This window comes from Sporosarcina sp. Y838 (assembly GCF_056786515.1).
This window is the reverse complement of record NZ_JBXCJD010000004.1, coordinates 57,672-173,014: the sequence shown is the minus strand read 5'-3', so window position 1 is coordinate 173,014 and position 115,343 is coordinate 57,672. Positions and strand designations below refer to the sequence as shown.

At 42.5% G+C, this 115,343-nt stretch carries 125 protein-coding genes, 5 tRNA genes, 1 pseudogene, 1 riboswitch and 1 other annotated feature (2 of these 133 cut by a window edge); of the genes and pseudogenes, 114 read left to right on the top strand and 17 right to left on the bottom strand.

The genetic code is table 11. From position 1 onward, the window contains the following. From AC1TO4_RS07420 to AC1TO4_RS07405, 4 genes are all read left to right on the top strand, one after another. A protein-coding gene (locus AC1TO4_RS07420; protein ID WP_482104780.1) for a peptidoglycan D,D-transpeptidase FtsI family protein crosses the window boundary here: on the top strand, nt 1-1,425 show its 3' portion. Its footprint begins 732 nt before the window's first position; the window shows 1,425 of its 2,157 coding nt (coding positions 733-2,157); its start codon lies off the left edge, out of view; the stop codon is at nt 1,423-1,425. Nucleotides 1,426-1,552: 127 nt separating this feature from the next. Then, nucleotides 1,553-2,251, top strand: a complete 699-nt coding sequence (locus tag AC1TO4_RS07415; protein WP_482104779.1) for a VOC family protein — start codon at nt 1,553-1,555, stop codon at nt 2,249-2,251. 91 nt (nt 2,252-2,342) lie between these two features. Beyond that, a complete protein-coding gene (locus AC1TO4_RS07410; protein WP_482104778.1) occupies nt 2,343-2,879 on the top strand; it encodes a GNAT family N-acetyltransferase in 537 nt (178 codons plus the stop codon). A 313-nt stretch (nt 2,880-3,192) separates the two neighbouring features. Further along, nucleotides 3,193-4,752 (top strand): malate:quinone oxidoreductase, encoded by a 1,560-nt coding sequence (locus AC1TO4_RS07405; RefSeq protein ID WP_482101672.1) that lies wholly within the window; start codon nt 3,193-3,195, stop codon nt 4,750-4,752. Nucleotides 4,753-4,884: 132 nt separating this feature from the next. Here the strand turns inward: AC1TO4_RS07405 and AC1TO4_RS07400 are convergent, their stop codons facing one another. Beyond that, nucleotides 4,885-5,034 carry a hypothetical protein gene (locus AC1TO4_RS07400; RefSeq protein ID WP_482101671.1) on the bottom strand — a complete coding sequence of 50 codons (150 nt, stop codon included), beginning with the start codon at nt 5,032-5,034 and terminating at the stop codon, nt 4,885-4,887. Between the two features lie 347 nt (nt 5,035-5,381). Next, complete coding sequence (locus AC1TO4_RS07395; protein ID WP_482104777.1) at nt 5,382-5,927, bottom strand: ECF transporter S component; 546 nt, start codon at nt 5,925-5,927, stop codon at nt 5,382-5,384. 417 nt (nt 5,928-6,344) lie between these two features. On the opposite strand from AC1TO4_RS07395, the gene AC1TO4_RS07390 reads away from it, so the two are divergent. Then, complete coding sequence (locus AC1TO4_RS07390; protein ID WP_482104776.1) at nt 6,345-7,184, top strand: alpha/beta hydrolase; 840 nt, start codon at nt 6,345-6,347, stop codon at nt 7,182-7,184. An 80-nt stretch (nt 7,185-7,264) separates the two neighbouring features. Here the strand turns inward: AC1TO4_RS07390 and AC1TO4_RS07385 are convergent, their stop codons facing one another. Beyond that, nucleotides 7,265-7,924, bottom strand: coding sequence for a hypothetical protein (locus tag AC1TO4_RS07385; RefSeq protein ID WP_482101668.1), 660 nt, complete (start codon nt 7,922-7,924; stop codon nt 7,265-7,267). A 236-nt stretch (nt 7,925-8,160) separates the two neighbouring features. Between AC1TO4_RS07385 and AC1TO4_RS07380 the strand changes: the two genes are divergently transcribed. Next, nucleotides 8,161-9,618, top strand: a complete 1,458-nt coding sequence (locus AC1TO4_RS07380) for a protein adenylyltransferase SelO (RefSeq protein WP_482104775.1) — start codon at nt 8,161-8,163, stop codon at nt 9,616-9,618. A 111-nt stretch (nt 9,619-9,729) separates the two neighbouring features. On the opposite strand, the gene AC1TO4_RS07375 is transcribed toward AC1TO4_RS07380, so the two are convergent. Then, the gene (locus tag AC1TO4_RS07375; RefSeq protein WP_482104774.1) at nt 9,730-10,920 is read right to left on the bottom strand and encodes a coenzyme F420-0:L-glutamate ligase; all 1,191 of its coding nucleotides are present in this window, start codon (nt 10,918-10,920) and stop codon (nt 9,730-9,732) included. 120 nt (nt 10,921-11,040) lie between these two features. On the opposite strand from AC1TO4_RS07375, the gene AC1TO4_RS07370 reads away from it, so the two are divergent. Then, complete coding sequence (locus tag AC1TO4_RS07370; protein WP_482104773.1) at nt 11,041-11,931, top strand: LysR family transcriptional regulator; 891 nt, start codon at nt 11,041-11,043, stop codon at nt 11,929-11,931. A gap of 242 nt (nt 11,932-12,173) precedes the next feature. On the opposite strand, the gene AC1TO4_RS07365 is transcribed toward AC1TO4_RS07370, so the two are convergent. Then, on the bottom strand, nt 12,174-12,995 hold the full coding sequence (locus AC1TO4_RS07365; protein WP_482104772.1) for a cytochrome c oxidase assembly protein: 822 nt from the start codon (nt 12,993-12,995) through the stop codon (nt 12,174-12,176). Next, on the bottom strand, nt 12,985-13,494 hold the full coding sequence (locus tag AC1TO4_RS07360) for a DUF2243 domain-containing protein (RefSeq protein ID WP_482104771.1): 510 nt from the start codon (nt 13,492-13,494) through the stop codon (nt 12,985-12,987). Before AC1TO4_RS07360 ends, AC1TO4_RS07365 begins: the two co-directional genes overlap by 11 nt. Nucleotides 13,495-14,114: 620 nt before the next feature. On the opposite strand from AC1TO4_RS07360, the gene AC1TO4_RS07355 reads away from it, so the two are divergent. From AC1TO4_RS07355 to cdaS, 6 genes are all read left to right on the top strand, one after another. Continuing rightward, nucleotides 14,115-14,900, top strand: a complete 786-nt coding sequence (locus AC1TO4_RS07355) for an SDR family oxidoreductase (RefSeq protein WP_482104770.1) — start codon at nt 14,115-14,117, stop codon at nt 14,898-14,900. Between the two features lie 332 nt (nt 14,901-15,232). After that, entirely contained in the window at nt 15,233-17,896 is a 2,664-nt protein-coding gene (locus AC1TO4_RS07350; RefSeq protein WP_482104769.1) for a DEAD/DEAH box helicase family protein, read from the top strand. Between the two features lie 74 nt (nt 17,897-17,970). Next, nucleotides 17,971-18,888 carry an HPr(Ser) kinase/phosphatase gene (gene hprK / locus AC1TO4_RS07345; RefSeq protein ID WP_482104768.1) on the top strand — a complete coding sequence of 306 codons (918 nt, stop codon included), beginning with the start codon at nt 17,971-17,973 and terminating at the stop codon, nt 18,886-18,888. 715 nt (nt 18,889-19,603) lie between these two features. After that, a complete protein-coding gene (locus AC1TO4_RS07340; protein ID WP_482104767.1) occupies nt 19,604-20,836 on the top strand; it encodes an Alp7A family actin-like protein in 1,233 nt (410 codons plus the stop codon). An 11-nt stretch (nt 20,837-20,847) separates the two neighbouring features. After that, a complete protein-coding gene (locus tag AC1TO4_RS07335; protein ID WP_482101658.1) occupies nt 20,848-21,375 on the top strand; it encodes a hypothetical protein in 528 nt (175 codons plus the stop codon). 897 nt (nt 21,376-22,272) lie between these two features. Next, nucleotides 22,273-22,899, top strand: a complete 627-nt coding sequence (gene cdaS, locus AC1TO4_RS07330) for a sporulation-specific diadenylate cyclase CdaS (RefSeq protein WP_482104927.1) — start codon at nt 22,273-22,275, stop codon at nt 22,897-22,899. 81 nt (nt 22,900-22,980) lie between these two features. On the opposite strand, the gene AC1TO4_RS07325 is transcribed toward cdaS, so the two are convergent. Beyond that, the gene (locus AC1TO4_RS07325) at nt 22,981-23,541 is read right to left on the bottom strand and encodes an NADPH-dependent FMN reductase (RefSeq protein WP_482104766.1); all 561 of its coding nucleotides are present in this window, start codon (nt 23,539-23,541) and stop codon (nt 22,981-22,983) included. A gap of 528 nt (nt 23,542-24,069) precedes the next feature. Here AC1TO4_RS07325 and AC1TO4_RS07320 point away from each other — a divergent pair. The 9 genes and pseudogenes from AC1TO4_RS07320 (at nt 24,070) to wrbA (ending at nt 32,118) form a co-directional block, all read left to right on the top strand. After that, a complete protein-coding gene (locus tag AC1TO4_RS07320; protein ID WP_482104765.1) occupies nt 24,070-24,645 on the top strand; it encodes a histidine phosphatase family protein in 576 nt (191 codons plus the stop codon). Between the two features lie 586 nt (nt 24,646-25,231). Then, a riboswitch (TPP riboswitch) is annotated at nt 25,232-25,338 on the top strand. 79 nt (nt 25,339-25,417) lie between these two features. Then, nucleotides 25,418-26,248 carry a bifunctional hydroxymethylpyrimidine kinase/phosphomethylpyrimidine kinase gene (thiD, locus tag AC1TO4_RS07315; RefSeq protein WP_482104764.1) on the top strand — a complete coding sequence of 277 codons (831 nt, stop codon included), beginning with the start codon at nt 25,418-25,420 and terminating at the stop codon, nt 26,246-26,248. Then, complete coding sequence (thiE, locus tag AC1TO4_RS07310) at nt 26,241-26,900, top strand: thiamine phosphate synthase (RefSeq protein ID WP_482104763.1); 660 nt, start codon at nt 26,241-26,243, stop codon at nt 26,898-26,900. Before thiD ends, thiE begins: the two co-directional genes overlap by 8 nt. A 54-nt stretch (nt 26,901-26,954) precedes the next feature. Next, nucleotides 26,955-28,157, top strand: coding sequence for a DUF3238 domain-containing protein (locus tag AC1TO4_RS07305; protein WP_482104762.1), 1,203 nt, complete (start codon nt 26,955-26,957; stop codon nt 28,155-28,157). Between the two features lie 230 nt (nt 28,158-28,387). Next, nucleotides 28,388-29,836 (top strand): RNA-guided endonuclease InsQ/TnpB family protein, encoded by a 1,449-nt coding sequence (locus AC1TO4_RS07300; protein ID WP_482104761.1) that lies wholly within the window; start codon nt 28,388-28,390, stop codon nt 29,834-29,836. Nucleotides 29,837-29,891: 55 nt separating this feature from the next. Next, nucleotides 29,892-29,981, top strand: a pseudogene (locus AC1TO4_RS07295) (nickel transporter); the annotation flags it as partial. Then, entirely contained in the window at nt 29,978-30,706 is a 729-nt protein-coding gene (locus AC1TO4_RS07290) for an amino acid ABC transporter ATP-binding protein (RefSeq protein ID WP_482104760.1), read from the top strand. The pseudogene AC1TO4_RS07295 and the gene AC1TO4_RS07290, both read left to right, overlap by 4 nt. A gap of 105 nt (nt 30,707-30,811) precedes the next feature. Continuing rightward, nucleotides 30,812-31,429 (top strand): alpha/beta hydrolase, encoded by a 618-nt coding sequence (locus tag AC1TO4_RS07285; RefSeq protein WP_482104759.1) that lies wholly within the window; start codon nt 30,812-30,814, stop codon nt 31,427-31,429. Nucleotides 31,430-31,503: 74 nt separating this feature from the next. Further along, nucleotides 31,504-32,118, top strand: a complete 615-nt coding sequence (wrbA, locus tag AC1TO4_RS07280) for an NAD(P)H:quinone oxidoreductase (protein WP_482104758.1) — start codon at nt 31,504-31,506, stop codon at nt 32,116-32,118. A gap of 172 nt (nt 32,119-32,290) precedes the next feature. Here the strand turns inward: wrbA and AC1TO4_RS07275 are convergent, their stop codons facing one another. Further along, on the bottom strand, nt 32,291-34,102 hold the full coding sequence (locus tag AC1TO4_RS07275) for a helix-turn-helix domain-containing protein (protein WP_482104757.1): 1,812 nt from the start codon (nt 34,100-34,102) through the stop codon (nt 32,291-32,293). A 218-nt stretch (nt 34,103-34,320) separates the two neighbouring features. On the opposite strand from AC1TO4_RS07275, the gene AC1TO4_RS07270 reads away from it, so the two are divergent. The 5 genes from AC1TO4_RS07270 to AC1TO4_RS07250 all read left to right on the top strand — a co-directional run bounded on the left by AC1TO4_RS07270 (nt 34,321) and on the right by AC1TO4_RS07250 (nt 38,395). After that, complete coding sequence (locus AC1TO4_RS07270; RefSeq protein ID WP_482104756.1) at nt 34,321-35,028, top strand: DUF5058 family protein; 708 nt, start codon at nt 34,321-34,323, stop codon at nt 35,026-35,028. Nucleotides 35,029-35,050: 22 nt separating this feature from the next. Then, a complete protein-coding gene (locus tag AC1TO4_RS07265) occupies nt 35,051-35,782 on the top strand; it encodes a small-conductance mechanosensitive channel (RefSeq protein ID WP_482101645.1) in 732 nt (243 codons plus the stop codon). 77 nt (nt 35,783-35,859) lie between these two features. After that, nucleotides 35,860-37,077 (top strand): amidohydrolase, encoded by a 1,218-nt coding sequence (locus tag AC1TO4_RS07260; protein ID WP_482104755.1) that lies wholly within the window; start codon nt 35,860-35,862, stop codon nt 37,075-37,077. Between the two features lie 228 nt (nt 37,078-37,305). Then, nucleotides 37,306-37,656, top strand: coding sequence for a PadR family transcriptional regulator (locus AC1TO4_RS07255; RefSeq protein ID WP_482101643.1), 351 nt, complete (start codon nt 37,306-37,308; stop codon nt 37,654-37,656). Continuing rightward, nucleotides 37,634-38,395: an HAAS domain-containing protein gene (locus tag AC1TO4_RS07250; protein ID WP_482104754.1), complete on the top strand. Its 762-nt coding sequence runs from the start codon at nt 37,634-37,636 to the stop codon at nt 38,393-38,395. Before AC1TO4_RS07255 ends, AC1TO4_RS07250 begins: the two co-directional genes overlap by 23 nt. Before the next feature lie 54 nt (nt 38,396-38,449). On the opposite strand, the gene AC1TO4_RS07245 is transcribed toward AC1TO4_RS07250, so the two are convergent. The 5 genes from AC1TO4_RS07245 to AC1TO4_RS07225 all read right to left on the bottom strand — a co-directional run bounded on the left by AC1TO4_RS07245 (nt 38,450) and on the right by AC1TO4_RS07225 (nt 43,482). Further along, a complete protein-coding gene (locus tag AC1TO4_RS07245) occupies nt 38,450-38,992 on the bottom strand; it encodes a hypothetical protein (RefSeq protein ID WP_482104753.1) in 543 nt (180 codons plus the stop codon). Between the two features lie 378 nt (nt 38,993-39,370). Then, nucleotides 39,371-39,991, bottom strand: coding sequence for a SurA N-terminal domain-containing protein (locus tag AC1TO4_RS07240; protein ID WP_482104752.1), 621 nt, complete (start codon nt 39,989-39,991; stop codon nt 39,371-39,373). A gap of 93 nt (nt 39,992-40,084) precedes the next feature. Beyond that, complete coding sequence (locus AC1TO4_RS07235) at nt 40,085-41,500, bottom strand: sensor histidine kinase (protein WP_482104751.1); 1,416 nt, start codon at nt 41,498-41,500, stop codon at nt 40,085-40,087. Next, entirely contained in the window at nt 41,497-42,201 is a 705-nt protein-coding gene (locus tag AC1TO4_RS07230) for a winged helix-turn-helix domain-containing protein (protein WP_482101632.1), read from the bottom strand. Before AC1TO4_RS07230 ends, AC1TO4_RS07235 begins: the two co-directional genes overlap by 4 nt. A gap of 114 nt (nt 42,202-42,315) precedes the next feature. After that, a complete protein-coding gene (locus tag AC1TO4_RS07225) occupies nt 42,316-43,482 on the bottom strand; it encodes a S1C family serine protease (RefSeq protein WP_482104750.1) in 1,167 nt (388 codons plus the stop codon). A gap of 286 nt (nt 43,483-43,768) precedes the next feature. Between AC1TO4_RS07225 and adh the strand changes: the two genes are divergently transcribed. Both adh and AC1TO4_RS07215 read left to right on the top strand, forming a co-directional pair. Further along, nucleotides 43,769-45,310: an aldehyde dehydrogenase gene (adh, locus tag AC1TO4_RS07220; protein WP_482104749.1), complete on the top strand. Its 1,542-nt coding sequence runs from the start codon at nt 43,769-43,771 to the stop codon at nt 45,308-45,310. Nucleotides 45,311-45,334: 24 nt separating this feature from the next. Further along, on the top strand, nt 45,335-45,697 hold the full coding sequence (locus tag AC1TO4_RS07215) for a DUF779 domain-containing protein (RefSeq protein ID WP_482104748.1): 363 nt from the start codon (nt 45,335-45,337) through the stop codon (nt 45,695-45,697). Between the two features lie 52 nt (nt 45,698-45,749). Here the strand turns inward: AC1TO4_RS07215 and AC1TO4_RS07210 are convergent, their stop codons facing one another. Beyond that, complete coding sequence (locus tag AC1TO4_RS07210) at nt 45,750-46,142, bottom strand: thiol-disulfide oxidoreductase DCC family protein (protein WP_482104747.1); 393 nt, start codon at nt 46,140-46,142, stop codon at nt 45,750-45,752. A gap of 199 nt (nt 46,143-46,341) precedes the next feature. On the opposite strand from AC1TO4_RS07210, the gene AC1TO4_RS07205 reads away from it, so the two are divergent. The 6 genes from AC1TO4_RS07205 to bioB all read left to right on the top strand — a co-directional run bounded on the left by AC1TO4_RS07205 (nt 46,342) and on the right by bioB (nt 50,448). Further along, complete coding sequence (locus tag AC1TO4_RS07205; protein WP_482104746.1) at nt 46,342-46,524, top strand: hypothetical protein; 183 nt, start codon at nt 46,342-46,344, stop codon at nt 46,522-46,524. Between the two features lie 176 nt (nt 46,525-46,700). Then, the gene (gene lepB / locus AC1TO4_RS07200) at nt 46,701-47,366 is read left to right on the top strand and encodes a signal peptidase I (RefSeq protein ID WP_482104745.1); all 666 of its coding nucleotides are present in this window, start codon (nt 46,701-46,703) and stop codon (nt 47,364-47,366) included. A gap of 756 nt (nt 47,367-48,122) precedes the next feature. Further along, on the top strand, nt 48,123-48,473 hold the full coding sequence (locus tag AC1TO4_RS07195) for a spore coat protein D (protein ID WP_482104744.1): 351 nt from the start codon (nt 48,123-48,125) through the stop codon (nt 48,471-48,473). 54 nt (nt 48,474-48,527) lie between these two features. Next, the gene (locus AC1TO4_RS07190) at nt 48,528-48,713 is read left to right on the top strand and encodes a histidine kinase (protein WP_482101624.1); all 186 of its coding nucleotides are present in this window, start codon (nt 48,528-48,530) and stop codon (nt 48,711-48,713) included. A gap of 132 nt (nt 48,714-48,845) precedes the next feature. Beyond that, nucleotides 48,846-49,442 (top strand): biotin transporter BioY, encoded by a 597-nt coding sequence (locus AC1TO4_RS07185; RefSeq protein ID WP_482104743.1) that lies wholly within the window; start codon nt 48,846-48,848, stop codon nt 49,440-49,442. A gap of 1 nt (nt 49,443) precedes the next feature. Next, entirely contained in the window at nt 49,444-50,448 is a 1,005-nt protein-coding gene (gene bioB, locus AC1TO4_RS07180) for a biotin synthase BioB (RefSeq protein ID WP_482104742.1), read from the top strand. Nucleotides 50,449-50,483: 35 nt separating this feature from the next. Here the strand turns inward: bioB and AC1TO4_RS07175 are convergent, their stop codons facing one another. Further along, on the bottom strand, nt 50,484-51,068 hold the full coding sequence (locus tag AC1TO4_RS07175) for a GNAT family N-acetyltransferase (protein WP_482104741.1): 585 nt from the start codon (nt 51,066-51,068) through the stop codon (nt 50,484-50,486). Nucleotides 51,069-51,274: 206 nt separating this feature from the next. Between AC1TO4_RS07175 and AC1TO4_RS07170 the strand changes: the two genes are divergently transcribed. From AC1TO4_RS07170 to AC1TO4_RS06825, 70 genes are all read left to right on the top strand, one after another. Further along, complete coding sequence (locus tag AC1TO4_RS07170; protein ID WP_482104740.1) at nt 51,275-52,975, top strand: hypothetical protein; 1,701 nt, start codon at nt 51,275-51,277, stop codon at nt 52,973-52,975. 202 nt (nt 52,976-53,177) lie between these two features. Beyond that, entirely contained in the window at nt 53,178-53,648 is a 471-nt protein-coding gene (locus AC1TO4_RS07165; RefSeq protein ID WP_482101619.1) for a CtsR family transcriptional regulator, read from the top strand. Nucleotides 53,649-53,749: 101 nt separating this feature from the next. Beyond that, the gene (locus tag AC1TO4_RS07160) at nt 53,750-54,235 is read left to right on the top strand and encodes a UvrB/UvrC motif-containing protein (protein ID WP_482104739.1); all 486 of its coding nucleotides are present in this window, start codon (nt 53,750-53,752) and stop codon (nt 54,233-54,235) included. Then, nucleotides 54,225-55,313 carry a protein-arginine kinase McsB gene (gene mcsB, locus AC1TO4_RS07155; protein WP_482104738.1) on the top strand — a complete coding sequence of 363 codons (1,089 nt, stop codon included), beginning with the start codon at nt 54,225-54,227 and terminating at the stop codon, nt 55,311-55,313. The genes AC1TO4_RS07160 and mcsB overlap by 11 nt, the downstream gene beginning before the upstream one ends. 219 nt (nt 55,314-55,532) lie before the next feature. Next, nucleotides 55,533-58,007, top strand: a complete 2,475-nt coding sequence (locus tag AC1TO4_RS07150) for an ATP-dependent Clp protease ATP-binding subunit (RefSeq protein ID WP_482104737.1) — start codon at nt 55,533-55,535, stop codon at nt 58,005-58,007. 78 nt (nt 58,008-58,085) lie between these two features. Continuing rightward, nucleotides 58,086-59,462 (top strand): DNA repair protein RadA, encoded by a 1,377-nt coding sequence (gene radA / locus AC1TO4_RS07145; RefSeq protein ID WP_482101615.1) that lies wholly within the window; start codon nt 58,086-58,088, stop codon nt 59,460-59,462. Between the two features lie 186 nt (nt 59,463-59,648). After that, nucleotides 59,649-60,740: a PIN/TRAM domain-containing protein gene (locus tag AC1TO4_RS07140; RefSeq protein WP_482101614.1), complete on the top strand. Its 1,092-nt coding sequence runs from the start codon at nt 59,649-59,651 to the stop codon at nt 60,738-60,740. A 45-nt stretch (nt 60,741-60,785) separates the two neighbouring features. Then, nucleotides 60,786-61,478, top strand: coding sequence for a 2-C-methyl-D-erythritol 4-phosphate cytidylyltransferase (gene ispD, locus AC1TO4_RS07135; protein WP_482104736.1), 693 nt, complete (start codon nt 60,786-60,788; stop codon nt 61,476-61,478). Then, the gene (ispF, locus tag AC1TO4_RS07130; RefSeq protein ID WP_482104735.1) at nt 61,475-61,951 is read left to right on the top strand and encodes a 2-C-methyl-D-erythritol 2,4-cyclodiphosphate synthase; all 477 of its coding nucleotides are present in this window, start codon (nt 61,475-61,477) and stop codon (nt 61,949-61,951) included. The genes ispD and ispF overlap by 4 nt, the downstream gene beginning before the upstream one ends. Nucleotides 61,952-62,022: 71 nt before the next feature. After that, complete coding sequence (gene gltX, locus AC1TO4_RS07125; protein ID WP_482104734.1) at nt 62,023-63,486, top strand: glutamate--tRNA ligase; 1,464 nt, start codon at nt 62,023-62,025, stop codon at nt 63,484-63,486. A gap of 589 nt (nt 63,487-64,075) precedes the next feature. After that, complete coding sequence (gene cysE, locus AC1TO4_RS07120) at nt 64,076-64,738, top strand: serine O-acetyltransferase (RefSeq protein ID WP_482101610.1); 663 nt, start codon at nt 64,076-64,078, stop codon at nt 64,736-64,738. Beyond that, on the top strand, nt 64,735-66,135 hold the full coding sequence (cysS, locus tag AC1TO4_RS07115; RefSeq protein ID WP_482104733.1) for a cysteine--tRNA ligase: 1,401 nt from the start codon (nt 64,735-64,737) through the stop codon (nt 66,133-66,135). Before cysE ends, cysS begins: the two co-directional genes overlap by 4 nt. Continuing rightward, a complete protein-coding gene (locus AC1TO4_RS07110) occupies nt 66,132-66,563 on the top strand; it encodes a Mini-ribonuclease 3 (protein WP_482104732.1) in 432 nt (143 codons plus the stop codon). Before cysS ends, AC1TO4_RS07110 begins: the two co-directional genes overlap by 4 nt. After that, the gene (rlmB, locus tag AC1TO4_RS07105) at nt 66,560-67,342 is read left to right on the top strand and encodes a 23S rRNA (guanosine(2251)-2'-O)-methyltransferase RlmB (RefSeq protein ID WP_482101607.1); all 783 of its coding nucleotides are present in this window, start codon (nt 66,560-66,562) and stop codon (nt 67,340-67,342) included. The genes AC1TO4_RS07110 and rlmB overlap by 4 nt, the downstream gene beginning before the upstream one ends. Further along, nucleotides 67,339-67,854: an NYN domain-containing protein gene (locus AC1TO4_RS07100; protein ID WP_482104731.1), complete on the top strand. Its 516-nt coding sequence runs from the start codon at nt 67,339-67,341 to the stop codon at nt 67,852-67,854. Before rlmB ends, AC1TO4_RS07100 begins: the two co-directional genes overlap by 4 nt. 74 nt (nt 67,855-67,928) lie before the next feature. Continuing rightward, complete coding sequence (gene sigH, locus AC1TO4_RS07095) at nt 67,929-68,576, top strand: RNA polymerase sporulation sigma factor SigH (protein WP_482101605.1); 648 nt, start codon at nt 67,929-67,931, stop codon at nt 68,574-68,576. A 196-nt stretch (nt 68,577-68,772) separates the two neighbouring features. Beyond that, complete coding sequence (rpmG, locus tag AC1TO4_RS07090; RefSeq protein WP_482101604.1) at nt 68,773-68,922, top strand: 50S ribosomal protein L33; 150 nt, start codon at nt 68,773-68,775, stop codon at nt 68,920-68,922. 38 nt (nt 68,923-68,960) lie between these two features. Continuing rightward, entirely contained in the window at nt 68,961-69,146 is a 186-nt protein-coding gene (gene secE, locus AC1TO4_RS07085; RefSeq protein WP_482104730.1) for a preprotein translocase subunit SecE, read from the top strand. Between the two features lie 231 nt (nt 69,147-69,377). Continuing rightward, nucleotides 69,378-69,911, top strand: coding sequence for a transcription termination/antitermination protein NusG (gene nusG / locus AC1TO4_RS07080; RefSeq protein ID WP_482101602.1), 534 nt, complete (start codon nt 69,378-69,380; stop codon nt 69,909-69,911). Nucleotides 69,912-70,079: 168 nt separating this feature from the next. Then, on the top strand, nt 70,080-70,505 hold the full coding sequence (gene rplK, locus AC1TO4_RS07075) for a 50S ribosomal protein L11 (protein WP_482101601.1): 426 nt from the start codon (nt 70,080-70,082) through the stop codon (nt 70,503-70,505). A gap of 120 nt (nt 70,506-70,625) precedes the next feature. Continuing rightward, entirely contained in the window at nt 70,626-71,327 is a 702-nt protein-coding gene (gene rplA / locus AC1TO4_RS07070) for a 50S ribosomal protein L1 (RefSeq protein WP_482101600.1), read from the top strand. A gap of 46 nt (nt 71,328-71,373) precedes the next feature. Next, nucleotides 71,374-71,522 (top strand) — a sequence feature (ribosomal protein L10 leader region). A 31-nt stretch (nt 71,523-71,553) separates the two neighbouring features. Continuing rightward, complete coding sequence (gene rplJ, locus AC1TO4_RS07065) at nt 71,554-72,054, top strand: 50S ribosomal protein L10 (RefSeq protein WP_482101599.1); 501 nt, start codon at nt 71,554-71,556, stop codon at nt 72,052-72,054. 90 nt (nt 72,055-72,144) lie between these two features. After that, nucleotides 72,145-72,507, top strand: a complete 363-nt coding sequence (rplL, locus tag AC1TO4_RS07060; RefSeq protein WP_482101598.1) for a 50S ribosomal protein L7/L12 — start codon at nt 72,145-72,147, stop codon at nt 72,505-72,507. A 136-nt stretch (nt 72,508-72,643) separates the two neighbouring features. Next, nucleotides 72,644-73,246: a class I SAM-dependent methyltransferase gene (locus AC1TO4_RS07055; protein ID WP_482101597.1), complete on the top strand. Its 603-nt coding sequence runs from the start codon at nt 72,644-72,646 to the stop codon at nt 73,244-73,246. A gap of 230 nt (nt 73,247-73,476) precedes the next feature. Then, nucleotides 73,477-77,010 carry a DNA-directed RNA polymerase subunit beta gene (rpoB, locus tag AC1TO4_RS07050; RefSeq protein WP_482104729.1) on the top strand — a complete coding sequence of 1,178 codons (3,534 nt, stop codon included), beginning with the start codon at nt 73,477-73,479 and terminating at the stop codon, nt 77,008-77,010. Nucleotides 77,011-77,139: 129 nt separating this feature from the next. After that, entirely contained in the window at nt 77,140-80,727 is a 3,588-nt protein-coding gene (gene rpoC / locus AC1TO4_RS07045; protein ID WP_482101595.1) for a DNA-directed RNA polymerase subunit beta', read from the top strand. Nucleotides 80,728-80,872: 145 nt separating this feature from the next. Beyond that, nucleotides 80,873-81,124: a ribosomal L7Ae/L30e/S12e/Gadd45 family protein gene (locus AC1TO4_RS07040; protein WP_482104728.1), complete on the top strand. Its 252-nt coding sequence runs from the start codon at nt 80,873-80,875 to the stop codon at nt 81,122-81,124. Nucleotides 81,125-81,222: 98 nt separating this feature from the next. Beyond that, nucleotides 81,223-81,645 (top strand): 30S ribosomal protein S12, encoded by a 423-nt coding sequence (gene rpsL / locus AC1TO4_RS07035; RefSeq protein WP_482104727.1) that lies wholly within the window; start codon nt 81,223-81,225, stop codon nt 81,643-81,645. A 109-nt stretch (nt 81,646-81,754) separates the two neighbouring features. Then, nucleotides 81,755-82,225: a 30S ribosomal protein S7 gene (gene rpsG, locus AC1TO4_RS07030; protein WP_067204733.1), complete on the top strand. Its 471-nt coding sequence runs from the start codon at nt 81,755-81,757 to the stop codon at nt 82,223-82,225. Between the two features lie 50 nt (nt 82,226-82,275). Continuing rightward, on the top strand, nt 82,276-84,354 hold the full coding sequence (gene fusA / locus AC1TO4_RS07025) for an elongation factor G (protein ID WP_482104726.1): 2,079 nt from the start codon (nt 82,276-82,278) through the stop codon (nt 84,352-84,354). A 131-nt stretch (nt 84,355-84,485) separates the two neighbouring features. Then, nucleotides 84,486-85,673 carry an elongation factor Tu gene (tuf, locus tag AC1TO4_RS07020; protein WP_482104725.1) on the top strand — a complete coding sequence of 396 codons (1,188 nt, stop codon included), beginning with the start codon at nt 84,486-84,488 and terminating at the stop codon, nt 85,671-85,673. 142 nt (nt 85,674-85,815) lie between these two features. Further along, nucleotides 85,816-87,135, top strand: coding sequence for a Na+/H+ antiporter family protein (locus tag AC1TO4_RS07015; protein WP_482101590.1), 1,320 nt, complete (start codon nt 85,816-85,818; stop codon nt 87,133-87,135). A 255-nt stretch (nt 87,136-87,390) separates the two neighbouring features. After that, nucleotides 87,391-87,699 carry a 30S ribosomal protein S10 gene (gene rpsJ, locus AC1TO4_RS07010; RefSeq protein ID WP_067204744.1) on the top strand — a complete coding sequence of 103 codons (309 nt, stop codon included), beginning with the start codon at nt 87,391-87,393 and terminating at the stop codon, nt 87,697-87,699. 43 nt (nt 87,700-87,742) lie between these two features. Beyond that, nucleotides 87,743-88,372, top strand: coding sequence for a 50S ribosomal protein L3 (rplC, locus tag AC1TO4_RS07005; protein ID WP_482104724.1), 630 nt, complete (start codon nt 87,743-87,745; stop codon nt 88,370-88,372). A gap of 25 nt (nt 88,373-88,397) precedes the next feature. Then, entirely contained in the window at nt 88,398-89,021 is a 624-nt protein-coding gene (gene rplD, locus AC1TO4_RS07000; RefSeq protein WP_482101588.1) for a 50S ribosomal protein L4, read from the top strand. After that, entirely contained in the window at nt 89,021-89,305 is a 285-nt protein-coding gene (gene rplW, locus AC1TO4_RS06995) for a 50S ribosomal protein L23 (protein ID WP_340792986.1), read from the top strand. Before rplD ends, rplW begins: the two co-directional genes overlap by 1 nt. Nucleotides 89,306-89,351: 46 nt before the next feature. After that, nucleotides 89,352-90,182 carry a 50S ribosomal protein L2 gene (gene rplB, locus AC1TO4_RS06990; RefSeq protein ID WP_482101587.1) on the top strand — a complete coding sequence of 277 codons (831 nt, stop codon included), beginning with the start codon at nt 89,352-89,354 and terminating at the stop codon, nt 90,180-90,182. A gap of 60 nt (nt 90,183-90,242) precedes the next feature. Continuing rightward, the gene (rpsS, locus tag AC1TO4_RS06985) at nt 90,243-90,521 is read left to right on the top strand and encodes a 30S ribosomal protein S19 (protein ID WP_340792988.1); all 279 of its coding nucleotides are present in this window, start codon (nt 90,243-90,245) and stop codon (nt 90,519-90,521) included. Between the two features lie 21 nt (nt 90,522-90,542). Beyond that, nucleotides 90,543-90,887: a 50S ribosomal protein L22 gene (gene rplV / locus AC1TO4_RS06980; RefSeq protein WP_067204760.1), complete on the top strand. Its 345-nt coding sequence runs from the start codon at nt 90,543-90,545 to the stop codon at nt 90,885-90,887. A gap of 3 nt (nt 90,888-90,890) precedes the next feature. After that, complete coding sequence (rpsC, locus tag AC1TO4_RS06975; protein ID WP_482101586.1) at nt 90,891-91,553, top strand: 30S ribosomal protein S3; 663 nt, start codon at nt 90,891-90,893, stop codon at nt 91,551-91,553. A 2-nt stretch (nt 91,554-91,555) separates the two neighbouring features. Next, nucleotides 91,556-91,990: a 50S ribosomal protein L16 gene (gene rplP, locus AC1TO4_RS06970; protein ID WP_482101585.1), complete on the top strand. Its 435-nt coding sequence runs from the start codon at nt 91,556-91,558 to the stop codon at nt 91,988-91,990. After that, nucleotides 91,980-92,180 (top strand): 50S ribosomal protein L29, encoded by a 201-nt coding sequence (gene rpmC / locus AC1TO4_RS06965; RefSeq protein ID WP_025783856.1) that lies wholly within the window; start codon nt 91,980-91,982, stop codon nt 92,178-92,180. The genes rplP and rpmC overlap by 11 nt, the downstream gene beginning before the upstream one ends. Nucleotides 92,181-92,197: 17 nt before the next feature. After that, nucleotides 92,198-92,464 (top strand): 30S ribosomal protein S17, encoded by a 267-nt coding sequence (gene rpsQ / locus AC1TO4_RS06960; RefSeq protein WP_340792992.1) that lies wholly within the window; start codon nt 92,198-92,200, stop codon nt 92,462-92,464. A 39-nt stretch (nt 92,465-92,503) separates the two neighbouring features. After that, nucleotides 92,504-92,872, top strand: coding sequence for a 50S ribosomal protein L14 (gene rplN / locus AC1TO4_RS06955; RefSeq protein WP_482101584.1), 369 nt, complete (start codon nt 92,504-92,506; stop codon nt 92,870-92,872). Between the two features lie 35 nt (nt 92,873-92,907). Beyond that, the gene (rplX, locus tag AC1TO4_RS06950) at nt 92,908-93,219 is read left to right on the top strand and encodes a 50S ribosomal protein L24 (protein WP_179392967.1); all 312 of its coding nucleotides are present in this window, start codon (nt 92,908-92,910) and stop codon (nt 93,217-93,219) included. A 26-nt stretch (nt 93,220-93,245) separates the two neighbouring features. Beyond that, on the top strand, nt 93,246-93,785 hold the full coding sequence (gene rplE / locus AC1TO4_RS06945) for a 50S ribosomal protein L5 (RefSeq protein ID WP_482101583.1): 540 nt from the start codon (nt 93,246-93,248) through the stop codon (nt 93,783-93,785). A gap of 19 nt (nt 93,786-93,804) precedes the next feature. After that, a complete protein-coding gene (locus AC1TO4_RS06940; protein WP_482101582.1) occupies nt 93,805-93,990 on the top strand; it encodes a type Z 30S ribosomal protein S14 in 186 nt (61 codons plus the stop codon). A 30-nt stretch (nt 93,991-94,020) separates the two neighbouring features. After that, the gene (rpsH, locus tag AC1TO4_RS06935; protein ID WP_149581701.1) at nt 94,021-94,419 is read left to right on the top strand and encodes a 30S ribosomal protein S8; all 399 of its coding nucleotides are present in this window, start codon (nt 94,021-94,023) and stop codon (nt 94,417-94,419) included. Between the two features lie 30 nt (nt 94,420-94,449). Beyond that, nucleotides 94,450-94,989 carry a 50S ribosomal protein L6 gene (gene rplF, locus AC1TO4_RS06930; RefSeq protein ID WP_482101581.1) on the top strand — a complete coding sequence of 180 codons (540 nt, stop codon included), beginning with the start codon at nt 94,450-94,452 and terminating at the stop codon, nt 94,987-94,989. A 33-nt stretch (nt 94,990-95,022) separates the two neighbouring features. Continuing rightward, nucleotides 95,023-95,385 carry a 50S ribosomal protein L18 gene (rplR, locus tag AC1TO4_RS06925; RefSeq protein ID WP_482101580.1) on the top strand — a complete coding sequence of 121 codons (363 nt, stop codon included), beginning with the start codon at nt 95,023-95,025 and terminating at the stop codon, nt 95,383-95,385. A 22-nt stretch (nt 95,386-95,407) separates the two neighbouring features. Further along, nucleotides 95,408-95,908, top strand: coding sequence for a 30S ribosomal protein S5 (gene rpsE / locus AC1TO4_RS06920; RefSeq protein ID WP_482101579.1), 501 nt, complete (start codon nt 95,408-95,410; stop codon nt 95,906-95,908). A gap of 13 nt (nt 95,909-95,921) precedes the next feature. Next, complete coding sequence (rpmD, locus tag AC1TO4_RS06915) at nt 95,922-96,104, top strand: 50S ribosomal protein L30 (protein ID WP_482101578.1); 183 nt, start codon at nt 95,922-95,924, stop codon at nt 96,102-96,104. A gap of 34 nt (nt 96,105-96,138) precedes the next feature. Next, nucleotides 96,139-96,579 carry a 50S ribosomal protein L15 gene (rplO, locus tag AC1TO4_RS06910; protein WP_482101577.1) on the top strand — a complete coding sequence of 147 codons (441 nt, stop codon included), beginning with the start codon at nt 96,139-96,141 and terminating at the stop codon, nt 96,577-96,579. Continuing rightward, entirely contained in the window at nt 96,579-97,871 is a 1,293-nt protein-coding gene (secY, locus tag AC1TO4_RS06905) for a preprotein translocase subunit SecY (protein WP_482104723.1), read from the top strand. Before rplO ends, secY begins: the two co-directional genes overlap by 1 nt. A 55-nt stretch (nt 97,872-97,926) precedes the next feature. Further along, nucleotides 97,927-98,580 carry an adenylate kinase gene (locus AC1TO4_RS06900; RefSeq protein ID WP_482104722.1) on the top strand — a complete coding sequence of 218 codons (654 nt, stop codon included), beginning with the start codon at nt 97,927-97,929 and terminating at the stop codon, nt 98,578-98,580. A 422-nt stretch (nt 98,581-99,002) separates the two neighbouring features. Continuing rightward, the gene (gene infA, locus AC1TO4_RS06895; protein ID WP_067204804.1) at nt 99,003-99,221 is read left to right on the top strand and encodes a translation initiation factor IF-1; all 219 of its coding nucleotides are present in this window, start codon (nt 99,003-99,005) and stop codon (nt 99,219-99,221) included. Nucleotides 99,222-99,260: 39 nt separating this feature from the next. Continuing rightward, entirely contained in the window at nt 99,261-99,374 is a 114-nt protein-coding gene (rpmJ, locus tag AC1TO4_RS06890; RefSeq protein ID WP_067204807.1) for a 50S ribosomal protein L36, read from the top strand. 24 nt (nt 99,375-99,398) lie between these two features. Beyond that, entirely contained in the window at nt 99,399-99,764 is a 366-nt protein-coding gene (gene rpsM / locus AC1TO4_RS06885; RefSeq protein ID WP_067204810.1) for a 30S ribosomal protein S13, read from the top strand. Nucleotides 99,765-99,789: 25 nt separating this feature from the next. Continuing rightward, complete coding sequence (gene rpsK, locus AC1TO4_RS06880) at nt 99,790-100,179, top strand: 30S ribosomal protein S11 (RefSeq protein ID WP_482101574.1); 390 nt, start codon at nt 99,790-99,792, stop codon at nt 100,177-100,179. Between the two features lie 134 nt (nt 100,180-100,313). Further along, complete coding sequence (locus AC1TO4_RS06875) at nt 100,314-101,258, top strand: DNA-directed RNA polymerase subunit alpha (protein ID WP_482101573.1); 945 nt, start codon at nt 100,314-100,316, stop codon at nt 101,256-101,258. A 32-nt stretch (nt 101,259-101,290) separates the two neighbouring features. Further along, on the top strand, nt 101,291-101,671 hold the full coding sequence (rplQ, locus tag AC1TO4_RS06870; RefSeq protein ID WP_482101572.1) for a 50S ribosomal protein L17: 381 nt from the start codon (nt 101,291-101,293) through the stop codon (nt 101,669-101,671). A gap of 410 nt (nt 101,672-102,081) precedes the next feature. Further along, complete coding sequence (locus AC1TO4_RS06865) at nt 102,082-102,927, top strand: energy-coupling factor ABC transporter ATP-binding protein (protein ID WP_482101571.1); 846 nt, start codon at nt 102,082-102,084, stop codon at nt 102,925-102,927. Next, nucleotides 102,903-103,772 (top strand): energy-coupling factor ABC transporter ATP-binding protein, encoded by an 870-nt coding sequence (locus AC1TO4_RS06860; RefSeq protein ID WP_482104721.1) that lies wholly within the window; start codon nt 102,903-102,905, stop codon nt 103,770-103,772. Before AC1TO4_RS06865 ends, AC1TO4_RS06860 begins: the two co-directional genes overlap by 25 nt. Continuing rightward, nucleotides 103,772-104,569, top strand: a complete 798-nt coding sequence (locus tag AC1TO4_RS06855; protein WP_482104720.1) for an energy-coupling factor transporter transmembrane component T family protein — start codon at nt 103,772-103,774, stop codon at nt 104,567-104,569. The genes AC1TO4_RS06860 and AC1TO4_RS06855 overlap by 1 nt, the downstream gene beginning before the upstream one ends. 11 nt (nt 104,570-104,580) lie before the next feature. Continuing rightward, nucleotides 104,581-105,333 (top strand): tRNA pseudouridine(38-40) synthase TruA, encoded by a 753-nt coding sequence (truA, locus tag AC1TO4_RS06850; protein WP_482104719.1) that lies wholly within the window; start codon nt 104,581-104,583, stop codon nt 105,331-105,333. A 170-nt stretch (nt 105,334-105,503) separates the two neighbouring features. Beyond that, a complete protein-coding gene (gene rplM / locus AC1TO4_RS06845) occupies nt 105,504-105,941 on the top strand; it encodes a 50S ribosomal protein L13 (RefSeq protein WP_340793008.1) in 438 nt (145 codons plus the stop codon). A gap of 18 nt (nt 105,942-105,959) precedes the next feature. Further along, complete coding sequence (rpsI, locus tag AC1TO4_RS06840; RefSeq protein ID WP_482101567.1) at nt 105,960-106,352, top strand: 30S ribosomal protein S9; 393 nt, start codon at nt 105,960-105,962, stop codon at nt 106,350-106,352. Between the two features lie 91 nt (nt 106,353-106,443). Further along, a complete protein-coding gene (locus AC1TO4_RS06835) occupies nt 106,444-106,740 on the top strand; it encodes a rhodanese-like domain-containing protein (protein WP_482104718.1) in 297 nt (98 codons plus the stop codon). A 129-nt stretch (nt 106,741-106,869) separates the two neighbouring features. Beyond that, complete coding sequence (locus AC1TO4_RS06830; protein WP_482101565.1) at nt 106,870-107,586, top strand: N-acetylmuramoyl-L-alanine amidase; 717 nt, start codon at nt 106,870-106,872, stop codon at nt 107,584-107,586. An 80-nt stretch (nt 107,587-107,666) separates the two neighbouring features. Then, nucleotides 107,667-108,722, top strand: a complete 1,056-nt coding sequence (locus tag AC1TO4_RS06825) for an Mrp/NBP35 family ATP-binding protein (protein WP_482101772.1) — start codon at nt 107,667-107,669, stop codon at nt 108,720-108,722. A gap of 22 nt (nt 108,723-108,744) precedes the next feature. Here the strand turns inward: AC1TO4_RS06825 and gerD are convergent, their stop codons facing one another. Further along, a complete protein-coding gene (gerD, locus tag AC1TO4_RS06820) occupies nt 108,745-109,356 on the bottom strand; it encodes a spore germination lipoprotein GerD (RefSeq protein ID WP_482104717.1) in 612 nt (203 codons plus the stop codon). A 142-nt stretch (nt 109,357-109,498) separates the two neighbouring features. Between gerD and AC1TO4_RS06815 the strand changes: the two genes are divergently transcribed. Further along, nucleotides 109,499-110,188 carry a KinB-signaling pathway activation protein gene (locus tag AC1TO4_RS06815; protein ID WP_482101563.1) on the top strand — a complete coding sequence of 230 codons (690 nt, stop codon included), beginning with the start codon at nt 109,499-109,501 and terminating at the stop codon, nt 110,186-110,188. Between the two features lie 72 nt (nt 110,189-110,260). Here the strand turns inward: AC1TO4_RS06815 and AC1TO4_RS06810 are convergent, their stop codons facing one another. Continuing rightward, the gene (locus AC1TO4_RS06810) at nt 110,261-110,923 is read right to left on the bottom strand and encodes a polysaccharide deacetylase family protein (RefSeq protein WP_482104716.1); all 663 of its coding nucleotides are present in this window, start codon (nt 110,921-110,923) and stop codon (nt 110,261-110,263) included. A 193-nt stretch (nt 110,924-111,116) separates the two neighbouring features. Between AC1TO4_RS06810 and AC1TO4_RS06805 the strand changes: the two genes are divergently transcribed. The 8 genes from AC1TO4_RS06805 to sigW all read left to right on the top strand — a co-directional run. Next, nucleotides 111,117-111,191: transfer RNA gene (locus AC1TO4_RS06805), tRNA-Asn, on the top strand. A 3-nt stretch (nt 111,192-111,194) separates the two neighbouring features. Beyond that, nucleotides 111,195-111,270 (top strand) — tRNA-Thr (locus tag AC1TO4_RS06800). Between the two features lie 127 nt (nt 111,271-111,397). After that, a tRNA-Glu gene (locus AC1TO4_RS06795) sits at nt 111,398-111,469 on the top strand. Between the two features lie 96 nt (nt 111,470-111,565). Next, nucleotides 111,566-111,649, top strand: a tRNA-Tyr gene (locus tag AC1TO4_RS06790). A 120-nt stretch (nt 111,650-111,769) separates the two neighbouring features. Next, nucleotides 111,770-111,844 (top strand) — tRNA-Gln (locus AC1TO4_RS06785). 189 nt (nt 111,845-112,033) lie between these two features. Beyond that, nucleotides 112,034-113,767 (top strand): sensor domain-containing protein, encoded by a 1,734-nt coding sequence (locus AC1TO4_RS06780; RefSeq protein ID WP_482104715.1) that lies wholly within the window; start codon nt 112,034-112,036, stop codon nt 113,765-113,767. 80 nt (nt 113,768-113,847) lie between these two features. Further along, nucleotides 113,848-114,753, top strand: coding sequence for an arginase (gene rocF / locus AC1TO4_RS06775; protein WP_482104714.1), 906 nt, complete (start codon nt 113,848-113,850; stop codon nt 114,751-114,753). A gap of 171 nt (nt 114,754-114,924) precedes the next feature. Then, nucleotides 114,925-115,343, top strand: partial view of an RNA polymerase sigma factor SigW gene (gene sigW / locus AC1TO4_RS06770; RefSeq protein WP_482101559.1) — the 5' portion only. 145 nt of this gene lie beyond the right edge of the window; the window shows 419 of its 564 coding nt (coding positions 1-419); it begins with the start codon at nt 114,925-114,927; its stop codon lies off the right edge, out of view.

Here is a 115,343-nt window from a genome sequence, read left to right as displayed (position 1 = left end):
ATTCTAGGGACAACTACGAGTCCCATTGAAGGTATTCCTAAATCTCGAGAGAATTATTTATTGGCACGGGACTATTCAAGAAATGACCGTGTTGGAAAAAGTTATATTGAGCAGTATTATGAAGACTTGTTAAAGGGACAAAAAACAATTGTTAAGAATATTAAAGATCGTAGCGGGCGTATCGTCGAAACGAAAACAATCAGAGAAGGCGAACCAGGCAAGGATCTTATTCTGACGATTGATAGCGAACTGCAACAGACACTTGAAAAAATTGTTTCGGATAAATTGTTGGAATTGAAAAGAGGCCCAAATACCGGAGAATTGAACAGGGCTTTCCTAGTCATGATGAATCCGAATAATGGTGAAGTTCTTTCTCTTGTAGGTAAGCAGGTTGTTACGAATCCAGAAACAGGAAAGCTCGAAATATGGGACTACGCATTTGGGACGTTCACTGCACTTCACGAAGCGGGATCAACAGTTAAGATGGCAACGATTCTTACGGGGTATCAGGAAAATTTGGTACGTATCGGTGAAACGAAGATAGATGAACCAATTAATATCGGTGGTGGTATTACAAAAAGATCACTGTTTAATCAAAACGGTAGAGTTTATGTAAATGATATTGAAGCAATCGGCAGGTCTTCGAACGTTTATATGTTCCGTACTGCATTGTCCATGGTGAATTCCCGAAATAGTTCTAAGGACTCGGGAAGTAATAGAAGAAATGCATATGATACATTCCGACAATCTTTTGCGTCTTTCGGACTTGGAACAAAAACCGGCATTGACTTACCGGGCGAGTCAGGCGGCCTGATTGGTGATAGTAATGAATTAGGTATTTTAATGGATTTAACCATTGGACAGTTCGACACTTATACAACACTTCAACTGGCTCAATTCGTCTCAACAATTGCAAATGGCGGTTATCGTATTGCTCCGAAAGTGTTAAAAGAAATGCGCGAACCATCTGAGGATGGTGAAATTCTAGGTCCGCTCATTCAAGAAACAGAGGTTAATATCTTAAATAGGATTCAGAATACGGATGCGGAAATTGATCAAATGAAGCGTGGAATGCATTACGTGTATTATGCACCTAAAGGGACGGCTGCTAAAATTTTTGAAGGAAAAGCCTATGATGGAGCTGGGAAGACGGGGACGGCGCAGGCATTTAGCTCTGGAAAGGCGACAATCAACTTATCGCATGTCGGTTTTGCACCTTACGAAAATCCGGAAATTGCTTATGCAGTCCTTATCCCGAATATTACTACAAGGCCAGGAGATCACACGAATGGCTCTCAAAATAAGATTGTCCAGCAAGCTGTAGACGAATACTTTAAATTGAAAGTAAAAAGGGCTAAAGAAGAAAATTCTACAACAGCCGAGCAACCAATAATAAAGGTTCCTAAAATAGAATCTGAAAAATAATAGTAGGGAAACCAAAATAATGGTTTCCCTACTATTTCAATAGATAAATAAGCGTAAAAAAAGTGGTCGCTATTTTACGCTTACTCTGCAGTAATTAAAGGTAGATATTCATAAGGGGGAATTTTTTATGGAGATAAAATTACTGACTTTACAAACAAATAAAATAGAAATGATGAAAGAATTTTATACGCAACATTTGGGTTTTTCAATTTGTGGGGAGAATCCAAATGGATTTCAAATTCAAATAGGAACAAGTATTTTAGAATTTACTAATGAAAAAGTAGCAGGCGACCCCTATTATCATTTTGCATTTAATATACCCGCCAATCAATTTCAGGAAGCAAAGGAATGGTTGAAAGGAAAAACTACGCTTTTATTAGAAGAGGGAGAAGACGAGATAGATTTTGTATTTTGGTCTGCATCCGCTTGCTATTTTGAAGATCCAGCAGGAAATATAGTTGAACTTATTGCTCGGCATACTGTGAATCCAAATAGCGAAACGCCATTTTCAGTAAATAATATTTTGAATATCAGTGAAATTGGTTTAATTGTAAAAGATGCACCAAAGGTTGGAGAGGAATTGAAAAAAGTTAATATTTTTGAAAGAGATAGTGACCCTATTACAAATACTCTTTTAAATTTCATGCAAGAATATAATAATGGTGTTTTTCTTCTTCTAACTAGTATAGGTAGAAGATGGCTGTTCTCGGAAAAGAAATCAGTGATTTTCCCAATGACAATAACACTTGATAAACCATTAGTAATGGGTGTAGATGAAGAACATGAATTTTTCATTAGAAAAAATCATCATGAAGTCAATGTTTAACGAATTGTATTGCTCATTGGTAGGATTGTTTTAAGAAAATCTGTAACTGTCAGCAATGTCAGAATGGGGATTTGTATGGAGGGTATTATACATGGATGTATATATTGAAAAATTAAAAGTTACAGATGCCGAAGGTTTATATAAGTTTGAACTTGAAAATAGAACATTTTTCGAAGAAATGGTACCTTCTCGTGGAGATGACTACTATAACATTGGGATTTTTAAAAAAAGACACGAAGCTTTACTTGAAGAACAAGTTCAAGGAGGTTCGTATTTCTATTTAATTAAAGATAACGATAACGATAGTTCTATACTAGGAAGAATAAATTTAGTAGATATTGATAAATCTCAAAAAATCGGTCATCTCGGTTATAGGGTGGGGCAAGCGCATACTGGAAAAAGTATTGCCACTAGAGCATTGAAGTTATTATTAGAAATAGTAGATGACAAAGAAATAAAGCGAGTTAAAGCGAAAACAACAACTAACAATATAGCGTCTCAAAAAGTTCTAAACACCAATGGGTTCGAGAGGATCGCTACTGAGGGTGAAGAATTCGAAATGAATGGACAGAAGATAAACTTTGTTCATTATACTTGGACGATTGGAGTTTCGCCTCATTTGAACTAACTGTTGCGATTGCTCAATAATAAAAGCGGACCTTCTCTCATTGAATTCGAGAGCAAGCTCGGCTATTATCTATTTCATGAAATCCTACTCATGGCTAGTAAGCGTCAGCGTAGGCACATTTCAGCCAATTCGCTCAACTTACCTTCGCAGGAAATGATGAAATATGTCGCTTTTTCTGTATTTAATTTCTTTTAGGAAAACTTCTCCCTTTTTTATCTGTCGAAACTAGTCTATAATTAGGAAGGAATAGTATGTTTAATCATCGATGCATAATTAATATAGAGTGTGATACAGATTAATAGATACAAAAAAGGTGTGTGACGGGATTGTCCACGCTCTTTTTTGCAAATTCAAAATAAGGATGGATAAAATGAGTAGCCAAGAAACGAAAACAGACGTTATCTTAATTGGTGCTGGCATTATGAGTGCGACGTTAGGATCACTCTTGAAAGAGTTGGTACCGGACTGGAAAATCACCGTCTTTGAGAAACTTTCAAACGCCGGGGAGGAAAGCTCGAACGAATGGAATAATGCGGGGACGGGCCATGCTGCACTGTGCGAGCTGAACTACACAAGCGAAAAGCCCGACGGATCGATTGATATTAGTAAAGCGATAAAAATTAATGAAGAGTTTCAAATCTCCAAACAATTTTGGTCGTATTTGGTTGAGAAAAAACGAATCAGTAATCCAGAGGACTTTATCATGCCGTTGCCTCATATGAGTTTCGTACACGGTGAGAAAAATGTAAAGTTTCTAAAGAAACGTTTTGAAGCGATGTCAAACAATCCATTATTTCAAGAGATGGAATTTTCGGATGATCCTAAGAAACTAATGGAATGGCTTCCGCTTATTATGAAAGACCGGACAACCAATGAGCCGATTGCGGTTTCGAAAATTGACGCTGGAACGGATGTCAATTTTGGTGCGTTAACCAATAGCATGTTTGACCACTTAACGAGTCAAAACGTCGACATGCGCTACAGACAAAGCGTAGAGGATCTTAATCAGTTGAGCGATGGTTCATGGGAATTGAAAGTACGAAACGTTGATAATGGAAAAGTGGAACGCCATACTGCCAAATTCGTCTTTATTGGCGGCGGCGGAGGCAGCCTGCATTTACTACAAAAATCCGGAATTCCTGAAGGAAAAGGGATTGGGGGCTTCCCAGTAAGCGGCATGTTTATGGTTTGTAAAAATCCAGAAGTTTTGGCACAGCATCATGCGAAAGTATACGGGAAAGCTCCGGCGGGTGCACCACCAATGTCTGTTCCGCATCTTGACACACGATTCATCGACGATAAAAAATCGTTGCTGTTTGGACCGTTCGCGGGCTTCTCTCCGAAGTTTTTAAAAACCGGATCCATGATGGATTTATTAACTTCCGTAAAACCGAATAATGTCCTAACGATGTTATCGGCTGGCGTAAAAGAGATGTCTTTGACGAAATACTTGATTGAGCAAGTGATGTTATCGAAAGAAAAGCGCATGGAAGCTTTGCGAGAGTTTGTCCCGAACGCAAAAAGTGAGGATTGGGATTTAGTAGTAGCTGGCCAACGTGTACAAGTGATAAAGGATACGGAAAAGGGCGGCAAAGGTACGCTTCAATTTGGTACGGAACTGGTGAGTGCGGCAGATGGATCGATTGCTGCATTGCTCGGCGCTTCCCCGGGTGCGTCAACCGCCGTTCAGGTCATGCTTGACATCCTGGAGAAATGTTTCCCTGAACATATTGAAGAATGGCAACCGAAGATCAAGGAAATGATTCCTTCTTATGGCATGTCCCTAATGGAAAATCCAGAGCTTCTGCGCGAAATTCATGCTTCAACAGCGGAGTCGCTTGGTCTAAGTGAAAACGAGCCCGTTTATAGTTAAAATTGGTACCTCAGTTTAAAAAGACGCATTTCCGTATATACAACGGAAATGCGTCTTTTTAGTTATTCAATATGAAAATTGTTGAACCAAATAAACAGTGCCTGTCACACATATGGTGAACAGGCACTGTTTTTATCGTTTTCTTTTGTTTTTCTTACCATCTAAATTTAGAAATTCGCTCTCGCTTGCAAACTCTACATCGTTTTTCGGCTTGGTATCGTATTTAGCGGCATTTCGTTGTTTCCCTTTATCCTTATTCTTGTTTTTGTTTTCCTCTGACATAACATGAACCTCCTTTTGTAGAAAGATTTCATCCTTTCTATTGTGTCCAAGGAGAAGCAATTTATGTCTGGGTGATGAAAATGAGTGCGCTCTTAGTCTTGCAAATAAATGCAATGTTCCTATTGAGTCAATTTCATAATAGAGGAAATTAGAATAAAATCCGTAGAAGGTTGATTGTAACGAGAGGCGGACGCTTTCCGCGGGCACGGCTTCAATCTCCTCGTCACTGCGTTCCTGCGGGGCTTTTAGCCAAGGAAGAGTGTACTTTCTCTTCCTAGCTTTTCCCGCTGGAGTCGCCGCCTTCCGTTACAATCAACGGAACTCATCAATGCAAACGAATTATTAATTCATTTAAAAACAGAAACTTTTTTCAGCAAAACACATACTGGAATGGCTACAATAATCCCTACAATATTTTGAACCAGGTTTCCGGGAATTGAAGCAAGTGGTATCACCCAGTTGCCGAAAAGAATCCGTTCACAAACGTAATAAACGCCCAACATAAAGGGAATTGAAGCGATTGTGGCTAGTAGATTGAAAGGAATACTTTTTCCTCTGCGGCTCAACGACCAAGCAATTGTCCCAACAATATATCCTTGCAACCCACGAGCCACAATGGTAAATGGTGCCCACAATGTCCAACCAGACACTAAGTCAAATAACCCCATACCGATAGCGCCAGCGAGTGCCGCTTTTTTAGGGCCAAAAAGAATTGCTACAATAAAGAGCATGGCTGTTCCAAGATGAACCAACCCGCCATTTGCCGCGATAGGTAGTCTGATATTTAAAGTAAGGGTTGCAACGAATACAAGTGCAATTAACATTGCTGTTATTACCATATCAAAAGTGCGTGATTTTGAATAACTTGTTGTAGTCGTTAGTGGTGTTCTCATAGTCATAAAGCATCCCTTTCTTAGTGAAATCATTTTTGTATTCATAACTTTAGCAAATATCTGGACTATTGAAAAGTATCAATTTAGTGTAAAGCGTAGGGGTCAGTTTCGTGGGTAGATTGAAAAATATGATTTTTGAATTAGAGTGGGATGCCGTTTAATTTTAAATACTGTAGTTCGAAACGCTTTGGGAATTTGTGTAATCTTAGTAATTTCGTCCATTTCCCTCTGTTTTTCTACTATAATAGTCATAGGCCCTATGCATGCGCGGGGGCAGAATAGAAAAGGAGACTGAGTAAAATTCGAATTAATTGGAAAAAACTACTTTTTCTTATTGCGACTGTCTTCTTGCTGTTCCAACTCATTGGTAGCTTTTTTTTCTATGAGTTAGCAGTCAAGCGGGGACCGAAAGAGTTCTTGCAGAAGAATTCAGATTTAGAAGTGTCGGATAAGACAATGGACCTTTTTTTGAATGGCGATTGGATAGACTGGACGTCTGCTCAAAAATTTGAACGCCTTACGTTACCATCACGCGACGGACTAGAACTGTCAGGCTACTATTTGCCCGCATCCCAGCCAACAGATAAATTGGTTATTTTAACACATGGCTATTTAGGTAACGCGAAGCAAATGGGGCTATTTGGGCAGTATTATCATAAAGATTTGGGCTACAATCTTTTTATGCCTGATGCACGAGGGCATGGAAAGAGTGAGGGTGATTATTACGGATTCGGCTGGCCGGATCGGCTCGATTTAATTGATTGGACAGAAACATTGGTGGAAAAGCTTGGATCTGGCACTGAAGTGGCCTACCATGGTCTATCGATGGGCGCAGCAACGGTCTTGATGGCTAGTGGAGAAGAAGGGCTTCCCCGACAAGTCAAGGCCATTATAGCGGACAGTCCATATGCATCTGTCTATCAATTATTCGCGTACCAAATGAACCGAATGTTTCACCTGCCGGCTCTCCCATTGTTAGACAGCACCAGTGCTTTAACAAAAATCAGGGCTGGTTATTCATTCAGGGAGGCAAGTGCGTTGAAAGAAGTGGAGAAAACGGATGTCCCAATTCTGTATATCCACGGGAAAGGTGATACGTTCGTTCCTACAGAAATGACAGAGGATTTGTATCAGAATACGTCAAGTGATGCAGAACTTTTTCTTGTCCCAGAAGCGAACCATGGTGAATCCTTTGCGCTCGACGAAGACAACTACAAAGAGAAAGTAGATCAGTTTTTGGAGCGTACGATTCACTAGTTTCTTGAACAAACGATAAAACAGGCATTAGGAGAGATTTCCTAATGCCTGTTTATGTGGTTGCGTATTTTCTTTAAGCTTTACAGATTTTCATATGAAGCCATCTTATCCATATTACTCGCAACCAAAGCAATAAGTGTGCTGGCTTCTTCTTTTGTAAAGACAAAGCTGCTTTCTTCTTTGTGAAGCTCGTTTCCTTCTGACCAGAAGCGCTTGACCCTTCGGAGAACGCCATTGCCAGTAGCATTGACTACGCCGAATTGATGCGTTACTTCTATTTCATCTTCAATTTGGAAAGCGGTGACTTCAGGTGTTTCCCATTCGACGCTCAGTTCCTCAAACTCTGTATCCGTAATTTCACCCACGTAGTATTCTCCGCCATCTACTGCGTCTAAAACAAACTCTTCGTCGAGATCATCTAGATCATCATCGGTCATGAAATCATGGAAGATATCATGAACAGCGTCAATTATATCCTCAATGTCAGTAAGAATAATTCTCGTTGGCTGCTCGAATTCAAAGTCAAAAGTTTCCACGTAAAACTCTGCATTATGTGGGTCAAAATGAAGGGTACAGAAGTATTCATTTTCGCCGTCCTCCGTTTCGACAAAAAATTCGATACGTGGATGTTTGGCGCTTTGGTCAATCGCCATATGACCGACTTGATCATATTTTTCGCAAATTGAATTTAAGTGATCATGAAGCTCACTGGTTACTCTGTTAAACCATTCCATCGACATGCTTAAGTCGCCCCTTTACTTTTTTCTTCATTCAATCGTATCTTTTCCTAATTCGTGTATTTTATCAAAAAAAGTTTTGGCCATCGTAGAAGTTATTTTTCATGAGTAGTTTTCGCTGCAAAGGGAAAGGTATTATATATGTTAACAAGCAAGGGAATAGGACACAGTATTATGAAGTTGCCTCGATTTGATGGATACTGATATAAAGATAGACTTAAAAAAAGGAGCAATTATACATGAGTATAGAAACAGGATGGAACTTAGATAACAGTTATGCCCGTTTGCCGAATGCGTTGTTCACTAGCATCAATCCAACTCCAGTACGCGCACCGAAGATGATCAAACTTAATGATTCATTAGCACAAGCAATGGGTTTAAACGTTCAGGCGTTGAAAAGTGAAGGGGGTGTAGCGGTGCTTGCTGGAAATGAGATTCCCGAAGGTGCATCTCCTCTTGCTCAAGCGTATGCGGGGCATCAATTTGGACATTTTAACATGCTAGGGGACGGTCGGGCTATACTGTTGGGCGAGCAAATTCTTTCTCAAGGTGAAAGGGTTGATGTTCAGCTTAAGGGCTCAGGTAGAACGCCGTACTCACGTGGAGGCGATGGACGGGCAGGAGTTGGACCGATGCTGCGCGAATACATCATTAGCGAAGCCATGTATGCGCTGGGTATTCCTACGACTCGTAGTCTGGCGGTGGTGACGTCTGCTGAATCAATCATCCGTGAAACCGAGCTGCCTGGTGCAGTTCTGACCCGAGTGGCCGCCAGTCACCTGCGTGTCGGTACCTTCCAATACGTTGCAAAATGGGGAACGATTGATGAATTACGGATTCTGGCTGACTATACACTCAAGCGTCATTACGCGGACATTGGAGCGGATGAGGACCGATACCTTTCATTGTTTCAGGAAGTCATGAAGCGGCAAGCAGAGCTCATTGCTAAATGGCAACTGGTCGGCTTTATCCACGGGGTAATGAACACGGATAATATGACCATTAGCGGAGAAACCATCGATTATGGGCCTTGCGCTTTCATGGATATCTATGACCCCGCTACGGTGTTCAGTTCCATTGATAGGCAAGGTCGCTATGCTTACAGTAATCAGCCATTAATTGCTGGATGGAATCTTGCACGATTTGCTGAAACCCTCTTGCCGCTATTGCATGACAACCAGGAGCGGGCTGTTGAACTTGCCCAAGATGAGATTTCAAGTTTTACTGAGTTGTATCACGCTCATTGGCTCGCGGGTATGAGAGCGAAACTGGGGCTATTTGACGAAGAAACGCAGGATGAAGAACTGATTAATGACTTACTCAGTATGATGGAAAAGCATCAGGCGGATTATACGAATACCTTCCGCGCATTTACTTTAGATAAGCCGGAAGATACAGTCTTGTTTGGAACCCCGGACTTTGCTCAATGGTTTGAGCGCTGGCAGGCGAGGATAAGCGGACAGCAACAATCGAAAGTCGATTCGAAACAGCTGATGAAGAACAGTAATCCTGCATTAATTCCACGGAACCACCGAGTCGAAGCAGCACTGAAGGCCGCAGTGGAACGAGAAGACTATAGCGTGATGGAAAAGCTTTTGAATGTGCTTTCAAACCCTTACGAGTACTCCGATGAACAAGCTGAATTCTCTACATTGCCGGATACGACGGCACCTTATCAAACCTATTGCGGTACTTGATAGAAAAGCGTTGGAGGAATGTAATTTTCAGTGCTTTGCTCAATGCCCCGAAAGGAAATAAAAAACAAGCAATGCCAAAGAAAAATGGCATTGCTTGTTTTTGAGATAAGGTTATTTTGTAAAGTTATCGAAATAACCTTGGATGAAGACAATCGGTGTCCCTTTATCGCCGCTGCCTGATGTTAAATCAGACAGAGAGCCGATAAGGTCAGTCAGTCTTCTAGGCGTTGTGCCTTGTGATTCCATCGACCCCACAAGATCCTCGTCTTTGTTATCGATGAAGTCAGAGATTGCTTGTTTAAGGTCATCTCCTCTTAAGTGGGCAAAGTTATTATCTGCAAGGTATTTTAATTTTATTTCATTTGGCGTGCCCTTCAGGCCTGCTGTGTAAGCGGGTGATACAACTGGATCTGCAAGTTCCCATATCATACCAATTGGGTCTTTGAATGCGCCATCGCCGTAAACCATGACTTCTACATTTTTACCAGTCTTTTCTTTGAGTGTTTTCTGTATGTTATCAACGACAGGCTGGCAATTACGTGGGAATAGTTTTATGCCGTCTTCAGTAGATTTATTGGACCCTAACAGGCCATATTTTTCATTATAGCCACTGCCGTCGATGGACTCGGATAATATGTTATCCAGGCTATAAATTTTTTCTACACCATTGGCTTGTAGTATCTTTTTCGTTCTGAATCTCGTGTGGATATCACACGTAAGAACACTTTTTGTATACGACAGAATGGTTTTAGGGTTATTTGAGAATATAACTTCACATTCCACGCCGTATTCGGCAATTAACGATTTATAGTAATCAATATAATCGACACCCGTAAAAGCATGGTTAATATATCCGAAATGATCGCGGAATTGTTTTTCTGTTAAGACATCTGTCCAAGGATTAACTCCTTTTTCATCTAATAAGTCTATGTCTACTAAGTGATTACCAACTTCATCAGATGGATAGCTGAGCATTAAAACAATTTTTTTAGCGCCTTTTGCAATACCGCTAAGACAGACTGCAAAACGATTTCGGCTTAAGATAGGAAACACTACGCCAATTGTATCATCACCAAATTTTGAGCTAATATCTTTAGCGATGTGATCAATCGTCGCGTAATTCCCTTGAGCACGTGCAACGATAGACTCTGTTATCGTGACGATGTCTTTATCATTTATGGCAAAGCCTTCAACTTCTGAAGCTTTTAGCACGCTATCTACAACGATTTCTTCTATATTGTCCCCTCGATTAACAATCGGGCAACGAAGACCTCTAACAACTGTTCCCACTACTCTTCCCAATAGTATCGCTCCTCGTGTCGCTTTAGTGTATTTTGAAATTCTTATCTACTTGTACTATACAACGTTTTAATGGTATAAGTAAAATGAATATATGTAATGATAGGTATAAGAGGTGCTTATATGGTTAGTAAGTTGGATTTATATAAAGTATTTTGTATGGTCGGCAAAAGTGAAAGTTTTTCTAAAGCAGCAAAAGGTCTATATATGACGCAGCCCGCTGTCAGTCAAGCGATCATGCAGTTGGAGAGAGAATTGGACACGCGCCTTTTCAATAGATCGCCTAAAGGGGTCTCTTTAACAGATGAGGGTAGCCTTCTTTTTGAATATGTAAATTCGGCGATTCATTTAATTGAAACTGGTGAAGAAAAAATGTTGGAATTTAAAAACCTAACGACGGGGGAATTAAAGATTGGTGTTGGTGATACGATTTCAAGGTATTTTTTACTGCCTTATTTAGAGTATTTCCATAAAAGGTATTCAAATATCAAGTTAAAAATTGTAAATGGCACAACATTTGAACTTTGTTCGATCTTGAAATCAGGTGGGGTAGATATTGCGATTTGTAACCTACCCATTATAGACCCTTCGCTAGAACTAAGACCCTGGTTTGAAATTCAAGATACGTTTGTTTACGGGGAGAGGTTCCAGAAAATATTATCCAATCCCGTCAGCCTGGAAGAAGTGGCAAAACTGCCATTAATATTACTTGAACGAAAATCAAATTCCCGGAAGTATGTTGAGGATTATATGATATCGAAAGGGATAAAAGTATCCCCGGAAATTGAGTTAGGCTCTCATGATTTGTTATTGGAGTTTGCTAAAATAAATCTAGGGATCGCTTGTGTGACCAAAGAGTTTTCCGAAGAGTATTTAGCGAAAGGTTTGGTACAAGAAGTGCAACTCATTGAAAAAATACCTAAGAGAAGTATCGGTGTATGCTATTTGAAAAGTGTGCCGCTATCATCAGCCTCAACAAAGTTTGTTGAGATATTGGAAAAGAAACAGGTGTAACCTGGTTTACTCAATTATTCTTTCAAGGCTCAAGTCAGAGCCTCTAAACCACTACGAAAAAGACTAAGCAATGAGCCTAGTCCTCCCGCCACACTCATTGAATCTAGCTTAGTTGAGGAGTACAGTTACCAAAATGCCCAGCATTATGCCAACGATGATAGTGCCTGCAAAAATCATCCCCCGTTTCAAAGCTTCATCCTCTCTTTTACCTAATAGTTAAGTTTATTAGGCAAGCTCTGAATTTATACTTTAACCTTTTGATGTTTATGGCTGACAAAGATTTCTGCGCCTTTTCGTGGACGAACAGATTTATACCAGTGCCTGAATAGGATAAAAATGAGTAGCAGATCGACCGCGTCACCACCGTAATACATCAGTAGGGCACCATTCCTAGCTTGTTCTCCTGGAACGCCTTCCGGTGGGTATGCGTAGATGAATTTGGACAGGATGCCATGACCAGCGAGGGCTAGGACAAAGACGACTGTTCTATATCGGAAACTTGAACGGTGAGAAACTGGATCTATGTATAATAAAGAAACTGTAAATAAATATCCGGCAATGAATACGTGAATGTGCACAACGACGTGGAGAAAAAGGTTTGCATGCATAACAGTGTATAAATTGGTTGTATAAAGGAACCATAACCCACCAATATTCAAGATGGAGGCGGTGATGGGGTGGGTGAAGAAACGGATCGGATGACGTTGTAACAGCCGGTTCAGTTTTCTTGCGGAATGGACATTGAGTGTGCGTAGCAGCAATGTCATGGGTGCAGCGAGTGCGATGAGCAGCGGAGCGAGCATGCCGAGAAGTAAGTGACCCACCATATGTGTCGTGAAATCGGAGTGGGATTGACGAGAGAGTGGACCGACCACTGCGGCTGCAGCGAATAGTACACCTGTCACAAAAGAAATCGTGCGTAACCAAGGCCATTTACGAAGGCGTATCCGTCGGTTGGTTGCCAAAACAGCCCCTATGTAAAATCCAATAGCAAGCAATGCCGGAATTCCAAAAAACAAATCGGTAAAGAGAAAGAAAGCGTGATTGCTCGGTTCATGATGCATGGGAAATCACTCCTATTGCTTTACGCTGATCGCGTTTAGCTTGGATGATTAGGACGATGCCGATGATAAACATCATAGCTGCGGAAATATTCCATACAAGGTCATACGGTAAAATAGTTACATTGTATCGGATTTGGTGGATGCGCATGATTTTATGCTGGATTGTTCCATCATATAGTTGGAAAACCCCCGCGCCAAGAAGTTTTCCTCCCCACCACATCTTATGCCACAGTGCATGACGCCTTCTCAGGTCGGCCACCAGGAATAGCCCCCCAACGGTCGCGAACCAGCTAAATGCATGAAATAGCCCATCTGAAACAAGACCGACCGCGACAGTCGATTTGTCGTAAAATTTATGCCAATGGAGTAGTTGGTGGAACAAAGTTTCGTCAAGAAAAGCAACAAATCCTAATCCAAACAAGATACCCGACCAGAGATTTCGGCGTGCAAACGTTTCTCTGTTCGTCAAATACTCTTGATTGTTCTGTGTATTTTTCATAATCTCTACCTCCATCTGTACAAGTCCGTGTTCCCCCAAGTATGACCGCAAAGGGACAATGGTAAACGGGGAAGATGGTTGTGAATCGGAGTATACACTTTGCTACTCCTTTTTCGCGCCTGCGCTCGGAAGCTCATTACCGACAGAGTTGTAGTTTTGGAAATGTAAAGACTGAGATTATAATGTAATCACTATTTGATTCTAGTTTTATTCAAGATAGACGCACTACGGGCTGCAGATTTAATCCTTGATAACGAAATGCGCTTTCCTCCTACACAGACTATCCACAAAGCCTCGAAGTGGTATTAGCAGGATTCTTGGTTCTTTCCGTGTATTGCGCCTGTTGATAAGTGTATTCAATCGTTTTATCCACAATAATGAAATGCACTTTCAACCATCCACAATGTGCATAAGTGATATTGACAGGATTTCTGATTCTGCCCATGCAATTGTTTAAATGGATATGTGCTAGGGAATAGATACTAGATAACGGGACAAAGAAAGTGTTAGTAACTTGGTGTTATTCCTTGCTTCTGATGAGAGTGCGTATATCACAGGTATGGGAAGTCTGATAAAGAAATTGAACGATTAACGAGCCAAATTCGAGAGGGGAATTCATAATGAGTAATCGATTCGATGGTAAAGTAATTTTAATTACAGGTGCAGGTTCAGGTTTAGGTCGTGTATCTGCCTTACAAGTGGTAAAAGAGGGAGCTAATGTTTCATTAGTTGACTTAAATAGCGAAGGGTTAGAGGAAACAAAAAAACTAGCGCTAGAAGTATCTTCAAAAGCAGAAGTGCTTTTAATCACTGCAAACGTCGCAGATGAAGATTCCGTTAAGAATTATGTAGATGAAACAGTTAAGAAGTTTGGTCGAATTGATGGTTTCTTCAATAATGCAGGGATTGAAGGCAAACAAAACCTGACAGAAGATTACGGTAGCGATGAGTTCCAGAAAGTCATTAGTGTTAACTTAAATGGTGTATTTTTCGGGATGAAATATGTGCTAGCCGTTATGAAAAAACAAGGATCTGGTTCTATTGTAAACACAGCGTCTGTTGGTGGGATTCGTGGTGTTGGTAATCAATCAGGATACTCAGCAAGTAAGCATGGCGTTGTAGGATTAACAAGAAACTCTGGTATTGAATACGGACAGTTCGGCATTAGCATAAATGCGATTGCACCTGGTGCGATTATGACGCCAATGGTTGAAGCGTCATTGAAACAATTAGGCGGCGACAATTGGGAAGAAGCAGGTAAAGAGTTTGTCAGTGTAAACCCTATGAAACGTTTCGGGAAACCTGCAGAAGTAGGGTATTTAGTTGCCTTCTTACTTTCGGACCAAGCTACATTTATTAACGCAACTGTAATTCCTATCGACGGTGGTCAATCTTATAAATACTAATTGAATTCAAAGAGAGTGCCTTGTTATGTTTGAAAGGCTATGAATTCAGTCGCAATACATCCGAATCAAAAATGAAGTTAGGGGGATATCCGATTAGTGGATATCCCTTTTTGTTATATGAAATCTGTCATTCAAAACAACGGCTGCCAAAAGGGACGCTGTTTTGAATGCCACAAAAAAAGATTCGAAATTTCGAGACTACTATATAGGCTTCTTTAGGTAAAGCTTTTCGCTAACAAGTGAGAAAAGATGGTGTTCATTTGGTATAATTTGTGTAACAGTAAAATGAACAAGTTATGAAGAACCAGCCAAATCGAAAGGGGGAGTGAAGCATGAAACGGTTTCCGGAAGGCATTCAATTCTGCTATGAGTGGCGTTCCTATCAGAGACGCATATTGAACGAACTGGAAAGTCATCTAGTGAATAGGAATCTGCATCTTGTGGCGCCGCCGGGATCTGGAAAAACGGTCCTCGGTCTTGAGGTTATGCTTCGGCTGGATCGCCCGACCTTGATTGTTGCGCCGACCTTGGCCATTCGGGCGCAGTGGATGGAGCGATTCACAGAGCTTTTCCTTGGAGACGAACCGCCTGATTGGATGTCTACTAATTTAAAGGAACCTGCATTTGTTACGGTGACGACCTATCAATCGTTACATAGCCTAATCTCTGGACGTGAAGAAATAATAGATAATGGTGAAGAACAGACTGACGATGAACTACTAGAAGACCCCATGACCGGAAGTGGTGAGGAGCTAATCCGTAAACTGGATCAGATTGGCTTTGGCACACTTATATTGGATGAAGCCCACCATCTTCGCACATCATGGTGGAGGACCATGATGGACGTGAAGAAGAGGCTTGGTGAACCTGTTGTCGTCGCGCTAACTGCCACACCACCTTACGATGTGGGGGCTTCAGAGTGGCAGCGTTATGTCGCATTGTGCGGACCGATTGATCTGGAAATTTCGGTACCTGAGCTTGTAAAAGCGTCAGAACTTTGTCCACACCAGGATTTCATTCATTATTCAATTCCTCAAATGGATGAAATGAAGCGTATTCTTACGTTTCGTGACGATGTGGATAAGTTCATCGAGCAATTAATCGAGGATAAAGAATTTGTGATGTATCTCGAACAACATCCGTGGATATCAGAACCTGAAGCGCATGTAGAGCAGATTTTGTCCAGTCCAGGTGTTTTCTCCAGTATGCTTTTGTTCTTAAAAAATAACAATTCACAAGCGTATGCCCATGCCCTCCCTATCATCGGGATGAAAGATGAGCAAATGCAGGAGTTGTCACTTCCTTGGCTTGAAGAGTTGCTCACGGGCTTGCTATTTCATATGGATGATAAAAACGTCATTTTAAAAGACATACGAAAACGTCTAACGCGTATCGGAGCGGTGGAACGTCGGAAAGTCGTACTCCTTTCAAACGCGTCCATAAAGAGAGGGCTAATACATAGTGCATCAAAATTGAAGAGTATAGAAGAAATTGTGAAGGCAGAGAAAGCGCTTCTCGGCGAACAGCTCCGCATGGTTATTTTGACAGATTACATTCGAATTGCGGATATGCCATTAAAAAAAGGGGATGAGCTTCCATTTGCTCGCCTTGGTGTCGTACCGATTTTTGAAGTGCTGCGTAGAAACCTCGGTCCACTCATTAAGCCGGGTATCCTGACTGGCTCGATTGTCGTATTGCCGGCGAGTGCAAGGTCCATATTTGAGGAGGAGGCAAATAACCGTGGGGTGACTGTCGTTGCATTACCACTTGAAGTTGATGCGTCCTTTATCCGAATCGAGGTGGGCTCGGCTGATCGACAACAAATGGTCGCGATAATGACTGAAGTTCTCAAAAGGGGCGGCGTGGATGTGCTAACCGGGACGGCCGCTCTCCTCGGAGAAGGATGGGACGCGCCTTGCATAAATTCACTTATTTTAGCCTCTAATGTAGGTTCTTTCATGCTGTCCAATCAAATGCGCGGACGTGCAATTCGAACAGATCGAAATGATCCCGCTAAAACGTCTTCCATCTGGCATCTGGTCTGTGTAGATAGGAGTGATACAGGCGGAGGAGCAGATTATGATAATCTAACTCGGAGATTTCAATCCTTAATTGGCATAGGAGCAAAGCGCGATATTATCGAAACGGGCATTGCTCGACTGGAGATTGGGGCTCCTCCAGGTACAATGGAAAGCGTTAACATATTAAATCGTGAAATGACTCAACGCGCGGGCAAACGAGGCACTTTTTTCGTCCGTTGGCAAAGAGCCATCGATGGAGGCCGTGAAATGACCGAGGAAATCGTGGCAGATAAACAATCCTTACCGCGTCCATATTATCTGGATAACACGTTGAGAGGTCTTTTGTGGATCACGGGCTTTATCGCTTTAGAAGCAGTAGTTGATTTCAGCAATCTTTTCCGAAATCTTGGTGCCTTTTCGTTCGGTGAAGGAATGGCGATTGCGACAGTACTCGGCCTCCTTTTCGCAGCACCTTCTTTCTATAAAACGGTGAAGTTGTATAGCAAGCACCCTTCCGTTGAAGCGAGCATGAAAGAGATTGCGGAAACTGTCTATGCATCCATGCTTCATGCAGGTGCTGTTAAAACACCTCTCCATAAGAATATGATTAGAGTGACGCGAGACGGCGCAGGAACATACACATGCTGGCTTGAAGAAGGGACGACACATGAGAAGACGATCTTCATGACTGCATTGAAGGAGTTTCTTGAACCCATTGAGAATCCACGATACATTCTAATACGTAAGGCAGGAAAGCTTTGGAAGAGGTCTGATTATCATGCTATCCCACAAATAATCGGACAAAAGAAAGAATATGTTAGCTATTTCTTGGAAGAATGGGAACGACGGGTTGGAGAGTCTGACTTCATCTACACCAGAACTGTCGAGGGTCGTCTCAAACTGCTGGAAGCGAGGTTGAAGGCGTTATCCAGTTCGTTCATACCGAAAGTAGAACGGACCAGTGGATGGCGGTAAGAAGACATAAAGTCGATTTAAGGAGAAGCGCCAAATGGTAGTGTAGTAAGAAGAATGTAAAATGGAGGCTGTTCATGAGAATAATAACGATTGAAGAGATAGTTAATACATTTTCATTAGAAGTGTTGAGCGGACAGGACCAATTGCATCGTATTATTAAAAAGTCTAAAGTACGTCGGCCGGGATTAGAATTTATGGATAAATTTGATTTCATCGCAACTGGTTATGTACAAATTTTAGGGAAAAATGAGATAAATTATCTGCATACGCTAACCATTGAGGAATGTAAGCTCAGGATTGGGAATATTGTTCAATACGCGCCTCCTTGCATTATTATCACGTCAAAGCAGGAAGAGCCATTAGGTCTGATTCAGTACTGTACGGAAGAAAAGATCCCTGTGTTGCGCACACGTGATTCCACGGGGGAGCTGAGCGCGAAGATGGATGGATATGTTGTGAAAGCAATGGCTCCGGAGATAGCGATTCATGGCGTTTGTGTCAATGTATCAGGGATAGGTGTTCTGCTACGTGGCAATTCGGGTGTAGGGAAGAGTGAAACAGCGCATACGCTAATAGGTCGGGGACATCGGTTGGTAGCGGACGATATTGTCGTGCTGAAAAAGCTGAGTCCACAAACTTTGCTTGGTACACATGATGACAATAACAAAGAATTCCTTGCATTGCGTAGTATTGGTTTGTTAAATGTTGTGCGCTTATATGGAAGAGCAGCTTTTCAAGAAGAGACACGAATTTCACTAGATATTGAATTGATCAAATGGAAGGGGAGTGACTTGAATAACGAATTGGAATTGGAAGAGAAGTTCGTAGAATACATGGACGTTCAAATCCCTCACATTCAAATCCAACTTCAGCCAGGTCGAGATATCTCGGGTCTAATTGAAGCGGCAGCGAATAACTGGTATTTAAAACAGCAAGGTTATAGCGCGGCGGAGGAGTTCATGAAACGGATTGAATCGGATATCGAAAAATGACAGGTACTTGTGTAAAAACAATCGTGAATGTTTGAACAATCACGATTGTTTTTTTGTGCCTATTTGCATTTCACTTAGGTGTATTGATAATGCGGATCGATAGAGGATGTCAGTAGTGCTTATGCATGGTTTTAGAGAGTTTGTAGAGATTTATATTACTTTTAGTGGAGAGGCATACTAGAAGGAGTCCTGGGAGGTCGTTTTTGTTGATAAAGAGACTGATTAACCCCAATATTGATAAGGAATCGATGCGAAATTCCCATATGTGCGTACTATAGCAGTTTAACTTCATTCAATAGAACTCATTCATGACTGTCATTTGTGTGATTAATTTGAATAATATATACGATTTAACTGGAGTTTTAGACATAATCACGCCGAGGAGTGATTGATTTTAGAACCGAGTGGCAGGGAGGGGAGTGTGAAGTGGCATACTCTGAAAAAGCTATAAGCCTTGTGTACATTAATAATTATGTTGTACACGATTTCGTATACATAGGTAAACAATGTTGTAAACACGTACACAAAGATGTACACATGCTTTAGGTGCAGGTGTTTACACAAAAGAATACAAGTATACTTAAATGTTTACAAGTTTACGGAAGTGATTACAATATTACAATTGTATGTTAAATGGTAACGTAGGATTGACCTGTCTCTGAAATTCAGATACTATTTTAGTAGTAAGATATGTTTTATAGAAGGGATGATTTAATTGACAGAATCTCGCATTGCGGCAATTGACGTAGGAAATGATTCATTAAAAGCAATTTTTGGTAAAGTAGAAGTAGAACTCAATATACCTAATGTAATTGCACAGGATATTGCAGATCGTCCAATCATCGGAATTGAAGAACTCGACAACCAAGAGCCTGCTGATGGCATTCATATTCGTTTGCACTCGCCAACATTACATGATAACAATGCAATTTATCGGGTTGGGAATTTAGCGACGAAAAGTGGTAACTCTACAGAGCTAGACCCGGGGAGTAACAAATCAGAAGAAGATCAAACCTTAGTCATGATGTTCGCGGCACTTGCATTAGATGCAGCGCGTGACGAAAATAAAGCCATTTTCAAACGTAATAACAATGTTATTGAAGCTACGTATACACTGGGTACAGGTCTTCCGCTTAGGGAAGTGAAAGAAGGGAAAGATGTTGGCTATCGTTCTCAACTGCTTGGGTCTGTTCACCAGGTGGAGTTTTTAGTTACACCTAAATACCAAGGCCTAAAGGTTAATATTAAGTTTGATGAAGTGAAAGTCTATCCAGAAGGTTTTGCGGCGTTTATCAACCTTGTAATGGATAATGATTTAAATGTCATTAATAAAGAACTAATTGATAAGCAACTTCTAATTCAAGATATCGGGGGCCTCTCAACAGATGTGGCAGTCATTAAAAACCGTAAAGTAGATGATGATAAAGCACAAGGATTCAACCTAGGCGTATCAGAGTCACTAGATGCAATCCGGGAAGAAATCTATGCTAGACATGGCGTAGAGTTGGATAGCCGATTAGATGTAGTGGACATTATTACGAAGAAAAATGACCGCAATCACATTATGGTAAAAGGAAGCCGGACAAGTGTGCATGACATTGTTGACCGTATTCTTATGGATTTAGCGAAAAAACAATACCGTCATTTGCGTAATGTATGGGCAAGAAACTCGCAATCAGAGATTTGTTATTTTATCGGCGGAGGTTCTATTGTACTTAAAGACTATCTAAAAACATTGAATAATAGTTTGGATGGCTTTAACATCGATTTCTTTGAAGATGAAAAAGAAAGCGTTTGGATGATGGCTAATGCCTATTACAAGCTAATTTCAGACTTCGCTAGAAAGAATCAAAAAGTTCAACCACAACAAACGCAACAACAACAACAACAACAACAACAACAACAACAACAACGGAAAGCCGAAGAAAAGTTCGTTAAAACAAAATAGGGTGAGAGTGCATGAGTGAAACAGGATTAAAAAGGGGTCAGCCCATTACATTTCGTATCCCGTCCGATACATCTGACCACACATTAAAGCAATTGCAAAAGTTGAAAGAAGTTGAACGAAGAAACTTTTCCAGCAAAATTGCTGAATTTGTGATAGATGGTGTGAATGATTCTCTTGTAAAGCACAGGGAAACCATCGTCATTCCGCTGCCAAAAGGATTAACTAAAGCGCAACGGGATTGGCTCAAACATGAACATTCTGAAGCGTTGCTTGGAAGTATTGTTTATCAGCTGTTGTCCGATCCAAACCGTACAGCTGCCCTCTTTGCTTCGCTTAACAGTAATGCATTAGAGGTGGATGATGCTTTATATCTCCAAGAAGAAACGGTCATTGAAGAGAAGTTCTTCATAAATAATGATGCGGATGACGATTTGGACAACTTCGACTGGGAATCGTTAAAACAAACGCAAAGCACGCCTGTCGAAGAGGAAGAAGAGCTAGATCCTCTTGCCGACTTCCTTGCTCAAATGAATAAGTAACAAGTCTTTAAAGGTCGCCTGATCTCCTTATGTGGAGAGTAGGCGGCCTGTTTTGTATCTACATAGATGGATTAGAGATCCCGTTAATACCGCTTCGTCGCTTTGTGGATGCCTCCCGCGATAAGCCGGAAAGGAGAGCACTTTCAGTCTTATCGCTCCGGCTACCACGAAGACGCGCCTTCGCTGGATAGTCCATGTAAGAAAGTGCATTTCGTTATTAGGGATGAGAATTGCAACCTGTAGTGGCGTAAACCGAGTGAATGCATTTAACAACAGTATCAATAAATGGAATGAATCAGAGATCCTGCTAATACCACTTCGTTGCTTTGTAGATGCCTCTCGCGATAAGCCGGAAAGAAGACTTGGGGGGGATTGAACTGCATCCCTCTATCAGTCTTATCGCTTCGGCTACCACGAAGTCGCACCTTCGTTGTAGGATCTATATAAGAAGGCACATTTCGAAGTTGGGGAGGAGATTTGCAATCTGAAGTGTTTCTTTCTTCAATGAAATTAGTATCTAATAGTACTCACATTATATCTCAGTCCATACATCTAAAAATCACTCACTCAATAATAAACACCCCAGCGCAGGCGCGGCAAAGGGGTAGCTTAAGCCGTGAGACTGGATGCGAAGCGTTAATCCAGGCTCATGGCCAGAGGCATCCCCAAAGCGCTAAGCGGTCTACGACCCATACTTCGAATCACAACTCTCTCAATATCAATTTTTATTACTTTTCCCGGGAAATTTTGAATGCGAATAATAGAAGAAATACAGTAAAAGCATATCCTGCGAGGATGTAATGCTGGAATTAGGGTAAACTATGCTACTAAACAAAAAACAAATGGAGTAGATGGAGTTTGACAAAAACGCTAACAAATGAAATGAGGTGTATTAACATAGACCAAATGAATTGTGACTTTACCCCACTGAAAGAACAATTAATAAAGGGGCTAGAGAATGTTTTGGTTCAAGTTAATCATGGAATAAAAACATTGAAAAGTGATGACTATTGTCTATTAGGAAAACTTGCTGATATTAAAGGGGAGTTTGAAAAAGCGGAAGCTGTTGCTGCATCTTTTTATCTAAATTGTTATTTGTCACCATATACTGACAAGTACTTAGCGATATCAACTAGCATTCAACGCCTTTCAAACCAAAGGCATGGTGCATTGATTGTGATTGTGCGCGAGAATCAATTGGATTCTTTTATCCGCTCTGGTACGCCCATCGGGGCGAAATTGACGCACTCCCTATTGGAATCTCTCTTTTATCCAGGTAATCCCCTTCATGATGGTGCTGTATTGGTTCGTAACAATCAAATTTTTTCTGCTGCAAATGTTTTGCCTTTATCAAACATAGTTGTCGGTGAAAAAAAGCTAGGTACACGTCATCGGGCTGCGATTGGTTTATCCGAAGTAAGCGATGCTTTAGTGCTGGTAGTTTCCGAAGAGACAGGGAAAGTTTCTTTTGCTATAAATGGAGAAATTCACCCTATTATTACTTCAAGCGCACTATTCGTATAATTTCGGGGAAATGAATTTAGTGAGTTAAAATAAAAAAAGGTGTGAAAGGATGAGTAGTCATCCTTTCACACCTTTTGACTATTAAGATCGTAAAGTTTTTAAAGCGCCGCTCCAAGCAAGAACTTGGTCAATCATTGTGTTTGCGTTACCAGCATGGTAGTCAGCAGGTTTGAACACGCTCATGTCTTCGAAATCTGACATTAGTGAGAATGTAACTGCCGTACGTACGTCAGCAACTTGTAGCTCACCTAAGATTAGACGAAGGTTTTCGTGTGCACGCGTACCACCTAAGCTACCATATCCAACAAACCCAGCTGCTTTGTTGTTCAATTCTGGGTTCAAGTAGTCAAGTGCATTTTTAAGTGCTCCACCGATTGCGTGATTGTATTCAGGAGTTACGAAAATATAGCCGTCGAAAGAAGCCATTTTTTCTGACCATGCTTTAATTTGAGTTTCAGCATCAGGTTGTGCGTTTGCTGAGCCCAAAAGTGGAAGGTTATAATTTGCAAGATCCACAATTTCATATTCTGCATCATTGCGTTTTTGTGCAAATTCGTTCATCCATTTTGCAACAGCATCGCCATTACGACCTACACGTACACTACCTTGTACAATACCGATTTTTAGTTTTGCGTTTGTCATTGTTATTTCCTCCTCATTATTCTTGCCAAATAGTTTATTAAAAAAACCCATTACTTACACCGCCATTACTATTCTTTGTTGGAAAATGTGAATGAAACACGAATATCTTCAACTAGGTTACATTCAGAAGATCAACCAATCTGAATTTACTGTGCTACCATTCCGTTCTTAATTTGGTGCGTACTTCGCCATGACGGGACTTATGTAATTCTCTGAGAAGTGAAAATTTCAATTTAAATATAGTATCTCCAACTTAATTTAAATTGAAAGTCCTTCTATGATGTAAATGAATTGTATAGTCACCTAAAGCTAGAATCCAAAATAATTAATTGGAAAGTGGTTCCAATAAAGTTATATAAGAGGTGCTATCTTGAATTCAAGGTAAGTTAAACTTAAGCCCTTTAATCTTATTTGTCTACATTTCTGCTTTGCTAGATAAATGAGTCGTTTTGTGATTGTGTGATACCTAGAATGTTTCCTTTTCAGACTACGAGGGAAAATAGATTAGTATGTAAGGAGGAATCAGTAATGGGGAAAACGATATATGTTGTGCGCCATTGCTCGGCCGAAGGGCAGGAACCGGAGGCGGATTTGACTGCAGAAGGCATATTACAGGCGGGGCAGCTTGCGGATTTCTTCGATGAAATTGAAGTGGATCGGATTATTACGAGCCCATTTAAGCGTGCGCGTGAAACAGCCAAGCCTCTAATGGAAAAGAAAGGTTTGTACGTAGAGGTGGATAGCAGACTGAAGGAGAGGGTGTTGAGTTCGACTGCGTTTAGGGATTGGTTGATAAAACTCGAGGATACCTTTTTGGACCTTCATCTAAAATATGATAATGGGGAATCTTCAAGAGAGGCCATGTCGCGGATATGCGATGTAATTGATGAACTAGGTGAGGATTCAAAAACGGTGCTCGTAACGCACGGGAATTTGATGGCATTGTTGTTAAGATGCCATGATGAACACTTTGGTTTTGAAAAGTGGCAAGCACTAACCAATCCAGATGTCTACGTCGTTCACATTAATGACGAAGCCACAACCTTGGAACGACTTTGGAGTAACAAAAGCGGAGGTCGCCTGCAAGACGCGACGAGCACATGACAAGACTGCGAAGCGGCGCACTATGCCGCACAGCGGGCTTGACATGTGACCTCGAGCGTCTGGCGACCGGAGACTGGAGTAACAAAAGCGGAGGTCGCCTGCAAGACGCGACAAGCACATGACAAGACTGCGAAGCGGCGCACTATGCCGCACAGTGGGCTTGACATGTGACCTCGAGCGTCTGGCGACCGGAGACTGGATGAAACAAAAGCGGAGGTCGCCTGCAAGACGCGACAAGCACACGACAAGCCTGAGAAGCGGTGCATTATGTCCTGTCCAGCAATGAAAAAAACAGGCCGATGGAGTCTTGGCCTGTTTGGTAGTTTGTTATGTTAACCCACTGTAAGACTAGTAACAATGACTAGTGCGATAATAACGAGTGCCCCCAAAAAACTGAACCACATGGATCGGTCGGGATTATTCGGTCTGCTGTCTGCTTTATGCATACAAATGCGCCTTCTTTCGATATTGTATTTTTAATTATACGCCTCCTGGTCTATTAAAGAAGTAAACACGCTCCGAAATAATATACTTATCAGTCTTCTTAGGTCAGGTATGGTACACTAAATACAAAGCTAAATAGTTCAACAACCACTGGGGGAGCCTTTTTTAAGGCTGAGACGTGCATGGATGCGCGGACCCTTGGAACCTGATCCGGATTATACCGGCGTAGGAAAGTGGGTACGCCTTTTAGCACCATTTAAATGGCCAGCCGCTTCCTAACGTCATCGGAAAGCGGCTTTTTAATATATATAAAAGGATGGCGAATTGAATGGTACAAGTGGCATTGACAATTGCGGGATCGGATAGTGGTGGCGGTGCGGGTATTCAAGCGGACTTGAAGACGTTTCAGGAATTGGGTGTTTTCGGTACGTCAGCACTGACAGCAGTTACCGCGCAAAACACTTTTGGCGTTTCGGCGATTCAACCAATTGAATTGAACATCATTGAAGCGCAAATAAAGGCGGTAATGGAAGACTTCGAAGTCACAGCCATTAAGACGGGAATGTTATTTTCTTCAGAAATAATTCATACAGTGGCAGATGCTCTTCGTTTGAATAGAATTCCGCTGGTTATCGACCCAGTGATGATTGCAAAAGGCGGTGCTTCATTATTAAAAGATGAAGCGGTTATTGCGTTAAAAACCGTTCTGGTACCGCTTGCGGCCATTGTAACGCCAAATATCCCGGAAGCGGAAGTAATTGCGGGAATGGAGATAAAGTCTGATGCGGATATGGATGAAGCGGCGAAACGTATATTGGCTTTGGGTGCTCGTGCAGTCCTCATTAAAGGGGGGCACCGTCAAGAAGCGTTATTCGCTGAAGATTTGTTTATGGGAGCGGATGGAGAACGATTTTCAGTTCGCTCGCCTTGGGTAGATACGAAAGATACGCACGGAACGGGGTGCACCTATTCTGCCGCACTGACAGCTTTTCTCGCAAATGGGGAACCCGCTGCGAAGGCGGTGGTTTCTGCAAAATGTTTCATCCACGCGGCTATTGAAGATGGACTAGGAATTGGTGGAGGTCACGGCCCTACGAATCACTGGGCGTATGGGCGACGTGAAAAAAAGGTACTTGAAGGGGTTGTAGTGAATGGATAAGCGGACTGTAAATCTCTATTTCATCATGGGAACTATGAATTTGGCAGGACTCGACCCACTGTTCGTATTGGAAGAGGCGCTAAAAGGTGGTATCACATGTTTTCAGTTACGTGAAAAGGGGCATGGTGCTTTACGGGGTGAAAAACTGAAGTCTTTTGCTATCTCGTGTAAGCAATTGTGCGGACAATATAATGTGCCGTTCATCGTCAATGATGATTTGGATCTGGCAATTGAGATAGAGGCGGATGGTGTCCATCTTGGACAGGAAGACGGAGATATTATTGCGGTGCGCAAGAGGGTCGGCGAAGGCATGCTCATCGGTGTTTCTACCCATAATGTGGAGGAGGCGCTAGCCGCATCTGATGCGGGGGCAAATTACATTGGCCTTGGTCCTGTTTATGAAACGACGTCGAAAAGTGATGCGCAACCTACCATTGGGGTTGAAATGGTAAGTGAAGTAGCAGCTCTTTTGCCCGGGTTACCTATCGTTGGTATTGGCGGTATTACAGAACGTAAGGCGGGTGCAGTTATTAAGGCAGGAGCGTCCGGTGTAGCGGTGATTTCTGCAATTTCGGGAGAAGAAAATCCTGCGGAAGCGGCAAGTCGAATGAAAGGGGCAGTGCTTCTTTCATTAACTGGCATCGAAATGTGATGTTTAACTAGGCGTAAAATACACCACACTTCTGAATAGGACGGAGGCGTGTTTATGAAAAAGAAAGCATTTGAGATACAATCCGTGTTGCATAAGCCAGATTTGATTTATTTCACATGGAATGATGTAGGTGGGACCTATAATGTCTATAAAGACGGATGCCATTTATATGAAGGAACCGTGCCTGAATTCAGCGACGGTGATTTCAAACATGGCAAACTATATAATTATTCCATTGAACGTGTCGAAGATGGAAATGTTGTCGACGTTATTGTATTGCAAACGCCTGCTTTTGCTGAAGAGAAGGAACTAGAAAATCCACTCCAATTCCTTATTATGACAACCATCGTTGCAAAAACACAAATTGCGCTGTCTTGGGAAAGAATTAAAGATGTAGACGAATATGACGTTTACCGAAATGGAACATACATGGCGACGGTAAATGGAAATCGCTACATCGAACGGGACTTTTCGTTGGATGAAGTTTATGTATATTCCATCGAGTCCAAGCGACCACTCGTGAAATCGGAAGAACGGTTTAATGTCTTTCAGTCCGTTGTTTCCTCTACTTTCGGGTTAGTGAATCCGAAGTCGTCGAAGGAAGAAGCGGCGGTTGAAAGGTTTTCGGTAGTAAAAGTAATAGGCGAGGCGAACAAGCTGCTACTCCCCGTCCAAGATCGAGTGCAGTTACCAAACGCGGATAAGTGGCATTTTAGATATACGACTTTTCTGGAAGACGAATGGGTGATGAATCCAAACCTGTTATCACGGAATAGGTATTTCAAGGGGGATGACAGAGGGTTTGACCCAAATGGGGAAAGCTATCGTACCCGTGTGGACATCGACCTCGAGTACAATCTCAAGGACTCTCCGCTAACGTTCACGAGGGATGTGGGTCCTTCGGTTGCTTATTCTGTTTTGAAGCGCTTTCGAGAACAGGAAACAGCGTCAAGCGAAGGGATTTCATTGGAGCGTACAGACCACAAGAAAGGCGAGTCCGGATTCCATCTTACCCATGCTGTAGGCAATCCTTTAACGACAGCTCCTGATATCGATTATGAAGTACGTGCCGTTATGCGGCGGGATGGTATGTATGACTTGTGTGGCTATCACGATCAGGCACCCAATCATGAAATCTATATGATTCGCGGTGAAGGAGAAACGTGGGAACCGATTCATCAGGCTGAGAGTAAAGGTCTTGCTTGGATGTCGGGTGTAACAGCATGGCAATACTGGCGAATATCTAATTTTGAATAGTAAACACTGAACTCTTTTCACTTGTGAAGACAGGAAGAGTTCAGTGTTTATTTTTAATTTTGTACAGAAAGGGAAGGTACAAGCAAGTGCTACGTTTATGATTAAGCCAAGAACACCCGTGACTTCAGTCGTGGGATGAATTGGCTTTCTTTTTTGTTCTAAAGTGACATCACTAGACGAATGCGTGTTCTATTTGGTAGAATATTCTTAAGAAGGGCAGGTGACGAACTATGGAGCCGAATAAAGAATATCGAACTTATCAAATCAATATTAAAAATGGCCATAAAATGTATTCTTATTTCGATGAACTTTGTGTAAATAGTAATAACCTATATAACACGACAAACTTCTTTATCAGGCAAGTTTATACAACTTTAAAGAATGAAGGTGTATTGCAACCTTTACAACAAGAAGTAATAAAAATAATTCTTGATAACATCAATAAAATGAATGCCAATCAACAAAAAGCTTATCTAAAAAAAGTAGAAAAAGAACAAATGAAACCAAGAGACGAACAAAAAGAGATAAAGGTAAATCTATTTGAGTTACCTTCAAAAGAAAAATCCTTCTTAGGTTACAATTTTCTTGATTGTCTATTTAAAACAATTAAACAAAAAGACTATTATTCATTGCCAGGTCAGATAAATCAACAAGTTCTTAGAAATGTTGTACAAAATTGGGCTAGTTTTTTCGTAAGTTTGAAAGACTTCAAAAAGAATCCAGGAAAATATACAGGAAGACCTTCTATTCCTGGTTACCTACCTAAAGGAAGCAGGAAAGAATCAACTCTTTCGAATCAGATTTGCAAAATTAAAGACGGTAAATTCCTGAGCTTTCCAAAAACCAAAAGAAAAATAAATATCGGTAAGTTAGCAAATTTCAACGGTAAGTTTCAACAAGTGAGAATCATACCCAAGCACCATTGTTTTACTGTTGAATTAGTGTTTTTAATCGAGACGAAAAAACAATTATCCGCCAAAATGGAACGATGCATGAGTATCGACTTAGGTCTTGATAACATTGCAGCGCTAGTGTTTAATTCAGAGCACGTCCCAGTCCTTTTTAAAGGCGGTAAAGTAAAATCCATCAATCAGTGGTACAACAAAATGCGTGCTTATTACTACGCTGCTCTTCGTAACGGACAAAAACCAAAAGAAGGAAACTTCCATTCCAAAAAATTAGTGAAATTAGATTCCGCAAGACACAGACAAATCAAAGACTTTTTCCATAAAGTTAGTTTCAAAATCGTGAAAATAGCCGTGGAAAGAAACATTGATGCAATTGTTATTGGCAAGAATGTGGGTTGGAAACAAAAAATAGAAATAGGGAAAAGAAATAATCAAAACTTTGTCCAAGTGCCACACTCATTGCTAATAGAATTAATTATTTACAAAGCGAATGCCGAGGGTATTTCAGTAATTGTAACTGAAGAAAGCTACACATCACAGGCAAGTTTTGTAGATGAAGACATTATTCCGACCTACAAATCAGGGAATAATACATATCACATTTTCAGTGGAAAACGATTAAAACGCGGTATTTACCGTACGAAAAGTGAAACATTAATAAATGCAGATGTGAATGGTGCAGCGAACATCTTAAGAAAAGTAGTGCCGAAAGCATTCGCCAACGGTATAGCGGCTGTGTGTTCCCAGCCTCAAGTGGTCAATGTGCGATAGCACCAACCCTGAAACCCGTGACTTCAGTCGTGGGAGGTTCATGCACTTTGAAATCTGGCTGACAGTTGGTATCATATACTTCATCATCATCTATCTGTTGTCGCTGCTTGCCAGCTTCTTCGAAAGGAGGTTTGTACTTAGATGACTATTATCCAAGTAACAAACTTAAAGAAATCATTCGGTGACCTTGAAGTACTGAAAGATATCAATGTTGAGATAAAGGAACGTGAAGTGGTCTGTGTTATCGGTCCTTCTGGTTCCGGAAAAAGTACATTTTTACGCTGTTTGAATCGTCTGGAAGACATCACTGCGGGTCGTGTTGTCATTGATGGATTAGATATCACAGATTCGAAGCAAGATATCAATAAAATTCGTGAAAACGTCGGTATGGTATTCCAGCAATTTAACTTGTTCCCTCATATGACAACGCTTCAAAATATCATGCTTGCCCCCATGAAACTGGGTAAAGGTGATAAGAAATCGATTGAAAAGAAAGCATTAGAGTTATTGGCGAAAGTTGGTCTGTCCGATAAGGCGCAGACGTATCCAGGCGAGCTTTCAGGTGGTCAAAAGCAACGTGTGGCAATTGCTAGGGCGCTTGCAATGGATCCCAAAATCATGCTGTTCGATGAACCAACGTCTGCGCTCGATCCTGAAGTGGTTGGCGACGTACTCGCAGTTATGAGACAACTTGCTTTGGAAGGTATGACGATGATTGTTGTAACGCATGAGATGGGCTTTGCGCGTGAAGTAGGAGATCGTGTCATTTTCATGGACGGCGGTTATATCGTAGAAGAAAATATACCTGAAGAAATTTTCGGAAACCCTCAAGAAGTAAGGACGCAAGCATTTTTGAGTAAGGTACTGTAAGAATTCAGCTGAATAGAAAACAAGTGGACGGGAAAGCTTAATAGGCTTTCCTGTTTTTTTATTCTTGAAAATCAGCGGTGTACATGGTGGAAGGAGTGGTGGATTTTGAAGCATATCTATAAACCTGGGGAAGATTCATCTAAACCAGTCCTGCTTTTGTTGCACGGCACGGGAGGTACGGAACAGAATTTACTCGGACTTGCAGAGTCGATCGACCCGAATGCAGGGGTACTTGGCGTTCGAGGGAATGTCCTTGAAAACGGCATGCCCCGTTTCTTCCGTAGGTTAGCAGAAGGTGTATTTGATGAGCAAGATTTAATCTACCGTACGAATGAATTGCATGATTTTATTGACAAAGCTGCAAAGGAAAATGGTTTTGATAGGTTAAATGTCATCGCGGTTGGTTATTCGAATGGAGCAAACATCGCAGCAAGCCTGCTGTTCCATTATGCCGATTCTTTGAGAGGTGCAATTCTTCACCACCCGATGGTTCCGAGACGGGGCATTAATTTGCCTGACTTAACTGGCATTCCGGTATTCATCACCGCTGGAAAAAACGATCCGATTTGTCCTGCAAAGGAATCAGAAGAACTGGATGAACTGTTGGCGGGAGCGGGTGCAGCGACGGAAGTCCATTGGGAGATGAACGACCATTCGCTGACGCACACAGAAGTGGATGCAGCGGTGGAATGGTATAAAAGAGCTTTTATGCAAATGAAATGAGGCTTTTGAAATGGGTTTTTTAGACAGGTTATTCGAAAAAGCCAATTACAACAACGACAGAGGAGACGGTAACTATGACGAAAACGGCAATCGTATATTATAGCATGGGTGGTACGAACTACCAATTGGCGCAATGGGCAGCAGAAGCAGCAAAAGAAGCAGGATCTGAAGTGAAAGTGATAAAAGCTCCGGAGACAGCGCCACAAGCCGTAATCGATTCAAATCCTGGGTGGAAAGCGCATGTTGAAGCGACAAAAGATGTTCCAGTTGCTACGCCAGAAGACCTTGCCTGGGCGGATGCAATTATTTTTAGCGTACCGACACGTTTCGGTAACATGCCGGGTCAAATGAAGAATTTCTTCGATACAACAGGCGGTTTGTGGGCACAAGGCAAGCTTGCCAATAAAGCGGTAAGCGCAATGTCTTCTGCACAAAACCCGCACGGTGGTCAGGAGGCGACAATTCTGTCACTATACACGACGATGTACCACTGGGGAGCAATTGTTGCGGCGCCTGGTTACACGGATGCAGTTGCCTACGGAGCTGGCGGAAACCCATATGGAACAAGCGTAACCGTCGACCAAGACGGAAAAATGGTGGATGGCGAAGCGGCGATCAAAGCGGCAGTTGCTCATCAAGCGAGACGAACGGTGCAAGTTGGAGAAGCAATGAAAAGCATGAACGCATAATACAAAAAGCCGACCTTCGATGAACTACACTCCAAATATTAGGCGGTGTAGTTCATTAATAGGTCGGCTTTTTTGTGTTTGAAATTTTTTTGTTTTCATCTGGAGGGGTGACCGACCAAATATCAAGAAGCCAAATATCCGGTCGGTATATTCTCGTATCCTAATGTTAAATTCATAAGTAAGTCGTTCGCAAATGACAGGCTAGGTGAATCTTCAAAGAGTCCTCATTGTTGTTTAAGTCCAGTTGCAGTAAATGTTCGATTTTTCGTATGCGTTGGTACAGTGTGTTGATGTGAATATGTAGTTTCTCGGCCGTTTTTGTAGCAGACCGGTTTGATTCGAAATAGGAAAGTAAGGTTTCCTCCAACTCAGTTTTGTGTTCGTTAGCGTTCGTTAGGGGAAGAAAGACTTCATTGACAAATTGTCGGATTTCCTCAGGCGATTGGTTTAAAAAAAGCTTGTTCAATCCGATGTCTTCATAACGAATTATATCCAGGTGGTTACGTGAGGCCAGGTAGAACAGTGTTTTATTGGCTTCTTCGTACATTTTTTTTGTGGCGTGCAAGCCATTATAAATTGCACTGGTGCCTGCACGGAAGGAAGGTTTACCCCTTGTGTCCCACTCTTGTTTGATAGCTTGGAATTTCTGGTGGAAATTAGAGAAATAATCCGGATTGGTTAAGGAAGCAAAGAAGATGACTCGATTTTGTAATCCGTAAATCATTGTTCCTGTCATGGGCAATTCGCTCTTTAATTTTAGAATTAAGTGGTGGATCTTGATTTCTAGTAGCTGTAAATCCGAGTAATTTGGTATTTCAAAAATTGTCATGAACCAATGGGAAGTAGCGTTTAGGTTGAAGTTCTGTGCGAGCGCGTCAAGGTGTTCAGCGTTTTGAGCGTTAAGCAGTGCCAGGAATTGTTCGTGTGTCTTTTTATAAAAGTATTCAGTGGCAGTTTGATTTTTGATTAACTCTAAAGCTAAAATGGAACTTCCCTGTTCGAGCACAATCCGATCCGGTTCGGATATATTCTCGTCAACGTCAATTATGAAACAACCAAGAAAGATGGAGCCATTATGAATAGGGTGCAAATAATGGGTTGTTGCAAAAGGGGAATCCTCCTTTAAGTGAATTGGTTTCCTTCTGTTTGAAAAGATCTTTTTAAGTTCGAAAGGATCGTAATTGGGTGTTTCATTAGGATTGAACAAATAGAATTTGTCTTCGATAACGTTGAAAAAGTTGACGGGTGAATCAATCAATTGGTTGAATTTGTGTATGATTGCCTCCAGGCCATTATTCTCTAATGAAATAATCGTTAACGCCTCATGTACTTCGTGTCTTTTTTGAAGTTGGTTGTTATGCTCCTCAAGCTGTGCACTCAGATGTGTAATTGTATCAATCTGCTGAGTCGCTTCTGAAAAATACTGTGCATTTTGAATAGCGATAGCAGCTTGTTCGGCAAACACTTGCAATAAAAGAAGGTCATGTTCATCCAACACTTTTTTTAGATGCCGTTGGTGGGTAATCATGATTCCAATCCTTTTATTTTCGATAGAAATGGGAACGCAAATAAGGGCTTCAGGAAAGCTTGCAGATGATGTGATATGATCATAGTTTTTTTGGGAAACACCATGATGATTCATTGCCTCGAATATTTCTTCCTTAGAATTGAATATCCGACCTATTCCATCCTCAAATACTTTCCCTGTAATGGATTCTCCAATTTTTACTTTGAAATTGTAAATATTATCGCTAAATCCAATTAGCGCTTTTGGGATTAACCGCTCTGATTCTTCGTCATACAGCATTAAATAACCCGCACCTGTAGCTGGAATCACCTTAAGCGCATTCCGCATAATTTTTTGCAAAACTTCATCAAGGTCTAAGCTTGAAGTAATAGAACGGATGCTATCGACCAAAATTGTAAGTTCAACGTCCCCAAGCTTCCCATGTAATATAGGATTATCCATGTTGCTTTTAGTCATATGAGACTCCCCCAAATCATCAAAGTGTAGATATATCCATTAATATAAATAAAATTATGTATAAACCTCTATTGTTATCAATCTACTCTCAGTGTATAGTAGGGAACATAAAATTAAAAGATTAAAGATTCTAAAAAATGAAAGCGCTTTATAAAGGTATCTTTTATATTGCTTTGAAAACCTGGGGTAGTGACTAGAAAAAATGAGGAGGAAAACAGATGGAACAAGTAATGAAAATGGCAAACAGTTTCCCGATTTGGCTGATTGCATCGCTCGTTATTGGGATTGTTATCTTTCAAGCAATTGTCTTTATCAGGCTCGCTTCAAAAACAGCGCCTGCTGTTGGGTTGACAAACCAAGAGGTGAAATCAGTAGTGCGGACGGGAGCAATTAGTTCGTTGGGACCGTCCTTTGCAATAGTTATTGTAGCAATTTCCTTGATTACCTTTCTTGGAAATCCGGTGACGCTCATGCGAATTGGAATCGTCGGGTCGGCACCGATTGAAACGGTCGGAGCGAGCCTGGGAGCGCAGGCTGCCGGTTCGGAACTGGGTTCGTCGACTTTTACTGAAAAAGCGTTTACAACCGCAGTCTGGGTCATGTGCCTCGGTGGTATGGGCTGGCTATTAGTTGCAGCACTATTCACGAAATCACTGGGAAAATTTCAAGAGAAAATCGCTGGAAATGGAAAAAACATTCAAATGTTAAGTATTGTTTCGACTGCGGCGATGATTGGGGCTTTCGGTTATTTTGGGGCAGGTCAAATGGTGAAAGGACTTAATGAGACAGTGGTATTTCTCATTGCGTTTCTTATCATGCCGATTATCATATGGGCTTCTAATAGGTTTAAATTGAGCTGGTTAAGAGAATGGTCACTCGGATTAGTTATTGTCGTCGGTATATCGGTGGGGCTTTTATTAATGTAACGAGGAAGGCGGGAGAACGAGCATGGCAATTGTGAACGAAGCAAAAACGGAAGTGATGTTACAAGAGGCTATACAGACGAATAAAACAGGTGGGGCAATCGATTTTGCAACATTTCATGCTAAGTCGCATTTTTGGGGACGTTTGACGATTTGGAGCGTTATTGCATTAACGCTCGCTTTGCCTTTATATCTATCATTCGGTCTTAATTTTCATCCGGGATGGTCCCCGATTTTGTCAGGGTTCCTTGCCTATGCATCCATTGTTGCGGTTTTGTGGTTTGTTGAACCCATTAGTTATTATCCGGTTTTAGGCGTTTCAGGCACCTATCTCGCATTTCTGACAGGTAACATAGGGAATATGTGCTTGCCGAGCGCGTCGATCGCTCAAAGTGTAGTCGGTGCGGAACCTGGCACGAAAAAAGGGGAAGTGACAGCGACGCTCGCTATAGCGGCTGCTTCTATCGTTAATACGGTTGTTCTCGTGTTCGCCATCCTATTCGGTTCATATCTAATTGCATTGTTACCGGAATCATTAACCGCCAGTTTCCAGTTTGTCTTGCCGGCCATATTCGGTGGAGTTATTGCTCAATTTGCCATTAAGAAACCGCTATGGGGCATCGTTGGGTTGGCTTTTGGACTTCTGGTTAATTTGGGTCCGGTGCCGGCTTCATTGAAAACGTTCCTTTGCATTTTGGGGACAGTTGTCGGTTGCATACTACTTGAAAAGTTAAAAAGTAAGAAAGCAGTAAAATAAATGAGGATGAACAACTAACATTGGTATGAGACAATGCATGTATTGGTTTTATTGAAAAACAAGGAGGAATGACACAAATGAGTCAAAGCGTGCAAGAAGGAATTCAAACAAAACGTCAATTATTGGATCTGCTTGATAGTCGTAAAGACGAGATGGTAGCGATTCGCCGCCATTTACATGAGAATCCTGAACTGTCTTTCAAAGAAGAAAAAACTGCGCAATATATCGCTGATTTTTATAAAGGAAAAAATGTAGAGGTTCAGACGAATGTTGGCAATGGATATGGGATTATCGTAACCATTAAAGGAGACAAGCCTGGTAAGACAATCGGGCTCCGTGCCGATTTTGACGCACTGCCCATTCATGAAGAGGCTGACGTGCCGTTCAAATCGAAAAATGAGGGTGTCATGCACGCGTGTGGTCACGACGGACATACGGCCTATATGTTAATTCTTGCAGACTGCCTTATTCAAATGAAATCATCCATTGCCGGTACGATTAAAATTATTCACCAACATGCGGAAGAAACACCGCCGGGCGGAGCGAAGAGTATCGTCGAATCAGGTGTGCTTGACGATTTGGATTTGGTTTTCGGTACGCACCTATTTCCAACCCATTCATCGGGAACGGTCGGTTATCGAAGTGGCTATTCAATGGCGGGAAGAACGTATTTCAAGCTAGTGATTCAAGGAAGTGGGGGGCATGGTTCTTCTCCGCATCACGCGAATGATCCTATCGTTGCGGGTGCCCATTTCGTAACAGCTATCCAGACCATTGTCAGCAGGCGTTTGAATCCATTTGAAATGGGTGTTGTTACAATCGGTTCGTTTGACGGGAAAGGTTCATTCAATGTCATCAAGGACAGTATCGAACTTGAAGGCGATGTGCGTTATATGAACGGAGAAACGCAGGAGTTGATTTCCAGGGAAATTCATCGCATTGTAAGCGGCATTGAGGTGGAGTTCGACGTGAAGTGTGACTTGACGTATACGGCTGATTATCCCGCACTCTACAATGATCCGACGGTAACCGCGGAGGTTGTTTCTATTCTTGAGAATTCAAATGACCCGGATATCAAGGAAGTAGTGGAGTTCCCAGTGTTCTCGGGATCGGAAGACTTTTCGTATTACTTGGAAAAAGTACCTGGCGTTTTCTTTAATATCGGTTGTAAGCCAAAAGGGGTAGATAGAGCATTCATGAATCATCATCCGAAGTTTGAAATTGATGAAGATGCCCTTATTGTTTCCGCGAAATCGGTTGCCGAAGTTGTTTGCAGCTATTGCAATATCGATTAATCATATAAAAGCCGACCTGCGATGAGTTGCTCTTCCAATTGTTAGATGATGTCTAACAATTGGGGGGCAGTTCATTAATGGGTCGGCTTTTTGGTGCGTTCAATTTAAAAGCAAGCGCCCTCTCCATTTGAATACCAAAAAAACACTAACGTGTTATACAAAGTAGTGGACATATAAAAATGTGCATGCTAAGGTGTTATACAAGGTAGTGAAAAGGAGAGGAGATAGATGGCTTCATCGAGTCAAATGTTAAAAGGTATATTGGAGGGCTGTCTTCTCGCAATTATAAGCAAAGGGGAGACGTACGGATACGAGATGATTGAAGAGTTGCAGAAGTATGGGTTGACGATGGTGAGTGAAGGGAGTATTTATCCGGTCCTTATGAGAATGCAGAAAGATGGGCTTGTATCGACAGTTATGCGTCCCTCTCCAAACGGACCTAAACGTAAATATTACTCACTAACGGAAGCGGGTAGCGCCGATATTGATGATTTCAAAGAACGATGGCATGAGCTTTCAATGGGCGTGAATTTATTAATGGAGGAGGGGGAGCAACATGAAGTTATCAAAGAGAAGTGATGAGTTTGTAAAGAATGTTCGATTATATTTAATAACATCCGGTAAAAATGAGGCTGAGATTGAAGAGGTAGCAGGGGAACTCGAAGATCATCTAGCTGAGCTCGAACGTCGCGGAAAGGATGTGGACAGCATTACAGCTGGATCACCGGCTGTGTATATGAAGTCGCTTGAAAGAGAAATGACGAATGATTATGCATCTTGGCTGAAGTTCATTCCAATTTTAATTATTTTGATTATCGCCTATTCTGTAATGGGCTCAGCACTAAATAACAGATTTGAGCTGGATATTATTCAGTTGATTGGCATACCGATTGTTGTTATCCTCTCACTTATTGTCTACTGGGTACTGTTCAGAAATGTAGCGAAAAAAGAACTGAACGGTAAGAGAAATATAGTTCCCGTGCTCGTAGCAGTAATCGTTGTAAATTCTCTATTCATCGCTGTTGCATTGATAAGTGCGATTCTTTTTGAACCATTATACATTGCTACAATAGGTATGAATAAGTTTTTCGTCGCAGTGTGTCTACTCGTCTTTATTGTCGGGGCGGTCTTTCTGAAATCATGGATTGTCATCATCATTCCGATACTTCTTTTCGGTCCGGAATTTGTCCTCAACTTTACATCTTTAAGTGAGGGGTGGAAGCTTGGAGGTGGATCCCTAATTTCGATGATCCTTATCCTGGTCTTTATCGGGTTACATGCACTGAAGCTTAAACAGAAGGAATCTGCTAATGGGTGAAGAAGATTAAAGTTAATACAAAAAAAGCCAGACCTCACTACAGGTTGGCTTTTTTCATGCGTTTGCCGCTTTCCGTGGCCAGATGAAATACGTAATAGAAATTACAAAGTCAATGCCTAGTACAAGCCCCCATGTATTTAATGTTGCGGACAGTATTTCGGTTCTCGCCGGGTCGCTGATAAAATAAATCATGGCAATCAGGAAAGCACCGCCAATGATATACGCAAGCAGATGCTGCATTGAACCCTTCATCGAGTGACGAGCATGTTCATAGCCGATTTTACGCGGCGGTTTTGCACCTGTTTTTTGAACATAATAACGAAAGCGTTCATCAGCCCAGCGAATCATGCTTTTACCGAACGCAATGGATGAACCGAGGTATATGGCCGCTATGGCGTGCACTTGCGTCGCAGTTGCTCCATTATAAAGATCAGTTGCCGTGACTATTAGTAGAATCAAGTCGATTACAGGCGTTAGGGCGAGCAAGAAAAAACCTAGCTTTTCACGTTTGAAAATATAGCGCGTGATGAGTCCGAGAGCAATGACGACCCAAAAACCAATTTCACATGCCACAATTGTCCAGGCAATGAAGTTCATAGCAACACCTCTTTTAATCTAGTTGGAATAATTAGTTTAATCATATCACATTGACTCTATGGTTAACTGAAGCTATTTTATTACAGGTATGCAAAAAAGAACGGAAAAGCCGATTAGACTTTGCCGTTCTCCCATCATTTATTCGAGTAAGCCTAGGCATACTGTGCGTACGGTTCAGCGCTAGTAGCGAGTGCGTCTTCTTCGATGTCGAAGTTACCGTGGTGATGTGACCATTCCGTATTTATTAAGACATCTCGATAATGGTATAGAAGTTAGTTCAATCCAAAGCGATCCAAAAATAACTGTACTCGTAGTACCCGGTATTTGATTAATTTATTTACTGGTTAAATTTTAGTTAATCAACAGGCGGGGTATTGTTTATTCTTTTGATAACGAATTTTCGATTTTGTACGCTGATCTTGCTTTATCCAACCACTCAACATACTTAGCTTGTAATTCCTGGTCGGATAAAAGTAATTTTATTGTCTCTTTGTGATCAGCCAAGACTGGTTCAGCTTCGCCTTCTACTTGGAAAGACGCTTTATTCTCTTCGAAGTAGGCCTTAATTTTCTCGTCTGTTATATCTTTACCTGGTTCTAGCACTTTTTGGATGGACAAAAATTCTGTAATGTCTTCTTTGAATTGTTTTTCAGTCACGCCGATTTGCTTCAGTGCGGCAGTGAATGCCTCTTGCCCGCCGCCACTTTCAATGTATTTCGCAAGTTCTGCATCTACTTCTTTATCAGTAACTTTTACTTTCTTCTTCTCCAGCTCAAGTGCAATCACTTTCTTGTCAATCATAGAATCGAGTGCTTCTTTTCCGGAAGATTGAACGAGTACGTCATACAATTCATCTTTCGTTATTTTTTCATCACCGACCGTTGCTACCGTTTCATCTGTGGCTTTTGTTGCTTTAGCTTCTTGCGAACAGCCCGTTGCCACAAGCATAATTGCGAGCAGGGCAACTGCCATTAAGAATAAGTTCCTTTTTTTAGTCAAAATTAATTCCTCCAGTAGTTGATGTAAATTCATCCTACAGGATAGATATGAACAAACTATTAACAAGTCTGAAATGGGAAATAAAACAAGTATTTACTTTTCGTTTAGGTGTGGAAATGACATAGTAAACTTTGTACCTTGTCCTTTTTCGCTGGTCACCTTAATTGTTCCATTGTGCATCCTAACTAAACTCTTCACAATCGACAAACCGAGGCCGAATTCACCATATGGATTGGTTGTCCGTGACACAATCGCTTTATAAAACCTGCCCCAAATTTTCTCGATATCTTCGGGGTCGATGCCGATACCGGTATCTTCAATTTCAATGACAGTATTTTCCTCGCTTGTGTAGCCTCGAAGGTAGATAGCGCCACTTTCGGTGAACTGGATACTGTTTTTCGTAATATTGATCAATATCTGTGTGAGTCTATCGTAATCCGCATGCACGAACACGTCGGGTTCAACAGTAACGATAATTTTATTATTCCTTTCTGCTGCAACACCTTCGAGCTGATCCTGAATGATTTCCAGCAATTCAATAAGCTGGATGTCTTGTTTGATCAATGTGACTTGGTTTGAACGAATTTTCTCGTAGTCTAGGTTTTCATTGACAAGCCGAATGAGTCTCATTGTCTCGTTCGTGGCTAGTTGCAGGCCTTTCACCTTTTCGGCTTCCGGTATCATATCGTTTCTTAAGCCTTCGATGATGCCTCTAATTGTCGTAAGAGGGGTCCGTAATTCATGGGATACATCAGCCATAAACTGGCGTCGTCTGTTCTCAAGATTTTCAATCTCTTCCATAGAAGCATCTAATTGCTCAACCATTTCGTTAAAATCCCCGGCAAGTTCACCGATTTCGTCAACATTCGACCACGGTATCCGCACCGAATAATCGCCTTGTGCAACCGCGGATGTAGCCAATTGAAGTCGTTTAATCCTTCTGACGTGGAAAGTCGATAAAATCCAACTAAGAAGTAGCGAAATTGCCAGTGCGATAAACGTCGTAATTAGCAAATAAGAATTCATCTGTGAAATAACTTCCCGAGAGCCTTTGATAGGGGATGTTAATAGGATCCCACCGACAAACTGCTGCCCACGAATGTAAGGTAGGAGAACGAATGTAACGGCTTCATTGAAACGTTTAAAGTCTTGCTTAACGATAATTGTCTTACCATTTTTGATGTTTCGCCATTCTTCTTCACTTAAACTAATGAGCGGCGTATTTATGCCCGTTGAATAAATGATGGCTGACTTTTCATCGAACAAGCTATATTGGATATCGCGACTGTTCAGAACATCTCCGTATGATTTTAAAATACGGTCCGAATTTCGCTGGTCCTGTTTGATGTCTCGTAAAATAGACTGCCCGTATATAGACAGTTCTTCTGTTTTATTGTCATATACAAATCGCTCAACATAGTGAGAAAACAGTAAGCTTAATAGTAAAAATGCGATGACAATGACACTGAAGTGACTCATAAGTTGTTGGTAGAGGTATTTGATTTTCATTTGGTAACGTCACCCGCAGTTTCGTCGAATCGGTAACCAACGCCCCATACTGTATGGAAAAAAGGAAGTTCTTCTGTTGCGATTTTCGTCCGAAGCCTCTTGATATGTACATCTACAGTTCGATCGTCACCGTAAAAGTCGTAGCCCCAGACATTGTCCAGTAGCTGCTCGCGTGAGAAGACTTGTTTTGGATGTTGGGCAAAGTGAATCAGCAAATCGAATTCTTTTGGAGTTAGGTTTTGGATTCGCACACCATCCCGTAAGACTTCGCGTGTGTTTGGATTAATTTTGAAATGTGCTGTTTCGACAATGCCGTCTTCTAACGGTTTGTCTTGTAGTGTCGAATACCTCCGAGTCACGGCTTTAATGCGGGCCATGAGTGCTAGTGGACTAAATGGTTTCGTAACATAGTCGTCCGCGCCCATTTCGAGCCCTAGTACCTGGTCTGATTCGCCGTCTTTTGCGGTCAGCATAATAATGGGTGTCGCAATAGCCTCCTGCCGAAGTTTACGGCAAATTGAAATACCGTCCATTCCGGGGAGCATCCAGTCGATGATGAGACAATCCCAGCCGTCCTGCTTTGCAAGTTCAAAACCTTCCAAACCATTTTTTACGAATGAACCATCTATTCCTTCTTTTGAAAAAAACAGCTCAATCATCTTGGAGACACTTTCGTTGTCTTCAATTACTAAGATTTTCATTGCAATACACCTCCTTACGCATTTTGTTCTACTAAACGTAAATCGAAATGGGGAAATTTGCAATTGCAAACACCTCTCCCTTGGCTAGTAGGGAGAGGTGAATAGCCGTATATTTTAATTTGCCGTGGAGACGTTGCTTGTAAGTGTAACTTCAATCGTTTTCAATTCTGCACCCCGGTAAATTGTAAATGTTGCCTTGTCACCGACAGTAAGGTTGGAATACAAGAACTTTCGCAGATCCGCCGAGCCAAGAATTTCGGTACCATTTATCGCAGTTATGACATCTTCTACACGCAGTCCAGCTTTTCCTGCTGCCGATTGCGGATCGATTGAAGCGACAATGACACCGCCTTTCACTTTCTCAGGAAGGTTTTGAAAATATGTGCGTGGTACTTGGTTGAAATCTGCTAGTCCGATGCCGATGTAAGGACGTTCAACTTCACCGTTCTTCGTCATTTCTTCGATTAACGGGACAACTTCATTACTTGGAATTGCAAAACCAAGTCCTTCAACGCCACTTTCGGAAATTTTTAGGCTGTTAATACCTATTACTTCACCGGCACTATTCAGAAGAGCACCACCACTGTTACCTGGATTAATCGCCGCGTCCGTTTGGATGACGTTCATTTCCCACTCGCCGGCAGATGTCTGCACATTAATGGAACGATCGACCGCACTCACAATACCTTGTGTGACTGTTCCGGAGAAGTCGAGGCCGAGTGGATTTCCGATTGCTATGACTTCATCACCAGCACGAAGCTTGTCAGAATCGCCGAACTCCAAGGAGTTTTTTGCGTACTTCGCATCGATTGTCAAAACCGCAAGATCACTTAGCGCGTCTTTACCTATCAGCTCAGCTGTTGCAACTTCTCCGCCTTCCAGTGATACTTCGATTTTCTCTGAACCTTCAATGACGTGGTTGTTTGTCACGATGAAGGCTTTGTCACCATCTATTTTATAGATAACGCCCGAACCGGAACCGGCTTGGGTACTTTTGGTTTGTTGCGAAAATGGGTTTTGCGCATTTTGATAATTAAGAATCCCGACAATTGCATCCGATGAATTTTCAACCATATCGGAGAGTGATGTGGTTGTTGTCGCAGACGTTTGTTGCACATTATAGGGAGCCGTTTCCGTAGTCGCGGGCAGTGACTCTGTCTGACTCGTCTTCAGAAAGTCTGTATTTGTAATAACTGCTATCGTCAATACGGAACCGATAATGCCAGCTCCGATGGTTGATAAAAATCTTTTGCCTGATTTATTTTTGTTCTCTGTATCCATAATATCTTCCTCCTATTTAATCGATTAACCTAATCATAATAGGTAAATATGAACAAATTATTACGGAGGCATTAATAATTGATGAACATGTCGAATGATTTTTCGAGTTTAGTAGTTGAAATAATTAGTATAGTCTGACAGAATGGGAGGACAAGCTTCTTTCTTTATGCCGGAAGATGTGTAAGCGCATACACTAATTTAATTCGGGCGGAAGTGCATACCGCAGAAGTTTGCAACGTAAAGTGGCATTGCGTGTGAAAATCAGCTCACGGGGAGGAATGGTTAAATGGTACAAGCAGTAGAAAATGAGGTTTATGCATTTCCGAACACAAAAGGTGCAAAAGTGGATTTCAAGGAACGCTACGATAACTACATTGGCGGAAAATGGACAGCGCCAGCCAAGGGTGAATACTTTGATAATGTGACGCCGGTTACGGGCAAAGTATTTACACAAGTGGCACGTTCAACTGCAGCGGATATTGAACTAGCGCTGGATGCGGCACATGCTGCAAAAGACGCATGGGGTAAAACGTCAGTTACAGATCGCTCAAATATATTGCTCAAGATTGCTGATCGGATTGAGCAGAACTTGGAAATGCTTGCTGTTGCCGAAACGTGGGATAACGGAAAGGCAGTCCGTGAAACATTGAATGCGGATTTGCCACTTGCTATCGATCATTTCCGCTATTTTGCCGGTGCTATCCGAGCACAAGAAGGCGGAGTAAGTCAAATTGATAATGATACTGTGGCGTACCATTTCCATGAGCCGATTGGTGTCGTTGGACAAATTATACCTTGGAACTTCCCGATTCTAATGGCCGTGTGGAAACTCGCACCGGCACTCGCAGCAGGTAACTGTGTCGTGCTAAAGCCTGCTGAGCAGACTCCGGCATCGATTCTCGTTCTCGTCGAACTGATTGGAGATCTATTGCCGCCTGGCGTTCTCAACGTCGTGAATGGTTTCGGTTTGGAAGCAGGAAAGCCGCTTGCATCGAGCCCGCGCATTGGTAAAATTGCGTTTACAGGTGAGACAACAACAGGACGTCTAATCATGCAGTATGCTTCACAAAATGCGATCCCTGTCACTCTTGAGTTGGGTGGTAAATCACCGAATATTTTCTTTGAAGATGTCATGGAAGAAGACGATGCATTCTTGGATAAAGCGGTGGAAGGGTTTGTCATGTTCGCTCTTAACCAAGGGGAAGTATGTACATGTCCTTCACGTGCTTTGATCCAGGAATCGATTTACGATAAGTTTATGGAGCGTGCAATTGAGCGGGTAAAAGCGATTAAAACAGGAAATCCACTAGACCCAACTGTCATGATGGGCGCGCAAGCCTCGACTGAACAGCTTGAAAAAATCCTTTCTTATCTGGATATCGGAAAACAGGAAGGCGCAGAATGCTTAGTCGGCGGGGAGCAAAACAAGTTGGAGGGCGACTTGGAAGGCGGTTACTATGTAAAACCGACTGTCTTTAAAGGCAACAATAAAATGCGCATTTTCCAGGAAGAAATTTTCGGGCCGGTTGTGTCCGTTACAACATTCAAAACCAAAGAAGAAGCACTTGAAATCGCGAATGATACGCTATATGGCCTAGGTTCTGCTGTTTGGACACGCGACATGAACACAGCTTACCGTTTTGGCCGCGACATCCAAGCAGGCCGTGTTTGGACGAACTGTTATCATATGTATCCGGCTCACGCTGCATTCGGTGGATACAAGGCGTCGGGAGTTGGACGTGAAAACCACTTAATGATGCTTAGTCACTACCAGCAAACAAAGAACATGTTAGTGAGTTATAGCGAAAACAAACAAGGGTTCTTTTAAGCGGTAAGAAAGGAGGGAGTGCGGATGACGGCGACGGAACGCGTCCTCGCAACTGACGCTGCTCTTGAACTCATTGCGTTTTTAAAGGGAAAACACGGACCGCTGATGTTTCATCAGTCGGGTGGGTGCTGCGATGGTTCATCCCCCATGTGCTATCCGGACGGTGAACTAATACTGGGTGACCAGGACGTCCTTCTTGGCTACATTGGTGAAACACCGTTTTATATGCACAAAAACCAGTTCGAATACTGGAAGCATACACAGTTGATTATAGATGTTGTCCCGGGTCGCGGAGGCATGTTTTCACTTGAAGGAGTAGAAGGCAAACGTTTTCTGACTAGGTCACGCGCATTTACAGCTGAAGAGAATAAAGAACTGCAGGCTTAAATGATTAACGAAAGAGGGACCCGGAGATGTCTGGGTCCCTCTTTCGTGTTAGTCAAATAAATCGCTTGCGCTCATCGGGAGATGGCAGCATGCAGGCATCCTCTTTTTTACCAAACCATTTATAGCGATTCCCAGCGAAATAATCATAAACGCCGTTACGTATTATAGGCGGCACGAGTATAAATAGAAATAACAGATGCCATAGCCCATCCAACTTTTTCGCTATATGTAGCGCGGCAGAAGACTTCGTGTAAACCCGACCATTTTCAATTAGAACCAGGCTGTCTATCTCATCTGAAATGGCATATTGTTTACGAAGTTCCACCCCTTTTTCACTTTGCAATGAAGTGAAATGGAAATGGGCTGAAGGATCCCGCTTTATGATAAATTGCACACTTGCATCACAGAAATTACAATCGCCATCAAATAATATAATTCTTTTCATTTAGGAACCTCCTCGTTTAGCTATGCTATGTATTTATAGTATATCCGTTGTGGTCTCTAAAAAAACATGCAAGACTTAAAGGTTTACGTATTTCTGAATATTTAGTATAATAATAGAAAGAGAAATCGAATGTTGTTGTATTTATAGCTATATTCCAGCGTAGTTCGCCACGGTTAAAATTGTGAGGAGGATGATATAAATGGAACGCTTATCTGTGGAGTCGTCTGAAATGGAACTTAGGCACAATCCGGATTTCATTGCTAAGTTAAAAATGATTGGTGAAGGAAGTCCGATTTATGATGCGCCTGAAGAACTAGATGTAAAAAGGAAAGAGCCCCACGTATTCGATAACGATAAAGAAATCCCAAATGAAATCCAATAACTAAACCCAGGCACCACCAAACGCCTCAATTTGCATGTTCTCTGACAAAGAGAATGATAGTAGTTGAGGTGTTTTTCTTTGCCTAATTTCCAACTTCTATATGTTAATATCTCTGGAAAATAAGTATTCTAGTAAAACATCAACTAAACAGAGAATACTGTTTTCAGAAGGAGAGGGTGGATTTGAAAAAAATTAGTATAGTCGCGATTATGCTTTTCTTGGCGGCTTGTTCTGCGGAAACCATAACGGATGAAAACACAAAACCAGAAGTCGGGTTGATCGAAACCGCTGAAAACACAGCGTTAATAGTATGGCGTTCGGATGCAATGGATAGAGGAAATCATGATTATGACACAGTTGCTCATAGTGAACTGGTTGTGGACCTTGATTATTCGGATGTGAATCGCGGGGATGTAATTTACTATAAAACCCCTACCGCTGTCCTAAAGCGTTACCCTCAGTCGCCTGAAAATTATATCGGAAGGGTAGTTGGTTTGCCAGGAGAAACTGTTGAAATAAAAAAAGGGCAAGTTTTAATCGATGACAAAAAATTAGATACTTTTTACGCGAAAGCAACGATATTGGGAATGGGAGAAGAAGCATATTTCAAAAGAAAGAACACTCTCGAAAGCGTGAATATAGAATCTACTAAGAACTATTTCGCGACTAATATGGATCCCGTAAATGTAATGGAAGACACCATATTTGTTTTAGTGGATCAATGGTGGAGAGGGACAGATAGTAGAGAGTTCGGGGTATTACCGCTAGATAGCGTGGAAGGCAAAGTTTTAGGATATGTGAAAAATAAATCTACAAAAGCAAATAAAATAGTAGTGAGTTAAATAGGTGGGAATAAAGATATCCTCATACAACGCTTTGGCGCTCTGGGAGTTCATTATCGAGAGAGCTATGATTTGGATTGTGGATTGTATATCGCTTGGCGCTTTGGGGATGCCTCTGGCCGTGAGCCTGGATTAACGCTTCGCATCCAGACTCACGGCTTCGGCGACCCCGTTGCCGCGCCTGCGCTGGGGTGTGCATTATCGGGAGAGTTGTAATTCGGAGTGTAGATTTAAGATCGCTTGGCGCTTTGGGGATGCCTCTGGCCTTGAGCCTGGATTAACGCTCCGCATCCAGTCTCAGGGCTTCGGCTACCCCTTTGCCGCGCCTGCGCCGAAGTGTTCATAATCGATAGAGTTGTGATTTTAGGGATGTATATCCTGAGAATATGATGTGATTTAATTCGAAGAAGTACGCACTATAGGTTACAGATTTCACCCCTAACAACGAAATGCGCTTTCTAACATAGACAATCCAGCGAAGGCGCGACTTCGTGGTAGCCGAAGCGATAAGACTGAAAGTGAACTTCTTTCCGGCTTATCGCGAGAGGCATCCACAAAGCGCAAAGCGGTATTAGCATGATTTCTGAATTCATCCATTGTATTGGGACTGATGTTAACCACATTCGCTTGCTTGAGCAAAGCGAATTTTAATCCCAGATAACAAAATACGTTTTCTGATATTCCTTACCGCCCGTAGAGTCTATCGCCCGTTTGTCCTCCTACTTTTCACATCTAATAGAAGGAGGAGGTGATAGTATGATGCAACAAGGTAATTGGCATCACGGTAATCAAATGCATCACGGCAATCAGATGTGCCCAGGCAATATGGGTGCCGGGCAGGTGCAACCGGTCGTATGCCCAACGCAGTATCGTTGTCACGATCAATTTGTTCCACAAGAAGTCCCTTTTATCCATCCGATCGTTAACGTGAATCGGGTTCACACTGTTCAAATTCCGCGTCATTATTACACAGAAACGACACAAGACGTTATGGGTCAAACACTTCCCGCTCAACCTGGCTATGGTCCGGGCATGGATGGTTATGGTCCGCAAGTAGGCGGTATCGGTTCACGGCCAGGCTGTGGAAGACGTCGTCGTCGTAGATAAGGTAGAATTATGGTAGAATAAAACTACCATAACTCTATACAGTAGGTGAATTTGTTGAAGGCTTTTAAATTTGTCATTCCCATTATGTTACTTGTCGGCGGATTCGGCTGGATGAAGTTGACGAAAGAATACCAGGAAGTGCCCGAGTTAACGCGCTTGGCTATCATAATTGGTGCGATGATTGTGAGTGGGGTCATTTCTTACTTTTTATTTCCAAAAGATGAAGGCGAAAAATCCTAAATCGATCGATGGCAAATATGCTGTCGGTCTTTTTTTATGCAGATTTGTGTCAACAGTTAATAATATTGGGTTGACACATAATGTGTTATCTACTATTCTATTAAGGATAACACAAACTTAAGGGGTGTACTTATGACAACAGTTGCAGTAAAAACAAACAGTAAAAGTGGAATGAGTCCACTAACGCTTGTCTACAGTGGCATGTTCGCAGCACTGATGATGATTGGAGCAAATATTACAGCATTTTTACCATTTCTTATAGTTGGCGGAGTACCGATTACATTACAAACCTTTTTCGCGATTCTTGCAGGACTTATTCTTGGCAGTCGCAGAGGCGCGCTGGCAATGACGGTCTACATGTTCATCGGGCTTGCGGGGGCGCCCGTATTTGCAAGATTCGGAGGCGGTTTTGGATCGATTATCAGTCCGACATTCGGATTTGTCGTCTCTTTCATTTTCGTTGCATTCATTGCTGGAAAAATTGTTGAGAAGAACGGAAAGCTTCATGGATATATTATCGCTGCACTCGTTGGAATGTCTGTGAACTATCTATTTGGTACGAACTGGATGTATTATGCCTATAAGTTCTGGGCTGCGGCTCCAGATGCGTTCACGTACAAAGTGGCGTGGTTATGGATGGTTCCACCATTGCCGAAAGATATAATTCTTGCAGTTCTTGGCGGTATGTTTGGACATCGTATGTATAAAGTATTGAAAGTGAGGCGCTAATATGACGAAGTATACTGATTTAGCTGAACGTGTTCTAGAAGGGCATGTCTTAACGGATGAGGAAGCACTCTCCATATTGGATAGTCCTGATGAGGAATTACTCTTACTCTTGCATGCGGCATATACAATTCGGAAACAGTATTATGGGAATAAAGTGAAACTTAATATGATAATGAATACGAAATCGGGCTTATGCGCGGAAAACTGCGGGTATTGTGCGCAGTCGATTATTTCGACAGCGCCAATCGAAAAGTATTCCATGATGAAAAAAGAAGAAATTGTAGCGGGTGCGACAAGGGCGGCCGAATTGAATGTGGGAACCTACTGTATCGTGGCGAGCGGTAGGGGGCCTGTGAATCGTGAACTTGAAATCGTTATTGATTCTGTGAAAGAAATTAAGTCGAAACATGAGCATATGACCGTTTGTGCATGTCTCGGACTTTTGAAACCAGAACAGGCAAAACGATTGAAAGAAGCCGGCGTCGACCGCTACAACCACAACATTAATACTTCAGCTGAGCACCATGAAAGTATTACGACATCCCATACATATGAGGATCGTGTAAATACGGTGGATCTTGTGAAGGAATCGGGTATTTCACCGTGTTCGGGTGTAATTATCGGTATGCGTGAGACAAAACAAGATGTCGTTTCCATGGCGCGTAGTCTGTACGCAATGGACGCAGATTCAATTCCAGTCAACTTTTTACATGCCGTGGATGGCACGCCCCTTGGTGGTACGGACGAATTAACACCACGTTATTGCTTGAAAGTACTGTGTTTGTTCAGGTTTATCAATCCTACAAAAGAAATTAGGATTTCAGGTGGGCGAGAAGTGAATTTACGCAGTCTACAACCGTTTGGTTTATACCCAGCAAACTCAATTTTCATCGGAGATTATTTAACGACGGCTGGACAGGAAAGCGATTGGGATCGTAAAATGTTGGAAGACTTAGGATTCGAAGTAGATTTGGAACCTTTGGAGAAAGAATTGATTAAGGCATAAAAAATGGACTTCCCATTTCAAAGGGAAGTCCATTTTTATTCGGATGTATCGAAAGGTTGAAGAATATCGCGTTTGTCCTTCGTGTGAAAAACAAGTACTTTATCGGTCGGGTCGTATTTTTGACCGTAAAAAGTTTCATCTTTGTATGTGTGAATTTCATCGTACGTCTGAGTCATTGCGTTGTAGATTTCTTCTTCGCCTGAATCAGTAGGCGACCAGTATAAAATTTCGAGCACTGTGTTTTCACCCGTAGCCAGAGAGCGGCGGTTATAGCCGATGCGCTGTGCATGTGAGAACGCTTCGCGTGAGTAAAACTTAAGCCTTTTAGCTGTATCTGTATCTTCATAGTCGACTGGCTCCACTTCTAGGAGGATCGGTTTATTTTTGGACTTTAACATGGTCAATAGTTTACCGCCAAGTCCCATACCGCGTGATTGTGTGGAAACAAACAAATAATCTACGAAGATGAATTTTTCGAACTCAACATACATGAGCACATGATGTGGTCCTTCGTCTTTTTTGTAGACACTTTTCTTGTCCAACAGCAACGCGTCCATATGTTCCTTTGACTTCATCTCTTCAACGGGGAAGTATTCATTTAACTTCTCGTACCAATTCAAAATGTATTGCCTCCAATGGTTTATTTACTGGATTGTAAGACCGAGGAAAAAAGAAGGGCAAGAAAAATCCTCTATTGCTCTGTTTACCCATATATTCAAAATGATAAACTTTTTTCAACTTCAATCCGAAAAATGAAACTATTTTGCTGATAGCCCGTATACTAACTATCAGCAAAAAATCTTCAAGATGGAAAAGGGTGTATTTTATGCTTAACTTACTATTATTTTCTATAATTACGGGCGTTGTATTCAGTTTATTAATCGTACCTTTTATCCTCAGCAGTCAAACAAAACGTGTCACAGATGATGCGCAAACGCTGATTGCCTTCAATAGAGGTGCCGCAATAGCTACAGTAGCGATTATCTCTGCTGTTTTGGTATTTTTGTTTTACTATATGACTAATATGGATCGCAACTGGACGTCGCTCTGGATTGCATTTCTAGTGGTTACACTTCTAGGTGCCATTTCCGCTGGCGGTAAAGATCGTAAAGTGAAAGGCGTTTTGTTCCTGGGCGCACTTGTGTTTGGCGTTTATATTTTAAGTTCTCCGCTATTCAATGCCGATAAGAAATACAAAGCGGTTGAGATGGACCAGAAAGTTGAAATCACAGCTTTTGACGAAACGAAAACGCCAGCAAGTGTCCCTCCGAAATTTGCAAGAAATAAAATGAAGAAAGCGTTCGGGCAAGTACCGAATACAAGTTATTATGAACTTGGCAGTCTGCAGATTCAAAAAGTAGATGGTAAATTCGTCTACATTGCACCCGTTGAGTTTTCTGGCTTTTTTAAATGGCTAAATGCGGATACAACTCCGGGTTATTTCACGATGAGCGCGACGGATTCAGCAGATAATCCTAAATTTGTGGAAGCAGAAATGGCTTACACGCCATCGTCATTCTTCCATAAGCAAGTTGAGCGTCATATACGAATGAAAATGCCGAATCTCATCTTTTATGGAGATGTACAACTCGAAATTGATGATGAAGGAAAGCCGCATTATATACGTTCATACGGTGAATTCATCAGCGCACGTAATGGTTTTGACGTAAAGGGAATTGTAGTCGTTGATCCTGAGAGTGGTAGTGTGAAGAAATATTCGCTAAAAGATGTTCCAGAATATATTGATGGCGCTGTTTCACCTGAAGCTGTCAGTTTGCAGAACAGCTATTTCGGTAATTATATCCATGGTTTCTGGAATTCAATCATTGGGAAGAAAGACGTCAAACTACCGTCTGATGAAGGAACAGAGGCAAATGTCAGCCCAATCTTCGATGAAGATGGCCATATGTATTACTTCACCGATTTCACTAGCCCGAAAGAAGGCGTCGATTCGATGCTAGGCTATGCGTTGACTGACGGGAGAACAGGTAAAGCCACATATTATACAGGTAATCTAGAAGAGTCCTATATGGATTCTCAAGGAGCACTTCAAATCATAGAAAAGAAATTCATAGAAAAGAAATGGTCGGGAGAAATGCCAGTCTTGTATAACTTCTACGGAGAAGCTAGCTGGTTGACACCGGTACTCGATTCAAATGGATTCCTACAAAATTACTTCATCGTATCAGCATCGAATCCGGAGATTTCGGTCTACGGAAATACGCCAAATGAAGCGTTAAAGTTATATAAAACAGCTCTTCAACGCGGAAGTAGCAGTGTGGATGGCAGTTCAGGCGCCGAAGAGTCGAAGGTGGCGGTAACTGTCGTGCGTGTCTTTAAAGAACGCGTTGGCGACTTTACACTGATTTCATTTTTAGCGGAGGATGGACGCAACTTCATCGTTTCTTCTGAAACTGTGCCGCTTGCCATTTATATTCAAGCAGGCGATAAACTTGCCGTAACGTATTTAGAAACGGGAGAACTATTCTTGCCGGTCAAAGAATTGACGAATGTTAGCGTGGAATAGAGGGTAAAGGAGTGTAAGGCCATACGCCTTGCACTCCATTTTTTTGTTTAGAGACTAAAAGATCACCTACTATGCCGATGCTAAGGGAATCCCCTCCTTCTTGGTGCATATCGATTGCAGTGCGAACAGAGAGTCCTGTACAATCAAGTCAAAGATAGTCAAAGTCAACGGCTTATTCCCCCAGTAGGAAAGAGGTGAGGACATGCGAAACATTTCCGACATTATAGAAGGATATTTGAAGGCAATAATCGAAGAGGAACAGTGTGGAACGATTGAAATTAAGCGCAATGAAGTTGCTGAAAAATTCCAATGCGTACCATCGCAGATCAACTACGTCATTAAGACCCGTTTTACGGCGGAAAGAGGATATGCAGTTGAGTCTAAGCGAGGTGGCGGTGGTTATATACGCATATTCCGCGTGCAGGCAAATTCTCGCAAAGAATTAATTGAACATATTCTAGAGGGTATCCAGTCAGGAGCCTCCTTTACAATGGCCCTGGATGTCGTCTACAGACTAATTGAGGAAGACGTTATATCTGAGCGCGAGTCAAAGCTTATTCTCGCCGCTGTCGATCGAACAACAATCCATCAGCCACTTCCCGAACGTGATATTATACGTGCACGTATTTTGCAAGCGATGCTTTTGACGCTCATTTACGAGCAGCTAAACTGATTGATAATCTAACTGATTTGAGGTGGCTTTCAATGATATGTGAAAATTGTAAAGAACGGCCCGCATCCGTCAGCATCACTCAAGAAAGCGTGGTCGGATCCATGGAACATCATTTATGTGAGAAGTGCGCTTTCCAATCACATACATTAATTTTTGATCCTAACCAGGAACCGCTGTCGATCCAACAGTTCCTATCGCACTGGTTCAGCGGTTCAGAATCATTTCAGGAACAGCAGCCGAAAAGAGGGGAACAGTTGACAGGACCTGAATGTCCTTCATGCGGTTTGACGTTCCCGAAATTTCTCGATATCGGGAAATTTGGCTGTGCGGCATGTTACGACACGTTCCGTGAAAGACTTCCATACGTCTTTGGGAAACTGCACAACGGACGTTCGTCACATACGGGTAAAATCCCAGTTTCTTTTAATGAGCTTTATGCCGTTAAAAAGAAGATTGATGAGATTCGGGTCAAAATGAAAGATGCTATCGAAGCCGAACGTTTTGAAGAAGCGGCAGAATTACGTGACGAAGCGAATACACTCAAGCAACACCTTTCCCATGGAGGTGAAGAAAACGATGTCGATTGAAAAATTCATGCGTAATGCGGTAACCACCTGGATGATAGCTTATGGAGAAAACTCAGATATCGTGATGTCTACACGGGTTCGGCTTGCACGTAATTTAACAGGCTATCGTTTTCCAATCGCCATCACGGAAGAAGAGGCCATGGCGGTTGACAGGGCGGTTACAGGCGTCTTGCTTGATGCTGTAGAAAACGGGTATACCTACACCAAGATGTCGGATCTCCCTGCACTGGAACGACAAGTGCTCGTTGAGAAGCATTTAATCAGTCCACAACTTGCAGCACCTAATCGGCACGGGGCTGTCTTGCTATCGGAAGATGAGACCGTGAGTGTCATGGTCAATGAAGAAGACCATATTCGGATCCAATGCATCTGTCCAGGGCTTCAGCTGGAAGATGCATACAAACAGGCCAACCGAGTAGATGATTATTTGGAAAAAGAGCTACCATACGCGTTTGATGAGGATTTCGGTTTTTTGACAAGCTGCCCGTCAAATACGGGAACCGGCATGCGCGCATCAGTCATGATGCATTTGCCTGCACTTACCATTACCAAACAGATTGAACGTATAATTCCGGCTATTTCACGACTTGGCATGATTGTCCGTGGAAGTTATGGAGAAGGAAGCGAAGCGCCCGGCAATATCTATCAAGTGTCAAATCAGACAACGCTTGGTAAAACGGAGCAGGAGATATTGGAAGACCTTAGGAACATTACATCTCGCCTGATTGCTCATGAACGGAAATCACGGGAGTTGTTACTCGCAAAGTCACGGATTTCACTTGAGAACAGGTTATTCCGTTCGCTCGGTACAATCAGCTATGCACGTCTGTTACCGTCAGGAGAAGCTGCTCGATGTCTTTCCGACGTCAGGCTCGGAATCGATCTAGGGATTATCCAGGACGTTGATGTGTCGATCTTAAATGAGTTGATGATATTTATGCAACCGGGTTTTTTGCAGCAATATGCAAGTACGGAATTATCCCAGGAAGAACGGGATATCTTCAGGGCGAAATTGTTCCGCGAACGGCTTAACGTGGAAAGAACAGTGCCGCCGGTTGAAAAAGAAGCGGAAGAGTGAGCAACTATTTTGCACAATATCTTAGGTTTCTGTATAGTCAGGTCAAAGATAGTCAAAGTCAATTTCTCTAATAAAGGAGTTCTGACGTTACCAGTTGAATACGTATAATTAGGATGGTTGTTTTATCGCTCCATTCTAATATTTATAATTCAATTGAGTAATGTACGAGTATTTGGGGAATTGATTGTATATATATAGTATAGAAGGAGAGGACTGATTATGATGTTTAACCGATTTACACAGCGTGCACAGAAAGTATTGCAACTTGCACAGGAAGAGGCAATTCGAATGAAACACGAGTCCATCGGCACAGAACATATTTTGCTAGGGCTAATCCGTGAAGGCGGAGGAATTGCCGCGAAAGCACTTGAAGCGATTGGTGTGAACTTTGAAACAATCGTACAAGGCGTGGAAAAACTTGTCGGAGCCGGAACAAAGGATGTCGGTCCCATCGTTCACTACACACCTAGAGCAAAAAAAGTTATTGAATTATCCGTAGATGAATCACGCAAACTTGGCCATTCCTATATCGGTACGGAACATATTTTGCTTGCACTTATTCGTGAGGGTGAAGGCGTTGCAGCGCGAGTATTGAATAATTCCGGCGTTAGCTTGAACAAAGCGCGTCAGCAAGTACTTCAACTTCTGGGAAGCAATGACAGTTCAGCAACAGGTCAAGGGGTCTCTAATTCTGCCGCAACACCAACGTTAGATAGTTTGGCACGTGATTTAACAGAAGTGGCACGTGAAGGCTTGCTAGATCCGGTTATCGGACGTAGCAAAGAAATCACACGTGTTATTGAAGTATTGGCACGCCGGACGAAAAACAATCCGGTACTAATCGGAGAACCGGGTGTCGGTAAGACAGCAATTGCGGAAGGGCTTGCGCAGCAAGTCATTAACAACGAAGTACCTGAAATCCTTCGTGACAAGCGTGTCATGACGCTTGATATGGGAACTGTTGTCGCAGGTACGAAATACCGTGGTGAATTTGAAGATCGCATGAAAAAAGTAATGGAAGAGATTCGCCAGGCGGGCAATATCATTCTGTTCATCGATGAATTGCACACATTAATTGGAGCAGGAGGAGCGGAAGGTGCAATCGATGCATCTAATATCCTGAAACCGTCACTCGCACGCGGTGAATTGCAATGTATTGGTGCAACGACACTGGACGAATACCGTAAATATATTGAAAAAGATGCAGCGCTTGAACGACGTTTCCAACCGATTCAAGTCGATGAGCCAACTGTTGATGAAACAATTCAGATTTTATATGGATTGCGTGACCGTTATGAAGCGCATCACCGTGTGAAAATTACGGATGCCTCAATTGAAGCGGCTGCAAAAATGTCGGATCGCTATATTTCCGACAGATTCCTTCCGGATAAAGCAATTGACTTAATTGACGAAGCGGGCTCGAAGGTTCGCCTACGCTCATATACAACTCCACCGAACTTGAAAGAGCTCGAATCGAAACTAGAAGCAATCCGTTCTGAGAAGAATGCGGCTGTACAAAGTCAAGAATTCGAAAAAGCGGCATCTTTCCGTGATAAAGAACAGAAGATGAAAGAAGAACTTGAAACAACGAAAACTGACTGGAAAGAAAAGCAAGGTCAAAAGGAATCTGAAGTAACAGTTGAAGATATCGCTGAAGTTGTTGCAATGTGGACGGGAATACCTGTCTCTAAAATTGCAGAAGCGGAATCCGCCAAATTGCTCAATATGGAAGAAATGCTCCATGAACGTGTTATCGGTCAAGGTGAAGCAGTTACAGCTATTTCCCGGGCAATACGCCGAGCGCGTGCAGGCTTGAAAGATCCTAAGCGTCCAATCGGTTCGTTCATATTCCTCGGACCTACAGGTGTCGGGAAAACGGAACTTGCAAGAGCGCTTGCAGAAGTCATGTTCGGTGACGAAGACGCAATGATCCGCGTCGACATGTCCGAGTATATGGAAAAACATTCGACATCACGACTTGTCGGTTCACCTCCAGGTTATGTAGGCTATGAAGAAGGCGGACAGTTAACAGAGAAAGTTCGACGCAAACCCTACTCAGTAGTCCTGTTGGATGAAATCGAAAAAGCGCACCCGGATGTATTTAACATACTACTGCAAGTACTGGAAGATGGAAGATTGACGGATTCAAAAGGACGCACAGTCGATTTCCGTAATACGGTTATTATTATGACGTCCAACGTAGGTGCACAAGAACTCAGGAAAAATCGTTATGTGGGCTTCAATATTGGAGACGCAGGACGTGATTACGAAGGCATGAAGTCGGCGATGCTTGAAGAGTTGAAGAAAGCTTTCCGTCCAGAGTTCCTAAATCGTGTCGATGAAATGATTGTTTTCCATTCTCTTGAAAAAGATCATTTGCGTGAAATCGTCACACTTATGTCTAATGAGTTGACTAAACGTCTCGTCGAACAAGATATCGAGCTTGCATTAACGGATGCTGCGAAATTGAAAATTGTTGACGCGGGTTACGACCCTGAGTACGGTGCTCGACCATTGCGCCGTGCCATCCAGAAACACGTCGAAGACCGGTTGTCCGAGGAACTTTTAAAAGGTACAGTCCTCGTAGGTGGTAAAGTACTCGTCGATGTGGTGAATGAGGAGTTTGTCGTCAAGGTTGGAAAAGATGCCGAACAAATAGAGGTTGCTGAAAAAGAAGTAGTAATCGAAAAATAAAGAGTGAATTGGATAGCCCATCCTTAACCCGCTATTTTGGGGGAAGATGGGCTGTCCTTTTCGTATTTGGAGGATTCCATGGCTAAAAGAAAGGTAAAATTCATGTGTAAGTCATGTGGATATGAATCACCGAAGTGGATGGGCCGCTGTCCGGGGTGTGGTGAGTGGAACATGATGGAGGAAGAAGTTGAAGCCGCTGTCCAAAAAGGTCCGCGCGGCGCATTTCAACATACGGATACAGTCCGTCATAAGGCGCTACCAATTAGTTCGATTGAAATGGTTGAGGAACCAAGAATCGGAACGGATCTTGAAGAGTTTAACCGCGTTCTAGGTGGTGGAATTGTCCCTGGTTCACTCATACTTATCGGTGGGGATCCGGGTATCGGAAAGTCGACACTCCTACTACAAGTATCGTCGCTCTTGGCGAATAAAGGACAGCGTGTCCTTTACATTTCAGGCGAGGAATCAATTCGCCAAACAAAGTTACGTGCCGAGCGGTTAGGCGTAAAGTCTGACGAACTCTATATTTATGCAGAAACTGATCTTGGGTTGATACACGAAACGATTGCAGATGTGAAACCTACATTTGTCGTTGTGGACTCAATCCAGACCGTTCATCATCCAGAAGTAGCGTCTGCGCCTGGAAGTGTATCTCAAGTACGCGAATGTACGGCTCAACTGATGCGCATCGCAAAGACGCAAAACATTGCCATTTTCCTCGTTGGCCACGTGACGAAAGACGGACAGATCGCCGGTCCGCGACTGCTTGAGCATATGGTCGATACCGTACTCTACTTCGAAGGGGAGCGTCATCATACGTACCGGATTTTACGTAGTGTAAAAAACCGGTTTGGTTCTACAAATGAAATTGCCATATTTGAAATGTTGCAGGAGGGTTTAAAAGAAGTACTAAATCCATCCGAGCTGTTCCTTAGGGAAAGATCTCAAGGTGGGGCTGGCTCAACAGTCGTCGCATCTATGGAAGGAACAAGACCGATTCTTGTGGAAATCCAAGCGCTCGTGACGCCTTCAAGCTTTAATTACCCGAAGCGCATGGCAACAGGGCTCGACCAAAACCGTGTCCAATTGCTGATGGCTGTACTTGAGAAGCGTATGGGGATGCTCCTGCAAGCACAGGATGCATATATTAAAGTAGCGGGTGGCGTAAAGTTGGATGAACCGGCGATTGACCTAGCTGTGCTCGTTAGCATCGTCTCCAGCTACCGCGACGTAGCGGCAGGTCTATCCGATTGCTTTATTGGCGAAGTTGGCTTAACGGGGGAAGTACGCCGGGTATCCAGGGTCGAACAGCGCGTATCGGAAGCAGCAAAACTTGGTTTCGAACGCGCAATCATTCCTGAATCGAACCTTGGCGGCTGGGATTACCCGAAAGGCATCCGTGTGATAGGTGTAGAAACAGTCAGTGATGCATTGAAAATCGCTTTCACAGATTGAATGAAGGACAGGGCTGTAATTATGGCAGTTCTGTCACTTCTCTTTTGAAATAAACGGAAAAAGAGAAACTTTCAATTGTCCTAAAGAGTCCTATTACAACAGAGGTGAAAGCTACTCCTGCCTATGCTTATCAAAGCGTTTTGGCGTGAAAACATGTATAATTAATAACTGAAGGAGGTGGTTCATATGTTGAAAAAAGTAGTTCAAGTTACATTCCTGCTTATAGGAGGAACACTGGGTGTATTATTTTTACCGCATTTATTCGCCTTATTTTCTTTCTCCCAGAGTCTATGGATTGATAATCCATACGTGTCCGCAATCCTTGGAGCAGCAATTTTTTACGTGCTCGGTCTTTTCTTAGTGGAACCAATTGTCAATTTCATCAAATGGATGGAAGAACTTTTACTGAAAGCACCAGTTTTTGATTTAATATTTGGTACAATCGGCCTCGTCGTGGGTTTAAGTGTCGCGTTCCTTGTCAGTTTTGGTTTGGGTAGTATCCAAATACCAATCATTACATCAGTTCTTCCGATTCTATTATCAATCATTCTCGGCTATTTAGGTTTTCAGGTTGGGTTTAAGAAGCGGGAAGAAATCATCAATACGCTACAATCTACAAAGAACAGTGGACTCAAAAAGAAAGAAGTGGAGGATGCATCCACTCAAACAAAAGGGAAGCACTACAAGATATTGGATACCAGCGTTATTATAGATGGTCGGATTGCTGATATTTCGGAGACAGGTTTTCTCGAAGGTGTGTTAGTTGTGCCCCAGTTCGTATTAACAGAGCTTCAGCATATTGCGGATTCTTCAGACACGTTAAAACGGACGAAAGGCAGACGTGGACTTGACGTATTGAAGCGCATGCAAACCTATGACGGTCCATCTATTCAAATTACTGACGAAGATTTCGCTGGTGTTCCCGAAGTCGATATGAAGCTTGTGCATTTGGCTAAGAGTATGGGTGGGCTCGTAGTAACAAACGATTTCAATTTGAATAAAGTCGCAGATTTGCACGGCGTTTCAGTTCTAAACATCAACGATCTTGCGAATGCGGTGAAGCCGGTTGTTATTCCGGGTGAAGACATGCATGTCGTGATTGTTAAAGACGGTAAAGAACAGAACCAGGGTGTTGCCTACTTGGATGACGGTACAATGATTGTCGTTGAAGATGGGAAATTCCATATTGGTAATGCCATCGATGTCGTTGTAACAAGTGTGTTGCAGACGTCGGCGGGAAGAATGATTTTTGCTAAATTGAAAAATGGTAAACCTTAAAAACTAAATTGAGCATGACGAACTCATAAAAAAGGGATGGAAATCGTGAACTATACAGTGATGATGCCGGCAGCCGGAAGTGGTCAACGGATGGATGCCGGATTCAATAAATTGTTTTTGAAACTGGATGACAAACCAATTCTTATCCATACACTACAAGTGTTTGAAGGAGATCCGGCGTGTGTTGGGGTTATTCTTGCTGTGAAGCCTGAAGAGCGTGCTCAAATTCAATCCATGCTTGACCAATTCGCTATTAATAAAGTTACAGCTTTAGTAGATGGTGGAGGGGAGCGGCAAGATAGTGTAGCGGCATGCATCTATGCACATGACGGGGGTGGTATTGTCCTCGTTCATGATGCTGCCAGGCCATTTATCCGACATAGCGTTATTACTGAGCTTGTTAAAGTAGCGGAGAAGCACGGAGCGGCGATTGCTGGCGTACGGGCAAAAGATACAATGAAGTATGTTGAATTGGGTGTTGTCGAAGGCACAGTGGATCGTGAGAAGTTGTGGGTCATTCAGACTCCCCAGGCATTCCGCTATGAGTTGCTGAAACTGGCATCCGCACAAGCACAAGCAGAGGGTTTTCTAGGCACGGATGAATCGATGCTCGTCGAACGCCTTGGCGAACCGATACATATTGTAGAAAGTACTTATGATAATGTGAAGATGACAACGCAAGAGGACCTTGTTTTTGGAGAGGTTTTATTGAAAAAAAGTAGGAGGTTTTTTAAATGATTAGAGTAGGACAAGGGTTTGATGTACACAAGTTTGAAACGGGGCGTCCGCTTATCATCGGTGGTGTTCTAATTCCGCATGACAGAGGGCTGACAGGTCATTCTGATGCGGATGTACTTCTACATACAATTACCGATGCAGCGCTTGGTGCAATTGGTGAAGGGGATATCGGAAGGCATTTTCCGGATACGGATGCGGAATTTAAAGACGCTGATTCGGCAGTGTTGTTAGAAAAGATTTGGACACTTGTAGAAGAAAAAGGTTATAAACTCGGCAACATTGACTGTACGATTATTGCGCAAAAGCCGAAAATGGCTCCGTATATTGAAGTAATCCAAAAGCGTGTCGCAGACTTGCTGAAAGCAGATGTAACACAAGTGAATGTCAAAGCGACGACAACTGAACAATTAGGGTTCACTGGACGCGAGGAAGGAATTGCCTCTATGGCAACAATTCTGCTCGTTAAGGCATAACACCTTTTAAACGGTCGAGGCAAGTGGTAAAATAACAAACAGTAATGAAATCAGATTGGGGAGAGATTCATATGACTTCAGAAGTACGCGTACGCTATGCGCCAAGTCCAACCGGCCATCTACATATCGGCGGAGCACGCACAGCATTATTCAATTACCTATTCGCACGTCACCATGGTGGTAAATTCATCGTACGAATTGAGGACACAGACATTGAACGTAATATCGAAGCGGGAGAACTTTCCCAGCTTGAAAACTTGAAGTGGTTAGGTATCGATTATGATGAGTCGGTTGATATCGGAGGTCCATACGCTCCTTATCGTCAAATGGAACGTCTCGATCTTTACACGAAATACGGTCAGGAAGTATTGGAAAAAGGTCATGCTTACAAATGCTTCTGTACATCTGAAGAACTGGAAATAGAGCGTGAAGCGCAGAAGACGGCAGGAATCGCTGCTCCAATGTACGGCGGTAAATGCCGGAATCTGAGTGCAGAAGAAGTAGCGGAAAAAGAAGCTACTGAACTTTCATATACAATTCGTATGCGTGTACCGAAAGACAAAACGTATAAAGTGGAAGACCTTGTCCGAGGCACAGTGACATTCGAGTCGAAAGATGTAGGCGACTGGGTTCTTGTGAAAGCAAATGGCATTCCAACTTACAACTTTGCGGTTGTTATCGATGATCATTTAATGAAAATTTCCCACGTATTCCGCGGCGAGGAGCATTTAACAAATACGCCGAAACAACTGATGGTGTCTGATGTCTTCGGTTGGTCGTATCCAGAATTCGGTCATATGACGTTAATTGTCAATGAAGATCGAAAAAAACTTTCTAAACGTGATGAATCGATTATTCAATTCATTTCGCAGTATAAAGACCTTGGGTATTTACCCGACGCTATGTTTAACTTCTTCGCACTGCTAGGCTGGTCTCCAGGTGGAGAAGAGGAGATATTCACGCACGAAGAATTAATCAAAATGTTTGACGTAAGCCGTCTTTCTAAATCTCCCTCCATGTTCGATAAACAAAAATTGACGTGGACGAACAATCAATACGTGAAAAAGATGAGCCTTGAAGAAGTGGTCGAATTTGCATTGCCATACCTTCAGGATGCAGGTCTTCTCAATAAAGAGATGACTGAATCGGAAACCGCATGGGCTCACGATTTGATCGCTCTCTATCAGGATCAGTTGAGCTTCGGAGCAGAAATTGTTGAATTATCTGCCCAGTTTTTCGATCACGAGATTGAATATGATGAAGAATCGACGGAAGTACTTGCTGGAGAACAGGTGCCTGAGGTGATGGCTTCCTTTAAAGAAAAGCTAGAAGTGCTTGAGACATTTGATGCGCCATCTATTAAAGACGCCATCAAAGCAGTCCAAAAGGAAACAGGGCACAAAGGTAAAAACTTGTTCATGCCAATCCGTGTTGTAACAACGGGTCAAATGCATGGCCCAGAATTGCAGGCATCCATTGCATTGATTGGGAAAGAAAAGTCAATTGAACGTGTGGCTAAATTCGCAAAACAATAACATTGACTTTCCTCTTTTGAAATGTACAATTAAATTAATTACGTAAACCTATGAAAAGGATTAAGTACACAATGCAAGCTCTTCAGAGAGGATCATCACCGGCTGTAAATGATCCGTGCCTCTGCTTTGTGGAAATGCCCCTTAGAGTGCCGTGCCGAAAGTTAGTAGGCCGGACGCATCGCCAGCGTTATAGGCGTCAAGCGGGAAGGCTAACACCTTCCAAGCGGAGTGGAACCGCGCATTCAATGCGTCTCTGTCATTTATTTGACGGGGACGTATTTTTTTTATGAGAAAAGCGGAGGCGGCCGCATAGATATGACAGGCATAAGACGGACCTGCGGAGCGGAGCACTTTTCCCGGGAAGGATGCAGTTCAATCCTTCCTAGCAGGGCTGGCTTATGACCCGAGCATCTGGCCGCAGTAGCTAGACAAGAAAAGCGAAAGCGGCCGTGTAGATGAACGCAGCATTAGTGCGCCACGTCCTGTGAAAACAGGGAGGATGCAGTTCAATCCTTCCTAATAGGGTCGGCTTAGGAACTAAGCATCTGGCCGCAATAGCTAGACACTGAGTTAAGGGGGAGTGAACGAGTTGTTTCGCAGAATGAAAGAAGATGTTCAATGCATATTTGAACAAGATCCAGCAGCACGTAATGTTTTTGAAGTTATCCTAACTTATTCTGGCCTGCACGCGTTATGGTCTCACCGAATTGCACATGCTCTATTTAAAAAGAAACTGTTATTTCTGGCTCGTGTTGTCTCACAGATTAGCCGGTTTTTCACAGGTATAGAAATTCATCCGGGTGCTAAAATCGGGCGCAGGTTTTTCATAGACCATGGTATGGGAGTTGTTATTGGGGAAACTTGTGAAATAGGCAACGACGTTACGATTTATCAAGGCGTGACCCTCGGTGGAACGGGTAAAGAAAGTGGAAAGCGGCATCCTACACTCCATGACAATGTACTTGTTGCCTCTGGCGCGAAAGTACTGGGTTCCATCATAATCGGTGAGGGTAGCAAAGTAGGAGCAGGTTCAGTCGTGTTGAAAGACGTCCCACCCGAGTCGACAGTTGTGGGAATTCCCGGGAAAGTCGTCGTTGCGAACGGTGTACGTGTCAAGAGCAAGCATGATCACCGCGATATGCCGGATCCAGTGGCGGATCGATGTGAGATGCTTGAAAATGAGGTCGAGTACTTGAAGAACAGGCTTGAACAACTAGAGGATTCCAAAGTGAAGGATGGGAAATTATCATGACTATTCAAATCTATAACACACTGACGCGTAAGAAAGAACCTTTCATTCCAATAGAAGAAGGCAAAGTGAAGATGTATGTGTGCGGTCCAACTGTTTACAACTACATCCACATTGGTAATGCACGACCGGTTATCGTATTCGACACAGTTCGACGCTATTTTGACTATCGTGGATATGATGTGAAGTACGTTTCGAATTTCACGGACGTCGACGACAAAATTATCAAAACGGCAAATGAACTTGGGGAAGAAGTTGGAGAACTGACAGAGCGCTTCATCAACGCTTACTTTGAAGATGTCACTGCACTCGGTTGTGGAAAAGCAGACGTTCATCCTCGTGTGACAGATCACATTGAGGATGTCGTGGATTTTGTAAAAGTTTTAGTCGATAAAGACTATGCCTACGAATCACAGGGGGATGTTTATTTCCGTACACAGAAATTTGAAGGCTACGGGAAATTGTCCCATCAATCGACAGATGAACTGAAAATTGGAGCGCGTATTGAGCAAGGGAACAAGAAAGACAATCCACTTGATTTCGTACTTTGGAAAGCGGCTAAGCCTGGTGAGGTTTCATGGGAAAGTCCGTGGGGATTAGGACGTCCGGGATGGCATATCGAATGTTCGGTAATGGCTAGAGAGCACCTCGGCGATACGATCGACATTCACGCGGGCGGGCAGGATCTAACATTCCCACATCATGAGAACGAAATTGCTCAATCCGAATCAATGACAGGTAAGCAGTTTGCGCGTTATTGGATGCACAATGGCTACATTAATATTGATAATGAAAAAATGTCCAAATCACTTGGGAATTTCGTTCTTGTGAATGATATCCGCAAGCAGATTGACCCGAAAGTGCTTCGGTTCTTCATGTTATCCGTGCATTACAGACATCCAGTCAACTTCTCGGAGGAACTTGTCATCAGCGCACAGAACGGTTTGGAACGAATTCAGACTGCATACAACAACTTGAAACACCGTCTTGCTGCATCTGCAGATCTCGGTGATCAGGCAGATATTTGGAATCATAAAGTGGATGAAATCAAAACAACATTTGAAATTGCTATGGATGATGATTTCAATACTGCAAATGCAATTGCATCCATATTTGAATTAGCGAAACTTGCAAACGTCTATTTATTGGAGAAAAATACCCAAACCGAAGTACTTAAGCATTTCATTGACACATTTGATGTTTTGATGGCGGTTCTCGGATTGCCGTTTGATGAGGAAGTAGGCCTTTTAGATGGAGACATCGACGTGTTAATCGAAGAGCGTTTGGAAGCGCGCCGTAATCGTGATTTTAATCGTTCAGATGAAATCCGCGATCAACTGAAAGAACAAGGAATTCTCTTGGAAGATACAGCACAGGGCACTCGCTGGAAAAGAGGGTGACCCGCTTGTATAATTTGCGTGATATAGATGTTAAACAAATAAAGGCTTTGGCCCTTGCTTACATGGGAGATGCGGTTTACGAACAAGCAATTCGGGAGCATCTCCTTCGTTCAGGGCGCGTAAAGCCGAATATACTGCATAGGGAAGCAACACACTATGTATCCGCTAAATCGCAGGCAGCTACGCTGAAAATGATGCAGGAATCAGGGTTTTTAACAGAAGAAGAAGAGGCAATCATGAGACGCGGTCGTAATGCGAAGTCCGGTTCAGTACCGAAAAACACCGATGTAATAACGTATAATTACAGTTCAGGATTTGAAGCGGTCATTGGTTATCTACATTTACTAGGAAGAACAGAGCGAGTCCAAGAATATATCGGTGAGGCAATCAGATTCATCGAACTAACGAAGGAGGAAGGGTCAAAATGAATGAGTATGAAAATGGAAATGAGAATGACATTGAATCCGAGCTGATCGGTGGAAAAAATCCGATTGTTGAAGCGCTACGCTCAGGTAGAGAGTTGAATAAAATTTGGGTTGCCGAAGGCCTTAACATGAAAAGTATCGGGGAAATTCTGTCGCTTGCGAAAAAAGCAGGGATTATCGTACAGGCAGTACCGAAACAAAAACTGGATGGCTTACTCGATATTAATCACCAAGGAATTGTCGCTTCTGTAGCGGCTTACGAATACGCTGAACTCGAAGATCTTTTCACGGTCGCGACCGAACGTGGGGAAGACCCGCTATTCCTTATACTTGATGAACTCGAAGATCCTCACAATCTAGGCTCGATATTGCGGACTGCGGATGCGTCTGGCGTGCACGGTGTTATTATACCGAAGCGTCGTGCTGTAGGATTGACAGGTGTTGTAGCGAAGTCATCAACAGGTGCAATTGAACATATTCCGGTTGTGCGTGTGAATAATTTATCGCAGACAGTTGAAGAGTTAAAAAAGAGGGGTGTCTGGATAGCGGGAACGGATGCTAGTAAATCAGTGGATTATAGACTGATGGATGCAACACTCCCTCTGGCTGTAATTATCGGCAGTGAAGGGAAGGGAATGTCTCGAATTTTAAAAGAGAAATGTGATTTCCTTTATCATTTGCCAATGATCGGCCATGTTACGTCTTTGAACGCTTCGGTAGCAGCGTCCCTTCTCATGTACGAGGTACTGCGTAAACGTCAACCGCTTAAGTCCGACAGATGAAAACAGATATACTCCTGGTCGACGGCTACAATATCATCGGCGCGTGGGAGGAACTGGGTGGGATGAAGCGTAAAAAATTGGCGGATGCACGTGACCGGCTGATTGAACGGATGGCGGAATACAGGGCGCATACCGGCTGGCGTGTCATTATCGTCTTCGATGCGCATCTTGTACCGGGTGTAGAAAAAAGGAAAGTGCTTAATAATATTGAAATTGTCTTTACAAGGAAAAATGAAACGGCCGATGAAAGAATTGAAAAACTTGTCACTGAATTGAGTGGCAGGCGTGTGCAAATTCATGTGGCTACATCAGATTTAACAGAACAATGGGTCATTTTTGCGCATGGAGCTCTGAGAAAGTCGGCAAGAGAACTTGAACTAGAGATGAATGAAATAGATCAGCTGATTTCCACGGAAGTAAAGACTATTCAAAAACAACAGCCACTTTCTAAGATACCTCTAACTGATGAAATAGCGGAAATATTTGAAAAATGGCGCCGTGGAATGAAGTGAACGGTTGACGTAAATTTTTCCAATACTGTATACTAGTTAAATAGTATTGATAACGAACCGGGGTGATCCACGTGTTGAAGCAAACTTACGCAGAAGGTAACATACCGAATTTTCACGGGTTATCCGATGGGGAAATCATTGTTATTATCCACGAAGGCAACACGGATGCTCTCAATTTCCTTATTAAAAAGTATCAATCGTTTGTCAGATTGAAAGCGCGTTCCTATTTCCTTATTGGTGGAGACCGAGAGGATATTATTCAAGAAGGCATGATTGGTCTATACAAAGCAATTCGTGACTTTAAAGAGGATAGGTTAAGTTCGTTCAAAGCCTTTGCGGAGCTATGCATCACTCGTCAAATCATTACCGCTATCAAAACGGCGACCAGGCAGAAACACATCCCTTTAAATACATCGATTTCATTAGATAAACCTGTATTTGACGAAGAATCCGAACGAACATTGCTCGACGTGATTGCAGGTCCGGTGTTGGATGATCCTGAAGGGCTTATGATTCATAAAGAAGATTTTATCCAGATGGAAGATGAAATGAACAAAGTATTAAGTAGTCTTGAAAAACAAGTGCTAGCACTTTACTTGGATGGACAATCTTATCAAGAAATTTCCGTAGAGTTAAATAGACAAGTTAAATCTGTAGATAATGCGCTCCAGCGGATTAAGCGTAAACTTGAGCGATATATGCAAGTTGATGCAGTCAACTAAAAAGCGATTTCCATCGTATTGACATCATGAATTATAGGTGGTACTCTTTAGCAAGACTATGAAAAGATGTTCAGAAAGCCTGGGGACATAAGACTTCGATGTTTTTTGCCAGCATTTATCTCCGTTCCCTGCGTAGTTAAAAATGCGCTACCCGGCTCCATTCGGACAAGAACTATGAGTCGAAAAGGGTGAGGGAATGTCTAAGAAAATTATTTTAAGTTGCGACAAATGCGGGTCACGGAACTATACCGTGCCAGCACGTAGCGATAAGCCAACGGAACGTTTGACGCTTAAGAAGTTTTGCAGCAATTGCAATGCACATACATTGCACAAACAGACGGCATAAAGCAGGATCATACTTAATATTCGGAGGGTTACGGTATAATGAGCAAGTTAAGTGTTTTTTTAAAAGACGTTGTCTCGGAAATGAGAAAAGTAAGCTGGCCGAAACGTAAAGAATTGACTCGTTACACAATCGTAGTCCTTTCTACAGTCGTCTTCATGGCGATATATTTCGGAATTCTTGACCTTGGTATTTCACGAGTTCTGGAATGGTATATTGCATTATAAGAAGAAATATGAATAATCCCTTGAAAAATAGCCCGTCTGACAGGTTGAGCGGGTTTTTTCAATTGTCTAGGAAACAACCAGTGAATAAGTTATTAGATGGAGATTTAACGTTAAGACCCCAACGCCAGGTAACGTATGATATAAATTATCGACGAATCTAAAGCGTTTACGCTTCTATATTATTTGCACGATAAAAGGAGGGACGGACGTACAGTCCTCGTCACTATGGATATGGAGAAAAATTGGTATGTCGTTCATACGTACTCCGGTTATGAAAACAAAGTGAAAGCCAATCTGGAAAAACGTGTTGAAACGATGGGCATGTCAGATAAAATATTCCGCGTTGTCATCCCGGAAGAAGAAGAAACAGATTTCAAAGATGGTAAAAAACGTGTTCTCCTCAAAAAGACATTCCCAGGATATGTCCTTGTCGAAATTATCATGACAGATGATTCTTGGTATGTTGTTCGGAATACACCTGGAGTTACAGGCTTCATCGGTTCATCTGGTGGAGGCGCTAAGCCGACACCGTTACTTCCAGAAGAAGTTGAGTTCATCCTCAAACAGATGGGCGTGAAAGAGCGTAAAGCAGAAATTGACTTTGCTCTCGGTGAAATGGTTGAAGTACTCGAAGGGCCATTCGCAAACTTCCAAGGTAAAGTGGAAGAAATCGATGAAGATAAAGGCAAAGTGAAAGTATCAGTGGATATGTTTGGACGAGAGACGAAAATGGAACTCGACTTCGAACAAGTTCAAAAATTATAATCGTATACTACTTGCGCAAAACGCGAAACAGTGGTATCATTTCAAAGGTCAGCCTATAATCAAGTGGTCTGAACGAACTATCAAATTCTACCGGCGCAAGTCGGCAGGCACATATGAGTGGGAGGGGCAACCCTATTACCACATCACGGACTTAAGGAGGTGTGTCTCGTGGCTAAAAAAGTCATAAAGGTTGTTAAATTGCAAATTCCTGCAGGGAAAGCGAATCCGGCTCCACCAGTTGGACCGGCGTTAGGACAAGCAGGTGTGAACATCATGGGATTCTGTAAAGAATTCAATGCGCGTACATCAGATCAAGCAGGTCTTATTATTCCTGTTGAAATCTCTGTATTCGAAGACCGTTCATTTACTTTCATTACTAAAACTCCACCGGCAGCAGTTTTGCTGAAGGTTGCAGCTAATCTTACAAAAGGTTCAGGTGAACCGAATAAAAAGAAAGTTGCTACTGTGAAACGTGATAAAGTTCGCGAAATAGCAGAACAAAAGATGGAAGATTTAAACGCGGCGTCAGTTGAAGCAGCGATGGCAATGGTTGAAGGTACTGCTCGCAGTATGGGAATCACGATCGAAGACTGATCATGATTTTATAAATCAATAGTTGTTTGTAGTGGGGGTTGCGCTTGTTCTCCGGAGCACGCAACCCTTATTCGTGGGAGGTTTAACCCGTTAAAACCACAATCGAGGAGGAAATATAAAATGGCTAAAAAAGGTAAAAAGTTCACAGAAGCTGTAAAGCTAGTTGAACATATGAAAGCGTATGACGCAAAAGAAGCAATCGCACTTGCAAAGCAAACTAGTACAGTTAACTTTGATGCGACTGTAGAAGTTGCATTCCGTCTAGGAATCGACACGCGTAAAAATGATCAACAAATCCGTGGGGCAGTTGTACTTCCAAACGGTACTGGTAAAACTCAACGTGTTCTCGTTTTCGCTAAAGGCGAAAAACTTAAAGAAGCTGAAGCTGCAGGTGCAGACTTTGCAGGGGATGCAGAATATATCGCTAAGATCCAATCAGGTTGGTTCGACTTTGACGTTATCGTTGCTACTCCAGACATGATGGGTGAAGTAGGGAAAATTGGTCGTGTTCTTGGACCTAAAGGACTTATGCCTAACCCGAAAACAGGTACAGTAACATTTGACGTAGCGAAAGCTGTAGCAGAAATCAAAGCAGGTAAAGTTGAATACCGTGCGGACAAAGCGGGAATCATTCACGCGCCAATCGGAAAAGTTTCATTCGACGATGCTAAACTTGAAGAAAACTTCAAAACTGTTTTTGAAACTGTTCAAAAAGCGAAACCTGCTTCTGCAAAAGGAACTTACATGAAGTCAGTTAACATCACGACTACAATGGGACCTTCTGTAAAAGTGGATCCTTCAAGCGTTTCAATCAACAAATAAATAATGTTGACAAACAGAAAATCTTTTGATAAGATGACTTCTGTTGTGAATATAATCATTTGTACCGTAGACAGCAGGAGCGGCATGCCGCTTAAAACTTCCTGCCGAGGACAAGACGCTCTTTTTCTTTAAAAAGATGACGACTTTTCAGCCCTCAGTCTACTTCCGTAGATTGAGGGCTTTTCATTTCGGTATAAGTGACCCAAACTTTTTAGGAGGTGTCCAAATGAGCAAAGTATTAGAAGCCAAACAAGCAGTTGTTGGTGAAATTACGGATAAGTTGAAATCAGCAGCGTCCGTTGTTGTTGTTGACTACCGTGGTTTGACTGTAGGTCAAGTTACGGAACTTCGTAAACAACTTCGTGAAGCAGGTATTGACTTCAAAGTTTATAAAAACTCGATGTCACGCCGTGCTGCTGAAGCTGCAGGACTTGAAGGGTTGAACGAACACCTAACAGGACCGAACGCAATTGCATTTTCAAATGATGACGTCGTTGCTCCTGCAAAAATCCTTAACGATTTTGCAAAGAAAAACGAAAAGCTTGAAATTAAAGCTGGCGTAATCGAAGGTTTAGTTGCATCAGAAACTGACATTAAAGCATTGGCGGAACTTCCGTCACGCGATGGTCTACTTTCTATGCTACTCAGCGTACTTCAAGCTCCAATGCGCAACTTTGCGCTTGCAACAAAAGCTGTTGCAGAACAAAAAGAAGAACAAGGCGCATAATAACGCTGCCTGAAACAAACATTGCGGGTTAAATTCGATAAGTATATACTTGCGGGTACCTGACAAAACAACTACTAGGAGGAACATATAATGACTAAAGAAAACATTCTTGAAGCGATCAAAGAAATGACAGTACTTGAACTTAACGACCTTGTAAAAGCAATCGAAGAAGAGTTCGGCGTAACTGCTGCTGCACCTATGGCAATGGCAGGAGCTGGCGGCGGAGAAGCTGCTGCAGAGCAAACTGAATTCGACGTAATTCTTACTGCTGCTGGAGACCAAAAAATCAAAGTTATCAAAGCAGTTCGCGAAATCACTGGCCTAGGCTTGAAAGAAGCGAAAGCGGTTGTTGACGAAGCTCCAAAAGCAATCAAAGAAGCTGTTTCTAAAGAAGAAGCAGAAGAAATGAAAGCTAAACTTGAAGAAGTTGGCGCGTCAATCGAAGTTAAGTAATTTTTGAATAATGAAGAAAAGCTCGTCAGATATAGACGAGCTTTTCTTCGTTTTTTTATCTAGCCGGTAGTGGGAAATTACTATCTGCTTTTTGTTACTTTTTGTTATAAGTTTCTATACGAGGGGGAAGACTGGTATGTCTGAACATTATTACTCGGAAAATCCGAAGGTTAAAAGCGATCCGAAAGAATGGTCTGCGGAATTGCGTGGAAAAACACTTCGATTCAAAACGGATGCCGGGGTATTCAGTAAAGGGGAAGTGGATTTTGGTTCACGGCTTTTAGCTGAAGCATTTAGTGCGCCGGAATCAGAGGGTTTAATTCTTGATCTAGGTTGTGGATATGGTCCAATCGGTTTATCGATTGCCGCATCTTTTCCGGAACGGATTGTTCACATGGTCGACGTGAACGAACGTGCACTCACTCTTGCTGTGCATAACGCAAAACAAAACGGTGTTACAAATGCGGAGATTTATTCAAGTGATGCATTATCCGGTATCACGGCAGAGGGGTTTGCTGCAATTTTAACAAATCCTCCGATCCGTGCAGGAAAAGAGATGGTATTCAAGTTTTACGAAGGTGCTTTTTCCAAGTTGAAAGTCGGCGGTGAACTATGGATTGTCATCCAGAAGAAACAAGGTGCACCTTCAACAATTGATTTTTTGGAAAAGCTTTTTGGTAATGTTGAAACGGTTGTCAAGAAAAAGGGTTATTCTATTATTAAAGTTGAAAAGAATTGACGCTATAGTATTGATATGGTAAAGTTGTAAAATGCATAAATTATTATAGTGCAGTCGTATGCCTTTTTGCATGAAAAATGGAAATGAAAGGCATACTGACAATGTATAAAAGATAGTCAAACCGAAAATGAGCTCTTGCCGGAACTCGTTTTCTTTTTGTTTTTTCGATATCATACACTATATTTGTGGTTTCGAAAAGACCTAATATTGTTTTATAAGGGGTGAAAGAGTTGACAGGTCATCTAGTACAGTATGGTCAACACCGTCAGCGGAGGAGTTTCGCACGGATCAGCGAAGTGCTCGATCTGCCGAATCTGATTGAAATCCAGACGGCATCTTATGAGTGGTTCATGGAAGAAGGAATGATGGATATGTTCCACGATATTTCCCCGATTTCAGATTTTACGGGAAATCTTTCGTTGGAATTCATCGATTATACTCTTGGGGAGCCTAAATACCCTGTTGAAGAGTCAAAAGAGCGCGATGTTACGTTCGCAGCTCCAATCCGCGTCAAGGTACGTCTCCATAATAAAGAGACGGAAGAAGTAAAAGAACAAGACGTCTTTATGGGAGATTTCCCGCTGATGACGGAAAATGGTACGTTTGTCATTAATGGTGCTGAGAGGGTTATTGTCTCACAACTCGTTCGATCACCGAGTGTTTATTTCAGTGATAAGACGGACAAAAACGGTAAACGTGGTTTCGGTGCAACTGTCATTCCAAACCGTGGTGCTTGGTTGGAATATGAAACAGATGCAAAAGATGTTGTCCACGTCCGAATTGATCGGACTCGTAAATTGCCTGTTACAGTACTCCTTCGCGCGCTCGGATTTTCATCCGACCAGGAGATCATTGATTTAATCGGTGATAACGAGTATTTGCGCAACACGCTAGAGAAAGACAACACGGAAACATCTGAAAAAGCATTACTCGAAATATACGAACGTCTTCGCCCGGGTGAGCCACCAACACTTGATAGTGCGAAAAACCTGTTATTCTCTCGATTCTTCGATGCAAAGAGATACGACTTAGCCAATGTTGGACGCTACAAGATGAATAAGAAACTTCATGTTCAAAACCGTCTTTTCAATCAGACGCTAGCTGAAACGCTTGTCGATCCTGAAACAGGCGAAATTTTACTGGAGAAAGACCAACTCATCGATCGTCGCGCATTGGACAAACTGCTTCCGCATTTGGAAAAAGGTATCGGCTTTGAAGAGATTACCCACGCAAGTGGAGTTCTTGAAGAAAAGATAACAATCCAGTCCATTAAAATCTATTCTCCGAAAAGTGAAGAAAAGCAAGTAATCAACGTAATATCCAACGCGTATGTCGATGATTCTATTAAACATGTCACGCCGGCAGATATTGTTGCTTCAATCAGTTATTTCTTCAACCTTCTCCATGGGGTAGGTAATACGGATGATATCGATCATCTCGGTAACCGTCGTCTGCGCTCTGTAGGCGAACTACTTCAAAATCAATTCCGTATCGGGCTTTCCCGAATGGAGCGTGTCGTAAAAGAACGTATGTCTATAAATGATACGCAGTCGATTGTACCGCAGCAGCTGATTAACATCCGCCCTGTTATCGCATCGATTAAAGAGTTCTTTGGTAGTTCACAATTGTCCCAGTTCATGGACCAGACAAATCCGCTTGCCGAATTAACACACAAACGGAGGCTGTCAGCATTAGGGCCTGGTGGTTTAACAAGGGAACGTGCAGGAATGGAAGTACGTGACGTTCACTACTCCCATTACGGACGCATGTGTCCAATTGAAACGCCAGAGGGACCGAAGATCGGGCTGATTAACTCACTTTCAACATTTGCGAAAGTGAACAAGTTCGGATTCATTGAAACGCCATACCGCAAAGTTGACCCTGTCTCTGGTAAGGTCACTGCTAAAATTGATTACTTGACTGCAGATGTAGAAGATAATTACGTCGTGGCTCAAGCGAATGCAATCCTTTCAGAAGATGGTTCTTTCGTTAGTGAAGGAGTCGTTGGACGTTTCCAAGGGGATAATACAGTATTTAAACGCGAACAAATCGACTATATGGATGTTTCGCCTAAACAAGTAGTTTCTGCGGCAACTGCATGTATTCCATTTTTAGAAAATGATGACTCTAACCGTGCCCTTATGGGAGCGAACATGCAACGTCAAGCTGTTCCTCTTCTCAATCCGGAAGCGCCTTTCGTAGGAACTGGTATGGAACACATATCAGCACGCGATTCAGGTGCAGCTGTACTTGCGAAGTTTGATGGAATTGTCGAGCATGTTGAAGCGAGAGAAATCCGCGTTCGTCGCATTGAAACCGTGGATGGCAAAGAAGTGAAGGGTGATCTTGTAATACATCATCTAGAAAACTTCATCCGCTCGAATCAGGGAACTTGTTACAACCAACGTCCTATTTGTAGTGTAGGAGACAGAGTTAAGCCACTTGACATTCTTGCAGATGGTCCTTCCATGGAACAAGGAGAACTTGCGCTTGGTCGCAACGTTCTAACTGCCTTCATGACATGGGATGGCTTCAACTATGAAGATGCTATTATCATGAGTGAACGACTTGTGAAAGATGATGTATTCACATCGGTGCATATCGAAGAATACGAATCTGAAGCACGGGATACTAAACTCGGCCCTGAAGAAATCACGCGCGACATTCCTAACGTAGGTGAAGAAGCGCTCCGTAACTTGGATGACCGTGGAATCATCCGTGTTGGTGCTGAAGTGCGTGACGGAGATATCCTAGTCGGGAAAGTGACACCAAAAGGCGTAACTGAACTGACTGCTGAAGAAAGGCTTTTACATGCAATCTTCGGTGAAAAGGCTCGTGAAGTCCGTGATACATCCCTTAAAGTACCTCACGGGGCTAGCGGAATCGTTCTGGATGTTAAGGTATTCAACCGTGAAGACGGAGATGAATTGCCGCCGGGTGTTAACCAATTGGTGCGCGCGTATATCGTTCAGAAACGTAAAATATCCGTTGGGGATAAGATGGCTGGACGTCACGGTAACAAAGGGGTTATTTCTCGCATCTTGCCTGAAGCAGATATGCCTTACTTGCCGGATGGCACACCAATCGACGTCATGCTTAACCCGCTTGGCGTACCATCACGTATGAATATCGGACAGGTTCTTGAAATGCACCTTGGTATGGCATCCCGCAGTCTTGGGATTCATATGGCATCGCCCGTATTTGACGGAGCGAATGAACAGGACGTTTGGGAAACGATGGAAGAGTCCGGTATGGACCGGGATGGAAAAACGGTACTCTATGATGGTCGTTCAGGCGAAACTTTCGACAACCGTGTATCTGTTGGTGTTATGTACCTTATCAAATTGGCGCATATGGTCGACGATAAATTGCACGCTCGTTCAACAGGACCTTACTCACTCGTTACACAACAGCCACTGGGCGGTAAAGCTCAGTTTGGTGGACAGCGTTTCGGAGAGATGGAAGTGTGGGCGCTAGAAGCATACGGGGCTGCATATACGCTTCAAGAGATTCTGACTGTGAAGTCGGATGATGTTGTAGGACGTGTGAAGACGTATGAAGCAATTGTTAAAGGTGAAAGCGTTCCACAACCGGGTGTTCCTGAATCATTCAAAGTTCTAATAAAAGAACTTCAAAGCCTTGGTTTGGACGTTAAAATGTTATCGATTGACCTTGAAGAAATCGAGTTGCGTGATCTTGATGAAGATGACGATATGCAACCGACAGATGCTCTGAATCTGATAAAAGAAAATCAAACAGTTTGATTTGCCTAGTGAATGATATAAATGGTTCAAAGGGGAAATGCACATCTTCCCCTTTCTCTATTCAATATAATGTGTGCGCCTGCTCGGAAAAGCCAAATGCAGCGATAAGACTAAAGGGAGGTAGGCTCCTTGATAGATGTAAATAATTTTGAGTATATGAAGATCGGCCTTGCTTCGTCAGATAAGATTCGATCATGGTCATATGGTGAAGTTAAAAAGCCGGAAACAATTAACTATCGTACGTTGAAGCCTGAAAAAGACGGTCTGTTCTGTGAACGTATTTTCGGACCTACGAAAGATTGGGAATGTCATTGCGGAAAATATAAACGCGTACGTTATAAAGGCGTCGTTTGTGACCGTTGTGGAGTAGAAGTGACGCGTCAAAAAGTTCGCCGTGAACGCATGGGGCATATTGAACTAGCAGCTCCAGTGACGCATATTTGGTACTTCAAAGGAATTCCAAGCCGTATGGGACTCATACTCGATATGACACCACGTGCTTTGGAAGAAATTATTTACTTCGCATCTTATGTAGTAGTTGACCCTGCGGATACACCGCTTGAAAGAAAGCAGTTGCTATCCGAAAGAGAATATCGCATCTACCGCGAAAAATACGGAACTAAATTCCAAGCACTCATGGGTGCTGAAGCGATTGAGCGACTACTTGCGGCAATCGATCTTGAAAAAGAGATGGAGTTCTTAAAAGAAGAGTTGAAAACTGTTCAAGGACAACGCCGCACACGTGCGATTCGACGCCTTGAAGTCGTTGAAGCATTCCGTAATTCAGGCAATAAGCCTGAGTGGATGGTGCTGGAAGTATTACCAGTTATCCCACCGGAACTACGCCCAATGGTACAACTTGACGGAGGACGTTTTGCGACATCCGACTTGAATGATTTGTACCGAAGGGTCATCAACCGGAACAATAGATTGAAACGCCTCTTAGATCTTGGAGCACCGGGCATCATTGTTCAGAATGAGAAGCGGATGCTGCAAGAAGCAGTCGATGCACTTATCGATAATGGTCGTCGTGGCCGTCCAGTTACTGGACCGGGTAACCGTCCGCTCAAATCCCTTTCACATATGCTGAAAGGTAAACAAGGTCGTTTCCGTCAAAACTTACTTGGAAAACGGGTTGACTATTCTGGTCGTTCCGTAATCGTCGTAGGGCCAAACCTGAAAATGTATCAGTGTGGTTTGCCGAAAGAAATGGCTATTGAATTGTTCAAACCTTTTGTAATGAAAGAACTTGTTGAACGTGGTCTAGCACATAATATTAAGAGTGCTAAACGTAAAATTGAGCGTCTACATTCAGAAGTATGGGACGTTCTAGAAGAAGTCATTAAGGAGCATCCGGTCTTATTGAACCGTGCCCCGACTCTTCACAGACTGGGTATCCAGGCATTTGAACCAATCCTTGTAGAAGGGCGTGCAATTACGCTTCATCCACTCGTTTGTACAGCTTACAACGCTGACTTTGATGGTGACCAAATGGCAGTCCACGTTCCGTTATCGGCAGAAGCACAAGCTGAAGCGCGTCTTCTTATGTTAGCGGCACAAAATATATTGAACCCGAAAGATGGGAAACCAGTTGTTACTCCGTCTCAAGATATGGTGTTAGGAAACTATTACCTCACATTGGAACGTAAAGGAGCATCAGGTGAAGGAACTTCCTTCAGCAGCGCGGACGAAGCACTTATCGCTTACCATAACGGTCATGTGCATCTTCATTCACGTATTGCTCTTCAGGCAAGTACTTTGAACAACCCTACTTTCAATGAAGAACAAAATTCAAAACTATTACTAACAACGGTTGGTAAAGTTATTTTCAACGAGATTCTGCCTAAATCGTTCCCGTATATTAACGAGCCGACAGATTTTAACTTGCAAATTGAAACACCAGATAAGTATTTCGTAAGTGGTACTGTCAACATAAAGGACCATTTAGCTGAAATGGATTTAATTGAACCTTTCAAGAAAAAAATCCTAGGTAATATTATTGCGGAAATCTTTAAACGTTTCCATATTACAGAAACGTCGAAAATGCTTGACCGTATGAAAAACCTTGGATTCAAATACTCTACTCGTGCAGGAATTACAATCGGTATTTCCGATATCGTCGTTTTGCCGAATAAAGATGACATCTTGAATGAAGCACAAGACAAAGTGGACAAAGTACTACAACAGTTCCGTCGTGGTCTGATTACTGAGGAAGAGCGATATGATCGCGTTATCTCTTACTGGAGTCATGCCAAGGATGTAATTCAGGACAAACTGATGGATTCACTTGATCACTCTAACCCGATCTACATGATGAGTGATTCGGGCGCACGGGGTAACGCATCTAACTTTACGCAGCTAGCTGGTATGCGTGGTCTGATGGCCAACCCGGCAGGACGAATCATTGAACTTCCAATCAAATCGTCATTCCGTGAAGGTCTGACAGTGCTTGAGTACTTCATCTCGACACACGGTGCTCGTAAAGGACTTGCCGATACAGCCCTTAAGACGGCTGACTCAGGTTACTTGACACGTCGACTAGTTGACGTTGCACAAGACGTCATCGTCCGTGAAGATGATTGTGGTACAGATCGTGGATTGGATATCGGTGCGCTTATGGATGGAACAGAAGTTATCGAAGGTCTGGATGAACGTATCGAAGGCCGTCACACGAAGAAAACAATCTACCATCCTGAAACAGGTGCCCTAATCCTTAAACGTGATGGCTTAATTACGGCTGATGCAGCTCGTGCCATTTTGGATGCGGGACTTGAACAAATAACAATCCGTTCTGCGTTCACATGTAATACGAAACACGGTGTTTGTAAATTATGTTACGGCATTAACTTGGCAACAGGTGAAACAGTTGAAGTTGGTGAAGCAGTTGGTATTATCGCTGCACAATCAATCGGCGAGCCGGGTACACAGCTTACAATGCGTACGTTCCATACAGGTGGAGTTGCAGGTTCCGATATAACACAAGGTCTTCCACGTATCCAAGAAATTTTCGAATCACGTAATCCAAAAGGGGTTGCAGTCATTTCGGAAATCAAAGGTGAAATCGTCGAAATCGATGAAATACGTGAAGGTCAGAAAGAAATTACAATTCAAGGCGATGTAGAAACGCGGAAATACCTGACGCCATACAACGCCCGACTTAAAGTTGAAGTCGGTGATACGATTGACCGGGGTGAAGTTATAACAGAGGGTTCTATCGATCCGAAAGAACTGATTGTTGTCAAAGACGTCGTTACCGTTCAAGTCTATCTCTTGAAAGAAGTTCAAAAAGTTTACCGCAGTCAGGGTGTTGAAATCGGTGATAAGCACATTGAAGTAATGGTTCGCCAAATGCTTCGTAAAGTGCGCATCATCGAAGCAGGGGACACGGATCTATTACCGGGTTCACTACTCGACATCCATCAATTCTCAGATGCGAATGCGGAAGTGCTTAAAGTCAACAAAGTTCCAGCGACTTGTCGTCCTGTTATTCTCGGTATTACGAAAGCTTCACTCGAAACGGAATCCTTCTTATCGGCAGCTTCTTTCCAAGAGACAACTCGTGTCTTGACGGATGCAGCTATCAAAGGGAAAACCGATGAGCTACTCGGCTTGAAAGAAAACGTCATTATCGGGAAACTTGTTCCAGCTGGAACAGGAATGCAGCGTTACCGTCACATCGTTATGGAACAGGATAAAGAAAAAAGTGTAACGAAATAAGTTTGAAGTCTTTAACTCAACTGTAAATGGGGGGAACTCGAAAGACTTCCTCCTCATTTATAATTGAAAGTGTTGACAGTTTCCGATACAGGTGATAAAATACAAAAGGTTGATAGTTGATGTCTGTACTTTGGAGGATATGGAAATGTCTTATGAAAAAGTTGAGCAGGCAAAGAAGACGATCATCGGTACAAAGCAGGCAGTGAAAGCAATCCGTGCAGGGATAGTGATAGAAGTTATTATTGCGCAGGATGCAGAAGGACGGATTATTGCTCCAGTGATGGAGGAGGCCGAACTTCATAACGTTCAAGTAACGTATGTTGATTCGAGAGAAAAACTCGGAAATGCATGTGGCATTCAAGTCGGTGCAGCTGTGGTTGCGATTACTGATAAATAGTTTTTGTGCAGATTAGCACAAAGACTTTGTTTTTACCCCAAAAATGAACCACCTGGATGTGTGGTCTTACAAAAGAAGTTTGGAAGGAGGAAAAATCGATGCCTACAATTAATCAATTGGTCCGTAAACCACGTAAGACAAAAGTGGCAGGATCTAAATCTCCAGCACTTGGAAAAAGCTATAACAGTTTCAAAAAAGCTACGACAAACGTAAACTCACCACAAAAAAGAGGTGTTTGTACGCGTGTTGGTACAATGACACCGAAAAAGCCAAACTCGGCTCTTCGTAAATATGCACGTGTACGCTTGACAAACCAATTGGAAGTCAACGCATACATCGGCGGTGAAGGTCACAACCTTCAAGAGCATAGTGTTGTTCTTCTTCGCGGAGGACGCGTAAAAGATTTACCAGGTGTTCGTTACCACATCGTTCGTGGAGCACTTGATACAGCTGGTGTAACTGGACGTCTACAAAGCCGTTCTAAGTACGGAGCTAAAAAACCAAAAGTTAAGAAAAGCTAATTACACAACATAAAATCAAAATGATAGTTAAGCAAAACCCGCTTAAAAAATGATGATTGATGGTTATTTAAGCGGCAAACGCTTAAAAACTTGAAAGGAGGAATACAACATGCCACGTAAAGGCCCTGTTGCGAAACGTGACGTACTTCCGGATCCGATTTACAATTCGAAGCTCGTTTCACGTCTTATTAATAAAATGATGGTTGACGGTAAAAAAGGTACATCTCAAAAAATCCTCTATGGTGCGTTCGAGCTAGTGAAAGAACGTTCTGGAAAAGATCCACTTGAAGTATTCGAAGCGGCACTTACTAATGTAATGCCAGTTCTTGAAGTTAAAGCACGCCGTGTAGGTGGAGCAAACTATCAGGTACCAGTTGAAGTACGTCCTGATCGCCGTACAACTCTTGGACTTCGTTACCTTGTTAACTACTCACGCACACGCGGAGAAAAAACAATGGAAGAACGTCTTGCGAATGAAATCCTTGATGCTTCTAACAACACTGGTGCTTCTGTGAAACGCCGTGAAGAAATGCACAAAATGGCTGATGCTAACAAAGCATTCGCTCACTATCGCTGGTAAGCTCAAGCGATTCATAATTACTCTAATCCGAGACGGAAGGAGATCATATAATGGCTAGAAAATTCTCCTTAGAGAATACACGTAACATTGGTATCATGGCTCACATTGACGCTGGTAAAACAACGACAACTGAACGGATACTTTATTACACTGGTAAAATCCACAAAATCGGGGAAACGCACGAAGGTGCATCTCAAATGGACTGGATGGAGCAGGAGCAAGAACGCGGAATCACAATCACTTCAGCTGCTACAACGGCTGAATGGAAAAACCACCGCGTAAACATCATTGATACTCCGGGTCACGTAGACTTCACTGTTGAAGTTGAACGTTCACTTCGTGTTCTTGATGGGGCTGTAACAGTACTCGACGCTCAATCGGGTGTTGAACCACAAACAGAAACAGTTTGGCGTCAAGCGACAAACTACGGCGTTCCACGTCTAGTTTTCGTTAACAAAATGGATAAAACTGGTGCTGATTTCCTTTACTCAGTAGGCACACTTGTTGACCGTCTTGGAGCAAACGCGCATCCAATTCAATTGCCGATTGGTGCAGAAGATACTTTCGCTGCAATCATCGATTTAGTTGAAATGAAAGCAACTTTCTACGAAGATGATACAGGTTTAAATGCTGAAGTAAGAGAAATACCAGAAGAATATCGTGAGCAAGCTGCAGAATACCGTGAAAAGCTAATTGAAGCGGTTGCAGAATTCGACGAAGCACTTATGAACAAATTCTTGGATGAAGAAGAAATTACAAACGATGAAATCAAAAAGGCGATTCGTAATGCGACATTAGCCGTTGAGTTCTATCCGGTTGTATGTGGGACTGCTTTCAAAAACAAAGGTGTACAACTTGTTCTTGATGCTGTTATCGACTACCTTCCATCACCACTTGATATCCCAGCTATGAAAGGAACAAATCCTGAAACTGATGAAGAAGTTGAGCGTCACTCAGACGACAGCGAGCCGTTCTCGGCATTAGCTTTCAAAGTTATGACGGATCCTTATGTAGGTAAACTGACATTCTTCCGTGTATATTCCGGTGTTCTTCAATCAGGATCATACGTACAGAATGCTTCAAAAGGTAAGCGTGAACGCGTAGGACGTATTCTACAAATGCATGCGAACTCACGTGAAGAAATCTCTGAAGTACATTCAGGGGAAATTGCTGCTGCAGTTGGACTTAAAGATACAGGAACTGGTGACACACTATGTGATGCTAGCGCGCCTGTAATTCTTGAGTCAATGGACTTCCCAGAACCAGTAATTTCACTTTCTGTTGAACCGAAAACGAAAGCCGACCAAGATAAAATGGGTATGGCTCTTGCTAAGCTTCAAGAGGAAGACCCTACATTCCGCGCACATACAGACCAAGAAACAGGAGAAGTAATCATCGCTGGTATGGGCGAATTGCATCTTGACGTTCTTGTAGACCGTATGCGTCGTGAATTCAACGTTGAAGCTAACGTCGGAGCACCGCAAGTATCTTACCGTGAAACATTCCGTACTTCAGCGGAAGTTGAAGGTAAATTCGTGCGTCAATCCGGTGGACGTGGACAGTTTGGTCACGTTTGGATTGAATTCTCTCCTAATGAAGAAGGAAAAGGATTCGAATTCGTTAACAACATCGTTGGGGGATCAGTTCCACGTGAATATATCCCTGCAGTTGAAGCTGGTATCCGTGATTCACTAGATAATGGTGTAATCGCTGGTTATCCTTTGATTGACATTAAAGCCCGTCTATTCGATGGTTCTTATCATGATGTCGACTCCAACGAAATGGCGTTTAAAATTGCTGCTTCTATGGCACTTAAAAACGCAGTATCAAAAGTTAACCCAGTTCTACTTGAACCGATGATGAAAGTAGAAGTTCAAATTCCTGAAGAATACATGGGCGATATCATGGGCGATGTAACATCACGCCGTGGCCGTGTAGAAGGAATGGACGCTCGTGGTAATTCACAAATCGTTCGTGCAATGGTTCCACTAGCTAATATGTTTGGTTACGCAACATCTCTACGTTCTAACACACAAGGACGCGGAAACTTCTCAATGGCATTTGATCACTATGAAGAAGTGCCGAAATCAGTTGCAGAAGAAATTATCAAGAAAAACAAAGGCGAATAATAGCATTCTAATTTGTTTCTAATTAATATGTAAGTAGTAGATATGGGCAGTTAAAGGGGGGCCCCCCTTTAACACCTATAACTATATATAAAAACAAAAATAACTTTTATATTTCGAGGAGGATTTCCATAATGGGAAAAGAAAAATTCGACCGTTCCAAGCAGCATGCTAACGTAGGTACAATTGGTCACGTCGACCATGGTAAAACAACACTAACTGCAGCAATTGCAACAGTTCTTGCAAAAAAATTAGGTGGAACTGCAGCATCATATGCTGACGTTGACAACGCACCTGAAGAAAAAGAACGCGGAATCACAATCAATACTTCACACGTTGAATATGAAACTGCAACACGTCACTACGCACACGTTGACTGCCCAGGTCACGCGGATTACGTTAAAAACATGATCACTGGTGCAGCTCAAATGGACGGCGGAATCCTAGTTGTTTCTGCAGCTGACGGCCCTATGCCACAAACACGTGAGCACATTCTTCTTTCACGTCAAGTAGGTGTTCCTTACCTAGTTGTCTTCATGAACAAATGTGACATGGTTGATGACGAAGAACTTCTTGAATTAGTAGAAATGGAAATTCGTGACCTTCTTTCTGAATACGATTTCCCTGGCGATGACATTCCTGTCATCAAAGGATCTGCTCTTAAAGCACTTGAAGGTGAAGAAGCTTGGGAAGATAAAATCATGGAGCTTATGAATGCTGTTGATGAATATATCCCTACACCACCACGTGATACTGAAAAACCATTCATGATGCCTGTTGAGGACGTATTCTCAATCACAGGACGTGGAACTGTTGCTACTGGTCGCGTTGAGCGTGGAGTAGTTAAAATCGGTGATGTTGTTGATATCATCGGTATCGTTGAAGAACCAAAAGCTACTACTGTAACAGGCGTAGAAATGTTCCGTAAACTTCTTGACTATGCAGAAGCTGGCGACAACATCGGTGCACTACTTCGTGGTGTATCACGTGATGATATCCAACGTGGGCAAGTACTTGCTAAACCAGGTACTATCATTCCACACACTAAATTTACATCTGAAGTTTATGTTCTTTCAAAAGAAGAGGGTGGACGTCATACTCCATTCTTCTCAAACTACCGTCCACAGTTCTACTTCCGTACAACTGACGTGACTGGTGTTATCGAGCTTCCAGAAGGCGTAGAAATGGTTATGCCTGGCGATAACGTTGAAATGACAATCGATTTGATTGCTCCAATCGCTCTTGAAGAAGGTACTAAATTCTCTATCCGTGAGGGTGGACGTACTGTAGGCGCTGGCGTTGTAGCAACAATCATTAAATAATTCGTCACCTTTTAAATCCCGTCCATTGTGGCGGGATTTTTTTGTCCTTGAATTTCCATTGACAGATGAAACACCCTTTGTTATCTTAATATAGTCACTTCAACGCTTTAACTGACTAAAGAAACATTCGGGAGGAAAATACATGAACGCTGTACTAATTGCTGTAGGAATAATGCTTATATTAAGTTTACTTCGGGTTAACGTCGTGTTGGCTCTTGTTGCAGGAGCAATTATTGGCGGATTTGCAGGTGGTTTGTCATTAAATGAGACGATAACTTCATTTACGGGTGGGCTAGGAGCTGGTGCAACCATTGCCCTAAGTTACGCGCTACTGGGTGGATTTGCTGTTGCAATCTCTAAAACTGGTATTCCACAGCTACTGGTAGCTGCAATGCTACGAATTGTAAAGAGAGATGGGGAAGCGGACCGAACGGGTCTTGGAAAAGTTCTAATTATATTAGTTCTTCTAACGATGGCTTTGTTCTCACAAAATCTTATACCTATTCATATTGCATTCATACCGTTAATAGTACCGCCAGTTCTACATATTTTAAATTTGTTGAAAGTGGATCGTCGTTTAATTGCTTCCGTTCTGACATTTGGATTAACGGCTCCGTATATCCTACTGCCATATGGCTATGGATTCATCTTCCACGAGATTCTCGCTATTCAAATGGAAGCATCTGGACTAGCAATCAACATGGCAGATATCCCGAAAGCGATGGCATTTCCTGTTCTGGGCCTGGTGGTTGGACTACTGATTGCGATCTTCTTCTCTTATCGTAAACCAAGAGAGTATGCGGATAAGCGAATTGAATTTGCCGAAGAGGTAGTTATTGTGAAGAAACGCAATATCGTCTTTACAGTGGTAGCGCTTATCGGTACCCTTGCAGTACAAATACCAACAGATTCGATGATTGCAGGTGCCGTAACCGGTATCACAATTCTATATATTACAGGGGCACTAAAATGGAAAGATGCTGATGGTCTTATCAATGAAGGAATGCGCATGATGGCATTTGTCGGATTCGTTATGATTTCGGCGAATGGATTTGCTGCTGTGCTTCAGGAGACAGGTCATATTGTTACGCTTGTGGAGTATGCAAGTACCGTTCTTGGAGACAGTAAAGGAATCGCTGCTTTTGTAATGCTTATGGTCGGTTTGATTGTCACAATGGGCATAGGATCATCATTTGCTACGATTCCAATTATCACTTCAATCTTTGTACCGCTTAGTATGGCCTTCGGTTTCAGTACGTTATCAATCATCGCACTCATAGGAACTGCAGCGGCCCTGGGAGACGCAGGGTCGCCTGCATCTGACTCTACACTTGGACCAACTGCTGGACTTGACGTGGATGGTCAGCATAATCATATATGGGACACATGTGTACCAACGTTCATTCATTACAACATTCCGTTGTTGGTGTTCGGATGGATAACAGTAATGTATCTAAACTGATAAATAAATTTTTCGGACTATTAAGCTCTGTGTTGCAAAAATGGAGAGAAAGAATTATAATAATAAAGTTGAGAAAAAGAATTCCGCCAAAACACTTGCGAGATTCTTTTTCTTTGTGTATAATATTGAATGTTGGTCTTTGACTGCGATGAAGCGAGAGGTTGCCGACACACCAGGCCGCTTTGCCATGGCATGTGTGTGGGAAATTTTCGCGGAGAATGTCTATAACAAAATAGGCGCAAGGGAGGGAAAATAATGGCAAAACAAAAGATTCGTATTCGTTTAAAAGCATATGATCATAGAATTCTTGATCAATCGGCTGAAAAGATCGTAGAAACAGCAAAACGTTCGGGTGCTAGTGTATCGGGTCCGATTCCACTACCGACTGAAAGAACTGTCTACACGATTCTTCGTGCGGTACATAAATACAAAGATTCGCGCGAACAGTTCGAAATGCGTACTCATAAACGTCTTATCGATATCGTTAATCCGACACCACAAACTGTCGATGCTTTAATGAAACTCGATTTACCATCAGGCGTAGACATTGAAATTAAACTTTAATCGATACTAAATAAAACACACATTAATTCAGGAGGTGGACTAAATGACCAAAGGAATCTTGGGAAGAAAACTCGGTATGACGCAAATTTTTGCTGAAAACGGAGATCTTATCCCGGTAACTGTGATTGAAGCTGGACAAAACGTTGTTCTTCAAAAGAAGACAAAAGAAACGGACGGCTACGAATCAATCCAAATCGGATTTGAAGATAAACGCGAAAAGCTTGCTAACAAACCTGAAAAAGGGCACGTTGCAAAAGCTGATACTGCACCTAAGCGCTTCATTCGTGAATTCCGCGAATTAGACGTTAGTGGCTACGAAATTGGTCAAGAAGTCAAAGTCGATACTTTCGCTGAAGGCGATATCGTTGATATTACAGGCACATCAAAAGGTAAAGGGTTCCAAGGTGTTATCAAGCGTCACGGATATTCACGCGGACCTATGACTCACGGATCACGTCATCACCGCGCACCAGGTTCAATTGGATCTGTAGATGCACAACGTGTATTCAAAGGTAAAAAAATGCCGGGCCGTATGGGCGGTAAAACAGTAACAGTTCAAAACCTTGAAATTGTACGGGTTGACACTGAACGTAACTTGTTACTAGTTAAAGGTAACGTTCCTGGAGCACGCAAATCACTTCTACAAGTGCGCAGCGCAATCAAAGGGAACTAACTACTAAAGGAAGGAGGAAACAGGAATGCCTAAAGTAACCGTATTAAATCAGGCAGGAACTTCTGTCGGAGACATCGAGCTAAATGAAGCAATCTTTGGCATCGAGCCGAATGAATCTGTTTTATTCGAAGCATTAGTTAGCCAACGTGCTTCATTGCGTCAAGGTAACCATAAAGTGAAAAGCCGCGGACAAGTAGCTGGTGGTGGACGTAAGCCATGGCGCCAAAAAGGTACAGGTCGTGCCCGTCAAGGTTCGATTCGATCACCACAATGGCGTGGAGGCGGTATCGTATTCGGTCCAACTCCAAGAAGCTACAGCTACAAATTACCGAAGAAAGTCCGCAGGTTGGCTCTTCTTTCAGCACTTTCTACGAAAGTTCGCGACGAAGAAGTAATCATTCTTGAAGGACTAACATTCGAAGCACCAAAAACAAAAGAATTCATCAAAGTACTTGCTGATCTTTCGATTGACAGAAAAGCATTGATTGTAACTGCAGACCTAGATGAAACTGTGGCATTGTCCGCACGTAACATCCCTGGAATCAGTGTAGTAACAGCTACAGGTATCAATGTACTTGACCTTATTGGTCACGACAAACTTGTTATGACAAAAGCAGCGGTGCAAAAAATAGAGGAGGTGCTTGGTTAATGGAAGCACGTGATATTCTAAAACGTCCGGTCATTACCGAGCGTACTTCTGAACAAATGGAATTCAAAAAGTACACTTTCGAAGTTGACACGCGCGCTAATAAAACACATATTAAGCAAGCTATCGAAGAAGTCTTCGGTGTTCAAGTTGATAAAGTGAACGTACAGAATTACAAAGGTAAACTTAAGCGTATGGGTAAGCATTCTGGTTATACGAACAGACGCCGCAAAGCGATTGTTACACTAACTGCTGACTCAAAAGACATTGAACTTTTCGAAATGTAATTTGAACGACTAATAGATATCTAATTATACGAAGGAGGGAACACAAATGGCGATTAAGAAATACAAACCTACCTCCAACGGACGCCGTAACATGACTACATCCGATTTTGCTGAGATTACTACTGACAAACCGGAAAAATCATTGCTTGCACCGCTTAAGCGGAAAGGCGGCCGTAACAACACTGGTAGGACTACTGTTCGTCACCAAGGTGGAGGCCACAAGCGCCAATACCGTGTCATCGATTTCCAACGACGGAAAGATGGCATACCAGGACGCGTTGCTACGATCGAATACGATCCAAACCGTTCAGCTAACATTGCTCTAATCAATTACGTAGATGGAGAGAAACGCTACATTCTTGCTCCAAAAGGTTTAGTAGTTGGAGCAATGATTATGTCAGGCCCGGAATCAGATATCAAAGTGGGTAACTCACTTCCACTTGAAAACATTCCAATGGGTACTACAATCCACAACATCGAAATGAAACCAGGTAAAGGCGGACAACTAGTACGTTCTGCAGGAACTTCTGCACAACTATTAGGCCGAGAAGACAAGTATGTAATTGTACGTCTTCAATCTGGAGAAGTTCGCATGATTCTTGCAACATGCCGCGCGACAATTGGTCAAGTTGGTAATGAGCAACACGAACTTATCAATATCGGTAAAGCAGGACGTTCACGTTGGATGGGTAAACGCCCAACAGTTCGTGGTTCTGTCATGAACCCTAACGATCACCCACACGGTGGTGGTGAAGGTAAAACTGGTATCGGTATGAAATCGCCGGTTACTCCTTGGGGTAAACCGACACTTGGATATAAAACACGTAAGAAAAACAACAAATCCGACAAACTTATCGTTCGTCGCCGCAAGAAATAATTTGAATGCACTGCGGTTCAACGAATGGACCGTAGTACAGACACGGAGGGAGGTTCCGACATGGGCCGCAGCTTGAAAAAAGGACCATTTGTAGACGATCATCTAATGAAGAAGGTTGAAGCACAAAAGGATTCCGAGAAAAAACAGGTTATCAAAACTTGGTCACGCCGTTCAACTATCTTCCCGACATTCATCGGAATGACAATTGCTGTATACGACGGACGTAAACATGTTCCTGTTTATGTTACTGAAGATATGGTAGGTCATAAACTGGGTGAATTTGCACCAACGCGCACATACAGAGGTCATGGCGCTGACGATAAGAAAACAAGACGTTAATTTGAGAGGAGGTTATTTCTGATGCAACAAGCAAAAGCTACTGCCCGCACAGTCCGTATTGCTTCTCGCAAAGTCCGTTTGGTCGTTGATCTTATCCGGGGCAAAAAAGTCGGTGAAGCTATCGCAATTCTACGCCTGACGCCGAAAGCGGCATCTCCGGTTGTAGAAAAAGTTTTGAAATCAGCGATTGCAAATGCTGAACATAACTACGAAATGGACGTCGAAAACCTATTCATAAGCGAAGTATTCGTTGATGAAGGTCCGACTATGAAACGTTTCCGACCACGCGCACAAGGACGCGCAAGTGCGATTAACAAGCGTACGAGCCACATTACTTTAGTGGTATCTGAAAAGAAGGAGGGATAATTCGTGGGTCAAAAAGTACATCCTAACGGTTTACGGGTCGGTATCATCCGTGACTGGGAGTCTAAATGGTACGCAGAAAAAGACTATGCGACTCTCTTACACGAAGATTTGAAAATCCGTGAATACATTGAAAAGCGTCTTATAGAAGCGTCTGTTTCTAAAGTAGAAATTGAGCGTGCTGCAAAGCGTGTTAACATCAGCATTCACACTGCTAAACCAGGTATGGTTATTGGTAAAGGTGGTACTGAGGTTGAAGCACTTCGTAAACAACTGAACGAAATCACTGGTAAACGCGTTCACATCAACATCATCGAAATTAAACGTGCAGATCTTGATGCTAAATTAGTTGCAGAGTCAATTGCTCGTCAACTAGAAACTCGCGTATCATACCGCCGTGCACAAAAACAAGCGATTCAACGTACGATTCGTTCTGGTGCTAAAGGAATTAAAACACAGGTTTCTGGTCGTCTTGGCGGGGCTGACATAGCTCGTTCGGAACATTACAGTGAAGGTACTGTCCCTCTCCATACATTACGTGCAGATATTGATTATGCACATGCTGAAGCAGATACTACATTTGGTAAGCTTGGCGTTAAAGTATGGATTTACCGTGGAGAAGTCCTTCCAGTGAAGAAACAGAAGATCTCTGAGGAAGGAGGCAACTAATTATGTTAATGCCTAAACGAGTTAAATATCGTCGTGTATTCCGTGGTAAAATGCGCGGTACTACAAAAGGCGGAGCAACAGTTCAATTCGGTGAATACGGTCTACAAGCGGTTGATGCGGCATGGATTACAAGCCGTCAAATCGAAGCAGCACGTATTTCAATGACACGTTACATGAAACGTGGCGGTAAAGTTTGGATCAACATTTTCCCGCATAAACCATATACGAAGAAGCCTCTTGAAGTCCGGATGGGTTCCGGTAAAGGTGCTGTAGAAGGCTGGGTAGCAGTTGTTAAACCTGGTAGAGTTATGTTCGAAATAGCAGGTGTACCGGAAGAAGTTGCGCGTGAAGCGCTTCGCCTTGCATCTCACAAACTTCCTATCAAAACTAAGTTTGTAAAACGTGAAGAAATTGGTGGTGAATCTAATGAAAGCTAATGAAATTCGTGATCTGACAACTGCAGAGATTGAGCAAAAAGTGAAATCACTGAAAGAAGAGCTTTTCAACCTTCGCTTCCAACTCGCGACAGGTCAATTAGAAAACACTGCACGCATCCGAGAAGTTCGTAAATCGATTGCGCGCATGAAAACTGTAATACGTCAAAGAGAAATCAGTGCAAATAACTGATGAAGGAGGTTGCAGCCATGACTGAGGAGCGTAACCAACGCAAAGTGTATACAGGCCGCGTTGTATCCGACAAAATGGATAAAACAGTTACTGTAATGATCGAAACACAGAAGAAACATGCTAAATACGGTAAACGTGTTAAGTACTCTAAAAAATTCAAGGCCCACGATGAGCTGAATGAAGCGAAAATCGGTGATGTTGTTCGTATTATGGAAACTCGTCCATTATCGGCAACAAAACGATTCCGTCTACTTGAAGTAGTCGAAAAAGCGGTCATCATCTAATAACGTTCGGATATATAAATCCGGGAGGAGGTAGCCTCAATGATTCAACAGGAAAGTCGTATGAAAGTCGCCGACAACTCAGGCGCTCGTGAAGTTTTAACAATTAAAGTATTAGGCGGTACAGGCCGTAAAGTAGCAAACATCGGTGATGTTGTTGTAGTTACGGTAAAAAAAGCAACACCAGGTGGCGTTGTTAAAAAAGGTGAAGTCGTCAAGGCTGTTATCGTCCGCACGAAAAGCGGAGTACGCCGTAAAGACGGAACTTACATTACATTTGATGAAAATGCTTGTGTTATTATCCGTGACGACAAGAGCCCACGTGGAACACGTATTTTCGGACCGGTTGCTCGCGAACTTCGTGACAGCAACTTCATGAAAATCATTTCACTCGCTCCTGAAGTTCTTTAATTACATGATAGTGCCAATCAAGGAGGTGCGACAGAATGAATGTTAAAAAAGGTGATAAAGTTATGGTCATCACTGGTAAAGACAAAGGTAAAACCGGTGTGATTTTAGTGGCTTTCCCTAAAAAGGATCGTGTACTTGTTGAAGGTGTTAACATCGTCAAGAAGCATACGAAACCTAACCAGGAGAATCCTCAAGGTGGAATTGTGAGCCAAGAGGCAGCTATCCACGTATCAAACGTCATGTTAATCGATCCTAAAACAGGCGAGCCAACTCGCGTAGGTTACAAGATCGAAGATGGCAAAAAAGTTCGTGTTGCTAAAAAATCCGGGGAATTACTGGACAAATAAGTAACGGATGAAAGGAGGTCCAACAGATGAGCCGTTTAAAAGATAAGTTTAAAAACGAAGTCACACCTGCTCTAATGAGCAAGTTTGAATATACATCAGTTATGCAAGTCCCTAAAGTAGATAAAATCGTTATTAACATGGGTGTTGGTGACGCTGTTCAAAACACGAAAGCACTAGATGCGGCAGTGGAAGATCTAACAATCATTTCCGGTCAAAAGCCGGTCATCACAAAAGCGAAGAAATCAATCGCGGGATTCCGTCTCCGTGAAGGTATGCCTATCGGAACAAAAGTTACATTACGCGGTGAGCGTATGTACGAATTCCTAGATAAGCTAATCTCTGTTTCTCTACCCCGAGTACGTGACTTCCGTGGTGTTTCGAAGAAAGCATTCGATGGTCGCGGTAACTACACACTTGGTGTTAAAGAGCAACTAATTTTCCCTGAAATCGACTATGATAAAGTTTCTAAAATACGCGGTATGGATATCGTCATCGTTACGACTGCAAACTCGGACGAAGAAGCACATGAGTTATTAACGCAGTTCGGCATGCCGTTCCAGAAGTAAATAAGAGGGAGGCGTAAACGTGGCTAAAAAGTCAATGATTGCTAAACAAAAACGTACACCGAAATTCGAAGTACAGGCATACACACGCTGCGAGCGTTGTGGCCGTCCGCATTCTGTATACCGGAAATTCAAGCTTTGCCGTATTTGTTTCCGCGAACTAGCGTATAAGGGACAAATTCCTGGCGTCAAAAAAGCCAGCTGGTAAACCCCTAAATTTGGGAAGGAGGTAAATGTAATGACAATGAGTGATCCGATCGCAGATATGCTTACACGCATCCGTAACGCCAATATGGTTCGTCACGAGAAGCTTGAAGTACCTGCTTCAAACATGAAAAAAGAAATTGCAGAAATCTTGAAACGTGAAGGTTTCGTACGCGATGTTGAATATGTAGAAGATAACAAGCAAGGCATCATCCGCATTTTCCTTAAATATGGTCAAAATAACGAGCGTGTCATCACTGGACTTAAACGTATTTCAAAACCTGGTCTTCGTGTTTATGCAAAAACAAGCGAAGTTCCAAAAGTGTTGAATGGTCTTGGTATCGCCCTCGTTTCCACATCAAATGGCGTTCTTACTGACAAGGAAGCACGCGCTAAACAAGTAGGCGGAGAAGTAGTAGCTTACGTCTGGTAATTCGTAACAATTGAATGGAGGTGCAATTGAATGTCCCGTATTGGCAAAAAGCCGATTGAGGTACCTGAAAACGTGACAGTTACCATCACAGAAGGTAACTTCGTTACTGTTAAAGGTCCTAAAGGCGAACTTACAAACACATTTAACACGGATATTAAAATCGAGCAGGAAGACAATGTGATCACTTTGGTCCGTCCTTCTGAATCCAAGGAACACCGTTCTATTCACGGAACGACGCGTTCACTTCTCGACAATATGGTGATTGGCGTTTCACAAGGTTTTGAACGTAAACTTGAACTAGTCGGTGTAGGTTACCGTGCTTCCCTTCAAGGTCCTAAACTTGTATTGAACGTTGGTTATTCTCACCCGGTTGAATTTACACCCGAAGAAGGAATTGAAGTTGAAGTTCCTGCTAACACTAAGATCACTGTCCGCGGTATCAATAAAGAACGCGTAGGTGCTCTTGCATCGAACATCAGAAAAGTACGTCCACCAGAGCCATATAAAGGCAAAGGAATTCGCTACGAAGGTGAAGTTGTCCGTCGTAAAGAAGGTAAAACAGGTAAATAATGCCGCTTAAGGCATCCGGAAGGAGTGATCACGATGATTACGAAAAAAGATAAAAACGCTACTCGTAAGAAACGTCATACACGGGTTCGTAACAAAATTAGCGGGACTGCAGCACGTCCACGTCTAAACGTATTCCGTTCAAACAAGCATATCTATGCTCAATTGATAGATGACGTAAATGCAGTAACGATTGTTAGTGCTTCTTCAATGGATAAAGAGTTCGAATCTGAATCCAAAGCGGACACTGCAGCAGCAGTAAAAGTCGGCGAGATGATTGCAAAGAAAGCTGTAGAAAAAGACGTTAAAGCGGTAGTATTTGACCGTGGCGGCTACTTATTCCACGGCCGTGTGAAAGCTCTTGCGGACGCAGCTCGTGAAAACGGTCTGGAATTTTAATTAAGAAGGAGGGACACATTTCATGCGTCGTAATGATCAGAATAAAAGTGAATTCGAAGAACGCGTAGTTACGATTAACCGCGTAGCGAAAGTTGTGAAAGGCGGACGTCGTTTCCGTTTCACTGCTCTCGTCGTTGTCGGAGATAAAAATGGCCGTGTCGGTTTCGGTACTGGTAAAGCACAAGAAGTTCCGGATGCAATCCGTAAAGCTATCGAAGATGCGAAGAAGAATTTGATCGTTGTACCAATGGTCAAAGGAACAACTCCGCACGAAATTCTTGGACACTTTGGTGCAGGGAAAATCCTCATCAAACCAGCAGCTCCAGGTACTGGAGTTATCGCCGGCGGACCTGTCCGTGCGGTACTTGAACTTGCAGGCATCACGGATATCCTTTCAAAATCACTTGGTTCAAGCACACCTATTAATATGGTTCGTGCAACAATCGAAGGATTAACGAATTTGAAACGCGCTGAAGATGTTGCTAAATTGCGCGGTAAAACCGTGAAAGAACTGTACAGTTAAGGGGGGAAATACAATGGCGAATAAACTTGAAATCACCCTTACAAAAAGCACTATCGGTGCGAAACCTGCACAACGTAAAACAATCGAAGCACTTGGACTTCGCAAATTACACCAAACGGTCGAACATCAGGATAATGTTGCTATTCGCGGCATGATTAGCAAAGTCGACCACCTAGTTACGATCACTGAACAATAATTATCGACTTTTTGAATAAGGAGGTGCCAATAAGATGAAATTACACACTATGAAACCTGCTGAAGGTTCTCGTACAAAACGTAAACGTATTGGACGCGGAATCGGTTCTGGTTTTGGTAAAACTTCCGGTAGAGGTCATGGCGGACAAAACTCCCGTTCGGGCGGTGGCGTACGTCTTGGATTCGAGGGTGGACAAATTCCATTCTTCCAAAGACTACCTAAACGTGGTTTTACGAACATCAATCGCAAGGATTATGCAATTGTAAACCTTGACACACTTAATCGTTTCGACGAAGGCACAGAAGTAACGCCTGAACTACTAATTGAATCAGGCATCGTGAGCAACGCTAAATCAGGTATTAAGATTCTGGGTAACGGAATTCTTGAGAAAAAGATTACTGTCAGAGCTCACAAATTCTCTGCTTCTGCTAAGGAAGCAATCGAGAAGGCGGGCGGACAGACCGAGGTGATTTAATGTTTCAGACGATCGCTAATTTTATGCGCGTTAAAGACATACGGTCTAAAATATTCTTCACATTGCTTGTTCTTGTCATCTTTAGATTAGGAACATTCATACCAGTACCAAACGTTGATGCGACTGCTTTACAGCAAACTGATAATAACCTTATCGGCTTACTGAATGTATTTGGCGGTGGAGCTCTTGCAAACTTCTCCATTCTTGCAATGGGAATTATGCCTTACATCACCGCATCCATTATCGTGCAATTGTTGCAGATGGATGTCGTACCAAAATTTGCCGAATGGGCGAAACAAGGTGACGTTGGAAGACGTAAACTTGCACAGTTCACTAGGTATTTCACAATAATCCTAGCCTTTATTCAAGCAATCGCAATGTCTTTCGGTTTCAACCGAATGTATGGCGGCTCGCTGATAAAAGACGAAGGTGTTTCGACATATGTTGTCATCGCGATCGTATTGACGGCAGGAACTGCATTTCTTCTATGGCTCGGTGAACAGATCACGGCAAAAGGTGTTGGGAATGGTATTTCCATTATTATCTTTGCTGGTATCGTCGCAGCGATTCCAAATGCAGTCAACCAACTTTACGCAACTCAGATCCAAGGAGCGGGCGATGCATTGTTCATTAGAATTGCGCTTATGGCTCTTCTACTCCTCTTGATCATTGCGATTACTGTCTTGGTCATATACTTCCAGGAAGCATTACGGAAGATTCCAATTCAATATGCGAAACGTGTCACAGGACGAAGTCAAACGACTGCAGGCCAACAGACACACTTACCATTGAAACTTAATGCTGCGGGGGTTATCCCGGTAATCTTTGCTTCAGCATTTTTCATTACACCACAATCAATTGCGACCTTCTTTGGAACTAACAGTGTAACGACCGCAATTACAACTATGTTTGATTATACAAAACCGGTTGGAATGGTCTTTTATCTGATACTGATTCTTGCATTCACATACTTCTACGCATTCATTCAGGTGAATCCGGAGAAAATTGCAGATAATCTAAAGAATCAAGGCGCTTATATCCCGGGCATTCGTCCAGGACAAAATACACAAAATTACCTAACGAGCACTTTGTATAGACTGACATTCGTTGGCGCGATATTCCTCGCTACGGTGGCAGTCATGCCGATTTTCTTCATCAATTTCGCAAACCTTCCACAGTCTGCGCAAATTGGAGGAACGAGTTTGATCATCGTCGTCGGGGTTGCACTTGAAACGATGAAACAACTTGAATCACAACTTGTGAAAAGGCATTATAAAGGGTTCATGAAGTAATCTTCGCGGAGGTTCATCTCTTCGTGATTTGAATATGAATGGGAGTGCAATACGTATGAATATCGTATTAATGGGTCTGCCAGGAGCCGGTAAAGGCACACAGGCAGACAGAATTGTCGAAAAGTACGGAACCCCTCATATTTCTACAGGCGATATGTTCCGTGCAGCTATTCAAGAAGGCACGGAACTTGGAGTCAAAGCAAAATCGTTCATGGATCAGGGAGCACTTGTCCCTGATGAAGTGACAATCGGAATTGTTCGTGAAAGATTAGGCAAATCCGATTGCGATAACGGATTCTTGCTCGACGGTTTCCCGCGTACAGTACCTCAGGCTGAAGCACTTAATCAGCTTTTGGCTGACATGGGTCGGAAAATTGAGCACGTCATCAATATCCAGGTCGAGAAAGAAGAACTTGTCGCGAGGCTGACAGGCCGCCGCATCTGTAAAGTTTGCGGTACATCCTATCATTTGCTTTTTAATCCTCCAAAGGTTGAAGGTGTATGTGATAAGGATGGCGGAGAACTTTATCAGCGAGCCGATGACAATCCGGAAACTGTCACGAACCGTCTGGAAGTAAATATGAATCAAACGGCACCACTCTTGGCATTTTACGATACCAAAGAGGTGTTAGTGAACATAGATGGACAGAAAGATATTAAGGACGTTTTCAAAGATCTGGACGTTATCCTTCAAGATAGCGAAAAGTAATCTTTTTCGGACTGAGATATTTATGCCATTAATTGGGCAGTATAGTATTGGAGAACGAAAAAACGTTTAACGAGCTGCAAAAGCATATGATGCCCGGTGTAATAACTGGTTGAATTTTAGCAATTTAATGTTCTGATACATTAGAAATGCATTTTCTTACTCAAGTAGGTATAATATGTTTCGTGGAAAGAACTGTATAAAGCAACTAGGAACTCATCCACGGCATTCTGGACAGTCGTGTCCAATTCGACGCGATTTTCCACAACTAGAAGTCGAGGACTGACTTAAGGGAAACGGAATGTGACGGACCTCTTTTGAACATCACTCATGCAATCCGGACATATGTTGAAGGAAGCTTTAAAGGCGACTGATGCCGCTCGATGGTGAGAACCTTTATTGGATATAGAAGGGAGATTGGGTTGATGGCGAAAGATGATGTAATTGAAGTTGAAGGAACCGTACTCGAAACGTTGCCAAACGCAATGTTTAAAGTAGAGCTGGAAAACGGCCATACAATACTTGCGCACGTATCTGGCAAAATTCGTATGCACTTTATCCGTATTCTACCTGGCGATAAAGTGACAATGGAACTCTCGCCTTATGATTTAACACGTGGTCGTATCACATACCGTTTCAAATAATCTTTTGTAACTCCGGAATATTGAAGGAGGTTGGGTAAGATGAAAGTTAGACCATCTGTAAAACCGATGTGCGAAAAATGTAAAATTATTCGCAGACGCGGCCGAGTAATGGTAATCTGTGAAAATCCAAAACATAAACAAAGACAAGGCTAATTCTGAAGGAGGTGCACAATATATATGGCACGTATTGCTGGTGTAGACGTTCCGCGCGATAAGCGCGTAGTCATTTCATTAACTTACATTTTCGGAATCGGAAAAACAACTGCTCAGAAAGTATTGGCAGCAGCTGGAGTCTCTGAAGACGCGCGTGTTCGCGATCTTACAGACGCTGAGCTCGATAAAATCCGTGAACAAATGGACACACTTAAAGTTGAAGGTGATCTTCGACGTGAAACTTCCCTTAACATCAAACGTTTGATGGAAATCGGTAGCTTCCGTGGAATCCGTCATCGTCGTGGCTTGCCCGTTCGTGGACAAAACACGAAAAACAACGCACGTACTCGTAAAGGTCCAAAACGGACAGTAGCGAACAAGAAAAAATAATAGGTAAAGGAGGTATCTTCTTAACATGGCACGTAAACAACAAACTCGTAAACGTCGTGTGAAAAAGAATATTGAATCCGGGATTGCACATATCCGTTCAACGTTCAATAACACAATCGTTACAATTACAGATATGCAAGGAAACGCATTGTCTTGGTCAAGTGCAGGTGCACTAGGCTTTAAAGGGTCTCGTAAATCAACTCCATTTGCTGCACAAATGGCTGCTGAAACAGCTGCTAAAACATCAATGGAGCATGGTCTGAAAACGTTGGAAGTTACTGTTAAAGGTCCAGGAGCTGGACGTGAAGCAGCAATTCGTTCACTACAGGCTGCAGGACTTGAAGTTACTGCAATTAGAGACGTAACACCGGTTCCACATAACGGATGCCGCCCGCCAAAACGCCGTCGTGTATAATGGCTTTTACTCCATATGATTGAGAAACACAATTTTTGTCAAAAATGATTGTGCGATTGCAATTTGCCGTCTATGATAATCGATTTCAATATGGAACGGCCAATACATTTGACGTTTTGAAGGAGGGTAAATGAATGATCGAGATTGAGAAACCAAAGATTGAAACAGTTATGATCGGCGAAGACATCAAGTTCGGTAAGTTCATCATCGAACCACTTGAGCGTGGATACGGAAATACTTTGGGGAATTCCCTACGCCGCATCCTTCTATCCTCACTGCCAGGGGCTGCCGTTACATCGATTCAGATTGATGGCGTGCTTCATGAATTCTCAACAATTGAAGGTGTCGTCGAAGACGTCGCAACAATTATTTTGAACGTGAAGAAACTGGCTCTTAAAATCTATTCAGATGAAGAGAAAGTGATTGAGATAGACGTGAAAGGCGAAGGAGTCGTCACAGCTGCGGACATTACACATGATAGTGACGTAGAAGTGTTGAATCCTGAAATTCCTATCGCGACTCTTGGTAAAAACGGACACTTGCGCATGCGTATGTATGCTGTACGTGGACGTGGTTATGCACGTTCTGATCAAAACAAACGTGAGGATCTCGCAATTGGCGTTATTCCAATCGACTCCATTTATACTCCTGTTTCACGCGTTAACTTCCAAGTGGAAAATACTCGGGTTGGTCAAATGGCAAACTTCGATAAATTAACACTTGATGTTTGGACAGATGGCAGCATCGGTCCTAAAGAAGCTGTTTCACTCGGGGCGAAAATCTTGACGGAGCATCTGAATATATTTGTCGGTATGACAGATGAAGCACAAACTGCTGAAATCATGGTGGAAAAAGAGGAAGATCAGAAAGAAAAAGTGCTTGAGATGACGATTGAAGAACTCGACCTTTCAGTTAGATCATACAACTGCCTAAAACGTGCTGGCATCAATACAGTTCTTGAACTTGCTACCAAGTCAGAGGATGAAATGATGAAAGTACGAAATCTCGGACGTAAATCACTTGAAGAAGTGAAAGCGAAGTTGGACGAGCTTAACCTGGAGTTACGCACGGAAGATTGAGCGAATTTATAGATTGAAGGAGGGAAACTTCTATGGGATACAGAAAACTTGGACGTACAAGTTCACAACGTAAAGCAATGCTTCGCGACCTAGCTACAGATCTTATCATCCACGAACGTATTCAAACGACAGAAGCTCGTGCGAAAGAATTGCGTTCAGTTGTTGAGAAAATGATTACGCTTGGAAAACGTGGAGACTTGCATGCACGTCGACAAGTTGCACAATTCATCCGTCGTGAACTCGTTACATTGACGGACGATGAGGGCAAAGAGACAGAAATCTTCGCAATCCAAAAACTTTTTGATAATGTCGCTCCACGCTACGCTGAGCGTCAAGGTGGATATACACGTATCATGAAAATGGGACCTCGTCGCGGCGACGGAGCACCTGTCGTTGTTATCGAACTCGTTTAACAACATTCAGCAGTAGTCTTCTCTTTTTTAAGTAGAGCGATGAATGCGAATGATAACTCAAGTATAGCCTTTGGTGAATTTTCACCGAAAGAGTACTTAAGTAAATCTTCAGAGGGTGTGTCTGGCGTACCCAGAGCCGCACCCTTTTTTTAAAAATTTATACGACACCTTTAAAAGCTGAGTGTTACGATCGTCGTTTTTAACGTCTGGTCTAGCTCTACGCACCTCATCCGCGGTTCCGGATTGAGCACCTGGAACAGTCATAGATATGAGCGCATTTCTTCGGATGAGGTGCGCGCTTTTTTTTATCCAAAATTAAATGTCTAAATTTTATAAATGGGATTCCCTGTCAACTTGCAGGGGATCCTTAGTAGTATACATACTGTGAATGTAGCCGGAGGTGGAAGGCGATGAAGGAAATTCTGTCGATGGATAATATATCTTATTCTTATCAAAGTGAGAATGAGGAGACGAAAAAAGCAATCGATGGCGTGACATTTACGGTACATGACGATGAATGGATAGCAATTGTCGGCCATAACGGTTCAGGTAAGTCGACACTTGCTAAAATGATGATTGGACTACTGTTCCCTGATGAAGGGAATGTCAATTTATTCAATGAAAAACTGACAGAAGAGAATTTATGGGGGATTCGTTCCCAGATGGGTTTTGTTTTTCAAAATCCAGATAATCAGTTTGTCGGTTCAACAGTCCAAGATGATGTTGCATTTGCATTGGAAAACAATGGTGTCCCTTATGATGAAATGGTTACTCGAGTTCATGAAGCACTTAAGCAGGTTAATATGAGTGAATTCCTAGATCATGAGCCGCACCATCTCTCAGGCGGACAGAAACAACGCGTTGCCATTGCAGGAGCGCTCGCTTTACATCCGAAACTACTAATTATGGATGAAGCAACGTCGATGCTTGATCCGCAAGGACGTAATGAAGTCATTCATCTAGTTGAAGAATTAAAGCGTAAGACGGGTCTTACCGTTATTTCGATTACACACGACTTAGAAGAAGCGCTTCTTGCAGATCGCATTATTGTCATGAACAAAGGAAAAGTCTTGTCAGTTGGGACGCCTGAGCAGATATTTGCCAAAGGTGCGGAGCTTGAGGAAATAGGTCTTGACTTGCCATTTGCATTGCGGGTTTCGGGAATGTTGCGGGAGCTTGGGATGGAGATTACTGGTGAGCATATGACAGAAGAAGAGTTGGTGAATGAATTATGGACATCTCACTTCAGCAAGTAGGGTATTTGTATGGGAAAGACACTCCTTTTGAAAAGAGGGCTTTGCACAATGTTAATGCGACAATCCCATCGGGTTCCTACTCAGCCATAATTGGGCATACTGGATCTGGAAAGTCGACTCTACTTATGCATTTGAATGGTTTGCTAAAGCCTTCAGAAGGTGTAGTGAAAATAGGTGATACTACGATTTCTGCAGGCACGAAGGCAAGAGGTTTGAAAGAAGTCCGTAGTCGTGTAGGAATTGTATTCCAGTTCCCTGAACATCAACTTTTTGAAGAGACGGTTGAGAAAGATATCATGTTCGGTCCTATGAATTTTGGTGTACCTGAAGAAGAAGCTAGAAGAAGAGCACATGAATTGATAAAATTGCTGGGTTTGCCAGCAGAAGTTGCACAGGAGTCTCCTTTTGATTTGTCAGGTGGCCAGATGCGCAGAGTTGCGATTGCCGGTGTACTAGCATTTAAACCGTCAGTACTCGTTTTGGATGAACCCACAGCGGGTCTTGACCCGCGCGGTCGCCGTGAAATCATGGAGTTATTTAATCGCCTGCATACTGAGGAAAACCTCACGACAATCCTGGTCACACATAGTATGGAGGATGCTGCACGTTATGCGGATAATATCATCGTTATGCATGATGGAACTTCAGTCTTGTCGGGCAGCCCGCAAAAAGTTTTCGAAGATGAAGGGATACTATCATCCTTCAGGCTCGGTTTACCGCGTTCAGTAAAGTTTCAGCGAGATATTGAACAGTTAATTGGCCGTCCGCTTAATGCTCTGGCACTTACGGAAGAACAGCTTGCAAAAGCGATTGCGACTGTCGCTGCGGAAGAAGGTGGCCGTTAATGCTAGAGAAAATGATCTTCGGTCGTTTTATCCCGGGTAATTCATTTATTCATAAGCTCGATCCACGTTCGAAACTGTCATTTGTTTTTCTATTTATCATTGGCGTGTTCCTTGCAAATAATGCAGTGACCTATGCTTTATTATTAGGATTTACTGTGTTAGTTATCTTCAGTTCAAGAATACGCCTTTATTTTCTTCTCAACGGCTTAAAGCCCATTTTATTTCTAATTATTTTCACCTTTCTCATGCATGTTCTTTTCACGAAAGAGGGAGCCTTGCTCGTTGACTGGAAATTCATTAAAATTTATGAAGAAGGATTAAGACAAGGGATTTTCATTTCAATTCGTTTTCTAGTACTCGTTTTACTCACGTCTATACTGACGCTGACAACATCGCCGATTTCAATAACGGATGGGATGGAAGATCTACTGGGTCCATTCAAGCGGTTTAAATTGCCTGTACATGAGTTGGCACTGATGATGTCTATTTCACTTCGTTTCATTCCAACATTGATGGATGAGACGGATAAGATATTGAAAGCGCAATTGGCGAGGGGCTCGGACATTAGCACCGGCTCCATTAAGCAGCGAATCCGTTCGGTCATTCCTTTGCTTGTTCCTCTCTTCGTGAGTGCGTTTAAGCGTGCTGAAGACCTTGCAGTCGCTATGGAAGTCCGCGGCTATCGTGGAGGCGCAGGTAGGACGAGGTACCGACTGTTGAAGTGGCATTGGCGCGATACAACCATTATGTGCTTACTCGCCGTTCTCATTGTCGTCCTCTTCCTACTCAGGGCATAGGGGGCGTGTAAATGGATAGGAAGCGTGTGAAAGCGATAATTTCGTATGATGGTACTCATTTCGCCGGGTATCAGGTACAGCCGGGTATGCGGACGGTGCAGTCGGAAATAGACAAGGCGCTTGTGAAAATGCATAAGGACAAGGAAATCTTTTCAGTCGCAAGTGGAAGGACGGATTCCGGTGTTCATGCAACAGGACAAGTCATTCATTTTGATACTCCGCTGTCACTACCGACAGATCGCTGGCAACTGGCGTTGAATGTTCTACTTCCAACAGATATACGAATTATTCAAGCTGATTATGTTAGTGAAGATTTTCATGCCCGCTATTCTGCTACTGGAAAGACGTATGTCTATAAGTGGTCTTATAGCGAGGTGCATAGTCCATTTGAGCGTAACTTTTCTGTTCATTTAGGCAGGTCACATCCTGATATAGAAGCAATGAAAATTGCTGCGAATCATTTTATTGGGACGCATGACTTTACAAGCTTCTGTTCTTCAAAAACCGCTACGACCAATAAAGTCCGAACGGTGAGGCAGCTAACACTTGAAAAAAAAGGTGAATACCTCATCATGACCATTGAAGGTGACGGGTTTTTATATAATATGGTTAGGAGTATTGCAGGTATGCTTCTTGTTGTGGGCAACGGTTGGAAGACGTCTGATGACGTCAAGCAGATACTCGAATCTCACAGTCGAAAAGCCAACGTCAAAACCGCACCAGCACACGGTTTGTACCTTGAAAATGTAAGCTATCAAGACTGAGGCAACTTTTCCTGGTGTATTTAGAAAAGATGCTTGACTTTATGTGGTATTCGGGATAAGATGAGTAATGGTATTTCTAATAACCCCACAAAGAAGCCCCGGAAGGTAAAATTGTGTTTAGGGATAGAGAAAACGGGAACGAATAGATATTCATTTAGGAGGATAAAATTATGCGTACAACATTCATGGCTAAAGGTCACGAAGTAGAGCGTAAATGGCTCGTTGTCGACGCTGAAGGACAGACGCTTGGTCGTCTTGCTTCTGAAGTTGCATCACTTTTGCGCGGCAAACATAAACCTACGTTCACACCACACGTTGATACAGGTGACCATGTCATCATCATCAATGCAGAAAAAATACATCTTACAGGTAACAAATTGAAAGACAAAATTTACTACCGTCACTCAGGTTACACGGGCAGCATGAAACAACGTACGGCTCTTGAGATGCGTACAAACTACCCTACAAAAATGCTTGAACTTGCAATTAAAGGAATGCTTCCAAAAGGTCCTTTAGGCCGTCAAACATACAGAAAACTTAACGTATACGCTGGACCGGATCACCCGCACGCAGCACAACAACCAGAAGTATTCGTACTTCGCGGTTAATTAAGAGGAGGAAATAACTTGGCACAAGTACAATATCTCGGCACAGGCCGTCGTAAAAGCTCAGTAGCTCGTGTACGTCTAGTTCCTGGAGATGGCACTATTACCATCAACAAACGTGACGTAGAAGACTACGTACCATTCGCAACACTTCGCGAAATCATCAAACAACCACTCGTAGTAACGGAAACACTTGGAAGCTACGATATCCTTGTAAACGTTGATGGCGGAGGATACACAGGACAAGCTGGCGCAATCCGTCACGGAGTTGCACGTGCTCTACTTTCAGTAGATCCTGACTTCCGCGCGGCTCTTAAATCAGCAGGACTTCTTACGCGTGATTCAAGAATGAAAGAACGTAAAAAACCAGGTCTTAAAGGCGCACGTCGTGCACCACAGTTCTCAAAACGTTAATATTGCATTTAAGAAAAGCCCTTCTCCATTCGTGGAAAAGGGCTTTTCTGTGTTAAAGTATAGACATAGAAAAAGGGAAAGGATGATTTTTATGAAAGAGATCACAACAACCGAGTTACAGGAACGTTTGGAGAAAGGTGAACAGTTCAACCTGATAGATGTGCGTGAGGCGGATGAAGTAGCGGTAGGAATGATACCAGGGTCAAAACACATCGTTCTAGGTGATGTACCGATCCGTATGGACGAGTTAGATAGGTCTAAGCCATACATACTCATTTGTCGTTCAGGCGGCCGTAGCGGGCGTGTAGCGGAGTTCCTGGGTGATGAAGGCTATGATGTAACAAATATGGTAGGCGGCATGCTCGAATGGGAAGGCGCGACTGAATAAGTAAGTTTTGAGAGGGACCTTTACTGGTTTCCTCTTTTTTTTATCTCTTTCAATTTTATCTCCGTCAGTCTCAAGTGGGACATATCCGCCGGCATTCCTGCGTATAGTGGGGAAAAAGGCGGTGTCCCTATGAAACGGTGGTTGGTAATTTGTTTGCTTTTTGTATGTTCTCTCGTGGTTGTCCTGTATGGGGTGAATGCTTCGTCTGATCGAAACTTTTTCATGCCTGCAGAACTCGGGGGTGTAAAGATTCTTATTGATCCTGGACACGGAGGATTGGACGGAGGAGCTTCATTTGAAGACGTTGTAGAGCGTGACATCACTCTGAGTATTTCACATGAATTGAAAAAGCGTCTTGAAAAGAAAGGGGCAACTGTTATCATGACGCGGATGAAAGACGGTGATGCTTTGGCTGAACATGCACCGCAAGAAACGTTTGGAACCATAAGGCAACGTAAAATGGCGGATTTGCAATTAAGGGAAAGTATCGCGATTAAAGAAACTCCGGATATGTTCATCAGTGTGCATGTAAATGCCATACCCCAAGAAAAGTGGCGCGGTTCCCAAGTGTTCTATCACCCCGAAGGAGATCCGAACGGTGAATTTTTGGCGAAATCAATTCAAGAATCATTTAGAACGAATTTGAAAAACACGGAAAGGGTTGCGATGGCGATAAAGGGTGTCTATTTGTTGAAAAAAGTACCAACTCCGGCAGTCCTCGTAGAAACGGGTTTTATCTCTAATAACGAAGAACGAGCTCTATTGACAGATCCTGCGTATCAAGGAAAAGTGGCTAATGCAATAACTGAAGGCATTATAGAGTTTCATACTGCGGACGAAAGGTGAGCTGAAAACAATCCTTGAAAACAGAATACTATGTTATACTTGGGGAAGAATTAATTAACCTCCAAGGGGTGTCTATATTGATGAACGAACAAGCAGTACGTGAGTTATTGGGACAGTTGAAAGATCCATTTTTACATAAAACGCTTGCGGAGACGAGTGGAATTATTGGCGTGACGATCAAGCCTGAGAAAAAACATGTCAGTGTCAAGCTCGCAATCGCAAAAATTAACACAGCCGAACAAATGGGTCTTCAAACGCAAGTTGTCGATACATTGAAAGGAGCAGGAGCCGATTCCGTCGGTATCCGTTTCGAAGAATTACCGGCAGAGGTGCTAGAACAGTTCCGTGGAAAAGTGACAGAATCGGAAGCTCAAGATATTCTGTCCCCATTGAGTAACGTAGAATTCATTTCAATAGCTTCTGGTAAAGGAGGCGTAGGAAAGTCGACTGTGTCGGTAAACCTTGCTGTAGCGCTAGCTAGGCTTGGGAAAAAAGTCGGTTTAATTGATGCGGATATTTACGGATTCAGCGTTCCTGATATGATGGGCGTAACTGATTTACCAGTGGTTCGCGGTGATCGGATAATCCCGGTGGAGCGACTTGGTGTCAAGGTTATTTCGATGGGTTTTTTCGTTGAAGATAATGCGCCTGTAGTATGGCGTGGCCCGATGCTGGGGAAAGCGCTTGACCAATTCTTCCGTGACGTTGAATGGGGGGATCTCGATTACCTGTTTCTCGACTTGCCACCCGGCACAGGAGATGTAGCACTCGATATCCATCAAATGATTCCGACTTCTAAAGAAATCGTCGTGACGACTCCGCATCCCACAGCTGCATTTGTGGCTGCGCGTGCAGGAGCGATGGCGCTTCAAACAGATCATGAATTGCTCGGAGTTATTGAAAATATGTCTTGGTTCCAATCAAAAGCGTCAGGTGAACGTGAATTTGTATTTGGACAGGGCGGCGGTGTGAAGCTGGCCGAGGAACTCCGCACAGAGTTGTTAGGCCAGATTCCACTAGGTCAACCAGACTGGGATGAAGAAGACTTTGCTCCTTCAGTCTATGCAGAAGACCATGCTATTGGAAAAATCTACATGGACATCGCGGCAACTATTATTACAAAAACAGAAAAGTGAAAAACAGAGAAAGTGGAGAAGGCTATTGGCCTCCTCCACTTTTGCTTTTCTCAGATTCGCCACCACCGCCGCCACCACCACCACTGCCACCGCCACTTTCTTCCGCTTTTGGATCCCCGGCTTTTAAAATGAGCTCTTGCCACTTCGTTTGCATTAACGGGCTGTTAATTGTTTCTTGAACGACCTTTTCGAGATGCTTTTTCATATTTGCCGATTGTGTAACTGTTTCCAGCTGTTTTAACATGTCTGGTTGGGAGAAAAATTCTTCCATTTGTTTTTGGAACGAAGCATCATCCATTAATTGCTTCATGATTTCTTGCTGCTGCTCTTTTACACTTTTAGCAAAACTTTCGTTGAATTTTGGATCTTCAAATGTCTTTTTCCAAAAGTCTTCTCCTTTTTTAGAAAGAAGCGTGTCTTCAACGGATTTCTTTACTACAGGTTGCTCCAAGATAAGCAGTTCTTTGAATTCGGGGTCAGCAAACATTTGCCGAACCGCTTTCTTTCCGTCCTCCGTCTGAAGTGAATCGGTCATCATTTTCTTCATTTCATCGTATGTTGGAGCTGTCGGCTGCGCTCCACACGCTGTCAGCAGAAAAGCTGTAAATAATAGTAGTAGGACTCTTTTTTTCATGGAAATCAAATTCCCTTCCACAAGCATTTTCATTTATTGTTCACAATCCAACGATAAATATGCATGAAACGTTTAATGAAATAGATTTTTCGTGAAAACGTTGTTACACTATTGGAAGTAATAAAAACGGAGGAACACTATCGTGACTATACGAAATTGGGTAAAATTCTTTTTTACAGCACTATTAATCGGAGGATTCGTAACGGGGATTGCAGGACTTATTATCCGCTGGGAATTCTTTTCTGGATATTTAACGAATGGTGAGTACGGGCAATTCATAGGTGCATTTCTATGGTTAATTTTTCTAGGTTTCACCATGAGCGTTGTCGCACAAATGGGCTTTTTTGCTTATTTGACAATTCATCAATTCGGTGTAAATATCTTCAAAACACTTACTTTATGGAACTGGGTTCAGCTTCTAATCATTGCGATAGTATTATTTGATCTCATCTTCTTCAGGTTCCAATTGACGACGGGTGAAACAGGACGAACAATGTTATATCTTGGATTGCTGGTAACACTTGTGGCTGTATCGGCTATAACGGCTTATTTTAAGGCGAAATGGACAAAGAAATATACACTTATTCCAGCACTGTTTTTCATGATTGTTATTACAACGCTTGAATGGTTACCCGCACTGATGGTACGTTCAGGAAATATCGATTCATGGGTAACAATGTTGCTATTCCCACTTCTTGCGGTAAATGCTTATCAACTTCTTGTGCTTCCAAAGTACAACAGGCAGTCAGATGAAGATAAGGCGAAACTTGAAGAACGCAAAAAAGCACGCCGTAAAGTCCAGAATGCTCAAAAGGCATCCAAAACAAAATGAAAAACAGTACAGTAGCCCATTTGGCGAACTGTACTGTTTTTTAAAATTCGGGGTATAATACAACCGAAATGTTCATTTGGGTATCTTCTTAACCTTCACTTTTGTTTCAAATAGCATTGTTTCCACCGAAATAAATGTTCGATCTTTGTTTAGTTTCTTCAATTCGGCTAAATTTATACGATCTTCACGATGGTGGGGAATAGATAGAATTTCCCCTTTAGTAACTGGTGGAAGATCACCACCTCGCCAAACTACAGATGAACCAAGAGCATTAATTTCCGCCTCCCAGAGCATGTTATGTAATGCTACTGGAAATACTTCATCACGCGTTCGGAACCAAAGAGGTTTAACACCGAATGTTTTTTCAAAACGCTCTAGCTGATCAATGAACAATGGTGTATTTTGTTCGTAGGCCATTCCTTCGTCCCCAAGAAGTCCGACTGGAATATTTTTTTCTTTGATAAGCTGTACAGTTTCAGGGAAGCGATCAGCCCACTTCATATCTACAAAAATGAGTGGATAAGGTTTACCTAATTCCTGGAACCACTGCTCGACTTCACTATCTCCAAATGAAATATTCACGGTTAGTGCAGAGCCGCTAGTACCGCGTACGATTACGGCAGGTTCCTCCGTTACTCGGAAGACAGATACTAAGGACATCTGTTTAGGTAAGGCAGGGAGGAGCAGGAGAAGCGCACAGCAGACGATAGCGGTGAAGAAGTATTTGTTTCTCATATGTTGTCCCCTTTAAACAATGTATAATATACTTTATGAAAGACAGTTGACTAATATGAAAAAGATGTGGTAATATATAAAAGTTGCTGTCGGGAACAAGCAAACAAACAAATTTTAAAAAAGACTTGATATATATTTTCTTCTTGTTATAATGGAATTTGTCGTAATGGCAATAACGTCTATACTTAATTATTCCGCAGTAGCTCAGTGGTAGAGCAATCGGCTGTTAACCGATCGGTCGTAGGTTCGAGTCCTACCTGCGGAGCCATATGCTTCCATAGCTCAGTAGGTAGAGTGCTTCCATGGTAAGGAAGAGGTCGTCGGTTCGATTCCGGCTGGAAGCTCCAGAGAAGTTCTTGTTCCTATAACTATATCTTCATCTTCATTAGGACTGGAGTAAGAAGACGCAGGAATGCGCCGCAAATTATAATTATTACGACTAGTAACACTTAGTTGAAAGTTATTATTTAATGAGGCCCCTTGGTCAAGCGGTTAAGACACCGCCCTTTCACGGCGGTATCACGGGTTCGAATCCCGTAGGGGTCATTAAAACTTTTTCATTACGTTGTAGTGAAATTAGTTTACCTTAAGTACTTAAATCTAATTTGTTAGGTTTAAAACTTAATTCTTTATACTATACTTGGTGGGGTAGCGAAGTGGCTAAACGCGGCGGACTGTAAATCCGCTCCTTCGGGTTCGGCAGTTCGAATCTGCCCCCCACCACCAAAACTTTTTCAACACAAAGTGTTGAAAAGAGTTTACCTCGAACTTAGAACACAAAGTGTTAAAAAGAGTTTACCTTGAATTATTTACACAAAGCGTTTAAAAGAGTAATCCTTCTACCATTGGGGTATAGCCAAGCGGTAAGGCAACGGACTTTGACTCCGTTACTCGTTGGTTCGAATCCAGCTACCCCAGCCATTTTTTTTTGCTTTACCAAAACCATGTGAAATCCAAATAGCTTTATTAAACCCTTCTGGAAATTTGAGAAGGGTTTTTTTGTTTCATGTTTAAGTTCATTTCAGTCTAGCACTTTAGCATTCATTTAATATACACTATTGAAAAGTATTGTGTCGAATTGTAAAGGAAACCTTAGAGAGAAGTGATTGTATGCCAGAAAATAATAAAATGATAGACGATTTAATACGTCATGATAGCAGTCACAGTCCGGAAAAAATGCTCAGAGATATAGCCTATGCACTTGATCAGTCAGCCATCGTGGCCATTACAGATCGCACTGGCAAGATAGTCTATGTCAATGCGCTATTTACAAAAATAGCACAGTACAGCGTTGAAGAGCTTGTTGGTGCCAACCACCGGATTATTAACTCAGGTTATCATACGCGTGCGTTTTTCAAGGATATGTGGGGCACCATAGGTTGCGGGAATAACTGGCGCGGTGAAATCTGTAATAAAGCTAAAGACGGTTCACATTATTGGGTGGATACGACAATCGTTCCGTTTCTGAATGAAAAAGGAAACCCTTATCAATACATTTCAATTCGCTATGACATCACAGCGCGTAAAGAGTCGGAACAACTGGTACGGAAACTGGCTTACAATGATCAATTAACAGATTTGCCGAACCGGACTTCTTTTAGGAAAATACTGCTAGAAGAAGTAGAGAAGTCTAAGGAACATCGTACAAATCTGGCAATTGTCTATCTAAATATCGATCGACTACGCTATGTCAATAATTCACTTGGTTATGAGGCAGGTGACTATGTTTTGTCTGTTGTTGCAAAGAGATTAAAAGATAGCCTCCAAGGAGAACAAGTTGTTGGCAGGATTTCGGGTGACGAGTTTGCAATACTTCTAAAGAATATACGAAATGCAGCACATGCAGAACAGCTCACACGAGAATTGCAACAATTGCTGGAGGAGCCGATTGAAGTAATGGATCAGCAGCATACACTTTCATTTAGTTTTGGCATCGCTCTTTATCCTGAGCATGCTAAAAAGTCTTCTGAACTGAGGATAAAAGCGGAAAAAGCCCTATCCATCGCAAGAGCGAATGGCGGCGGTGGCGTTGAAGTCTATCAACACGGCACGGCGTCCAATACCTTGGAACGAATTTTATTGGAGAATGAGTTGAGAAAAAGTGTTGTTCTCGGTCAATTGCATTTAGATTATCAACCTAAGGTAAACTTGAAGACTGGAAAATTAGTGGGCGTTGAAGCACTCGTACGGTGGAATCATCCGGATCTCGGCAGGATTTCGCCAGATAAGTTCATCCCGGTCGCGGAAGAAACGAAAATCATCATTCCTTTGGGAGAATGGGTGCTACGACAAGCGTGCAGGCAGGCGATGGAGTGGCAGGAACGAGGATATGCGCCTTTACCGATTGCTGTCAATATGTCCGCCGTCCAATTGGAAGAACCGGAGATTGTCAAAACCGTAAAAATGATACTCGATGAAACTGGCCTTTCCGCGAATTTAATCGAAATTGAATTAACGGAAAGTGCGTTTGCGGATAGGCAAGACATGCAAGAGAGAATTAGGGGAATAAGGGATTTAGGTATTACAGTATCCATTGATGATTTTGGGACGGGCTATAGCACGTTCAGTTACCTTAAAGAATTGCCTGTGGATACAGTGAAAATTGACATGTCTTTCGTACGGGATATACATATGAATGAAGACAGCCTTGCAATTGTCAAGGCCATTGTAACACTTGCGGATACATTTGGTCTGAACGTCGTTGCTGAAGGCGTTGAGCAAGAAGAACAAGTGACTATTTTGAAGAATTTGGGATGTCGTGAAGGGCAGGGGTATTATTTCAGTAAACCTACCCCGCCAGATGTGTGTGAAAAGTTAATGGAAAAAGTAGATAGAAACGAATAATTATTCAGTTATTTGTCGAGTTGAGCCAAACCTTATTGTAGACTTACAATAGATATATAGAAAAGGGGGAGGTACTTGTCATGAAACGTTTAAATATATCGATAATAGGTGTTCCGCTCGATTTTGGACAGAGTCGTCGTGGAGTAGATATGGGTCCAAGCGCAATTCGATATGCAGGCATTGTTGATAGAATGGAATCGATAGGGCATGAGGTGACGGATGAAGGAAATATCCGTGTAAGTGTTGTGGAACAGAAAAAACATAAGGATACGAATTTGAAGAATTTAGACGAAGTCATACAAGCGACCACAGATCTTGCGATGAAAGTGGCTGAAGTCTTGGATGCAGGTCGATTCCCACTCGTTTTAGGAGGGGATCATAGCATTGCAATCGGTACATTGGCGGGTCTTGCAAGTAAGTACAACAACCTTGGTGTAATTTGGTATGATGCGCATACTGATTTTAATACAGCTGAAATCTCACCATCCGGCAATATCCATGGGATGCCTCTTGCTGTAAGCGTAGGCCTTGGACATGAAAGTCTCGTCAATATACATAGTAAAGGGCAAAAAATTAAACCGGAAAACATTGTCGTTATTGGTGCGCGTTCGGTTGATCCTGAAGAACGTCTATTGATTAAGGAATCGGGTATTAAAGTTTTCACAATGCACGAAATAGACCGTTACGGAATGACAACAGTGATGGAAGAAGCCATCGCTTACTTACGCTCACATGAAGTTGACGGTGTCCACTTGTCCCTGGATCTTGATGGATTGGATCCGTTATACACACCGGGAGTCGGGACGCCTGTGCCGGGTGGCATTAGTTACAGAGAAAGCCACCTGGCAATGGAGATGCTGGAAGACTCAGGAATAATTACTTCCGCCGAATTCGTAGAAGTAAATCCAATTCTTGACGAAGGAAATAAAACTGCTGATGTTGCAGTAGGTTTAATGGGTTCATTGTTTGGAGAAAAGCTACTTTAATCGGTATTGAAAGCCCATCCGGCTCCTAAGATGGGCTCTTTTTCTTATTTCCATTAATGGAGGAAGTATTTAGTAAACTCTGGTAAAATAAAATTAATATAAAAAATGAAACCTGTCGCCACCTTCAAACGTATAGAAGGGACAGCCGCATAGAGCGGAGGATGAAAAACATTGGATGAACTAATCAATAAACGAATAAATGAAGTTCTGAAAGGCGATCAAAATGCATTTGAGGAGATCGTAACGTTATTTCAGCATCGCTTGTACCAAGTGTGTTACAGGATGCTCGGAAATGCGCAAGAGGCGGAAGATATTTCACAGGAAGCATTTGTCCGTGCATATATCAATATTCATACATTTGACCAAAAGCGGAAGTTTTCAACTTGGTTGTTTCGAATTGCAACGAATCTATGCATCGATCGTATCCGCAAAAAGAAACCTGCTTATTATCTTGATGCTAATGTACCAGGTACGGATGGTCTGAATATGTATTCGCAACTTGCTGCAACGGACGAACTTCCGGAAGATGAAGTTGAAAGAATGGAATTACAGCAACGTATCCATTATGAAATTGGTAGGCTCCCGGATAA

Coding starts and splice junctions, on each gene's coding strand:
- gerD (WP_482104717.1), bottom strand. CDS start 109,356: ATGAAAAAAAGAGTCCTACTACTATTATTTACAGCTTTTCTGCTGACA.
- rpsG (WP_067204733.1), top strand. CDS start 81,755: ATGCCACGTAAAGGCCCTGTTGCGAAACGTGACGTACTTCCGGATCCG.
- AC1TO4_RS07365 (WP_482104772.1), bottom strand. CDS start 12,995: ATGCATCATGAACCGAGCAATCACGCTTTCTTTCTCTTTACCGATTTG.
- rplC (WP_482104724.1), top strand. CDS start 87,743: ATGACCAAAGGAATCTTGGGAAGAAAACTCGGTATGACGCAAATTTTT.
- rpmG (WP_482101604.1), top strand. CDS start 68,773: ATGTCTAAGAAAATTATTTTAAGTTGCGACAAATGCGGGTCACGGAAC.
- AC1TO4_RS06830 (WP_482101565.1), top strand. CDS start 106,870: ATGAAACGGTGGTTGGTAATTTGTTTGCTTTTTGTATGTTCTCTCGTG.
- AC1TO4_RS07230 (WP_482101632.1), bottom strand. CDS start 42,201: ATGAAAATCTTAGTAATTGAAGACAACGAAAGTGTCTCCAAGATGATT.
- AC1TO4_RS07205 (WP_482104746.1), top strand. CDS start 46,342: ATGGAACGCTTATCTGTGGAGTCGTCTGAAATGGAACTTAGGCACAAT.
- AC1TO4_RS07260 (WP_482104755.1), top strand. CDS start 35,860: ATGAGTCAAAGCGTGCAAGAAGGAATTCAAACAAAACGTCAATTATTG.
- AC1TO4_RS07325 (WP_482104766.1), bottom strand. CDS start 23,541: ATGACAAACGCAAAACTAAAAATCGGTATTGTACAAGGTAGTGTACGT.
- AC1TO4_RS07210 (WP_482104747.1), bottom strand. CDS start 46,142: ATGAAAAGAATTATATTATTTGATGGCGATTGTAATTTCTGTGATGCA.
- AC1TO4_RS07055 (WP_482101597.1), top strand. CDS start 72,644: ATGTCTGAACATTATTACTCGGAAAATCCGAAGGTTAAAAGCGATCCG.
- rplJ (WP_482101599.1), top strand. CDS start 71,554: ATGAGCAAAGTATTAGAAGCCAAACAAGCAGTTGTTGGTGAAATTACG.
- AC1TO4_RS07275 (WP_482104757.1), bottom strand. CDS start 34,102: ATGACTAAAAGCAACATGGATAATCCTATATTACATGGGAAGCTTGGG.
- rocF (WP_482104714.1), top strand. CDS start 113,848: ATGAAACGTTTAAATATATCGATAATAGGTGTTCCGCTCGATTTTGGA.
- AC1TO4_RS07335 (WP_482101658.1), top strand. CDS start 20,848: ATGAGTGAAACAGGATTAAAAAGGGGTCAGCCCATTACATTTCGTATC.
- rplF (WP_482101581.1), top strand. CDS start 94,450: ATGTCCCGTATTGGCAAAAAGCCGATTGAGGTACCTGAAAACGTGACA.
- AC1TO4_RS07170 (WP_482104740.1), top strand. CDS start 51,275: ATGCTTAACTTACTATTATTTTCTATAATTACGGGCGTTGTATTCAGT.
- AC1TO4_RS07305 (WP_482104762.1), top strand. CDS start 26,955: ATGAAAAAGAAAGCATTTGAGATACAATCCGTGTTGCATAAGCCAGAT.
- rpmJ (WP_067204807.1), top strand. CDS start 99,261: ATGAAAGTTAGACCATCTGTAAAACCGATGTGCGAAAAATGTAAAATT.
- rpsS (WP_340792988.1), top strand. CDS start 90,243: ATGGGCCGCAGCTTGAAAAAAGGACCATTTGTAGACGATCATCTAATG.
- ispF (WP_482104735.1), top strand. CDS start 61,475: ATGATTAGAGTAGGACAAGGGTTTGATGTACACAAGTTTGAAACGGGG.
- rplP (WP_482101585.1), top strand. CDS start 91,556: ATGTTAATGCCTAAACGAGTTAAATATCGTCGTGTATTCCGTGGTAAA.
- AC1TO4_RS07355 (WP_482104770.1), top strand. CDS start 14,115: ATGAGTAATCGATTCGATGGTAAAGTAATTTTAATTACAGGTGCAGGT.
- AC1TO4_RS06855 (WP_482104720.1), top strand. CDS start 103,772: ATGCTAGAGAAAATGATCTTCGGTCGTTTTATCCCGGGTAATTCATTT.
- secE (WP_482104730.1), top strand. CDS start 68,961: ATGAGCAAGTTAAGTGTTTTTTTAAAAGACGTTGTCTCGGAAATGAGA.
- secY (WP_482104723.1), top strand. CDS start 96,579: ATGTTTCAGACGATCGCTAATTTTATGCGCGTTAAAGACATACGGTCT.
- AC1TO4_RS07350 (WP_482104769.1), top strand. CDS start 15,233: ATGAAACGGTTTCCGGAAGGCATTCAATTCTGCTATGAGTGGCGTTCC.
- gltX (WP_482104734.1), top strand. CDS start 62,023: ATGACTTCAGAAGTACGCGTACGCTATGCGCCAAGTCCAACCGGCCAT.
- bioB (WP_482104742.1), top strand. CDS start 49,444: ATGACGAAGTATACTGATTTAGCTGAACGTGTTCTAGAAGGGCATGTC.
- fusA (WP_482104726.1), top strand. CDS start 82,276: ATGGCTAGAAAATTCTCCTTAGAGAATACACGTAACATTGGTATCATG.
- AC1TO4_RS07400 (WP_482101671.1), bottom strand. CDS start 5,034: ATGTCAGAGGAAAACAAAAACAAGAATAAGGATAAAGGGAAACAACGA.
- AC1TO4_RS07255 (WP_482101643.1), top strand. CDS start 37,306: ATGGCTTCATCGAGTCAAATGTTAAAAGGTATATTGGAGGGCTGTCTT.
- AC1TO4_RS06900 (WP_482104722.1), top strand. CDS start 97,927: ATGAATATCGTATTAATGGGTCTGCCAGGAGCCGGTAAAGGCACACAG.
- thiD (WP_482104764.1), top strand. CDS start 25,418: ATGGTACAAGTGGCATTGACAATTGCGGGATCGGATAGTGGTGGCGGT.
- rplL (WP_482101598.1), top strand. CDS start 72,145: ATGACTAAAGAAAACATTCTTGAAGCGATCAAAGAAATGACAGTACTT.
- adh (WP_482104749.1), top strand. CDS start 43,769: ATGGTACAAGCAGTAGAAAATGAGGTTTATGCATTTCCGAACACAAAA.
- hprK (WP_482104768.1), top strand. CDS start 17,971: ATGAGAATAATAACGATTGAAGAGATAGTTAATACATTTTCATTAGAA.
- nusG (WP_482101602.1), top strand. CDS start 69,378: ATGGAGAAAAATTGGTATGTCGTTCATACGTACTCCGGTTATGAAAAC.
- rpsE (WP_482101579.1), top strand. CDS start 95,408: ATGCGTCGTAATGATCAGAATAAAAGTGAATTCGAAGAACGCGTAGTT.
- rplE (WP_482101583.1), top strand. CDS start 93,246: ATGAGCCGTTTAAAAGATAAGTTTAAAAACGAAGTCACACCTGCTCTA.
- cysS (WP_482104733.1), top strand. CDS start 64,735: ATGACTATTCAAATCTATAACACACTGACGCGTAAGAAAGAACCTTTC.
- rlmB (WP_482101607.1), top strand. CDS start 66,560: ATGAATGAGTATGAAAATGGAAATGAGAATGACATTGAATCCGAGCTG.
- rpsJ (WP_067204744.1), top strand. CDS start 87,391: ATGGCAAAACAAAAGATTCGTATTCGTTTAAAAGCATATGATCATAGA.
- AC1TO4_RS07225 (WP_482104750.1), bottom strand. CDS start 43,482: ATGGATACAGAGAACAAAAATAAATCAGGCAAAAGATTTTTATCAACC.
- AC1TO4_RS07150 (WP_482104737.1), top strand. CDS start 55,533: ATGATGTTTAACCGATTTACACAGCGTGCACAGAAAGTATTGCAACTT.
- AC1TO4_RS07395 (WP_482104777.1), bottom strand. CDS start 5,927: ATGAGAACACCACTAACGACTACAACAAGTTATTCAAAATCACGCACT.
- AC1TO4_RS07185 (WP_482104743.1), top strand. CDS start 48,846: ATGACAACAGTTGCAGTAAAAACAAACAGTAAAAGTGGAATGAGTCCA.
- rpmD (WP_482101578.1), top strand. CDS start 95,922: ATGGCGAATAAACTTGAAATCACCCTTACAAAAAGCACTATCGGTGCG.
- rpmC (WP_025783856.1), top strand. CDS start 91,980: ATGAAAGCTAATGAAATTCGTGATCTGACAACTGCAGAGATTGAGCAA.
- rplM (WP_340793008.1), top strand. CDS start 105,504: ATGCGTACAACATTCATGGCTAAAGGTCACGAAGTAGAGCGTAAATGG.
- AC1TO4_RS07385 (WP_482101668.1), bottom strand. CDS start 7,924: ATGTCGATGGAATGGTTTAACAGAGTAACCAGTGAGCTTCATGATCAC.
- AC1TO4_RS07215 (WP_482104748.1), top strand. CDS start 45,335: ATGACGGCGACGGAACGCGTCCTCGCAACTGACGCTGCTCTTGAACTC.
- AC1TO4_RS07270 (WP_482104756.1), top strand. CDS start 34,321: ATGGAACAAGTAATGAAAATGGCAAACAGTTTCCCGATTTGGCTGATT.
- rplR (WP_482101580.1), top strand. CDS start 95,023: ATGATTACGAAAAAAGATAAAAACGCTACTCGTAAGAAACGTCATACA.
- rplA (WP_482101600.1), top strand. CDS start 70,626: ATGGCTAAAAAAGGTAAAAAGTTCACAGAAGCTGTAAAGCTAGTTGAA.
- AC1TO4_RS07140 (WP_482101614.1), top strand. CDS start 59,649: ATGTTGAAAAAAGTAGTTCAAGTTACATTCCTGCTTATAGGAGGAACA.
- rplB (WP_482101587.1), top strand. CDS start 89,352: ATGGCGATTAAGAAATACAAACCTACCTCCAACGGACGCCGTAACATG.
- AC1TO4_RS06835 (WP_482104718.1), top strand. CDS start 106,444: ATGAAAGAGATCACAACAACCGAGTTACAGGAACGTTTGGAGAAAGGT.
- AC1TO4_RS07100 (WP_482104731.1), top strand. CDS start 67,339: ATGAAAACAGATATACTCCTGGTCGACGGCTACAATATCATCGGCGCG.
- truA (WP_482104719.1), top strand. CDS start 104,581: ATGGATAGGAAGCGTGTGAAAGCGATAATTTCGTATGATGGTACTCAT.
- rplO (WP_482101577.1), top strand. CDS start 96,139: ATGAAATTACACACTATGAAACCTGCTGAAGGTTCTCGTACAAAACGT.
- AC1TO4_RS07410 (WP_482104778.1), top strand. CDS start 2,343: ATGGATGTATATATTGAAAAATTAAAAGTTACAGATGCCGAAGGTTTA.
- AC1TO4_RS07160 (WP_482104739.1), top strand. CDS start 53,750: ATGGAACATCATTTATGTGAGAAGTGCGCTTTCCAATCACATACATTA.
- AC1TO4_RS06860 (WP_482104721.1), top strand. CDS start 102,903: ATGGACATCTCACTTCAGCAAGTAGGGTATTTGTATGGGAAAGACACT.
- rplW (WP_340792986.1), top strand. CDS start 89,021: ATGGAAGCACGTGATATTCTAAAACGTCCGGTCATTACCGAGCGTACT.
- rplN (WP_482101584.1), top strand. CDS start 92,504: ATGATTCAACAGGAAAGTCGTATGAAAGTCGCCGACAACTCAGGCGCT.
- tuf (WP_482104725.1), top strand. CDS start 84,486: ATGGGAAAAGAAAAATTCGACCGTTCCAAGCAGCATGCTAACGTAGGT.
- AC1TO4_RS07360 (WP_482104771.1), bottom strand. CDS start 13,494: ATGAAAAATACACAGAACAATCAAGAGTATTTGACGAACAGAGAAACG.
- AC1TO4_RS06810 (WP_482104716.1), bottom strand. CDS start 110,923: ATGAGAAACAAATACTTCTTCACCGCTATCGTCTGCTGTGCGCTTCTC.
- AC1TO4_RS07300 (WP_482104761.1), top strand. CDS start 28,388: ATGGAGCCGAATAAAGAATATCGAACTTATCAAATCAATATTAAAAAT.
- rplX (WP_179392967.1), top strand. CDS start 92,908: ATGAATGTTAAAAAAGGTGATAAAGTTATGGTCATCACTGGTAAAGAC.
- infA (WP_067204804.1), top strand. CDS start 99,003: ATGGCGAAAGATGATGTAATTGAAGTTGAAGGAACCGTACTCGAAACG.
- AC1TO4_RS07250 (WP_482104754.1), top strand. CDS start 37,634: ATGAAGTTATCAAAGAGAAGTGATGAGTTTGTAAAGAATGTTCGATTA.
- rplQ (WP_482101572.1), top strand. CDS start 101,291: ATGGGATACAGAAAACTTGGACGTACAAGTTCACAACGTAAAGCAATG.
- AC1TO4_RS07195 (WP_482104744.1), top strand. CDS start 48,123: ATGATGCAACAAGGTAATTGGCATCACGGTAATCAAATGCATCACGGC.
- rpsH (WP_149581701.1), top strand. CDS start 94,021: ATGACAATGAGTGATCCGATCGCAGATATGCTTACACGCATCCGTAAC.
- wrbA (WP_482104758.1), top strand. CDS start 31,504: ATGACGAAAACGGCAATCGTATATTATAGCATGGGTGGTACGAACTAC.
- rplD (WP_482101588.1), top strand. CDS start 88,398: ATGCCTAAAGTAACCGTATTAAATCAGGCAGGAACTTCTGTCGGAGAC.
- AC1TO4_RS07245 (WP_482104753.1), bottom strand. CDS start 38,992: ATGAACTTCATTGCCTGGACAATTGTGGCATGTGAAATTGGTTTTTGG.
- AC1TO4_RS07380 (WP_482104775.1), top strand. CDS start 8,161: ATGAGTATAGAAACAGGATGGAACTTAGATAACAGTTATGCCCGTTTG.
- AC1TO4_RS07290 (WP_482104760.1), top strand. CDS start 29,978: ATGACTATTATCCAAGTAACAAACTTAAAGAAATCATTCGGTGACCTT.
- rpsK (WP_482101574.1), top strand. CDS start 99,790: ATGGCACGTAAACAACAAACTCGTAAACGTCGTGTGAAAAAGAATATT.
- rpsM (WP_067204810.1), top strand. CDS start 99,399: ATGGCACGTATTGCTGGTGTAGACGTTCCGCGCGATAAGCGCGTAGTC.
- AC1TO4_RS07235 (WP_482104751.1), bottom strand. CDS start 41,500: ATGAAAATCAAATACCTCTACCAACAACTTATGAGTCACTTCAGTGTC.
- AC1TO4_RS07015 (WP_482101590.1), top strand. CDS start 85,816: ATGAACGCTGTACTAATTGCTGTAGGAATAATGCTTATATTAAGTTTA.
- AC1TO4_RS07370 (WP_482104773.1), top strand. CDS start 11,041: ATGGTTAGTAAGTTGGATTTATATAAAGTATTTTGTATGGTCGGCAAA.
- rpsQ (WP_340792992.1), top strand. CDS start 92,198: ATGACTGAGGAGCGTAACCAACGCAAAGTGTATACAGGCCGCGTTGTA.
- AC1TO4_RS07040 (WP_482104728.1), top strand. CDS start 80,873: ATGTCTTATGAAAAAGTTGAGCAGGCAAAGAAGACGATCATCGGTACA.
- rplV (WP_067204760.1), top strand. CDS start 90,543: ATGCAACAAGCAAAAGCTACTGCCCGCACAGTCCGTATTGCTTCTCGC.
- AC1TO4_RS06875 (WP_482101573.1), top strand. CDS start 100,314: ATGATCGAGATTGAGAAACCAAAGATTGAAACAGTTATGATCGGCGAA.
- AC1TO4_RS07415 (WP_482104779.1), top strand. CDS start 1,553: ATGGAGATAAAATTACTGACTTTACAAACAAATAAAATAGAAATGATG.
- AC1TO4_RS07320 (WP_482104765.1), top strand. CDS start 24,070: ATGGGGAAAACGATATATGTTGTGCGCCATTGCTCGGCCGAAGGGCAG.
- AC1TO4_RS06780 (WP_482104715.1), top strand. CDS start 112,034: ATGCCAGAAAATAATAAAATGATAGACGATTTAATACGTCATGATAGC.
- AC1TO4_RS07165 (WP_482101619.1), top strand. CDS start 53,178: ATGCGAAACATTTCCGACATTATAGAAGGATATTTGAAGGCAATAATC.
- rpsL (WP_482104727.1), top strand. CDS start 81,223: ATGCCTACAATTAATCAATTGGTCCGTAAACCACGTAAGACAAAAGTG.
- AC1TO4_RS06825 (WP_482101772.1), top strand. CDS start 107,667: ATGAACGAACAAGCAGTACGTGAGTTATTGGGACAGTTGAAAGATCCA.
- mcsB (WP_482104738.1), top strand. CDS start 54,225: ATGTCGATTGAAAAATTCATGCGTAATGCGGTAACCACCTGGATGATA.
- AC1TO4_RS06865 (WP_482101571.1), top strand. CDS start 102,082: ATGAAGGAAATTCTGTCGATGGATAATATATCTTATTCTTATCAAAGT.
- radA (WP_482101615.1), top strand. CDS start 58,086: ATGGCTAAAAGAAAGGTAAAATTCATGTGTAAGTCATGTGGATATGAA.
- AC1TO4_RS07265 (WP_482101645.1), top strand. CDS start 35,051: ATGGCAATTGTGAACGAAGCAAAAACGGAAGTGATGTTACAAGAGGCT.
- thiE (WP_482104763.1), top strand. CDS start 26,241: ATGGATAAGCGGACTGTAAATCTCTATTTCATCATGGGAACTATGAAT.